General features: G+C 57.1%; 93 protein-coding genes, 1 tRNA gene and 3 pseudogenes (1 of these 97 running past the window's edge). 60 read left to right on the plus strand and 37 right to left on the minus strand.

Annotated elements, in window-relative coordinates; genetic code table 11:
* Both QK300_RS07015 and QK300_RS07020 read right to left on the minus strand, forming a co-directional pair.
* Window positions 1-445, minus strand: the 5' portion of a protein-coding gene (locus QK300_RS07015; RefSeq protein WP_281302280.1) for a TonB-dependent receptor. Its footprint begins 1,346 nt before the window's first position; 445 of the gene's 1,791 nt are visible here — the first part of the coding sequence; its start codon is at window positions 443-445; the stop codon falls past the left edge of the window.
* A gap of 233 nt (window positions 446-678) precedes the next feature.
* Entirely contained in the window at window positions 679-1,047 is a 369-nt protein-coding gene (locus QK300_RS07020; protein WP_281300993.1) for a hypothetical protein, read from the minus strand.
* Window positions 1,048-1,668: 621 nt separating this feature from the next.
* Here QK300_RS07020 and QK300_RS07025 point away from each other — a divergent pair.
* The 4 genes from QK300_RS07025 to QK300_RS07040 all read left to right on the plus strand — a co-directional run bounded on the left by QK300_RS07025 (window position 1,669) and on the right by QK300_RS07040 (window position 5,762).
* Window positions 1,669-2,298 carry a hypothetical protein gene (locus QK300_RS07025; protein WP_281300994.1) on the plus strand — a complete coding sequence of 210 codons (630 nt, stop codon included), beginning with the start codon at window positions 1,669-1,671 and terminating at the stop codon, window positions 2,296-2,298.
* A gap of 288 nt (window positions 2,299-2,586) precedes the next feature.
* On the plus strand, window positions 2,587-3,417 hold the full coding sequence (locus QK300_RS07030; RefSeq protein WP_281300995.1) for an undecaprenyl-diphosphate phosphatase: 831 nt from the start codon (window positions 2,587-2,589) through the stop codon (window positions 3,415-3,417).
* Between the two features lie 99 nt (window positions 3,418-3,516).
* Window positions 3,517-4,929 carry an MmgE/PrpD family protein gene (locus tag QK300_RS07035; RefSeq protein ID WP_281300996.1) on the plus strand — a complete coding sequence of 471 codons (1,413 nt, stop codon included), beginning with the start codon at window positions 3,517-3,519 and terminating at the stop codon, window positions 4,927-4,929.
* Window positions 4,929-5,762 (plus strand): nucleotidyltransferase family protein, encoded by an 834-nt coding sequence (locus QK300_RS07040; RefSeq protein WP_281300997.1) that lies wholly within the window; start codon window positions 4,929-4,931, stop codon window positions 5,760-5,762. Before QK300_RS07035 ends, QK300_RS07040 begins: the two co-directional genes overlap by 1 nt.
* Before the next feature lie 9 nt (window positions 5,763-5,771).
* Here the strand turns inward: QK300_RS07040 and QK300_RS07045 are convergent, their stop codons facing one another.
* Window positions 5,772-7,364, minus strand: coding sequence for a methyl-accepting chemotaxis protein (locus QK300_RS07045; protein ID WP_281300998.1), 1,593 nt, complete (start codon window positions 7,362-7,364; stop codon window positions 5,772-5,774).
* Window positions 7,354-7,827 (minus strand): hypothetical protein, encoded by a 474-nt coding sequence (locus tag QK300_RS07050; protein WP_281300999.1) that lies wholly within the window; start codon window positions 7,825-7,827, stop codon window positions 7,354-7,356. Before QK300_RS07050 ends, QK300_RS07045 begins: the two co-directional genes overlap by 11 nt.
* 413 nt (window positions 7,828-8,240) lie before the next feature.
* On the opposite strand from QK300_RS07050, the gene QK300_RS07055 reads away from it, so the two are divergent.
* Both QK300_RS07055 and QK300_RS07060 read left to right on the plus strand, forming a co-directional pair.
* Complete coding sequence (locus QK300_RS07055) at window positions 8,241-8,522, plus strand: TMEM165/GDT1 family protein (RefSeq protein ID WP_281301000.1); 282 nt, start codon at window positions 8,241-8,243, stop codon at window positions 8,520-8,522.
* Window positions 8,523-8,801: 279 nt separating this feature from the next.
* The gene (locus QK300_RS07060) at window positions 8,802-10,271 is read left to right on the plus strand and encodes a porin (protein WP_281301001.1); all 1,470 of its coding nucleotides are present in this window, start codon (window positions 8,802-8,804) and stop codon (window positions 10,269-10,271) included.
* A gap of 7 nt (window positions 10,272-10,278) precedes the next feature.
* Here QK300_RS07060 and QK300_RS07065 read toward each other — a convergent pair whose 3' ends face one another.
* From QK300_RS07065 to QK300_RS07075, 3 genes are all read right to left on the minus strand, one after another.
* Window positions 10,279-13,281, minus strand: coding sequence for a hypothetical protein (locus tag QK300_RS07065; protein ID WP_281301002.1), 3,003 nt, complete (start codon window positions 13,279-13,281; stop codon window positions 10,279-10,281).
* Window positions 13,282-13,329: 48 nt separating this feature from the next.
* Window positions 13,330-14,121: a hypothetical protein gene (locus tag QK300_RS07070; RefSeq protein WP_281301003.1), complete on the minus strand. Its 792-nt coding sequence runs from the start codon at window positions 14,119-14,121 to the stop codon at window positions 13,330-13,332.
* Between the two features lie 138 nt (window positions 14,122-14,259).
* On the minus strand, window positions 14,260-14,763 hold the full coding sequence (locus QK300_RS07075) for a DUF4402 domain-containing protein (protein ID WP_281301004.1): 504 nt from the start codon (window positions 14,761-14,763) through the stop codon (window positions 14,260-14,262).
* Between the two features lie 742 nt (window positions 14,764-15,505).
* Between QK300_RS07075 and QK300_RS07080 the strand changes: the two genes are divergently transcribed.
* The 18 genes from QK300_RS07080 (at window position 15,506) to QK300_RS07165 (ending at window position 35,360) form a co-directional block, all read left to right on the plus strand.
* Window positions 15,506-16,408, plus strand: a complete 903-nt coding sequence (locus QK300_RS07080) for an urease accessory protein UreD (RefSeq protein ID WP_281301005.1) — start codon at window positions 15,506-15,508, stop codon at window positions 16,406-16,408.
* Between the two features lie 29 nt (window positions 16,409-16,437).
* Window positions 16,438-16,740 carry an urease subunit gamma gene (locus QK300_RS07085; protein ID WP_281301006.1) on the plus strand — a complete coding sequence of 101 codons (303 nt, stop codon included), beginning with the start codon at window positions 16,438-16,440 and terminating at the stop codon, window positions 16,738-16,740.
* 56 nt (window positions 16,741-16,796) lie between these two features.
* Window positions 16,797-17,003 (plus strand): hypothetical protein, encoded by a 207-nt coding sequence (locus QK300_RS07090; protein ID WP_281301007.1) that lies wholly within the window; start codon window positions 16,797-16,799, stop codon window positions 17,001-17,003.
* Window positions 17,000-17,305: an urease subunit beta gene (locus QK300_RS07095; protein ID WP_281301008.1), complete on the plus strand. Its 306-nt coding sequence runs from the start codon at window positions 17,000-17,002 to the stop codon at window positions 17,303-17,305. Before QK300_RS07090 ends, QK300_RS07095 begins: the two co-directional genes overlap by 4 nt.
* Window positions 17,305-19,014, plus strand: coding sequence for an urease subunit alpha (ureC, locus tag QK300_RS07100; protein WP_281301009.1), 1,710 nt, complete (start codon window positions 17,305-17,307; stop codon window positions 19,012-19,014). The genes QK300_RS07095 and ureC overlap by 1 nt, the downstream gene beginning before the upstream one ends.
* Window positions 19,015-19,023: 9 nt before the next feature.
* Window positions 19,024-19,590, plus strand: coding sequence for an urease accessory protein UreE (locus QK300_RS07105; protein WP_281301010.1), 567 nt, complete (start codon window positions 19,024-19,026; stop codon window positions 19,588-19,590).
* A complete protein-coding gene (locus QK300_RS07110; protein WP_281301011.1) occupies window positions 19,532-20,302 on the plus strand; it encodes an urease accessory protein UreF in 771 nt (256 codons plus the stop codon). The genes QK300_RS07105 and QK300_RS07110 overlap by 59 nt, the downstream gene beginning before the upstream one ends.
* Window positions 20,299-20,925, plus strand: a complete 627-nt coding sequence (gene ureG / locus QK300_RS07115; protein WP_281301012.1) for an urease accessory protein UreG — start codon at window positions 20,299-20,301, stop codon at window positions 20,923-20,925. The genes QK300_RS07110 and ureG overlap by 4 nt, the downstream gene beginning before the upstream one ends.
* Window positions 20,926-20,955: 30 nt before the next feature.
* Window positions 20,956-22,242 carry a Coenzyme F420 hydrogenase/dehydrogenase, beta subunit C-terminal domain gene (locus QK300_RS07120; RefSeq protein ID WP_281301013.1) on the plus strand — a complete coding sequence of 429 codons (1,287 nt, stop codon included), beginning with the start codon at window positions 20,956-20,958 and terminating at the stop codon, window positions 22,240-22,242.
* An 88-nt stretch (window positions 22,243-22,330) separates the two neighbouring features.
* Window positions 22,331-23,392, plus strand: a complete 1,062-nt coding sequence (locus QK300_RS07125; RefSeq protein ID WP_281301014.1) for an oxidoreductase — start codon at window positions 22,331-22,333, stop codon at window positions 23,390-23,392.
* 103 nt (window positions 23,393-23,495) lie between these two features.
* On the plus strand, window positions 23,496-24,092 hold the full coding sequence (locus tag QK300_RS07130; RefSeq protein ID WP_281301015.1) for an RNA polymerase sigma factor: 597 nt from the start codon (window positions 23,496-23,498) through the stop codon (window positions 24,090-24,092).
* A gap of 51 nt (window positions 24,093-24,143) precedes the next feature.
* Window positions 24,144-25,181: a FecR domain-containing protein gene (locus QK300_RS07135; RefSeq protein ID WP_281301016.1), complete on the plus strand. Its 1,038-nt coding sequence runs from the start codon at window positions 24,144-24,146 to the stop codon at window positions 25,179-25,181.
* A gap of 180 nt (window positions 25,182-25,361) precedes the next feature.
* Window positions 25,362-28,577, plus strand: a complete 3,216-nt coding sequence (locus QK300_RS07140) for a TonB-dependent receptor (protein WP_281301017.1) — start codon at window positions 25,362-25,364, stop codon at window positions 28,575-28,577.
* Between the two features lie 154 nt (window positions 28,578-28,731).
* A complete protein-coding gene (locus QK300_RS07145; protein ID WP_281301018.1) occupies window positions 28,732-30,288 on the plus strand; it encodes a tryptophan halogenase family protein in 1,557 nt (518 codons plus the stop codon).
* 28 nt (window positions 30,289-30,316) lie between these two features.
* Window positions 30,317-31,093, plus strand: coding sequence for a SapC family protein (locus QK300_RS07150; protein WP_281301019.1), 777 nt, complete (start codon window positions 30,317-30,319; stop codon window positions 31,091-31,093).
* Window positions 31,094-31,107: 14 nt separating this feature from the next.
* A complete protein-coding gene (locus QK300_RS07155) occupies window positions 31,108-31,830 on the plus strand; it encodes a DUF6445 family protein (RefSeq protein WP_281301020.1) in 723 nt (240 codons plus the stop codon).
* A gap of 61 nt (window positions 31,831-31,891) precedes the next feature.
* The gene (locus QK300_RS07160) at window positions 31,892-33,451 is read left to right on the plus strand and encodes a sodium/sugar symporter (protein ID WP_281301021.1); all 1,560 of its coding nucleotides are present in this window, start codon (window positions 31,892-31,894) and stop codon (window positions 33,449-33,451) included.
* Between the two features lie 148 nt (window positions 33,452-33,599).
* Entirely contained in the window at window positions 33,600-35,360 is a 1,761-nt protein-coding gene (locus tag QK300_RS07165; RefSeq protein ID WP_281320829.1) for a thiamine pyrophosphate-requiring protein, read from the plus strand.
* Here QK300_RS07165 and QK300_RS07170 read toward each other — a convergent pair.
* Window positions 35,334-36,971, minus strand: coding sequence for an AMP-binding protein (locus QK300_RS07170; RefSeq protein WP_281301023.1), 1,638 nt, complete (start codon window positions 36,969-36,971; stop codon window positions 35,334-35,336). The genes QK300_RS07165 and QK300_RS07170 overlap by 27 nt on opposite strands.
* Before the next feature lie 166 nt (window positions 36,972-37,137).
* On the opposite strand from QK300_RS07170, the gene QK300_RS07175 reads away from it, so the two are divergent.
* Window positions 37,138-37,593, plus strand: coding sequence for a MarR family transcriptional regulator (locus QK300_RS07175; protein ID WP_281301024.1), 456 nt, complete (start codon window positions 37,138-37,140; stop codon window positions 37,591-37,593).
* Window positions 37,594-37,620: 27 nt separating this feature from the next.
* Here the strand turns inward: QK300_RS07175 and QK300_RS07180 are convergent, their stop codons facing one another.
* On the minus strand, window positions 37,621-38,823 hold the full coding sequence (locus QK300_RS07180; RefSeq protein WP_281301025.1) for an OsmC family protein: 1,203 nt from the start codon (window positions 38,821-38,823) through the stop codon (window positions 37,621-37,623).
* Window positions 38,824-39,198: 375 nt separating this feature from the next.
* Here QK300_RS07180 and QK300_RS07185 point away from each other — a divergent pair, with 375 nt between their 5' ends.
* From QK300_RS07185 to maiA, 8 genes are read left to right on the plus strand one after another with little or no spacing between them, the layout of a single operon-like run.
* Entirely contained in the window at window positions 39,199-40,266 is a 1,068-nt protein-coding gene (locus QK300_RS07185; RefSeq protein WP_281301026.1) for a 2Fe-2S iron-sulfur cluster-binding protein, read from the plus strand.
* Window positions 40,266-41,234 carry an SDR family oxidoreductase gene (locus QK300_RS07190; RefSeq protein WP_281301027.1) on the plus strand — a complete coding sequence of 323 codons (969 nt, stop codon included), beginning with the start codon at window positions 40,266-40,268 and terminating at the stop codon, window positions 41,232-41,234. Before QK300_RS07185 ends, QK300_RS07190 begins: the two co-directional genes overlap by 1 nt.
* 4 nt (window positions 41,235-41,238) lie before the next feature.
* Window positions 41,239-41,952 carry a Phenylacetic acid catabolic protein gene (locus QK300_RS07195; protein WP_281301028.1) on the plus strand — a complete coding sequence of 238 codons (714 nt, stop codon included), beginning with the start codon at window positions 41,239-41,241 and terminating at the stop codon, window positions 41,950-41,952.
* Between the two features lie 36 nt (window positions 41,953-41,988).
* Window positions 41,989-43,053 (plus strand): gentisate 1,2-dioxygenase, encoded by a 1,065-nt coding sequence (gene gtdA, locus QK300_RS07200; protein ID WP_281301029.1) that lies wholly within the window; start codon window positions 41,989-41,991, stop codon window positions 43,051-43,053.
* Window positions 43,050-43,625, plus strand: a complete 576-nt coding sequence (locus QK300_RS07205; RefSeq protein ID WP_281301030.1) for a hypothetical protein — start codon at window positions 43,050-43,052, stop codon at window positions 43,623-43,625. Before gtdA ends, QK300_RS07205 begins: the two co-directional genes overlap by 4 nt.
* Before the next feature lie 21 nt (window positions 43,626-43,646).
* Window positions 43,647-44,333, plus strand: a complete 687-nt coding sequence (locus QK300_RS07210) for a fumarylacetoacetate hydrolase family protein (protein WP_281301031.1) — start codon at window positions 43,647-43,649, stop codon at window positions 44,331-44,333.
* A gap of 10 nt (window positions 44,334-44,343) precedes the next feature.
* Entirely contained in the window at window positions 44,344-45,744 is a 1,401-nt protein-coding gene (locus QK300_RS07215) for a CoA-binding protein (protein WP_281301032.1), read from the plus strand.
* Between the two features lie 18 nt (window positions 45,745-45,762).
* The gene (gene maiA / locus QK300_RS07220; protein ID WP_281301033.1) at window positions 45,763-46,401 is read left to right on the plus strand and encodes a maleylacetoacetate isomerase; all 639 of its coding nucleotides are present in this window, start codon (window positions 45,763-45,765) and stop codon (window positions 46,399-46,401) included.
* On the opposite strand, the gene QK300_RS07225 is transcribed toward maiA, so the two are convergent.
* Window positions 46,402-46,980 (minus strand): MarR family winged helix-turn-helix transcriptional regulator, encoded by a 579-nt coding sequence (locus QK300_RS07225; protein WP_281320830.1) that lies wholly within the window; start codon window positions 46,978-46,980, stop codon window positions 46,402-46,404.
* 342 nt (window positions 46,981-47,322) lie between these two features.
* Here QK300_RS07225 and QK300_RS07230 point away from each other — a divergent pair, with 342 nt between their 5' ends.
* From QK300_RS07230 to QK300_RS07265, 8 genes are all read left to right on the plus strand, one after another.
* A complete protein-coding gene (locus QK300_RS07230; protein WP_281301035.1) occupies window positions 47,323-50,274 on the plus strand; it encodes a TonB-dependent receptor in 2,952 nt (983 codons plus the stop codon).
* Between the two features lie 46 nt (window positions 50,275-50,320).
* Window positions 50,321-51,547 carry a DUF3179 domain-containing (seleno)protein gene (locus tag QK300_RS07235; protein ID WP_281301036.1) on the plus strand — a complete coding sequence of 409 codons (1,227 nt, stop codon included), beginning with the start codon at window positions 50,321-50,323 and terminating at the stop codon, window positions 51,545-51,547.
* A 142-nt stretch (window positions 51,548-51,689) separates the two neighbouring features.
* Complete coding sequence (gene dctP, locus QK300_RS07240; protein WP_281301037.1) at window positions 51,690-52,715, plus strand: TRAP transporter substrate-binding protein DctP; 1,026 nt, start codon at window positions 51,690-51,692, stop codon at window positions 52,713-52,715.
* The gene (locus QK300_RS07245) at window positions 52,712-53,236 is read left to right on the plus strand and encodes a TRAP transporter small permease subunit (protein WP_281301038.1); all 525 of its coding nucleotides are present in this window, start codon (window positions 52,712-52,714) and stop codon (window positions 53,234-53,236) included. Before dctP ends, QK300_RS07245 begins: the two co-directional genes overlap by 4 nt.
* Entirely contained in the window at window positions 53,233-54,540 is a 1,308-nt protein-coding gene (locus QK300_RS07250; RefSeq protein ID WP_281301039.1) for a TRAP transporter large permease, read from the plus strand. The genes QK300_RS07245 and QK300_RS07250 overlap by 4 nt, the downstream gene beginning before the upstream one ends.
* Before the next feature lie 27 nt (window positions 54,541-54,567).
* Complete coding sequence (locus QK300_RS07255; RefSeq protein WP_348651847.1) at window positions 54,568-56,022, plus strand: 2-hydroxymuconic semialdehyde dehydrogenase; 1,455 nt, start codon at window positions 54,568-54,570, stop codon at window positions 56,020-56,022.
* Between the two features lie 266 nt (window positions 56,023-56,288).
* A complete protein-coding gene (locus tag QK300_RS07260) occupies window positions 56,289-57,368 on the plus strand; it encodes an NAD(P)-dependent alcohol dehydrogenase (RefSeq protein WP_281301041.1) in 1,080 nt (359 codons plus the stop codon).
* A gap of 125 nt (window positions 57,369-57,493) precedes the next feature.
* Window positions 57,494-58,012: a hypothetical protein gene (locus tag QK300_RS07265; protein ID WP_281301042.1), complete on the plus strand. Its 519-nt coding sequence runs from the start codon at window positions 57,494-57,496 to the stop codon at window positions 58,010-58,012.
* 46 nt (window positions 58,013-58,058) lie between these two features.
* On the opposite strand, the gene QK300_RS07270 is transcribed toward QK300_RS07265, so the two are convergent.
* From QK300_RS07270 to QK300_RS13605, 5 genes are all read right to left on the minus strand, one after another.
* Window positions 58,059-58,277 carry a DUF3012 domain-containing protein gene (locus tag QK300_RS07270; RefSeq protein ID WP_281301043.1) on the minus strand — a complete coding sequence of 73 codons (219 nt, stop codon included), beginning with the start codon at window positions 58,275-58,277 and terminating at the stop codon, window positions 58,059-58,061.
* 67 nt (window positions 58,278-58,344) lie between these two features.
* Window positions 58,345-58,767 carry a tellurite resistance TerB family protein gene (locus QK300_RS07275; RefSeq protein WP_281301044.1) on the minus strand — a complete coding sequence of 141 codons (423 nt, stop codon included), beginning with the start codon at window positions 58,765-58,767 and terminating at the stop codon, window positions 58,345-58,347.
* Window positions 58,768-58,916: 149 nt separating this feature from the next.
* Window positions 58,917-61,760: an ATP-dependent DNA helicase gene (locus QK300_RS07280; protein WP_281301045.1), complete on the minus strand. Its 2,844-nt coding sequence runs from the start codon at window positions 61,758-61,760 to the stop codon at window positions 58,917-58,919.
* Between the two features lie 80 nt (window positions 61,761-61,840).
* Window positions 61,841-62,320, minus strand: coding sequence for a bacterioferritin (gene bfr / locus QK300_RS07285; protein ID WP_281301046.1), 480 nt, complete (start codon window positions 62,318-62,320; stop codon window positions 61,841-61,843).
* Between the two features lie 177 nt (window positions 62,321-62,497).
* Window positions 62,498-62,746, minus strand: coding sequence for a (2Fe-2S)-binding protein (locus QK300_RS13605; RefSeq protein ID WP_150007230.1), 249 nt, complete (start codon window positions 62,744-62,746; stop codon window positions 62,498-62,500).
* Window positions 62,747-62,932: 186 nt separating this feature from the next.
* Here QK300_RS13605 and QK300_RS07295 point away from each other — a divergent pair, with 186 nt between their 5' ends.
* Entirely contained in the window at window positions 62,933-63,091 is a 159-nt protein-coding gene (locus QK300_RS07295) for a YqaE/Pmp3 family membrane protein (RefSeq protein ID WP_042087143.1), read from the plus strand.
* Between the two features lie 31 nt (window positions 63,092-63,122).
* Here QK300_RS07295 and QK300_RS07300 read toward each other — a convergent pair whose 3' ends face one another.
* From QK300_RS07300 to QK300_RS07330, 7 genes are all read right to left on the minus strand, one after another.
* Window positions 63,123-64,145 carry an aspartate-semialdehyde dehydrogenase gene (locus tag QK300_RS07300; RefSeq protein WP_281301048.1) on the minus strand — a complete coding sequence of 341 codons (1,023 nt, stop codon included), beginning with the start codon at window positions 64,143-64,145 and terminating at the stop codon, window positions 63,123-63,125.
* A gap of 222 nt (window positions 64,146-64,367) precedes the next feature.
* A complete protein-coding gene (gene rplS / locus QK300_RS07305; protein WP_042087138.1) occupies window positions 64,368-64,796 on the minus strand; it encodes a 50S ribosomal protein L19 in 429 nt (142 codons plus the stop codon).
* Window positions 64,797-64,809: 13 nt separating this feature from the next.
* The gene (trmD, locus tag QK300_RS07310; RefSeq protein ID WP_042087186.1) at window positions 64,810-65,517 is read right to left on the minus strand and encodes a tRNA (guanosine(37)-N1)-methyltransferase TrmD; all 708 of its coding nucleotides are present in this window, start codon (window positions 65,515-65,517) and stop codon (window positions 64,810-64,812) included.
* Between the two features lie 10 nt (window positions 65,518-65,527).
* Window positions 65,528-66,169 (minus strand): PRC-barrel domain-containing protein, encoded by a 642-nt coding sequence (locus QK300_RS07315; protein WP_281301050.1) that lies wholly within the window; start codon window positions 66,167-66,169, stop codon window positions 65,528-65,530.
* 23 nt (window positions 66,170-66,192) lie between these two features.
* Window positions 66,193-66,600, minus strand: coding sequence for a 30S ribosomal protein S16 (rpsP, locus tag QK300_RS07320; protein WP_281301051.1), 408 nt, complete (start codon window positions 66,598-66,600; stop codon window positions 66,193-66,195).
* 27 nt (window positions 66,601-66,627) lie between these two features.
* Window positions 66,628-68,127 carry a signal recognition particle protein gene (ffh, locus tag QK300_RS07325; RefSeq protein ID WP_281301052.1) on the minus strand — a complete coding sequence of 500 codons (1,500 nt, stop codon included), beginning with the start codon at window positions 68,125-68,127 and terminating at the stop codon, window positions 66,628-66,630.
* A gap of 241 nt (window positions 68,128-68,368) precedes the next feature.
* A complete protein-coding gene (locus tag QK300_RS07330) occupies window positions 68,369-69,172 on the minus strand; it encodes a thioesterase family protein (RefSeq protein WP_281301053.1) in 804 nt (267 codons plus the stop codon).
* A 178-nt stretch (window positions 69,173-69,350) separates the two neighbouring features.
* On the opposite strand from QK300_RS07330, the gene QK300_RS07335 reads away from it, so the two are divergent.
* The 11 genes from QK300_RS07335 to lpdA all read left to right on the plus strand — a co-directional run bounded on the left by QK300_RS07335 (window position 69,351) and on the right by lpdA (window position 85,062).
* Window positions 69,351-70,838 (plus strand): DASS family sodium-coupled anion symporter, encoded by a 1,488-nt coding sequence (locus QK300_RS07335; RefSeq protein WP_281301054.1) that lies wholly within the window; start codon window positions 69,351-69,353, stop codon window positions 70,836-70,838.
* 87 nt (window positions 70,839-70,925) lie between these two features.
* Window positions 70,926-71,786, plus strand: coding sequence for a diaminopimelate epimerase (dapF, locus tag QK300_RS07340; protein ID WP_281301055.1), 861 nt, complete (start codon window positions 70,926-70,928; stop codon window positions 71,784-71,786).
* Window positions 71,779-73,095 (plus strand): tRNA (N(6)-L-threonylcarbamoyladenosine(37)-C(2))-methylthiotransferase MtaB, encoded by a 1,317-nt coding sequence (mtaB, locus tag QK300_RS07345; protein WP_281301056.1) that lies wholly within the window; start codon window positions 71,779-71,781, stop codon window positions 73,093-73,095. Before dapF ends, mtaB begins: the two co-directional genes overlap by 8 nt.
* Window positions 73,092-74,066: a signal recognition particle-docking protein FtsY gene (gene ftsY, locus QK300_RS07350; RefSeq protein WP_281301057.1), complete on the plus strand. Its 975-nt coding sequence runs from the start codon at window positions 73,092-73,094 to the stop codon at window positions 74,064-74,066. Before mtaB ends, ftsY begins: the two co-directional genes overlap by 4 nt.
* Entirely contained in the window at window positions 74,063-75,280 is a 1,218-nt protein-coding gene (gene zapE / locus QK300_RS07355; RefSeq protein ID WP_281301058.1) for a cell division protein ZapE, read from the plus strand. Before ftsY ends, zapE begins: the two co-directional genes overlap by 4 nt.
* A 617-nt stretch (window positions 75,281-75,897) precedes the next feature.
* Window positions 75,898-76,863, plus strand: a complete 966-nt coding sequence (mdh, locus tag QK300_RS07360; protein WP_281301059.1) for a malate dehydrogenase — start codon at window positions 75,898-75,900, stop codon at window positions 76,861-76,863.
* 45 nt (window positions 76,864-76,908) lie between these two features.
* Window positions 76,909-78,078 (plus strand): ADP-forming succinate--CoA ligase subunit beta, encoded by a 1,170-nt coding sequence (gene sucC / locus QK300_RS07365; protein ID WP_281301060.1) that lies wholly within the window; start codon window positions 76,909-76,911, stop codon window positions 78,076-78,078.
* 5 nt (window positions 78,079-78,083) lie between these two features.
* Window positions 78,084-78,959: a succinate--CoA ligase subunit alpha gene (sucD, locus tag QK300_RS07370; RefSeq protein WP_042087115.1), complete on the plus strand. Its 876-nt coding sequence runs from the start codon at window positions 78,084-78,086 to the stop codon at window positions 78,957-78,959.
* Window positions 78,960-78,983: 24 nt separating this feature from the next.
* Entirely contained in the window at window positions 78,984-81,893 is a 2,910-nt protein-coding gene (locus QK300_RS07375; RefSeq protein ID WP_281301061.1) for a 2-oxoglutarate dehydrogenase E1 component, read from the plus strand.
* 73 nt (window positions 81,894-81,966) lie between these two features.
* Window positions 81,967-83,607, plus strand: coding sequence for a 2-oxoglutarate dehydrogenase complex dihydrolipoyllysine-residue succinyltransferase (gene odhB / locus QK300_RS07380; protein WP_281301062.1), 1,641 nt, complete (start codon window positions 81,967-81,969; stop codon window positions 83,605-83,607).
* A 45-nt stretch (window positions 83,608-83,652) separates the two neighbouring features.
* Window positions 83,653-85,062, plus strand: coding sequence for a dihydrolipoyl dehydrogenase (gene lpdA / locus QK300_RS07385; protein ID WP_281301063.1), 1,410 nt, complete (start codon window positions 83,653-83,655; stop codon window positions 85,060-85,062).
* Here lpdA and QK300_RS07390 read toward each other — a convergent pair whose 3' ends face one another.
* Window positions 85,063-86,595 carry a HAMP domain-containing sensor histidine kinase gene (locus tag QK300_RS07390; RefSeq protein ID WP_281301064.1) on the minus strand — a complete coding sequence of 511 codons (1,533 nt, stop codon included), beginning with the start codon at window positions 86,593-86,595 and terminating at the stop codon, window positions 85,063-85,065.
* Between the two features lie 161 nt (window positions 86,596-86,756).
* On the opposite strand from QK300_RS07390, the gene QK300_RS07395 reads away from it, so the two are divergent.
* The 3 genes from QK300_RS07395 to QK300_RS07405 all read left to right on the plus strand — a co-directional run bounded on the left by QK300_RS07395 (window position 86,757) and on the right by QK300_RS07405 (window position 89,316).
* Window positions 86,757-87,512 carry a sulfite exporter TauE/SafE family protein gene (locus QK300_RS07395; RefSeq protein ID WP_281320831.1) on the plus strand — a complete coding sequence of 252 codons (756 nt, stop codon included), beginning with the start codon at window positions 86,757-86,759 and terminating at the stop codon, window positions 87,510-87,512.
* 92 nt (window positions 87,513-87,604) lie between these two features.
* Entirely contained in the window at window positions 87,605-88,525 is a 921-nt protein-coding gene (locus QK300_RS07400) for a sulfite exporter TauE/SafE family protein (protein WP_281301066.1), read from the plus strand.
* Window positions 88,522-89,316, plus strand: coding sequence for a TIGR02186 family protein (locus QK300_RS07405; RefSeq protein ID WP_281301067.1), 795 nt, complete (start codon window positions 88,522-88,524; stop codon window positions 89,314-89,316). Before QK300_RS07400 ends, QK300_RS07405 begins: the two co-directional genes overlap by 4 nt.
* A 45-nt stretch (window positions 89,317-89,361) precedes the next feature.
* Here QK300_RS07405 and QK300_RS07410 read toward each other — a convergent pair whose 3' ends face one another.
* The 8 genes from QK300_RS07410 to QK300_RS07445 form a co-directional block, all read right to left on the minus strand.
* A complete protein-coding gene (locus QK300_RS07410; RefSeq protein WP_281301068.1) occupies window positions 89,362-90,039 on the minus strand; it encodes a hypothetical protein in 678 nt (225 codons plus the stop codon).
* A gap of 101 nt (window positions 90,040-90,140) precedes the next feature.
* Window positions 90,141-90,407: a sulfurtransferase TusA family protein gene (locus QK300_RS07415; protein ID WP_281301069.1), complete on the minus strand. Its 267-nt coding sequence runs from the start codon at window positions 90,405-90,407 to the stop codon at window positions 90,141-90,143.
* A 186-nt stretch (window positions 90,408-90,593) separates the two neighbouring features.
* The gene (locus QK300_RS07420; protein WP_281301070.1) at window positions 90,594-91,925 is read right to left on the minus strand and encodes a folylpolyglutamate synthase/dihydrofolate synthase family protein; all 1,332 of its coding nucleotides are present in this window, start codon (window positions 91,923-91,925) and stop codon (window positions 90,594-90,596) included.
* A 33-nt stretch (window positions 91,926-91,958) separates the two neighbouring features.
* A complete protein-coding gene (gene accD, locus QK300_RS07425) occupies window positions 91,959-92,837 on the minus strand; it encodes an acetyl-CoA carboxylase, carboxyltransferase subunit beta (protein ID WP_348651848.1) in 879 nt (292 codons plus the stop codon).
* Between the two features lie 41 nt (window positions 92,838-92,878).
* Window positions 92,879-93,727: a tryptophan synthase subunit alpha gene (gene trpA, locus QK300_RS07430; protein WP_281301072.1), complete on the minus strand. Its 849-nt coding sequence runs from the start codon at window positions 93,725-93,727 to the stop codon at window positions 92,879-92,881.
* Entirely contained in the window at window positions 93,724-94,950 is a 1,227-nt protein-coding gene (gene trpB / locus QK300_RS07435) for a tryptophan synthase subunit beta (protein WP_281301073.1), read from the minus strand. The genes trpA and trpB overlap by 4 nt, the downstream gene beginning before the upstream one ends.
* Window positions 94,947-95,621 carry a phosphoribosylanthranilate isomerase gene (locus QK300_RS07440; RefSeq protein WP_281301074.1) on the minus strand — a complete coding sequence of 225 codons (675 nt, stop codon included), beginning with the start codon at window positions 95,619-95,621 and terminating at the stop codon, window positions 94,947-94,949. The genes trpB and QK300_RS07440 overlap by 4 nt, the downstream gene beginning before the upstream one ends.
* A 72-nt stretch (window positions 95,622-95,693) precedes the next feature.
* Window positions 95,694-96,758: a hypothetical protein gene (locus QK300_RS07445; protein WP_281320832.1), complete on the minus strand. Its 1,065-nt coding sequence runs from the start codon at window positions 96,756-96,758 to the stop codon at window positions 95,694-95,696.
* A 26-nt stretch (window positions 96,759-96,784) separates the two neighbouring features.
* On the opposite strand from QK300_RS07445, the gene QK300_RS07450 reads away from it, so the two are divergent.
* Window positions 96,785-97,726, plus strand: coding sequence for an SDR family oxidoreductase (locus QK300_RS07450; RefSeq protein WP_281301076.1), 942 nt, complete (start codon window positions 96,785-96,787; stop codon window positions 97,724-97,726).
* Here the strand turns inward: QK300_RS07450 and QK300_RS07455 are convergent.
* Together QK300_RS07455 and QK300_RS07460 are read right to left on the minus strand one after the other, a co-directional pair.
* A complete protein-coding gene (locus QK300_RS07455) occupies window positions 97,672-98,586 on the minus strand; it encodes a D-amino-acid transaminase (RefSeq protein ID WP_281301077.1) in 915 nt (304 codons plus the stop codon). The genes QK300_RS07450 and QK300_RS07455 overlap by 55 nt on opposite strands.
* Window positions 98,587-98,676: 90 nt before the next feature.
* Window positions 98,677-99,018, minus strand: coding sequence for a PilZ domain-containing protein (locus QK300_RS07460; RefSeq protein ID WP_042087085.1), 342 nt, complete (start codon window positions 99,016-99,018; stop codon window positions 98,677-98,679).
* A 99-nt stretch (window positions 99,019-99,117) separates the two neighbouring features.
* Here QK300_RS07460 and QK300_RS07465 point away from each other — a divergent pair, with 99 nt between their 5' ends.
* On the plus strand, window positions 99,118-100,587 hold the full coding sequence (locus QK300_RS07465; RefSeq protein ID WP_348651849.1) for a sigma-54 dependent transcriptional regulator: 1,470 nt from the start codon (window positions 99,118-99,120) through the stop codon (window positions 100,585-100,587).
* Window positions 100,588-100,597: 10 nt separating this feature from the next.
* Here QK300_RS07465 and QK300_RS07470 read toward each other — a convergent pair whose 3' ends face one another.
* Window positions 100,598-100,738, minus strand: a complete 141-nt coding sequence (locus QK300_RS07470) for a hypothetical protein (protein ID WP_281301079.1) — start codon at window positions 100,736-100,738, stop codon at window positions 100,598-100,600.
* A 157-nt stretch (window positions 100,739-100,895) separates the two neighbouring features.
* Here QK300_RS07470 and QK300_RS07475 point away from each other — a divergent pair.
* Window positions 100,896-100,970 (plus strand) — tRNA-Thr (locus QK300_RS07475).
* Between the two features lie 145 nt (window positions 100,971-101,115).
* On the opposite strand, the gene QK300_RS07480 is transcribed toward QK300_RS07475, so the two are convergent.
* Entirely contained in the window at window positions 101,116-101,724 is a 609-nt protein-coding gene (locus tag QK300_RS07480; protein ID WP_281301080.1) for a BRCT domain-containing protein, read from the minus strand.
* 151 nt (window positions 101,725-101,875) lie between these two features.
* Between QK300_RS07480 and QK300_RS07485 the strand changes: the two are divergent.
* A pseudogene (locus QK300_RS07485) lies at window positions 101,876-102,097 on the plus strand (transposase); the annotation flags it as partial.
* Between the two features lie 3 nt (window positions 102,098-102,100).
* Here the strand turns inward: QK300_RS07485 and QK300_RS07490 are convergent.
* Together QK300_RS07490 and QK300_RS07495 are read right to left on the minus strand one after the other, a co-directional pair.
* Window positions 102,101-102,361, minus strand: a pseudogene (locus QK300_RS07490) (transposase); the annotation flags it as partial.
* 76 nt (window positions 102,362-102,437) lie between these two features.
* A pseudogene (locus QK300_RS07495) lies at window positions 102,438-103,550 on the minus strand (C-terminal helicase domain-containing protein); the annotation flags it as partial.
* Between the last annotated feature and the right edge of the window lie 77 nt (window positions 103,551-103,627).

Raw genomic sequence — 103,627 nt, forward strand, 5'->3', positions numbered from 1 at the left:
ATGCGGAAACCGAGGTCAGCGTCCCCGAACCGGTATCCCATTCGACCTTGATCGAAGCCCCGCCCAGATTCTGGTTGGCTTGCAGGTCGCTGTCGACATCGGTGATGCGATCGAAGGGATTAAGCGTTGGCGGGGTGTAGCCGAGATCTTCAATGATATTGAAAAACTGCCGATTTTCCGAACGCAGCGTGGGCGCGACGCCGGCAATCACCTGGGTGCAGCATTCGAGCCGCTGACGGTTATAATCGCCGCTCAGGGTCAGCTTGATCTCTTCATTCAAAAGCCACAGAAGCTGGCCGCGGAAGGCGATATTATTCTGATCGTTGACATCGACATTGGTTGTTACATTGCGAACCGTGCCTTCACGCTGGGTGGTGGTGAAGGAGAATCGCCCAGCGACCCTATCGTCGATCAGCGGCCCTGAGAGTGAAGCCTTGGCCTGCACGAAGCCGAAGCGGCCAAGGGTCAGTTCCCCGCGGCCCTCGGGTTCGAAGCTCGGGGCCCGGGTGCGCAGATTGATGGCCCCGGCGGTGGTGTTTTTTCCATAGAGCGTGCCCTGCGGACCGCGTACGATTTCCAGAGATTCAAGATCGATGAAATCGAAGGCAGCAGAAGCCGGACGGGCATAGAAAACATCATCGATATAAAGGCCAACACCAGATTCAATGCCATCATTGGTCAGCCCGAAGGGGCCCCGATCCCCCGAATATTGAGGGCTGAATTGCGTGGGTTTGATGAGAAAAATTGCAATGTGGGCTGCAATTCGGTCAAGCGGGCAACATTCCACGTGCCGGTTTTATCAATGAATTCTCCGGAAAAAACGGTGATCGGGATTGGCACCGTCTGCACATTTTCATCCCGACGACGCGCTCCGGTGACGACGATCTCTTCGACACGGTTACGTTCGGCGTTTTGTTGAAGATCGGTGGTTTCAAGACCTGCGGATTCAGTCTGTGCGAATGACGGGGCTGCAAGCACAAAAGCCAAGGGCGCAAGGCCAGACAGCAGATGTTTGCGCAATCGCGCAGAGCTATGGATATGGGGCATGTGACCTCCTTTATATTTTATATTCTATAGAACTAATCGAGATTTAACGAGCATACACTCCAGAAGGGGGATCATCTGGGGTTCAGCCGTAAACTTATATTAGTCTACAGAGTTGATAGAGTTAATCCAATAAAAAAATCTGTTGGCATGCGTGAGAAAATTTATCGCAATAAGACCGATGATGCTCATCCGCTGATGGCGACAGCCGACCAGCCTTGGCTATCGCCAGCCCTTGCGGGCGAGGCGGCCAATGCCGCGATCAGGCTTAAGATAAAAATGCGTGCGCAAAACTGTGCTCTGCCCATGAATGACCACCTAACGGATATTAGAGGAAGTTCGTGCCGCCCTTGGAAGGCAATGGGGCCAGTTTTTGCGGATCAGACTGAGATTGTAAAGAGATCGGGGGCAAAAAGGGGATGCTTGCCCTGAGGCTGCATTTGCGTAACTATAAATACGTGCATATGTCTAATATTTTCTCTAATATCGAGAAAAAAGAGAGGGATTCCAAGATCGATGGCCTTCCTTCCTGAAAGAAAGATGGCATCAAGAATTGATCTGCCAAACGTGATGCTTGTGCAAAATATTGAAGATCTATGATCAAATAAGAAAGGATTAAATAAGATGTATTATGGAAAATGTCGCTATAGACCAAATTTACGTTGTAATGATAGTAAAGATGTTGTTTTGGCAATGGATGTGCATTTGCAGGGCATATTGCATCATCAGGATAATAAGGCGAATTTTTTAATCGCTGTCAATTTGGCCATACTGGGAGGAATTGCGGCCGGACTGTTAAATACAGAAGCACGACATTTTTTGAAATATTCTGATTTGATGTGCGGTGTATTCATGACCGCCGCGGCGTCCGCTCTATCGTTGGGTACACTTTTATTTTTGCTTTTTCCTCATGATCCTAGCGATGCTATGTCTAAGAAGTTGAGAAGAAACAGCCATTTCAAGAGGATATATGATTTTGCAAGCAATAAAAGAGTTGGAGGTTTAAATTATGAAAAAATATTAAAGAGTGGTTCAGTCATAGCACAAAGAAAAGAACGTTGTCTTTGTTTGGATTCGACTTTATTATTTTTAGCATATTCTATATTACTAATTTCTATATTGTGCCATATTTTTGATATTGATAATTATATAAAACAAAACACAGAAATAAAAAAAATTACGGAAGTAACAGAAATTATTGAAATTTATCAAAATTCAGCACCAATCGAGATTAAAGTCACCAACATACGCTGACAGAGTATCCAAGCAATGGCTGGGCGGGAGAAAAAACGGGGCAGTCATGGCCGCCTTGAGCATCGCTAGCCATGCCCCTCATATATGCAATGTGAGGTCATTTTCTTCGGTAGCTATGCGGTGCATTAAACCTATGGCCAAGCATGATTGACGAGAGACTGGACACAAGGATGATCGCGGCTTAATCTGCGGGCCTTGCTGGCCAAAAAGCTTCCGCACAATCTTCCATTAAGCCTTCCGCCAAACCGTGCCGTATTTGAGGGAAATCCTGATAGCTATGGTCTATTCATGCCGGGACTGATCACAGATATACCCTTATTATACCTGATTTTTCTGGCGATCATTCAGGGGATCACCGAGTTTTTACCGATCAGTTCATCGGCGCATCTGATTCTGGCCCCGGTTTTAACCGGCCAGAGCGATCAGGGGCAGGCCATCGATGTGGCCATGCATTTCGGCACGCTTTTAGCTGTGATGCTCTATTTTCGCGCCGATGTGGCCCGGCTTTTTCGCGGATTGTTCGATAGCCTGCGTGGGTCGAAAACCCCTGATGCCCGCCTCACCCAACAAATCATCGCGGCCACGGTGCCGGTGGTGATCGCGGGTTTTTTGCTGAAGGATAGTATCGCCGGTGATTGGCGCAGCCCCGTGCTGATCATGGTGACAACGGCGCTTTTTGGGGTTGTTTTAGGCTTGGCGGATCGCCGCGCCGATCAGGCGAAAGGCGAGATGGCGGATTTACGCTGGCGCCATGTGCTGATCATCGGGCTGGCGCAGGCTTTGGCGCTGGTGCCCGGGGTCAGCCGATCCGGCATTACCATGACAGCGGCCCTGTTTTTGGGGCAGAAACGCCCGGATGCGGCGCGGTTTTCCCTGCTTTTATCGATCCCCACCATCGCTGCGGCGGGCCTTTTGGCAGGCTATGATCTGGTGCAATCGGGCAATGCCGCCCTGCAATCCGATGCTTTGATCGCGGGGGTTCTGGCCTTTTTCAGTGCCCTTTTGGCGATTGCCGGCCTGATGGCCTGGCTGCGGCGGGCGAGCTTTATGCCGTTCGTTCTTTATCGCCTGTTTCTGGCGGGGGTGCTGGCTGTTTTATTGCTCATCGGGGTGATCTAGACATTTTCAGGCGACCTTCTGACGTGCCGACGAAAAGGTTTTACAGGGCCGGTCAGGCGTCATAAAAAGCAGCCAGAAAAATTGAGGGAAGCTGCAATCGTGTCTCATAATCCTTTGGAAGCCTTTGGCGCATGGGTGGCGACCACATCTGATGCGTGGCCCGCCGAAGCCCGGGCATCGGCGCATCGCGAATTGATCGATATCGTGGCCGTGATGATCCCCGGCGCGGTCGAGCCTGCCACGCAAATCGCCCTGAAAACCATGGCCCGCTGGGGGCTGGGGGATTGCGCCATTGTCGGCTCTGAGCATAGGCTGTCGGCCCCTTTTGCGGCCCTTGTCAATGGCACGGCGGGCCATGCCCTTGATCTGGATGATAATTTCGACCCCCCCAAAGCCCACGCCACCACCGTTCTCGCCCCCGCCCTTTTTGCTTTGGGCGAAGAGATCGATGCCAGCGGCGCGGCCATCATCGATGCCTATATCGTGGGTTTGCAGATCATGGGCCGGGTAGGCCAGGGGGTGAACCCCACCCATCGCAATCGCGGCTGGCACGCCACCGCCACCGTTGGTGCTTTGGGGGCGGCAGCGGCCTGCGCCCGGCTTTTAAAGCTTGATCAGCCCAAAGCGACGGCGGCGATTTCCATCGCCACATCCATGGCGGCGGGGTTCATGTCGCAATTTGGCACCATGACCAAGCCGCTCCATGCGGGCCTTGCCGCCAAGGCCGGGGTGATGGCCGCCAGTCTTGCCCGCGATGGCCTGACCGCCGGGATGGAGACCCTTGATGGCCGCACCGGGATGAACCGGCTGATGGTTGGCCCCGATTATGAAAGCCTGCGCGATGCCATCCAAAATCCCGAACATGGGCAGGTGCTGCGCTTTGAAACCGAGGCGGTGGGCGAGCCTTTATTGATCACCCATCATGGCTTTCGGGTGAAACGCTTTGCCAATTGCGGGGCATCGCACCGGGCGATGGATGCCATTCTGGATCTGAAGGCCGCCCATGGCTTTGGGCCGGATGATGTGGCGCGGGTGGATGTGCATCTGCCCCGGGTGCATGTGAATAATCTGATGTATGATGATCCGCAAAATGGCCTGCAAAGCAAATTTTCCTTCCCCCATTGCTTGTCCTTGTGTTTGATGCAGGATCGGATCGGCCTTGAAGATTTCACCGATCAGGCGGCCCGGCGCCCCGATTTGCGGGCGCTTTATCCGCGCCTTCATCTTCATCCCATAGATAAGCTGGAAGGCGAATGCCCCACCCGGGTCGAGATCACCTTGCACGATGGCCGCCATTTATCGGAAACCCGGCCATGGCCCAAAGGCAGTCTCGCCTTGCCCTTCAGCATGGACGATTATTGGGAGAAATATGAAAGCTGTGTTGCCGGATATCTGCCTGCCGATGACGCATCGGCCCTGCGCCGGGCTTTGCGCGATTTGCCTCAGCTTTCATCCATTGCCGAAATGACACGCCACTTTGCCCGCCCCTTTGGCGTAAAAGGATCACTGTGATGAACACGCAGATCGATCTCACCCCCCTTGCCACGCCGTTCACTGCGCTGGTGCTGGCTGCCGGACGCCGAGGCGCCGAAGATAGTGTGGCAAGGCTTCAGAATATCTCGCATAAATGTTTTGTGACCATCGATGGCGAGGTGATGCTGGAACGGGTGATTGCCGCCCTTTTCGAGAGCGGCGCCATCGATCGGGTGCTGGTTTCCATCGAGGATGCGGCCTGGCTCACCTCATCGCCCCGCCTCATGGCATGGTTTGAAGAGGGCAGGGTGCTTCACGCCATGAGCCAGCCCACTTTGGCCGACAGTATTTTTGCTGCGGTGGAAGCTGTGCCCGATTGCCTGCCTCTGGTGATCACCACCGGCGACAATGCCCTGCACACCCCCGAACTGGTCCGCGATTTTTGCGATCAGTTTCTGGCCGGTGATCAGGATGTGGCGATTGCCTTCACCGATCAGGACACCGTTGACCGGGCGATCCCCGGCTCCGGTCTCAATTATCATCAGTTAAAGGATGGGGGCTGGTCGGCCTGCAATCTTTATGGTTTGCGAAACAAAAAAGCTCTGGCTTCGGTGGAAACCTTTCGCGGCGGTGGCCAATTTGGCAAAAAGCACTGGCGCATCCTGAAGGCTTTCGGGCTCACCACCTTCTTTTTATACAAGCTGAAGGCGGTGACATTGGCGAATCTGGCCGCGCGCATCGCCCGTGGTTTTGGCCTGAGCGCCAAAGCCGTGGTCCTGCCCTATGCTTATGGCCCCATCGATGTGGATAATCCCGCCAGCTTTCATCTCTCGGAACGCCTGTTGCAAGAGCGCCGCCAAAACAAGGGCTGAGTTCAGCCTTTATGCCGCCTTTTGGCTTGGACCATCTTCCTTATTTGCCTGCACCGCCAATTCGCTCAGGAAATGGTCTACCTGTTGGTTCAATTGCCGGGCGAGTTCCGATAGGGTGCCTGCGGCCTGCGAGGTTTGATCGGCCTCTTTTCCTACCTGTCCGATCATATCGTTCACGCCGGTCACGGCTTCGGTGGCATCCGATGTTTCGGCAAGGGCGGTTTGGGCGGATCGGGCGATTTCGCGGGTGGCGGCGTCTTGTTCCTCAACGGCGGCGGCAATGGCGGTGGTGCTTTCATGAATACCGCGCACCACTTCGGATATGGTTTCGATGGAGCCCACCGTGCCATCGGTCATTTTCTGAATTTCATGAATGCGGCGGCTGATTTCTTCGGTGGCTTTTGCCGATTGATTGGCCAGCGCCTTCACTTCGCTGGCAACCACGGCAAAGCCCTTGCCCGCATCGCCCGCGCGCGCCGCTTCAATGGTGGCATTCAGCGCCAAAAGATTGGTTTGCTCGGCAATATCGGAAATCAGGGTCACCACATTGCCGATGCCCGAGGCCTGTTGAGCCAATTGCCGGATATTCTCCATCCCGCTTTGGGATTCATCGGCGGCTTTTTGGGCCACCTTGCGCGATCCTTCCACCTGCTGGGAAATTTCCGATATGGAAGCGGTTAATTCTTCGGCGCTCGATGCCACGGCGGCCATATAGTCATGAACGCTTTTGGTGGCCCGATCCATTTTCGCGCAGCGTTCATTGCCAAGTCCGGCCAGCTTGGCCAGGGCATCGGCATTGCCGGCAAAGCTGTTTGAAGCCCCGCTCACATCCGCAACGATGGTGCCCACCGTTTGTTTAAAGGTGGCGGCCAGCGCCTGCATTTGCTGTTTTTGGTCTTTGGTATGACGGGCGCGCTCTTCGGCGCGTTCGGCGCGCAGTTTTTCCCCTTCGATGCGGGCTTGTTCCGCCCGTGCCAAAGCCTGCCGGGCATCCTGATTGGCTTCTTCTTCGCGGCGGGCATTTTGTTCGGCGATTTGCGCCGAATGCTGGGCGGTCCCCAGCGCGTCTGCCACTTCAGCATGCAAAGCAAGACTTTTGCCGGTGAACCAATAAAGCACGCCGGTTTCCACGATCACGATCACAGCATGCAATACCACGCGCCAGAAACTGCCGCCATCGGGGAAAACCCAGGCCGGGACCGCGAAATTCAAAAGCAGATGATGCCCTGCGGTGACTGCTGCCGCCACAATCAGTGTTTTCGGGCAATTGAAGGCCGAAACAATGGCCAGCACGGCAAAGAAATACATATGCATATCAATTTGCCATGGATGCCCCTTCAGCGCAAAAACCAGCAAAGCCGCCTGGCTGACGGCGGCCACCGCAATCATGGTGCGATGAATGAGCCCGCCAGCCCCCGTGGTGACGCTGAGGCTGGCACATAAGCACAAAAGGGCCGAAGCGATCGCCGCTGCCCAAGCCAGCCCGCTTCCGGCCATATAGCCCGCCAGCAAAATGATCGGGGGATGTGCCCATAAATAAGCGATGAGGGTTTTGCCAGCCTGCGCGCGCAGACCATCAAGGCTTTGCATATCAGAGGACATGAGAGGGCTCCATTATATAAAGAACCGCAGATTGATCAGGGACTATCAATTCATTGCGGGAAAAGGCTTCAACATTGCGGGCCAAGGGCGCTTTGGGCTTGCCCGCACAGCCGGTGGCGCCAGCGGGATCGATCACGATCATTGCACCAGCAGCCCATAATCGACCAGGCAGGCCGGGGGCATCGGGATGTTTGCCGATCACCAGCAGCAAAGGCCCGGGCTGCCCCAGCACAAGGGCTTCGGCTTTTTCCACTGCCTGTAAGCGCTGCGCCAGGCTCCAATGAGGGGGAAAGCCCGCAGCAACGGCCCCGCTTTGCGGCGGCCACAGGCTGATGATCCCGATCAGCAGAAGCGAAAAGAGCGCAAAGCCCAGCGCGGGCCAGATCGATTGTCGGGGCAATCGGATTCGAGCCTGAACCGGATCAGACGCTTTGGTTGAGATGGCCAAGCGGGCAGGGGTCATGCGTTTGAGGCTTTATGACAGGTTATTTTTCAGTCTTTCATTGTTATATTAAAAAGTAAATTTTTCGTGAGTAATGACAAAGAAAATATGGAATAGCCCTGCCTTGCGAGTTTCGGGCGTTTTGGGCCATTCAGCGGCCGAGCGCCTTTGAAAAGGCGCTTGCGCTTCGGGATGATTATGCTAGCTTGCCATCCATTGTAGGGGAGTAACTGTTTCTTCCGGCAGGCTAAAAATCTGCAAGAAGAAAGAATGTATCAACATAATTGCCCGGCATGGGTGTGGTGCATTCGGCTTGATCGACCGCGAGCGGCGATCATTGGCTTGGTGAGACTTGCGATATCTTCAGCCGCCCCATGGCCGGGCCGGTTGTTTGATGTCGTTTTTTTCATCAATGCCCGGCCCGGAGACTTCAGATGCCTTTATCCTCCTTATTAGCGATTTTCATCACGGTTTTTCTGGCTGAATTGGGTGATAAAACCCAACTTGCCACGGTTTTATTTGCCTCGGAAGACGGGCGCAATCCGTGGCTGGTTTTTGGGGCGGCGTCTTTAGCCCTTGTGGCCTCAACGGCGATGGCGGTTTTGCTTGGCACCTATGCATCGCGCACGCTGGTGGATATTCCCCTGAAGCTGATTGCCGGGATTGGCTTTATCGCTATCGGGGGCTATAGCATTTTTGAACATTTCAAAGGCTGAAGGCGCGCGCAGGTGGGTTGCTCAGGGCCGCCTTTGGCATGAAGCTGACTGGCTGGTTTGCCATCAAAGCATATTTGACTTATTGGTCAGCTTATATGTCGCCACCATCTTCCTCGGGCAATCTTAATTGTTTGTTTGTTGCATGATCGGCTGAGAAAGTGGGTCGGCAAGAGGGGGCAGATGTCATGAAAATGTCATATATCTGTCATCGCAAGATCATGGCGATCTTGTGAAAGCTGATGAATCTGAGGGCGAAAAAGCAGGGAGTGGGCGATGATCATGGGCCGAAGACTAAAAAACATTCTGGGGGCGAGCGTGCTGGTTTTGTTATCGAACCAGGCCAATGCCCAGACCGTTGAGGAGCTTCAGGCCCAGATCAATGAACTGAAGGCGGCGATCAAGGCCCTGCAGGCAGCGCAATCGGCAGACCCGACCCCAAGCGCCCAGCCCCGGAATTTGGAGCAGGCGGAAAGGGCCGCCCAGCCCGCTATCGCGCCGCTTTCGCCTGCCGAACGTAGCCAGCCAACCCAATTGGCGGCTGAAGACTCTGATGGCATCGATGATCCCACTGCGATGGCCGATGGATCGCAGGCGACAAAGCCATGGTATGATCGAATCAAAATTCGCGGCTATACCCAATTGCGTCATAATGAAATTGTGTCGGGTGATGAAAAGGCCGAGCCCGGGCAATCACGCTTGCGATCCGTGCATGATCGTTCGATTGGTGATGGGGAAAATTTCTTTCTGCGGCGGGCCCGGATGGTTTTACAGGGCGATCTCAGCGATTATATCTCCTTTTATTTCCAGTCGGATTTCGCGTCCGGCATCAATAATCAATCGAATGGGGAACGGCGGGAGAATTTCGTACAGCTTCGCGATGCCTATGTGGATGTGCATCTGGATAAAAGCCACCGCTTCAAGCTGCGCTTGGGGCAATCGAAAGTGCCTTTTGGCTGGGAAAATCTGCAATCCTCTTCCAATCGCCTGACCCTCGATCGCAGCGATGCTATCAATAGCGCGGTGCCCAGCGAGCGCGAAGTGGGGGCGATCGCCTATTATACGCCGGTGCATGTGCAGCGCATCTGGGATCGGCTGGATGCCGATGGCCAAAAGCTGTTTGGTAATTATGGGGCTGTGGGGATTGGCGTGTTCAATGGGCAGGGGGTGAACCGCTCTGAACAGAATGACAAGACCATGCAGGTGGCCATGGCGACCTATCCCTTTGAACTGGATGGCGTGGCTGATTTTCTGGAAGGCCAGGTTTTGGAAATGGGGGTGTCCCTGTTGCGTAATCGGGTGCAGCCGGAAATCCGCACCGGTGGCGTGAGCGAGGAGATTTTCAAGGATTCCCGCGCTGGTTTCCATGTCATTCTCTATCCGCAGCCTTTTGGTTTCCAAGCGGAATGGAATTGGGGGCGCGGCCCGGAATTTGATGTTGCCACAGGCGGGATCGTCGAGAAAAACAATAATGGCGGCTATATCCAGACCATGTACCGGGTTGACGATTTCCCCATGGGTGAATTGATGCCCTATGGCCGCTGGCAGCGCTATCGCGGGGGATGGCGGGCGGCCACCAATGCCCCCCGGCTTGAAACCGATGAACTGGAATTGGGCGTGGAATGGCAGGCGGTGGATGCTTTGGAATTGACCCTTGCCTATGCCCATATGAAAAGACGGGAAGCTGATGAGCGACGTTTGGGCCGCGCCGAAGGGGATGTGATCCGCACCCAGATTCAATGGAATTATTAAACCGCATCTAGATAATGGTTGGCGCGGGGGGGATGATCATCCGCAAGACGGGGATCGATGGCACCACCGCAGGTGGGGGGCTTTTCAAGCGGATTTTCAGCCGGGGAATGAACAGCCGATCCGGGGCGAGCGCCGGGGCGCGAATGCCCAAAGATAAGCGCAGATGGGGTGGTTCGCCGCGCCCGAAGATGGCGGGGGCCGGCCGCAAATCATCCAGCAAAATAAACGGGATGGGGAATTCAAACTGAAAATCAAGACCGAAAAGGGCTTCTGTGTCTTCATTCAGTTCCACCGCCCGGCTTTGGGGATCGAGGCCGGGCACATTGGCCACCAGTTCATAGCGGCCATAGGGCACCTGACCAAAATAATAATAGCCGTCAAAGCCTGAAATCTGCTCGATCTTCTCGCGCGATGCGATGCGGCTTGCATCGGCAGGGATCAGAAAAAGGCGGGCCCCGCGACCGGGATCGGTGCGATTGAAGCGCGTAAAGCGGATGGTGCCATCGATTTCCCCCGTGGGCACGATGGGAAAATCGATGAAGGTGGTTTGGCCGGGGCGCGCCATCACCTGCACATCACCGCGCACATCGGCCAGAAACGGATCGCGCAGGGAAATTTTTTCAATCACCATGCGCCGAGGCATATAGGGTGAAACCCCTTGGATGAAGGTCATCCCGGTGGCATCGGTGGCATCCGACATCACCTGCCCTTCAAGGCGGAATTTCACATCCGGCAGGCCGATTTCACCGGGATCATGGATGCCATTGGCATTGCGATCCACAAAAACAAAGGCTGCCAGCGCCCCCCCGGTGCCATTGGGGTAAGAGCTGAAATGCAGGCGATCATCGCGGGGATTATAGCCGCTGGACACCCGCAAAGACAGCCCCGCGCCGATGGCGCCATCGGTATCGAGGCTGCCATTCAAAGCCAGTGAGAATTGCTTGAAATCATAAAAGGAACCAGCGGAAAAACTGGTGAGATCGCTATCCAGATTGCGGCGCACGGTGCCTTGCACCCCAAAGCGATTGGCCAAACGATAATCGATGCCGAAATTGGCTTCGGTCAATCGGCTATCGGGGAAAAGCTCGGTGCGCAATTCGCCGCGCAGATTGGTCCGCCCCAAAAGGGTCCCCACACGAAAAAACAAAGTGCCCTGATCGGAACCAAGGGTTCGCAGGCGATTGACCTGCTCCAATGTGGCGCTGAACCGTCCAATGCGTCGGGTGAGGCGACCGCCAATCTGCCAATCGCGATCATCGGCGGTGGTTTCCCGCCGGCTTGCGGAAAAGGTCAGGGGGAAATGGCCCAGAAAGCCCAGATCAAGGCTGCTGGCCAGATCAATCTCGGTGATCCGCCGCAGGGAATCGCGAAATTCGGAAATATTGCTAAGGGCGCTTTCCAGCCCGCGAAATTCCTGATGCGAAAGGCTGATGCTGTTTCGTCCCAAAAGGGTTTGCAGATCGCCGCGCAGGCCCACCCCGCCGTTTTCATCGGTCACCGCATTCAATTCGATCAATAAAGGCCCAAGGCCGGCCAGCAGGCTGGTGCCGATGAAGGTCGTATCCTTGGTTTCGCTTAGGAAAGAGATCTGCCCCGGCTCGGCAACACTGGCGCGGGTGATTTGCAGCCCCAGCGAAAGGCGTTCGCTGATCCCATGCTCGAGCTGGAAAACACCCCGCAGATCGCCCCGGTCGGGATTGATCGATGCGTCGCGCCGGGTGCCGATCAGATTCCGGTCGATCTGATTGATCGCCAGTTCCATCTCGGTCTCCCCAGCCCCGACAAAGGCGGCGCTTGATAGAAATCGTTCCGTATGTTCCCGGCGCTGGCCTTGGGGCCCGAACAAAACGATGCGAAACACATTCATGCCGCTCACGATGGGCACATCGGTAAATTCATAGCGCCCGCTGCCGGTTTCACCGGTTTGAAAGGCGATCAGGGTGTTATTGCGATAGAGTTCGGCCTCCCAGCCCTGGGGCAGATCACCGCGCAGGGTGATGCGATTGCCCCGGCTGCGGCGATCACTGCCATAGGTGGATAAACGTAGGCCCCGGCCAATGGTCGATCCCCCCACAAGCGGGGCGATGGGGGTGGTGATATCGCCCGCCTGCCAGGCCCGCAGGCCCAGGGGCGCAGCCCCATCTTCAACGAATTCCCGGCCCAAAGTGAGCCTTAATGAGGGGGTTTCCGCCCCCCCATCCGACGACAGCGCGCCATTGATGAACAGGGATAAATCCTGTTGGGCAAGGCTGCCTGTGGCCTGGATGGAATAATTGCCGCGCAGATTGGATTGCGATTGGCTGTCCTGGGCGCTCAGCGCCAGATTGCTGTCGATGAAGGGAACGGTGATGGTTTGGGGTTTCGCATAAAAGCGCGGGAGGCTGCCCATCTCCCGGCGCTGGAGAAGCGTGCGGCGGCGATCTTCAGCGGCCAGCCGCATTTCCAAAGGCAAAGGCGTTTGGGATGAAAGTTCGATGCTCAGGCGGCGGATATTGAAAAAGAAATGAATGCCCAGCCAGCGTTCGATCAAAAGATGGGGCACATAAAGATCATCAAAATGGCGTTCGGCATCGCCGGGCTTCAGGCGGCTTTCCCGGCCATCAAACCGGATGATCCCGGCATTAAGATCAAGCAGAAAGGCCCGCTTTTCTTCAAAAGCCCAGCCTTCGGCCCGGCCTTCAGCGGGCTTCACCTCAATCGCCAATTCCACATTTTGAAAAAAGGCCGAGAGGGGAATCCAATAAAGATCGGGATCATCTTGATCTTGAAAAACAAAAAACCCCGGTGCCAGCAGAAAATCTTCAAGACGCAGATCGAAAATCAGCCCTTCTTCATCGGGCCGTTCAACCAGATCCATCAAATCCGGGCTGTTTCCTTCAGCCGTTCCCGTTTCAGCGGGAGCATTTTGGGCCGCCGCTTCGATGGGTTTGAGGGTAAGATCAAGGAAGAACAGCAAACAACACAGAAAACCGGCATAAGCAAAAGCTTTTATCTGCGCTTTATTTGCCACCGCCTTGCTTGACCTTGTTTTGGGTGGACCGCGTTCGCATGATCGCGCTTATGGCACGCTGATCTGGGTTTGCGATAAAACCGGCCCATCATCCAGCATCCGCAGTTCTAGTGTTAAAGGCGTGTTTTTGAGTTCCGGGGCCAAGGATGACAGATCAATGGGAAAATCGAGATAGCCCGTGCTGAGATAAACCGCCAGACCATTGATCCGGGTGACTTCGCTTGTTCTTGATAAAACAACCAGATCGGCGCGCAAATGGCGGCTGCCTTCATTATATATACGAATGATCGGCTGTCCTTGGGCATCAAAACCGGCAGGCTCGATCCGCCCGGCGATGGAAAGCTCGCCAACCTGCACGAAAATCGGAATGGAAAAGCCATAAACGATATTGAGCGACACACTGAGTTCTTCAGGATCGGGATCAGGGTCGATGGGCTCGCTTGGGGGGATGCTTTGCAGCATCAAATGGCTGCGATATTCGCCCTCCGCTAAATCCGGTGGTGTGCGCAGCATCAGCCGCACGGTTTGTGGCTCACCGGGTGGCAAAATCACCTGCCGGGGTGAAAAGCGGATCATGCCATCGGCAAAGCCTTCGCCCTCGGGCGGGGTGTCGATGGCTTCCATCTTGCCATCATGGCCTTGGCGATAATTGATGAAGCTGATGCGATAGGTGGATCGCTCGGTTCCGCGATTGAACAGGGTCACCGTGGCGATGCGGTTTTCCGGGCTGAGCTCGACCCTTTGGGGAAAGGCCGATACCCCCTGCGCATGGCCCGGGGTGGCGAGCAGCAGGAAGGAGAAAAAACCAAGGAATGTGAGACAGTTGAGAAAAAATTTCATAAGCATGTTTCACATATTATTTCAGGCTGCGTCAATATCTTACATAGTATCTGGCGCATCATCTGGCGCATCAATAAAAAATGGGTGCATCGGGAACTGATCCTGAGTGCACCCATTTTTATTTAAAGCAAAGTCTGATCAGGGAATATCGACCTGAACGGCATAGGTACCAGTATAGGCGCCGAGCGCTTGTGATGCGCCGATATTAAGGGTGCCGCCAACCGTGAAGGTGCCGGTGCCGCCCGTGAGGGTGACGGTGGGCGCACTGCTCGTGAAGGTATCAAGGACCATGGTATTGGCGCCTGATGTCAGGTTCACGCCGGTGGCAGGCAGGGTGATGGTGGCAACGGCAGCGGCGGGGCCATCAATGGTGAAGGCACCGGCTACGGGCGTGCCCGTGGGGGTGAATGTGCCGCTGGTGGTGCCATCGGTGGCCAGAACGACCGTACCGGCGGTATTGCCTACCGGGAGGGCGATGGTCGAGAAATCCAAAGCCACATCCTGGGTCACGCTCAGGGCGCGGACGATTTCGGCATTGGCATCGCCCGTGGTGTTGGCGACCTGCTGGGCAGAGGCGCAGGAAATGCCCAAAGCAAAGGCAAAAGCAGCGGCAGAGAGTTTGGTCAGAAATTTGATGGTCATGTTCGCTCAATCCTTGAAAATGAATACGGATCGCCTGTGGGGTTGAAAGGGAAAAAGTATTTCGGTCGATCAGCAATCCGTTCGCCCCCCGAGCGTTAGGGAGAGTCCGGTATCCGGGCAAATGGTATTTTTTCTAAAAATTTTCCGTTTTTTAACAATGCGTTAATTAACGTTAAAAGCTTGGTTTTTATTAAGAAAATTCATCAAAAAACATTAACCATCTGTGATTATTTCAAAAGAGTGCGGCTCAATGAGAAATGATATGAAACTCTAGTGCTTTTGCCTCTGCGATGCATCATTTGAATGATTACAATCTGCATGATCTATTAAGAAGTCAAAGCGGCTTTTGTCATGCTCTGGTAATATTTCGACATATATCACAATGACGTGTTATTTAACATACATTCTATGTTATTGATTAAAAAGCCGATATTCGCGATTAATCCGGCCCTGCCTCTCGCCAAAAGCGCGAATCGTTCAGGGGAGTCGGCAGGAAGGCACAGACGGATTCGCAAACAGATCCCAAGACTCAACACCTTATCGCACTGGTTTTAGACCGCATTCTTTTTTCTCTCCGCGAAGCCGGTCCTTACCATAGCGTGCAGTGCCGGGCGCTGATGCTTCGTCACTCTTGGGCTTGCATCCGCCCCTTGTGCGCTGCACAATGAACCTTTGATGCTGGTGAACGCGGGCCGCTTAACTCAAGGAGGGTTCCATCACTGCTTTTGATCCGCTGGCCCTGATGGGTCCGTCCGCCCTGACAGTCTCAGGCTCTGGCCAGCCGGAGCTTTCTGCGGCCCAATCTGCCAAGCCCGTTCGCCTGCCGGTGCCTTTGCAGCGCGCCCGGGGGGCATTGCGCATCAGCACCAAAAGGCGCGGGGATCAAAGCGTTCTGGCCGATCTTTATCAAGGCGGCTCGTTGAAATGCCTGCTCCCCCGCAGCCACGATGGCATGCCGCAGGCGGTGATCATCAATATCGCGGGGGGCATCACCGGCGGTGATCGCCTGCGCACGGAATGCATCGCACAGGATGGGGCCGATCTGCTGGTCACCACGCAGGCCGCAGAACGGATTTACCGATCTTTGGGCGACGATGCCATCGTGGACAACCGCCTTGTGTTGGAGGAAAGTGCCCGCCTGCACTGGCTGCCGCAGGAAACCATTTTGTTTGAAGGGGCGCGTTTGGCGCGCCGGTTGGAGATCGAGATGGCCGAGGACGCCACCCTCATCGCCATCGAGCCGTTGATTCTGGGGCGGAAAGCGATGGGCGAACGGCTGGAGAACGGGTTTTTTTCCGATATCTGGCGGGTGCATCGCGGCGGGCGGTTGATCCATGCCGATGCTCTGCGCCTTGTCGCGCCCTTTGGGCCGATTTTGGAGAGTGCCGCGGGCTGGGGCGGCCTGATTGCGCAGGCAACGATTTTATATGTCGCCCCGGATGCCGAAGCAGCCTTGCCAAAAATGCGGGCGTTGGTGGACGAGTTGACCGCGACAAAGGCGGGCGCAGAGGCAGGCGTTTCGGCCTGGAACGGGCTTTTGACGATACGCTGTCTGGCATGTGATGGTGCGGCCTTGCGCGCTTTGATGATCCCGGTGCTTGAATGCTTGCGTGGGGTGCCCATGCCCCCGGTCTGGAGATTGTGATTTGGCGATTGTAATTTGGAGATGATGACATGCATCTGACACCACGGGAAAAAGATAAACTATTGCTGGCCATGGCGGCAGAGGTGGCGCGAAAGCGGCTGGCCCGGGGGCTTTTGCTCAATCATCCCGAAGCCATCGCCCTGATATCGGATTTTGTTGTGGAAGGCGCGCGCGATGGCCGCACGGTGGCCGATCTGATGCAGGCGGGCGCGCAGATTTTAAACCGCGATCAGGTGATGGAGGGGATCGCCGAGATGATCCCCGATCTTCAGGTGGAAGCAACCTTTCCCGATGGGGTGAAGCTGGTCACGGTGCATCAGCCCATTCGCTGAAAGCCGGATCGCATATCTGCTTCAACCCCTTGGATTGGCACTGAAAGGAGAAAGACATGCAGCGTTTATTATATAGCCTGATCTTTGGTTTGATGGCGTTTTTGGGGGCGATCCCCGCATTGGCGCATGAGGTGCCCGCATCCCATCACCATGTAGAAACCGCCTTCGGCTCGGTGGTGATGTTTCTGGCACCGTTTTTTATTGCCCTGCTGATCCTTGGGATCGGCTTTTTGCTTTATCTCCGTCTGAAGGCCAGATCATGATCCCCGGTGAAATTCTGCCCGCGGCGGGTGAGATCATCCTCAATGCCGGGGCGAAGGCCATCAGCCTTGAGGTGGCCAATGAAGGGGATCGCCCCATTCAGATCGGCAGCCATTATCATTTTTTCGAGGCCAATCAGGCGCTGATCTTTGATCGGGCGGCGGCGCGGGGGATGCGGCTTGATATTCCGGCGGGATCGGCGGTGCGGTTCGAGCCGGGGCAAAGCCGGGTGGTGCAGTTGGTTCCCTATGGCGGGGCACGGCGGGTTTTTGGTTTTCAGCAGGCGATCATGGGAGATTTGTGATGCCGGTCTCATTGTCGCGGACGGCTTATGCCGACATCTATGGCCCCACCACCGGGGATAGGGTTCGGCTGGCGGATACCGATCTGATCATCGAGGTTGAGCATGATGCCACCCTTTATGGCGAGGAGGTGAAATTTGGCGGCGGCAAGGTGATCCGCGATGGCATGGGCCAATCGCAGGCAAGCCGGGCCGAAGGGGCGATGGATACGGTGATCACCAATGCCCTGATTGTGGATGCGGGCGGGATTTACAAGGCCGATGTGGGGCTGCGATCAGGCCGTATTCATGCTATCGGAAAGGCTGGGAATCCCGATATCCAATCCGGCGTGGATGTGCTGATCGGGCCGGGAACCGAAATCATCGCGGGTGAGGGGAAAATCCTCACCGCCGGGGGAATGGATGCCCATATCCATTTCATCTGCCCGCAGCAGATCGAAGAAGCGCTGATGTCGGGCATCACCACCATGCTTGGCGGCGGCACGGGGCCTGCCACCGGCACCAATGCCACCACCTGCACCCCGGGGGCTTTTCATATCGGCCGCATGTTGCAGGCCGCCGATGGCTTTCCGATGAATTTGGGCTTTGCCGCCAAGGGCAATGCCGCAACGCCCGCAGCCCTGATCGAGCAGGTTCGCGCTGGCGCTGCGGCCTTAAAGCTGCATGAAGATTGGGGCACCACGCCTGCGGCCATCGATTGCTGCCTGGGCGTGGCCGAAGATTATGATCTGCAGGTGATGATCCACACCGATACCTTGAATGAAAGCGGCTTTGTGGAAAATACCGCCGCCGCCTTCAAGGGGCGCACCATTCACACCTATCATACCGAAGGCGCAGGCGGCGGCCATGCCCCCGATATCATCAAATTATGTGGCGAGGCGAATGTCATCCCTTCCTCCACCAATCCCACGCGGCCTTTCACGATCAATACCTTGGAAGAACATCTCGATATGCTGATGGTGTGCCATCATCTGGATAAATCCATCCCCGAAGATGTGGCCTTTGCCGAAAGCCGCATCCGCCGCGAGACTATTGCCGCCGAAGATATTCTGCATGATCTGGGGGCTTTTTCGATCATCGCCAGCGATAGTCAGGCCATGGGGCGGGTGGGCGAAGTGCTGATCCGCACCTGGCAAACCGCCGATAAGATGAAGCGGCAAAGGGGGCGCTTGGCGGAAGAACGCGGGGATAATGATAATCTGCGGGTGCGCCGCTATATCGCGAAATATACCATCAACCCCGCCATTGCGCAGGGGATCGCCCATGAAATCGGCTCGATTGCGGTGGGTAAACGCGCCGATCTGGTTTTATGGTCGCCCGCCTTTTTCGGGGTGAAGCCCGATCTGGTGCTTTTGGGGGGCACCATCGTGGCCGCTGCCATGGGGGATCCCAATGGCTCGATCCCCACACCGCAGCCGGTGCATTTTCGGCCGATGTTTGGGGCTTATGGGCGGGCGATGGAGGCGTCATCGGTCACCTTCGTTTCGCAATTGGCTTTGTCGAACGATATCGGCGCGGAGCTGGGCCTGCGCAAACCGCTGGTGGCGGTGCAAAATACCCGATCCATCGGCAAGGCGGATATGGTGCTCAATGATCTGGCACCGCAGATGGAGGTGGACCCCGAAACCTATGAAGTGCGTGCCAATGGCGAGCTTTTAAGCTGTGAGCCCGCCACTGTGCTGCCGATGGCCCAACGTTATTTCCTGTTTTAGGGGGACGCTATGAGCGAAGCTGACGAAATCCTGCGGGCCCGGCGGCGGCTGGATGCAGGCACATGGCCTGATCAGGGCGATCATGATCGGGTGGCGCTTTTCTATGATGATCGCTGGCGGCGCCGGATCATGCTGGAAACCCAAGGGGGCCGATCCTTTCTGCTCGATCTGGCCGAGGCCGAAGCCCTGCGCGAAGGCGATGGGCTGGAATTGGAAAGCGGGGAAATCATCAAGGTGCTGGCCGCCCCCGAGCCAGTGGCCGATATCCATTGCGATGATAGCCGCCATCTGGGGCGCATTGCGTGGCATCTGGGCAATCGTCATCTGCCAACTCAAATCCTTACAGAAAATAATCAATCGGTTTTGCGTATCCGCCATGATCATGTGATCGAAGCCATGGTCGAGGGGCTGGGGGCGCGGGTTGATCTGCGGGATGCGCCTTTCGATCCCGAAGGCGGGGCCTATGGCAAGGGCCGCACCCATGGTCATGAAGATTTGGGTCATGAAGATTTGGGTCATGAACATTCGGATCATGCGCATCCGGGCCATGCGGCTCACGGTCATGCCCATGGATGATGCCGCGCTTTTAAGGCTATCCACATGGCTGTCTCCCGGTTTTCCGGTGGGGGCTTTCAGCTATTCCCATGGCCTTGAATGGGCGGTGGAGGTGGGCGATATCACGGATGCCGAAAGCCTTTATGCATGGCTTTGGCCCTGCATCATGGCGGGGGGCGGTCGGTCGGATGCGATCCTGCTGGCGGCGGCCTATCATGCCCTTCGCCCCGATGATAACAAGGCTTGGCGCCCGGATCGGGTGGCTTTTGAGGCGATTGCCGATCTGGCTTTGGCTCTGTGTCCGTCAAAGGAACGCCGCCTTGAAACCGAGGCTCAGGGCACCGCCTTTCGCCGGATTGCCGCCGATCTGTGGCCCATCGATTTCGATCTGCCGCCAAAAATCGCCTATCCGGTGGCGGTGGGCGCTTGGGCTGCGGCCACATCCTGTCCCTTGCCGCAAACGCTGGTGCTTTATCTCCATGCCTTTGCCGCCAATCTGGTGTCGGCAGCGGTGCGGCTGGTGCCTTTGGGGCAAACCGAAGGACAGCGGGTTCTGGCCCGGTTGTTTAACAGCATCAGCGCGGTGGCGGATGAGGCCCTGAGCATCGATCCCGCCGCTCTTCCCGGTGCCCATCTCAATGCCCATCTCAATGCTTTGGGCGGGGCGGTGATGCGGGCCGATCTCGCATCCCTTCATCATGAAACACAATATACAAGGCTATTCAGATCATGAGCACAAACACATCCCATGGCCCCTTGCGGGTTGGAATCGGCGGGCCGGTCGGCTCGGGGAAAACGGCCTTGATGGATGCCCTTTGCAAGCATCTGCGGGATCGCTTTTCGGTGGCTGCCATCACCAATGATATCTACACGCGGGAAGATGCCGATTTTCTCACCCGCTCCGGCGCCTTGCCTGTCGAGCGGATCATGGGGGTGGAAACCGGCGGTTGCCCGCACACCGCCATCCGCGAAGATGCCAGCATCAATCTGGCGGCGGTGGATGATATGGTGACCCGCTTTCCCGATCTCGATCTCATCCTGATTGAATCGGGGGGCGATAATCTGGCCGCCACCTTCAGCCCGGAACTGGCGGATCTCACGATCTATGTGATTGATGTGTCGGCGGGGGATAAAATTCCGCGCAAAGGGGGGCCGGGGGTCACGCGATCCGATCTTCTGGTGATCAACAAGATCGATCTGGCGCCATTGGTGGGGGCCTCCCTTGAGGTGATGGACCGCGACAGCAAAAAGATGCGGGGCACCCGGCCGTTTGTTTTTTGCAATATCCGCGCCGGGAAGGGGGTTGAGACGGTGGCGGATTTCATTGTCTCGAAGGGTGGATTGCTGCCACAATGATGGGATGAGCTATCAGCAGACAGGCAAAAGATGAGCGACAGCGACGATCTAAAGCCATCCATCACCCGCCAATTGGCCCAAAAGGGGCTCATCAGCCCGCCTTTGGAGGGAGCGGCGCGCCCCGGTTTATGCACCGATTGCGGGGTTTCGCGGATGGGCACGGGTCAGGATCGCGGCAAGGCCTGCGGGCGGGCCTGCCAGTTCATCGCCCCGGATTATCCGGCTCTGGAAAAAGCCGTGCATGGCCGGGCTGCCGATCCAGATCTTGGCGATGAGCGGTTTTTCGGGGTGATCCACTCCATGATCCGGGCGCGCCTTGATCCCCCCGCCGAACAAGCCCAATGGACCGGATTGACCACGGCCCTGGCCGCCAGTTTATTGGAACAGGGGCATGTGGATGCGGTGCTGACGATGGCGCCCCATCCCGATGATCGCTGGAAGCCGGTGCCGGTGATGGTCACCGATCCGGCGGCGCTGGCCCATTGCCGGGGGATGCGGATGGGCTATGCGCCTTTGCTATCGCTTCTGGAGCCGGCGCGGGCGATGGGCTATCGGCGCTTGGCGGTGATTGGGATTCCCTGCCAGATCTATGCCTTGCGGGCTTTGGAGCAGACTTTGGGGTTCGAACGCATCCATGTCATTGGCACGCCCTGTTCGGATAATACCACCACCGATGCCTTTCATCATTTTCTGTCCTTGCTCGAACCCGATCCCGATCGCATCAGCTATCTGGAATTTCGCACCGATTACAGGGTGGAATTGCGCTTTGATGATGGCCGCCCGCCGCGCACCATCCCGTTTTTGAACCTGCCCCTGAGCAATCTGCCCGCCGACTTTTTCCCCCTCACCTGCAAATCCTGTGTGGATTATACCAATCGTCTGGCGGATATCACGGTGGGCTATATGGGGGGCGATGGCGATCAATGGGTGATCGCCCGCAATGCCCGCGGGGCGGATCTGCTGGCGCTTTTGGGGGATCGGCTGGTGCGTCGGCCTTTAGCCGATAAAGGACGGCGGAAGGGGGCGGTCACCGGATTTCTGCACAATACCGAACGTGCGGCAGGTGGTTTGCCCTTGCGCCGGATGCCCGGCTGGTTGCGCCCGATTGTTGCGTTCCTGCAGCCGCGTTTGGGGCCAAAGGGGCTGGAATTTGCCCGCGCCCGCCTTGAGATGAAAGCCATCGAAACCGTGCTGCATCTGCGCCGGGCGCATCCGGCCCGGCTGAAAAACATGGTGCCCGCCCATGTTTGGGATCTGGTGGCGGCTTATGGCCTTCGCCCCCGCTCGACCGAGAAAAAATCCATCAAATCCTCTTGAGAATGAAAAGCAAATATATCTCGCTTCATGATTGTGGGGCACAGTACGTGCGCCTTGTCATGAAAACTGAACAATAAGGACGATCGCCATGGACCGGATCAAAGTGGGGCTATTGGGCTATGGCCTTGCGGGATCGGTTTTTCATGCCCCGCTGATCGGGCTGGAGCCCCGGATGCATCTGGCCGCCATTCACAGCAGCCGGGTGGAGCAGATCGCCCATGATTGCCCGGGGGCAGCGGTGATAGGATCGGCGGATGATCTGATCGGCCGTGATGATCTGGATCTGATCGTGGTGGCCACCCCCAATGACAGCCATTTCACTTATGCTCAAAAGGCGCTCGAAGCGGGAAAGCATGTGGTGGTGGATAAACCGCTGGCGCTGGATGCCGGGCAGGCCGATGCGCTGATTGCCCTGGCGCAAAAGGAAAAGCGGCATCTTTCGGTATTTCAGAACAGGCGCTGGGACAGCGGTTTTTTAAGCCTGCAATCCGCGATGGCCCAAGGCCGATTGGGGGCTGTGTCATTTGTTGAGCTGCATTTTGATCGTTTTCGCCCACAGATCAAACAAGGCTGGCGCGAAGTGCCTGCGCCGGGGGCGGGGGTGCTTTATGATCTGGGGGCGCATCTCATCGATCAGGCGCTGTTCCTTTTCGGTAAGCCGGATGCGATCACCGCCGATTGCCAGCAGCAAAGGGCGGGGGCGCGGGTTTGTGATTATTTTCATCTGGTCTTGTTTTACGGCACCTGCCGGGTGGTTTTGCATGTCACCACCCTTGCCCCCAAACCCGGCCCCACCATCATGGCCCATGGGGATGGGGGCAGTTTTTTTGCCTATGGGCTCGATCCTCAGGAAGCCTGGCTGAAGGCGGGCCGGCGGCCTGATGATCATCAGGCGGGGGCTTTATGGGGGGGTGATCTGCCGCTGGTGGATGTGGCGCTTTTTAATGCCGAGGGGGGTGCCATCGGGCTATTGCCGGGGGATCAGCGGGCGGTGCCGGGGCATTATGGTGCTTTTTATGGCGGCATGGCCAAAGCGATCCTTGATGGGGCGGATGTGCCGGTCGATCCTTTGAATGCCCGCCAAGGCCTATCAATATTGGCGGCGGCAGAGGAAAGCAGCAAAACAGGCTGCCGCATGGCTTGTGATTGATGATGGGTTCTGGCTTTAAAGCACAGGCGCCCACCAATTATAATCTTCCATTATTTTTACGTGATATGACATAATCTGAGTCGGGTTCATTTGGGGAGCATTTGTGGACGATCATTCCGGCCATGGCAACAAAGGCGCTGTTGCCCCGACAGAGGACGTCAATCGACCCGCCGATCCGGCGGGGGATGCCGGGCGTGATATTCACAGCACCTATCTCGAATCCGCGCCGATCCTGCAGCATTATGTCAGGCAATTGATGCCAAAGGGCACCGATAAAAGCGAGGTGGATGACATCATGCAGGATGTTTATCTGCGGGCTTTTGCGGCCCGGAAATCGGAAAAGCTGGAGAATGCCAAAGCCTATCTGTTTCGCATTGCGCGCAATCTTTCTTTCAAGGCGCGGGCGGGGCAGAAAAAAAATGTGATCAGCCTTCTGGAGGATTTGGCATCCCAGGGGATTATAGATGATGTGGTGGCGATTGATGAGCAGCTCCATCAAAAAAAACGCCTGATGATGTTTGCCCAAGCGGTTGAAACCCTGCCACCCCAGTGTCGGCAGGTTTTTGTTTTGCGGCAGATGAAGGGCCTTTCGCACAAGGAGATCGCCAAAACACTGGGGATTTCTGTGAGTACGGTGGAAAAGCACATTGCCAAAGCCCTGCAGCTTTGCGCAAAATACATGAATGAATGCGGTTATTGAGTCCATCCCCGGCTTTGGCCGCTTTTTTCGACTTTGAAAGACAATCAAGGCATGTCGGATACGCCATCAACTGAAATCGATCTCATCGAAAGCGAGGCCTGTGCCTGGCTGGCGCAGATTGATGGCGGGCCGATGTCGGATGGGGATCGCAGGGCTTTGCAGGAATGGATCGGCCGCAGCCCCGCCCACAAGCAGACATTTGAACAGATGGCCCGGCGCTTTTTGCAGCTTTCTGTGGCTTTTGATGAAGATGCGGATCAATCGGCATCGCAATCGAGCGTGTCGCGGGTGGGGGCGGCTTTTTTGGGCGGATGGGGGATGCGATCATGGCGTCATCTGGCTATGCCGGCCTTTGCCATTTTGTGTCTTTTGGCGGTGGCGCGCTTATATCTGCCCGTAAGCCCTGCGCCCATCAGTCAAAGCTATTATTCTGATATCGGCCAGCAGCGGGTGATCGATCTGGCCGATGGTTCGGTGATCACCCTCAATACCAGAACACGGATCGATGTGGTCTATTCGGATCAGGCGCGCATCATCCAATTGATCTATGGCGAAGCGCTTTTCGATGTTGCTAAAGACCCTGATCGGCCCTTTCGGGTTTTGACCCAGATGGGCGGGGTGAAGGCTGTGGGAACGGTTTTCTCGGTGCGGGTGCGCGAAGGGGATATCGAGGTGCTGGTGGAAGAAGGCACCGTGGAGCTGACCGCCCATGATATTGAAAAACCATCTGCTGCCATTGCCGATGCGCAGCCCCGGCCCGGCATTATCCTGTCATCGGGGCGGCGGGCGGCCTTTAATAAAAGCGAGCAGGTGATCAGCGTTGTTGATCCACAGCAGTTGCAACAGCGCCTGTTGTGGCGTCAGGGGCAATTGGTGTTTGATGCCGATCCGCTGGCCCGGGTGATTGATGAAATCAGCCGCTATACGCCGATCAAGATCGTGATTTCTGATCCCCAATTGCTGGATATGCCGATCAGCGGCCATTTCAAGGCGGGCGAGGTGGAAGCGCTTTTGGATGCTTTGGAGCAGGGCTTTGGCCTGCGCATCGAAAAATATGGCCAGCGTTTGGTTTATGTCTCCCAAGCCTGAGTATCCTGGGCCTGAATATCCTGAGCCTGACTATCCTGGGCCTGATCGTGGCTGTTTATAGATCTTGATTTCATATCTCAAAAAATTTCGAGTTAGACTAGAGGATCATCGCCGCTAGCGGATTATAGCTATCGGCGTTCGAATTTTAAAAAAACGAGCGCGACTGATATGGGATACCAAATGGGGAGGCAGTTGGTTCTGGTCGGGCTCGGCGGTGCGATGCTGTGCGCGGGGGGCAATGTGCTGATGGCACGTTCTTCTCTGGCGCAGATTGCACAGGAAAAAGAAAGCGCGGATCGGCCATCCGGCCTTGTCTTCGCCTTTGATATTCCTGCCATGTCTTTGGCAGATGCCTTGCGCAGATTCTCGACCATCACCAACAGGTCTCTTCTTTTTTCCCAGGATGTAATCGGGGACGTTCGCACGAACGGACTCATTGGGGAGTTTTCGGTTGAAACCGGGCTCGACCGGCTGTTGTCCGGCACGGGCCTCAGCGCTCAGGTCACATCATATGATGTCATCCTTGTGACTGGCGGGCGACAACCGATAGAAAAAAAGGAAGATCAGGTGAGGCACCAAAACAGAGCGAAGCTATTGGGCAGTGTTGCCACGCTTTCGGCATTATTTTCATCATCGGTGGCCGAAGCGCAGGATGTTTCAACCGCAAATGACGGGCTTGTTCTTGAAGAAATCGTCGTCAGCGGTATTCGCGGCAGCCTGCGCAGCGCCCGCGATACCAAACGCAATGCATCGGGCGTGGTCGATTCCATCGCCGCCGAAGATTTCGGCAAATTTCCCGATGCCAATCTGGCGGAATCCTTGCAGCGCATCACCGGTGTTTCCATTGATCGCTCGGGCGGTGAAGGGCAGTTCATTACCGTCCGTGGCTTTGGCCCTGAATTCAATACGGTTCTGGTGAATGGCCGTCAGATTGCATCTGAAGATCTGTCGCGCGCCTTTTCCTTCGATACCATCGCTGCCGAATTGGTGAATGGCATCACCGTGCATAAATCCTCCACTGCAACCCTGCAATCGGGTGGGATCGGCTCCACGGTCAATATCAAAACAGCGCGGCCCTTTGATGTGAACGGCTTCAAATTCGTTGGCAATGTGAAGGCGAATTACGAAGAAAACAGCGAAGAAGCCTCGCCGCAGGCATCGGGCCTGATCAGCAATACCTTTGCCGATGGTAAGCTGGGGATCTTGCTGGCGGCTTCCTATCAAAAGCGTGAAACAAGGCTCGATGCCCTCGCATCCGATGGCTGGCTTGAAAATGTCGGCATCCCGCAGGCCGAGATCAATGGCGGGGCCGGTTTTGATGGCAATATCTTTTCGCCGCGCAATCTGGATACCCGCGTTACCTTCGAGGATCGCGAACGTATCGGCGGCAGCCTCGTCTTGCAATATGCCCCCACCGAAAATCTGCAATTCACCGTCGATGGCCTTTATTCATCCTTTGATGTGAAATCGGATTCCAATTCTTTGGGGCATTGGTTCACCGCCCCCAATGCTGAAAATGTCCAGCTCGATGCCAATGGAACGGTCATCGATCTGTTCCAGGAAGTGGGCCTTTCCACCGATTTCAATGCCAAAACCTTTGATCGTCTCACCGATACCTATCTGATCGGTGTGGAAGCGGATTGGCAGGTTTCGGATTCGATCCGCGTCAAGGTCGATGGCAATTTCTCGAAAGCCGAACGGGCTGCGAATAATGGCGGGGCCGAGCTCAATTCGATCATCGGTTTTGCCAATCGCGTGCGCTTTCAATCCGATGATAAACGCCTGCCTTTCCTGAGCGAATTTGATACCGCCAATCCCAATATCTTCAGCGGTCAGCAGGAATTGGATGGCGTCGCCAATCTGCCCGGGGTCACCCCTGATGGCGTTTCCAATTTCCTTGATCCGGCCAATGGCGATCCGCATGTGCAGATCCGGGGCGGCTGGGAAGTGGATGATAAAGTCCGGCAGTTGAAATCCGATTTTGAATGGGATGAAGGGGCAAGTCAGGGTCTCACCAAATTGCGCGCGGGGCTTTATTATTCCAAACAAACCAAAAAGCTTACCCGCTGGGATAATACCTTCGGGCCTCATTGCACCTTCTGCGGCTTCCCTGATGATCCTGAAATCCCGGCTGGATCGCAAACCGTTTTTGATCTGGGGGATGGCTTCCTTGGCGGTATCAAAGGCAGCGAGCGTTTGTTCACACAAATTCTGGTCCATGATCCCGAAGCCCTGATCGCTTTTCTGGAAAATGAAAGCGGCGTGAGCTTTGATGCCGTGCGCCGGGGCAATTCCTTTGCCGTGGCTGAAGAAACCTTTTCCGGTTATCTGGAAATGGAATTTGCCGGCGAATTCATGGGTCGTCCGATCGATGTGGTGGCCGGGGTGCGGGCCGAAGCCACCGATGTGGGGGTGAGCGGCACCGATGAGCCGATCACCCGGCTGAGCATTCTGGATCGCACGGAATTATTGGCGGAACGGGCGGCGGTGATCCCAATCCAGGAAAGCTCGTCATATGATGCGCTGCTGCCCAATCTGGCCGTGCGCTATGAAGTGAGGGATAACCTGATCACCCGCTTTGCGGCATCGCAAACCCTCACCCGGCCAACCCTGGAAGCCATGTCGCCGGTGTTTAACGTGACCACCACCCGGCAGGGCGGCGATTTCACCGCCACCAGCGGTAATCCCAATCTGCTGCCCTTTAAATCGGATAATCTCGATCTTTCGGTGGAATATTATTTCGGACAATCGAACTATATTTCCTTCGGTCTGTTCCGCAAGGATGTGAGCAATTTCATCGTCAATGCCCAGATGGATGAAACGGTTGAAACCGCGTCGGGCGCTCTGCTCACCGATCCCTCTACGGGGGCGGATGTTTTTGCTCCCGATCCGGAAGATGGCCTTGCGGTGTTCCGGGTCACCCGTCCGATCAATGGTGAAAATGCGGTGATCAGGGGGCTTGAAGCCGCCATCCAATATTCCTTTGGCGAAAGCGGTTTCGGGGTGCTGCTCAATGGCACCATCGTCACCGGTTCGGTGGATTTTGATCCCAGCGATGTCAGCCAGATCTTTGCTCTCACCGGCCTGAGCGATTCCGCCAATGTGGTGGGCTTTTATGATAAGGGCCCATTTGAATTCCGCATTGCCTATAATTGGCGCGACAGCTTCTTGCAGTCGCTCACCCAAACCAATGGCGATGGGGTGACTTTTGTGCGCTCTTTTGCGCAGGTCGATATCAGCGGTGGCGTGCAGGTAACCGATTATCTGCGGGTGTTTTTTGAAGGCACCAATATCACCAATGAAAAGCTGTTCAAGCATGGGCGTTTCGATAATCAGTTCCTGCTGGCAGAAGAAAGCGGTCCGCGCTATGCCTTGGGCGTGCGGATGAATTTCTGATCGCTTTGATCATCAGGCGGCCATGATGCCGCCCAAACACAGGCATCGGCCATCAGGGCGGGTGCCTGTGTCGGCCATAGAAGCGTTGGATAAGGGGGAAAACCCGCCAGAGCTTTATGACCGTTAAAGCCTTTTTTGGGGAGATATAACGCCGATGAGCAAGGCAATCAGATCCATTGTGATCGTGGGGGGTGGCTCGGCGGGCTGGCTGACCGCTGGTCTCATTGCCGCCGAACATCGCGCCTATGAAAAAGATGGCTTGTCGGTGACTTTGGTGGAATCCCCCACCGTGCCCACCATCGGGGTGGGTGAAGGCACCTGGCCCACCATGCGTTCGACCCTGATCAAATTGGGCATTTCCGAAACCGATTTTTTCCGTGCCTGCGATGCATCCTTCAAACAGGGCGCAAAATTCCAACGCTGGGTAACCGGGCGCGATGATGATTTTTATTATCATCCCCTGATGCTGCCCCAAAGCTTTCAATCTTTTGATCTGGCCCCTTATTGGAAAAAGATCGTTACGAATACGAAACAGAAAATATCCTTTTCCGATGCGGTGTGTTTCCAGGAAGCGATGTGCGAGCGCAATCTGGCACCCAAGCTGATCACCACCCCGGAATATGAATCCGTTGCCAATTATGCCTATCATCTGGATGCGGGGAAATTCGGCTCTTTCCTGCAAAGCCATTGCACCCAAAAGCTGGGCGTGCGCCATATTCTGGATGATGTGAAAGGCGTGGTGGCGGCGGATAATGGCGATATTGCGGGGCTGGAAACCGCGGCATCGGGGCGGATCGATGGAGATCTGTTCATTGATTGCACCGGCTTTTCATCGCTTTTGCTGGGTCGGCATTATGATGTGCCCTTCAAACCCTGTGATGATGTTTTGCTCATCGATCGGGCTTTGGCGGTGCAGGTTCCCTATGCCCATGATGATGATCCCATCGTGCCGCATACCCTTTCCACGGCGCAATCGGCGGGCTGGGTGTGGGATATCGGCCTGCCCAGCCGACGGGGTGTGGGCTATGTCTATTCCAGCCGTTATCAAAGCGAAGAGGCCGCCTCTGAAACCTTGCGCGCTTATGTGGGCCCGGCTTTTGATCGGCTTTCGGTGCGCCAGATTCCCATCCGTTCGGGCCATCGCCAGACCTTCTGGAGCCATAATTGTGTGGCGGTCGGCCTATCGGCGGGCTTTCTGGAGCCTTTGGAAGCCTCGGCGCTGGTTTTGATCGAATTGTCGGCGGATATGATCGCCAAAAACATGCCCGCCTGCCGTGATGTGATGGATCTGGCAGCCAGACGCTTCAACGAAACAACAGCCTATCGCTGGGATCGGATCATCGATTTCCTGAAACTGCATTATATGCTGAGCCAGCGCACCGACAGTGCTTTTTGGATCGATAATCGCGATCCGGCCACCATCCCCGAAAGCCTGCGCCAGCAATTGGAGATCTGGCGCTATCAAGCGCCCGGCAATGCCGATTTCACAAGCAATAATGAAGTTTTCCCGGCGGCCAGCTATCAATATGTTCTGTATGGGATGGGATTTGAAACAGATTTCAGCTATCAGGCCCATCGCTTGCACAGGGAAAAAGATGCCATGGCCCTTTTTGGAAAAAATGCCAAACAAAAAGATCAGGTTTTGCGTGCCTTGCCCAAAAATCGCGAGTTGATCGAAAAGATCAATCGCATTGGCATGCAGACGATTTGAAGGCGATCACAAGGGGGGATGATCGATCATGACAGCACTCACCGCGCTCCATCCCGGGCATCATCGCAGCCTGCGGGTCGATCCCGATCAGGTGGAAGCCCATAGCGCCAATGTGCGGATGATACCGGTGGTGATCCAGGAATTTCTGAAGGCGGCAACGCAATTTCCCCTGCTTTTCACTAAAAATGCCGAAACCGGGCAGTTTACCGCCATCGCCCTGTGTGGGTTCGATGAGGGGGAAAATCTGTTTTGGCGGCAGGGGGAATGGGATGCGCTTTATGTGCCTTTGAATGTGCAGCGCCAGCCTTTTTTTGCCGGTCGCCCGCAAAATATTGCCGAGGATCGATCCGATGCAGGCCATGATTTCGTTTTGTGCATCGATCCCAAAAGCCCCAGCCTTGGCACCGAAAAAGGGGAAGCCCTGTTTGATGCGGCGGGCGCCCCCACGCCTTATCTGCAATCGATGCAGGATATTCTGGCCCAGCTTGTCGCCGGTGAGGCGGCCACCCGGGCCTTCATCGAAAAGCTGGTGCACCATAAGCTGCTCACCCGTCTGGCCCTTGAAATCACTTTGGATGACGGCGAGCAGATGAAGGTGCAGGGGGTTTATACCATTGATGAGGATGCGCTGGAGGCGGCCCCGATTGCGGTGATCGATGAACTGCGCCAGCAGGGCCATTTGCCTGCCCTTTATGCGATGATCATTTCGCTGGGGCATATTTTTGCTTTGGTGCAGCGGAAAAACAAGATGATGGCGCAGGCTGGCCAATGGTTTCAGCCCGATCCCGCCCAAAGCGCTTCCTGATGGCGGCGATGGCCATGCCTTCATCTTCAGGCCTGCAGCGGGGGGCGGCGATCAGCGGGATCATCGCCCATGAAAGCCTTGATGGCTATCGGGTTCTGGTGATTGATGATCTGCTCGATGATCCCGATCTTATGCGGACCGAGGCGACCACGGCCGGGCCTTATGATCGCGAGCCGGGCAATTATTATCCCGGTTTGCGTGCCCCGGCCCCCGCTGCTTATGGCGATTTTCTGGCGGGGTTCATCAGCCATCATCTGGCCGCACCCTTGGGCCTTCCGCTCGATACACCCCCCTTGGCGGTGCAATGCCTTTTTTCTTTGGTGACTCAGGCGCCGGAAAGTCTGCTGCCCATTCAATCGATCCCGCATTTCGATAGCAGCGATCCCGGCCATATCGCGGTGGTGCATTATCTGTTCAAACAGGATTTTGGTGGCACCTCTTTTTATCGCCATAAAGGCACCGGCCATGATGCCATCACCACCCACCGCGCCCGCGCCTATCAAAAGGCACTGGCCGCCGATGCCAGCCGGATCGGCCTGCCAAAGCCGGGCTATATGGGGTCTGATAGCGCCCTTTTCGCGCGCACGGCACAGATTGCACCGCGCTATAATCGGGCGGTGGTTTATCCCGGCTGCCTTTTGCATGCGGGCGATATCGGTGGGGCCTTTGGCTTCTCATCCGATCCCCTGGAAGGACGGCTTACGATCACATCCTTTCTGAGGTTTCCATCATCATGAACGATTGTTATACACAGCGTTTAAAAATCATATTTATGCAGCCATATAAAGGATATCATGGATGCTGAGCTCATTGGATTATGGTGTTCTGGCGGTTTATGCGATCGCTATTTTTTCTCTGGCGCAATATGTTTCGCGCGAAAAAGCGGGCCATCAAAAAGATAGCGGCGATTATTTTCTGGCCGGAAAAAGCCTGCCATGGTGGGCCATCGGGGCATCTTTGATTGCCGCCAATATCTCGGCGGAACAGATCATCGGCATGTCGGGCTCGGGCTATGTTCTGGGGCTGGCCATTGCCTCTTATGAATGGATGGCGGCGATCACCCTGATCATCGTGGGCAAATATTTTCTGCCGATTTTTCTGCGCAATAATATCTCGACCATGCCGCAATTTCTGGAAAAGCGCTTTGATCACCGGGTGCGGGTGGTGCTGGCGGTGTTCTGGCTTGGGGTTTATGTGTTTGTCAATCTCACGGCCGTGATCTGGCTGGGCGGTTTGGCAATCCACACGGTGACCGGGGCCGATCCGGTGCTAAGCCTTGTGGGTTTGGGGATTTTTGCCGGGGCCTATTCCCTTTATGGCGGGCTGAAAGCGGTGGCGCTGACCGATATTTTCCAGGTGGTTCTGCTGGTGTTCGGCGGCCTTTTGATCGCCTATATCGCCCTTGATACCATCGCCGATGGCCGGGGCGTTCTGGCCGGTTTTGGCCTGCTGCTCGAACGCTTCCCCGAAAAATTCGATATGATCCTCTCGCCCGACAATCCCAATTACAAAGACCTTCCGGGCATTTCGGTGCTGATCGGCGGCATGTGGATCATGAATTTGTCTTATTGGGGCTTTAATCAATATGTCATCCAAAGGGCCCTGGCCGCCAAAAGCCTGAGCGAAGCGCAAAAAGGCATTGCCTTTGCCGCCTATCTCAAGCTGTTGATGCCGGTGATCGTGGTGCTGCCGGGCATGGCGGCGCTGATTTTGGCCCCCGATCTCAAAACCCCCGATCAGGCCTATCCGGCGGTGATGAGCCTGCTGCCCGCCGGGATCATGGGATTGGTTTTTGCAGCCCTTGTGGCGGCGATCATTTCCTCTTTGGGATCGATGACCAATTCCATCGCCACCATTTTCACCCTTGATATCTATGCCCCGATGCACAAGGCGGCGAGCCAGAAAAAACTGGTGATGATCGGTCGGATCGTCTCAGTTGCGGCGCTTGTGACAGCGATGATTACCGCCCGTCCTTTGCTGGGGCAGTTCGATCAGGCTTTCCAGTATATTCAAGAATTTACCGGCTTTTTCACACCCGGTATTGTGGTGATCTTCTTGCTGGGGATGTTCTGGCCCAGGGCCAATGCCGCAGGCGCGCTTAGCGGGGCCATCGGTTCGGCGGTTTTATCGCTGGGGCTGAAGCTGTTCTGGCCCGCTTTGCCCTTCATCGATCGGGTGGGGCTGGTGTTTTTGCTGTGCCTTGGGATCGCTGCCGTTGTTTCGCTGGCTTTCCCCGATAAAACCCCGGCATCCCAGATCGAATTGGGCGATGTGGATTATAAAACCAGCGGCAGCTTCAATGTGGCAACCATTGGGGTGCTGCTGATCCTGACCGCGCTCTATGCGGTCTGGTGGTAATTTTTGGGGCGAAGCCAGAGTCCTGACACCGGGATTTCACAGATCGATCAATAAAATCCTTGCTGTCCTAAATATGTTAGGTCACCATACAGTCTGTTGTTAATGGAATGTGCTTCTTTATGGGCATGGCCGATGGCAGGGGCTGATGATGCGTGATCAAAATCATGATAATTCGGGCATTCAGGATAAGCTGGATTTGCCGGTCGAAACCACGGCGGAAGCCCTGCTGGCGGTGATGAAGGCGCGGGGGATCGATTATCTTTTCGCCAATCCCGGCACCGATTTCCCGGCGATCATCGAAGCCTATGCCCGGGCACCGCAATCGGGGCTTTCCTTGCCCCAGCCCATTTTGGTGCCCCATGAAAATGCTGCGGTCTCGATGGCCCATGGCTATTATCTGGGCAGCGGGCGGATGCAGGCGGCGATGGTTCATGTCAGCGTGGGGTTGGCCAATAGCCTGTGTGCCCTGCTCAATGCCGCGCGGGAAAATGTGCCGATCTTTTTTGGCGCTGGCCGCACCCCGATCACCGAAAGCGGTTCGGCATCAAGCCGCGATGTGTCGATCCATTGGGGTCAGGAAATGTATGATCAGGCCGGGATGCTGCGCGAAGCGGTGGTTTGGGATTATGAATTGCGCCCCGGCACGGCGATGGAGACGATGGTGGATCGGGCCATGGCGCTGGCCACAAGCGATCCCGGCGGGCCGATTTATTTAGGGATGCCGCGCGAAACATTGGCGGAACCCGCAGCGACGCTGAAGATTTCACCCCACAGCCGGATCAGCCCGGCACGGGCCACGGGCATTGATCACAGCCAGATCGAGCAGGCGGCGCAGATACTGGCGGCCGCCAAAAATCCGCTGATCATCACCAGCCGGTCGGGTCGCGATCCCGATGCCGTGGCGGCTTTGGCGGATTTTGCCAGCATCGCCGCTTGCCCGGTGATTGAATATCGCGCCAATTATCTCAATCTGCCCTCTGATCATCCCATGCAGGCGGGCTTTGATTTCACCGCCGATTTTGCCGATCATGATGTTATTCTGGTGCTCGATACCCCGGCCCCATGGCTGCCCGCCCGCCATGATTGGCCGCACAAGGCGCTGGTCATTCAGATGGGCAGCGATCCTTTGGCGCAGGATATTCCGATCCGGGGCTTTTCGGCCGATCTGTGCCTTTTATGCCGCCCCGCTTTTGGCCTGCCCGCCCTTTCCCAAGCCTTTGCAAAGGCAGCCCAAGGCCAGCAAAAGGCCATCGATGCCCGCCGCGAAAAACGAAGCCTTGCCCATGAAAAGGCCCGCCATGAATTGAAGGCCCGGCTTTTGGGCAGCGATCCGCAAAAGCCCGAAATTCCCGCCCGGATGACGCCCGCATGGGTCAGCCATTGCCTTGATCGGCTAAAGCCCGAAGATGCGATCATCGTCAATGAAATCGGCTGTATCCGCCCGGTGATGCGCTTTACCCGCCCCGGCAGCTTTTATGGCCCCAGCAATGCGGGCGGTTTGGGCTGGGGATTGCCTGCATCTTTGGGGCTGAAACTGGCCCAGCCTGATCGCATGGTGATCTGCACCCTGGGCGATGGCAGCCATATGTTTGCCAATCCTGTGGCCTGCCATCAGGTCGCCGCCGCCCATAAGATTGCCACCCTCACCATTGTGTTCAATAATCGCCGCTGGAATGCGGTGAAAACGGCGACGGCCTCGGTCTATCCCGATGGCCATGCCATGCGCGCCAATCTGATGCCGATGACAGCGCTGGACCCATCCCCGGCGTTTCACGAGATTGCCAAAGCCTGTGGCGGCTATGGCGAGGAGGTGAGCGATCCCGCCGCGATGATGGGGGCGCTATCCCGGGCTATGGAAAAAGTGGCGGCGGGCGTGCCTGCTTTATTGAATGTCATCACCGAACATTGAGCCAAGGGCCGTGCGCCGGATCTTCCCCGATGGGGTGCGCGGCAGGCTTTCAACAAAAGCGATCCGGCGCGGGGCCTTATAGGGCGCGATGGATGCTTTTACATGATCGATCAGGGCGCGGGCATCTACCGCGCCCTGCTGATCGCTATCATCAGGCCGCAGCACCACCAAAGCCGCCACCAACTGCCCCCGGTCGGCATCGGGCAGGCCGGTGACAGCGCATATGTCCACCGCCGGATGGCTCATGAGCGCCTTTTCCACCTCGATGGCGGCGATGCTATGGCCTGATGACAAGATCATGTCATCGGCCCGGCCCTTGAACCAGATGCGCCCATCACGATCAAGGCGGCACAGATCGCCGGTCAGGGTCCAGCCATCCTTGATCACCCCCGCCTGATCGCGGGGATCAAGAAACTGCGCGCCTGTGGGCCCGCGCACCGCAAGGCGACCGGTGCTGCCGGGCCGAAGCGCGGCGCCTTCCTTGTCAAGAATTTTAAGTTCATAGCCCGGCACCGCCCGCCCGGCACAGCCCGGAATGCGGCTTTTTTCCTCGGATGCAATATAGGGCCCCAGCATTTCGGTAGACCCCAAAAGATCGAGAACAGGCACCCCGGTGCGGGCTTCCCAGCTTTCGGCAAGGGTCTGGCTCAGGGGTTCGCCCGCGGAAAAACAGCGCCGCAAGCTGGCCGTGGGTAAATTTGTTTTTGAGGCGAGCAGCCGAAAATAAACCGTGGGCACAGTGACCAGCATCGTCGGGCGATGGCGCACCAGATCATCGAGAAGGGCATCAGGCCTGCCATCGGGCGATAACAGGCAACAGGCCCCCGCCGCCAGCGGGCAGACAAATAAAAGCCCAAAACCATAAGCAAAACCAAGGGATGGGCTGCCAAAAACCAGATCCCCCGGCCCGGCCGCGAAAAGATGATCGCCAAAGCCCCGGGCGAGGGCGGCAATGGCCTTATGGCTGTGCACGGCGCCTTTGGGCCGGCCGCTGGTGCCGCTGGTGAATAAAATAAGGGCGGGATCATCGCCCATGCTGTTGATGGCCGTGAAATCTTGGCGAAAGGCGGCCGCTTCTATCAGCAGATCCGCATCAAGGATCAGCTTCAGGGGCGGCGTGGCGCTGTTCGCCATCGCTTTTTGCAGGGCCATATCAAGATTGGGATCCTGATCCGATCCGCATAAAACAAGGGCGGGCCGGGTACTGCTGAGCACATGATGCAATTCTGAAGGGCCGAGCAAAGGCGATCCCGGCACGGCAATCCCCCCGGCCAGAAAAATGCCTAAAAGGGCGGCCATCAAAAACGGGCTATTGGGGCTGCGCAGCACCACCCGCTGGCCCGGCAAAAGGCCGTATTTTTTTTGCAGCAGGGCAGCGAGGCTACAGGCCTTTTCATTCAGTTCATCGGCGCTCCAGCACAGATCATCGCTGCGGCACAAAGGCTCGCCCTTGGCTTTTTGAAAAGCCGCATCCAGTAAAAAGCGCCCCGCATTCAATCTTTGGGGAAAGTGCAGATGCGGCAGATCATAGATCAGATCGGGGGCCAAAGGGGGGCGCGGCAAGCGATCGAGCACAAAAGGATCAACCAAAGCTGTGGGGCGGGCGTGCATCGGGAAAATTGTCTCCTGCCCTTACAAATAAAAGCGGTGGGGATACGATATGGGGATAAAATCATTTGGGCAAGATGCGCATCAGATCAGTGCACGGCCTGCTTGCGCCTTTTGGGCATTTGCCTATGATGGTTGTTGAGATGATCATGGCGTGGAAGGATCGGGAATGCCGCCGAAACAGGCGCGGAAAAAAGCGCAGACACTTGATTTTTCAAGTCTTGACGATTTGTTCGGTTTTCGCCTGCGCTTGGCACAGGTCAAATTATTTCAACATTTCCGCGAATCTTTAGCCCCCCTGCAGATCACCCCGGGGCAGGCCGGGCTGTTGATTTTGATTCGCGATAATCCGGGTATTTCCCAATCCGATCTGGCCCGCGCCATGCAGGTTGAGCGGGCGACTTTAGGGCAAACCATCGAAGGGCTGGTGCGCCGCGATTTCATTGTGCGCAATCCGCGCCCGGGGGATCGCCGGGCTTATTCCTTGAGCCTGTCGGCGGCGGGGGATGCCTTCGTTGATCGGCTGATCCCCGCCATCCGTGCCCATGAAGCCGATGTGTCCCAAAAGCTGACTGCCATTGAATTTGATCGCCTGCGCAGCCTGCTGCAAAAATTCAATGGGTAGTCAACTGGGGGGGGAGCCTTAAAGACCCTATCCGGCCAGTGGTTGGACCCGGATTTTCAGTTTCAGGGCGGTGCGGCAGGCGGCGTGCAAAAAGCAGGTTTGCTCGGCCATGATCATCAGATGGGCAATCTCCGCATCGGGGGCATCGGATCGGATATGAACATGGCTTTGCACGGCTTTAGCGCTCGCCACTTCCATTGTGCCCGATGAAGCGCCGGGCAGGCTGAAGCGGGTATCCTGATGCAGGCTATAATGGCTGAGCGGCAGTTTCTTGATATGGGCAAAACGCCCGATCTGGGTGAGATAACAAAAAGCCAGACCCGCCGATAAATAGGCGAGCCCCGATGGCGCCCGACCGGTGCCGCCAAATTGCGGGGCGCTATCCCCCAAAAAGCGGAAAACGCTGCCGATGGGTTTATAAAGCTGCACCTTGTTTTCCAGCAGGCCATCGGACCGGCGATGGATCAGCCCGCGAATATGCAATTGGCGACTCTGATCCGCCTGAAGGCTGGTGCCCGCCCCGCCCTCAACGCCGAAAACAGCTTCCGTCTGGCTGAGCTTGGTGACGATATCATCGCGGACATCGGCGCAATCATCGGCTTTGATGCTGTCGAGGATGGCTTGGGGATTGGGCAGGCACGCGCCCGCAATGCGGTTTAAATCCTGAACCTCCAGCGCCTGATCATTGTGGTCGCAGAGAAATTCGCTGGCCAAAGCCGCGCGCAGCAGCGCATTGGCGGGGGCGGCCGAAACCGCATCGGCCACAAGCTGCATCAAAGCGGGACGATCCAGATCGGTTTTGGCGTTGATCACCAGAACCGGCGGCAGGGCGCTGCCGGTCATGGTGCCTTTAAGGGCTGAACCCTCCATGCCGTAAAAGCTATCAAGGCAAAGCTCCAGATCATCGAGCCGCACCCCGCGGGCATGGGCAAGGGTTTCGATTTCGCAAAAGAGGGAAAATCCCAGGCCGCTGTTGAAATAGGCCAAAGGAAAAGGGGCGAGATCGGTGCCATTGAGATAGGGGCCCTCATCACAGGCAAAATTCCAGATGCGCTGGCTGGCCGCATCCACCACCAGCGCCTGTTTTTGCATCCCTTCCATCGCCCCGGCCACGGTATGAAGATGAAGGGCGCTGGCCGATGATGATCCGCTCATCCATGGATCCAGCCCATCCACCGGCAGTGCCACGGGGCAGGCAAGGGGCATGTTCATCGTTTGGATGGATTTCAAAGCGGTTGCTCCTTTTGGTGGTCAGGCTTTCATGGGCTTTGGTTGATCGCTTCGGCAGATCATTATTTGTCATTATACCTTACAATATAATCTTGCCAAGCGCCTTGCGGCAGGGGTGCGGATTTCTTTTCGATCTTCGGTTCAACATTTTGTGATAACGCGCCATCATGCGCCGGACAAATCATGTGTAACTTTTTATATATACACATGATTTGTCAGAAACCTGAGAAAGTCATGTGAAATTATATTGTTTGTAACCCATACAATTGCTTGACAGGGCTGTCATCCCCTGACACCGTTGCATCTGCAATTCGGGAGCGAAAGGTCTTAAGAAGCTATCCGGTTGCGCGGATCATCCGAAAGGTTGTGTGCCACATGAATTTCACTGTTTCGATCAAGGACCGGGATGAACCGATCTCTGTTGAGATGGGGCGCACGATATTGGATGCCGCCATGCTGGCCGGGGGGCCGTTTCCCTATAGCTGTCGCTCGGGCAATTGCGGCACCTGCAAATGCCGGTTGCTTTCGGGTGAGGTGGAAATGTCGCCTTTTTCGGAATTTGCTTTGAGCGCAGATGAAGAAAAGCGCGGCTTCATTCTGGCCTGCCGGGCTGTGCCCTGGAGCGATTGTGAAATCGAACTGGCCGATGAAGATGACCAGATGGTGCATCCCATGCGCGATATGGCGTGCGTGGTGAAGGCCATCACCCCCCTCACCCATGATATCATAGGCTTGCGCCTTTCCATCCTTTCGGGCGGGCCCTTTACCTTTACGCCGGGGCAATTTGCCGATGTTGCCTTGCCCGATCAGCCAGCCCGAAGCTGGTCGATGGCCAGCCAGCCCGATGATGATTTCCTTGAATTTTATGTGCGGATTTTGCCCGATGGCCGGGCCAGCCGCTATCTGGCCGATCATCTGCAGCCGGGGGATCAGGTGCGGGTGAAGGGGCCATCAGGCACCGCGGCCCTGCGCGAGGAACGCCGTGGCCCTATCCTGGCGATTGCGGGGGGTTCGGGGCTTTCGCCGATCAAATCGATTATCGATAGGGCCGCAAAACTGGGCTGGGCCGAACCGGTGCATTTCTATTTTGGCGTCCGCGATGAACGCGATCTTTATCTTGTCGATCATTTTGAAGGTTTATGCGCGGCCCATCCCCATTTCCATTTCACCCCGGTTTTATCGGCCCCTTGTGATGCCGTGCTGAAGGCGGCGCAGCGGCGCTTTGGCCTTGTTACCGATATCGTGAAAGAAGACCTGCCGCATCTATCGCCCAGCGGCACATTGGAGGGGTTCACCGCCTATCTGGCCGGGCCGCCGCCGATGGTGGAAGCGGCGGAGCGGCTGTTGCCCGATCTGGGGATCGCCCCCAATGCCATCCATGCCGATGCTTTTTATTCCGAAGCCGATCTCAAAAAGGCTGATCTTGAAAAGGAGACGATCTGATGACCGATGATCTGCAATCGGATGGCCTTTTGGCCGGGCGTGTGGCGATCATCACCGGGGCCGGGCGGGGCATTGGCTATGCGGTGGCCGAACGCTTTGCGGCCTTGGGCGCGTCTCTTGTGCTGGTGGATGATGGCTCCGGCATTGATGGCCGCGATCCTGAAAAGGGCCTGATTGAACAGCAGCGCGAAGCCCTGATTGCCAAAGGGGCCGATGGCGCGCGGCTGGCGGCTTTGGAGATTGATATCGCTAGCCCCGAAGCTGCGGCCCGCGCGGTGGATCTGGCCATCACGCAATTTGGCGCTTTGGATATTGTGGTGAATAATGCCGCGATTTTGCGCGATGCGATGATTTTCAAGGGCGATCCGGCGGATTTTGATCGCGTGCTCGAGGTTAATCTGTCGGCGGCCTATTATCTGGCCCATGCCGCAACCCCCAAAATGCGCGAACAGGCGAAAGCCGGACGCCCGGGCGGCCGGCTGATCAATATGGTTTCATCCGCGGCATTTTACGGCAATTTCGGCGTTTCGGCCTATGCCAGCGCCAAGGCGGGATTGCTGGGATTGACCCGGGTCATGGCGCTGGAGCTTGAACGCGCGGGGATCACGGCGAATGCCATCATGCCTTTTGCTGCCACCCGGGTCACCGAAAGCCTGCCGCCGGTGACCGAACTTTTAAAGGAATACCGCGCCCGGGCCCTGCAGCTTCCCGCGCAGCCGGTGGCGGTGGCCTGTGCCTGGCTCGCCTCTGATCTGGGGGCCGGTATCAGTGGCCAATTGATCGGGGTGCGGGGCGGCGATGTGTTTTTGATGAGCCAGCCGCGTCCCATCGCCCATGCCATTGCCCGGGATCAGCCATGGGACGAGCAGGGCCTGGCATCGGCTGCGGCCACGAATTTTTCCGCGCATTATTTTGCCATTCAATCCGATCTCGATGCCTTTAACACCGACCCCATCATTCAAGGATAGGACCATGAGCACTCCCGATGTCGCTGCTGTGAAAACGATCGAAGATTTCGCCGATCAGCCCGAAGAATATAAAGACGCCATCAAAAAGCTGGTGCGCAGCCATGCCATCAATGAACTTTATGGCGCGCAGGTTTTTGATGAACCGGCCATTGCCCTTGCCCCCACGCCCTATGCCAAATGGCTGACCTGTCGGGTGGCCATGGAAGAATATGGCCATCATGTGCGGTTCAAGGAACTGGGCCAGAAGCTGGGCATGTCGGAAGCCGAACTGATGCCCGGTGGTGATAAAAAGCCCCTGTCGATTTTTGAATATCCCCTGAAAAACTGGGCGGAATTCTGCGTCATCAAGCTTTTGGCCGATCTGGCGGAAATTTTGCAGGTGGAAGATCTGTTGCATTGCACCTTCCATCCTTTGCGCAATCTGGCCCGGGCCACCATGCCGGAAGAAAAATTTCATGCCGATTTCGGGAAGGAATTTACCAGCGAAATGATCCGCACGCCCGAGGGTAAGGCCGCCATTCAGCAGGCGATCAATGATTATTTCCCTGTTTTGCCGGGCTTTTTTGGGCGGGATAACTCTAAAAACAACGAGATTTTCCGCAAATGGGGCATCAAATTACGCAAGAATGAAGATATGCGGGCAGATTATCTCAATCGGGCGCAGGCGCTGGTTGATGAATTGGGGCTGGAATTGCCCGACGTCTCACAAGCAGCCTGATTTGGCGTCAATCGGCGTGATGAAAGGGATCGTGCCATGAACGGCTCAGCGCATAAAAATGATCTGGCCGCCGCCCGCGAAGATTTCTATGGGCGGCTGAAGGGGCGCAATATTTCTGCCCTGTGGACGGTTCTGCACGATCTTGTCACCCCCCAGCCAAGGCCGGACATGGCGGCGGCCCATTGGGCTTATGCCGATGTGCGGCGCTATCTGATGGAAGCGGGGGACCTGATCACCGCCAAAGAGGCCGAGCGCCGGGCCCTGATCCTTGAAAATCCGGCTTGGCCCGGGGAATCGCGGATCACCCCCACCCTTTATGCCGCCATTCAGCTTGTATTGCCCGGTGATGTGGCCCCGGCCCATCGCCATAGCCAGTCGGCTTTGCGCTTCGTTCTGGAGGGCAGCGGCGCTTTTACCAGTGTGAATGGCGAGCGCACGCACATGCAGCGTGGCGATTTTGTGATCACGCCAAGCTGGACATGGCATGATCATGGCAATGAAACCGATCAGCCGATGATCTGGCTCGATGGTCTCGATATCCCGCTGGTTTATTTCATGAACGCAAGCTTTGCCGAGCAGGGCAGCGATGATCGTCAGACTTTGACAAAGCCTGAAAACGATGCCCCGGCGCGCTTTGGCAGCGGGCTTTTGCCGGTGGATTATGAGGCGGCGGCTTATTCGACTTCGCCGGTGTTCAATTATCCCTATGCCCGCAGCCGGGCGGTTCTGGAAAAACTGCGTGCCGCCGGTGTTGTCGATCCCTGCCATGGGATCAAGCAGAAATATGTGCATCCGGGCACCGGCGATTTTGCCATGCCGACCATCGCCACCTTTTTGCAGCTTTTGCCGCGCGGATTTTCCAGCAAGCCCTATCGCAGCACCGATAGTGCGGTTTTTGTGTGCGTTGAAGGGCGCGGCCACAGCCTGATCGGCGATCAGCGCTTTGATTGGGGGCCGAATGACCTGTTTGTGGTGCCCACTTGGGTGTCTGTGACCCATCATGCCGATGAGGACAGCGTGCTGTTCAGCTATTCTGATCGCGGGGTGCAGCAAAAGCTGGGCCTGTGGCGGGAAGAGCGCATAAGCGAGGCGCATCCATGAACGCTTTGGCCGCAGAGAAGGGGCACGCAATCGTGCGGGGGCTGATCAGCGATATGGAGGCGGCTTCGTGGTTTGCCGCTGTGGGGGAGCCCCCCACAAAGGGCGAGACGACAACGGCGCTGGCCTATTTGAAGGGCTTGGGCTTTTCGGATTGCGCGCTCTTTTGGATTGCCGATTGGGCGGAGGCCCGGGCGGCGGCAGAGCGCAGCGATTGGTCGCAAAGATGGTGGCAGCGCGAACAGACGGTTCAGTCTGAACTTTATGCGGCAGCCATGAACCATCTGGGGGACGCCCGGCTGCTGCCTTTATTGACCGAAATCACCGATAGCGCCACCCGGCTTTTGCACGGCCCGGCGGCGGTGGCGGCGGCGCGATCCGGCCATGCCGATGCCGGGATCATCCGGGCGGCGGCGGGATCGGCGGCGCAAAGCTGTTATCAGATGGCCTTATATGCCTTGGCGCCTCATGCTAAACAGGATGGGCAGGATCATCCCTTCGTGAGTAAATTCAGATTGTTCGAGGCGGGGCGTTGGCCGCTGACCATTGCCGCAAACACATTCCACATTTTTTAAGACAGAGACGGAAGGGACTTCATGACCTATGTTTTCACACCACCCGCCATTCCCAGTGTTGAAGTGTCCGGCACGCTGGAGCGCTTTCCCGTGCATCGGATTTATTGCGTAGGGCGCAATTATGCCGCCCATGCCCGCGAGATGGGCAAAGACCCCGAGCGCGATCCGCCGTTCTTTTTCTCAAAGCCCAATGATACCATCGTGCCGAATGGCGCTTCGGTGGCTTATCCGCCGGAAACATCCAATCTCCATCATGAGATTGAACTGGTGGTGGCGATTGGCAAGGGGGGCCAGAATATCCCCCGCGAAAAAGCGCATGAGCATATCTTTGGCTATGCCGTGGGTAATGACCTCACCCGTCGTGATCTGCAGCTTGAAGCCCGCGATAAAGGCAGGCCCTGGGATACCGGCAAAGGCTTTGATCAATCCGCGCCGATCACCGCCATTCGCCGGGCCAGCGATATCGGCCATCCCGAAAAAGGCCGGATCTGGATTTCCGTGAATGATCAGATCAAGCAGGATGGCGATCTTTCGGAATTGATCTGGTCGGTGACGGAAATCGTCTCGATCCTCTCTGGCCTGTTCAAATTGCAGCCCGGCGATCTCATCTTCACCGGCACCCCCGCAGGGGTTGGCCCGGTGGAGCGCGGCGATGTGATGACCGGCGGTGTTGAGGGTGTGGGCGAGCTTTCGACCCGCATTCTTTGAGGGGGCACGCATGAGCACAGCACAAGCCGGGCGCGATTTATCGGCTTTTTTCGCGCCGCGTTCGGTTGCCGTCGTGGGGGCAAGCGCACGCCCCACAAGCTCGGGCGGGGCGATCCTCCATATGATGGAGGAGGCGGGCTTTGCCGGTGCGCTTTATCCCATCAATCCCAAGGGGGGTGAGATGTTCGGGCGGCAGGCTCTGCCCGATCTGCGGGCGCTGCCCAGGCCTGTGGATCTGGTGGTGATCGCCATTCGCCCGGATTTCATTTTGGATGCCGTGGCCGAAGCCGCCGATACCGGGCATAAGGCCATCCTGATCCTGCCCGGCGGCTTTGCCGAAGCCGGTGCTGAAGGGGCCGAAAGACAGGCCGCCCTTGATGCTTTGGCCGAAAAGCACGATCTGATTATCGCCGGGCCCAATTGCGGCGGGATCATCAGTCTGGGCGATCAAACCCGGCTGGCCGCCACCTTTTTTCGCGATCTGCCCCCCGGTGGGCCGATTGCCTTCATTTCCCAATCCGGGGCGCTGGCCGAAGAGATGATCGCCCATGCGGTGGCCTGTCGGGTTCCCATGGGGCGCGTGGTATCCGTGGGTAATTCCATGCATCTGGGGGTGGAAGATCATCTGCGCCATCTGGGGGATGATCCCGAAACCGGGGCGATCCTGCTGTATCTTGAATCCGCGCGCGATATGGCCTCCTTGGCGGCCACGGCGCGGAGCGTTTCGCGCGAAAAGCCGATTGTCGCCCTTATCCCCGGTCGCACCCAAAAGGGGCTGGATGCCGCCAAGGCCCATACCGGGGCCAGCGCATCATCTGATGCCGCCATCGATGCCTTGTGCCGGGATGCGGGGATCGTGCGGGTGAAATCCCTGCGCGATCTGCAATTGGCGGCTCGGGGCTTGGGCTTTTTCCCCAAAGGCTTTGGCAAGCGGGCGCTGATCTTATCAAATTCCGGCGGGCCGGGGGTGCTGACCACCGATGAAGCCACCCTTTCGGGGCTTGATCTCGTGGATCTGCCCGCCCCCATGGCGGCGGCCTTGAAAGAAGCCCTGCCCAAAGAAGCATCGGTGCGCAATCCCCTTGATCTGCTGGCCGATGCCCGCGAAGATCGCTTTGGTGAAACGCTGGCCATCGCCATGGCGCACGGAGCGGCTTTCGATGTCATTTTGATGATCCATGTGGTGCCCTTCATGGTGGATGCCGATCCGGTGATTGCCCGCCTCGCTAAAGATGCTGCAGCCTGCGATCTGCCCCTGATGCACAGCATGATGGGCACATTGGAACAGCGCGATCGCTGGTTTGCCAGCATGGAACAGGCGGGTGTGCCGATGTTTTCCAATAGCGAGGATATGGCCCGCACGGCGGGGATTTTGGCCCAATGCCATGATGTACGAGAGAAGCAGGCTTAGTTGAAAGGATCGACCTCGATGAAATTATCCACCTATTTCCGCAGCTCCGCTTCTTATCGGGTGCGCATCGCTTTGGGCCTTAAAGGGCTTTCATGGGAGCCGGATTATGTGAATCTGCCCAAAGGCGAGCAGCGCGGCGCGGATTATCTGGGGATCAATCCCCAGGGATTGCTGCCGGCTCTCACCACCGATGAGGGCGGGGTGCTGACACAATCTTTGGCGATCATCGAATATCTTGAGGAAACGCACCCAACCCCCGCCTTGCTGCCATCCTCTGCCCTTGCTCGGGCAAAAGTGCGGGCGATGGCGCAGTTGATTGCTTGTGATGTGCATCCTTTGAACAATCTGCGGGTTTTGAAATATCTCAAAAATCCGCTGGGCCATGATCAGGCGACAGTGGATGACTGGTATCGCCATTGGGTGGTTGAAGGGCTTCAGGCCCTTGAAACCATGGTGAAGGCCCATAGCGATGGTAAGCATTGTTTCGGGGGCGAACCGGGTTTGGCGGATATCTGTCTGGTGCCGCAGATGTGGAATGCCCGGCGCTTTGCTGCCAATCTGGAAAGCTGCCCCACGCTTTTGGCCATCGATGCGCATCTGCAAAAACTGCCCGCTTTTGCCGCCGCCGCTCCCGAAGGCCAACCGGATGCTTTTTGATCAGTCGTCCGTCTCGCGATTATCCAATGCTTCTTCCTGATTGAGCCATTCAAGCTGGCCGCGCAGTTTTTCAAGGATGACCCGCAGGCTTTCGCGCTCTTTTTCCGACAAGGCGGATTCAACAATCCGCTTGCGCATGATCGAAACCGGGGCCACCCGATCATGCAGATCAACGCCTTTTTCGGTGAGATAAATAAGCTGCCGCCGGGCATCCGTGGGATGCGCGCAGCGGCCCACCATGCCATTGCGCTCTAATTGCTTGATGGCCCGGCTGACGGTTGCCTTGTCAAAGGCGGCGCGGCCCACAAGATCGGATGCGCTCGATGGCCCATAATGGCCCAGAATGGCAATCACCCGCCATTCCCTGATCCCCAGATCAAAGCGCGATAAAAACAATCGGCTGACCCCTAATGAGAGCAAGGCCGAGACATGCACAAGCTGATAGGGCATGTGATCGGGCAGATTGGTTTTTTCCGACACTTGGGGAAAGCCATCTTTCCGGGGCACCGGATGCGCGGCTTTGGCCGGCTTTTGTGCCGGGCTGTCTTCAGGGGTGGGCGGGTGTTTTTTATTGTTCATCATCTAAACCGGATTGAAGGTGCAAAGCTCTGGACCAGAGAAGGGCCAAGGGCTGCTTTATCCAAAATATCATGTTCAATTTAATGATTGGTGCGTTTCAGATGCAACAGTTTATCTGAAAAATTTTCTGCGACAGATGATAAACCTATGATTTTTCACAGCCAGTATAAAAAATATTGTTTATTTACAGATGATTAAAATTTTTTATGGATAAGAGCACATAATCAACAATGGACAATTGACAATTCTGACGTAGGGTTTATCGTTGAATGTGCAACTATCAATGTGGCTTCCCACTCTCATAATAAAAAACAGAGGGGCGGCGATCAGGGGAGGAATGAGATGAAGCGGCACCCAACAACGGCATGGTTGTTCATGGCGGCAGCACCGGCGGCTTTAGCCGTGGGTTTGATGGCTCCCACCGAACAGGCCTATGCCCAATCCCAATCAGCAGCACAAGCGCCCGCAACGAGCACGGATGATCAGGCCATCCAGCTTGAGGAAATCATGGTCACCGGCTCGTTCATCCGCCGGGAAGGCTATAATAATCCCTCACCGCTGGAAGTGATCGATCGGTCGAATATGGGGGCGCAGGGGGCCACCAATATCACCGATATCGTGAAGAATGTGGCGGTGAATACCGGCTCGGAATTCAATTTCGACCGCACCAATCAGAATTTCACCTTCGGCACGGCGCAGTTCAATCTGCGCGGCCTTGGTCTTGGTTCTACTCTTACTCTGATCAATGGACGGCGCATCACCCGGTCGGCGGCGGTGGCCAATGATGGCTCGCAATTTGTCGATGTGAATTCCCTGCCGATGAATATGATCGAGCGCATGGAAATTCTGAAGGATGGCGCATCGGCCCTTTATGGTACCGATGCCGTGGCCGGGGTGGTGAATATCATCACCCGCAGCAATTTTGAAGGCTTCGAACTGGAAGGCCGCTATCAAACCACCACCGAAAACAGCCAGGAAGATGTCAATTTCAATGCCGCCTTTGGGGCGGGCAATGATCGCAGCCATGTCGCGGCCTTTTTCACTTATTTCGATCGCACGGATCTGCGCGGCATTGATCGCAGTTTCTTCCCCAATCGCCTGTCGCCTGAAACCGATACCGGCCAGGGGATGCCCGGCACCTTTTTCCCGGCGATCCCCGATGGCAATGGCGGCTTTATCGAGGCCCCCGGCGCCCCCGGTCAGCCTGCGGGATCGCTGGTGGTGCCACCGCCCTCGCGGCAAACCGGCACCGGCCCCGTGCCTGATCCGCGCTGCCTTGATCAAACCGGGCTGCCCGATGCTTCGGGCCTGAAGATCATCGGCCCCGGGGCAGAGACCCGCGCGGGCATTGGCGATGGCGCGAATATTGGTGTTCTGGGCCCGGATGTGCGGGGCTTTTGCGCCTTTAATTTTGCCGAAAATTTCTCCATCGTTCCCGATGAGCGGCGTGTTTTGTTTTTCACTGAAGCGCGGCACAAGCTGAATGACAGGCTGGAGCTTTTTGCTGAATTCAATTATGCTGATAATCGCTCCACGGTGGATGCCTCGCCGTCTTTGCCCAATCAGTTTCAGGCTATTTTGGTGCCTGCCAATAATCCGTTTATCCCCACGGTTGAGGAATTGGGGGGCATCAATCCGGTGTTCCATAATCCCGATGGCAGCCCGCGTGCGGTTTTTGCCCAGTTTCGGGTGAAAAACCTGATCGATGGCTCGGGCCAGATGCAGGTGGATTCCGAAACATGGCGGGCGATGGCCGGGCTGCGTTTCGATCTGAGCGATAAATGGTTTGGCGAAGTGCATTATCAGCGGAGCGAGAATGAAGTCAGCTTCACCGATAATGCCGCGACCGTCTTCAGCCTGACCGAAGATGCCCTGGCCGGTACCCTGCGCGGCTTTGAAGGGCAGTTTCTCAATCCTTTTGCCAGCGAAATCTTTGATCGGCCAACCAATCAGGCTTTGGAAGATGCGGTGATGCGCACCTCCGAACGCTTTACCAAAGCCGAGCAGACCACGGTCGAGGGCTTTGTTTCAGGCACCATCGAAAGCCTGCAATTGCCGGGCGGTTCGGTAGGTGTGGCCTTTGGCGGCAGCTATCGCAAGAACACCTTTTTGCTCGATAATGATGGTCTGCTGGAAATCGGCGACAGTTTTTTCCAGCCGCCTTCGCCTGATGGGGCAGGGGATATTGATGTTTATGGCTTTTTTGGCGAAATTTCCCTGCCGGTCACATCGCGGATCGAGCTTTCGGCGGCGGTGCGCTACGAAGATTATGGCGGCTCCATCGGCGATACCATCGATCCCAAGATCTCGGCCCGCTGGCAGGCCACCGATTGGGCCGCGCTGCGCGCTTCTTTCGGCACCTCTTTTCGGGCTCCCAATGTATCGCAAACCGCTATTTTCGAGGTGGGCACCCAAAGGCTGAATGATCCCTTCCTGCCCGGTCCCGGCGGCCTGAGCTGTGATGCCAATGGCGATGGGGCCATCAATGTGGCGGGGGGCGAAAGCCGCCCGATCAACACCGCTTTTGGCAAGATTGGCAATCCCGATCTTACGCCCGAGGAATCGACCAATTTCAATATTGGTTTTGTGATCGAGCCGCCGCGCACCAATCTGCGCATTTCGGTGGATTATTGGAATTATGATATCGATGATGTGATCCTGCTCGAGGATAATCAGGCGATTGCCTTCAATGATTGTCTTGATGATGGCATCCCCAATGATCCGCGCATCACCAGAACCGCCAGCGGCACGATCGTCGATGTTTCGCGGGCCTTTTTCAATGGCGCGTCTTTGGAAACCGACGGGGTGGATCTCAATGTCAGCTATGACATGTCACTGGGCCGTTATGGCGATCTTAATGCCTCGGCAGTGGTAAGCTGGATCAATAGTTTCGATATTGATCTGGGGGCTTTTGGCACGGGCGAGGTGATCGATGGCGTTGGTTCGCGCAATCGCACCAATCCGTTCCGCTCGGTCCCGGAATGGCGGGCGAATTTCCCGGTCAACTGGTTTTACAAGAACCATAATCTGAATGTCACGGCGCGGGTCGTTGATGGCGTGTTTGATGATCAGTCTTTGGTGCAGGTGGATGCGGAAACCACTTTTGATGTGCAATATCAATATCGCCTCGATGGGCTTTTGAGTGCGGAAGATGCCATCACCTTCACCGTGGGTGCGGTGAATGTTTTTGATAATAAAGTACCGGTGATCCCGGGGGAAACCTTCCGCTTTGATTCAAAGCTTCATGATCCCAGACAGCGCATGATTTATGTGCGCCTGAAATTTGAAGGCTGACCCGTTACATCTTTGATCGGCATTATAAAAAAAACGAGGACACATCATGACAATGGCTGATGGGCTGGCCATATTGGCAGTTATCTTATGCGCGGCGGCGGTTTTGCCGGGAACATTGGGCATTTTGATGCTCACCAACAAGATCGCCGTTTCGGAATCCGGGGCGCGTTATATCTATGGCAAATCCTTCTGGGTGCTTTTGCTATCGGCAGCGCTTTTGCTTTATGCACTTTTTGTGGCTTTGGATGGCGGTGCTGTATCGCCCATCCTCATCGGGGCGGCCGTGGTTTATGCGGGCATTTTAGTGTTTGGCTTTTTCATGCACACCAAGCTGATGTTCCGGCCTATCCGCAAACCCACATTCATTTCGGTGGATGAGGCTTTAAAGCGTTTCGGCCCCAATGAAGAAGTGGTGGGGGTGATCGATGAGGGGGGCAAGCCCTGGGGCTTTATTGCCCGATTGGCGCGGCGGCCTCATATCGTTTATCAGCCCGAAGGGGATCATCCCTTCATCATGACCCATTGCATTCTGGCCCATAGCTCGATGTCTTATGCGATGGCGGATCGCTTTCGGCAGCCCGATATCACCATCACCGCCGCTTTGGCGAATAATATGGTGTTCTATGATAAATCAAACCAGTGTTCGGTGATCCAGATCCAGAATGGCTCGCTCAATGGCAGCCTGCCGCTCAAAACCATCACCACGCAGGCCATGAGCCTCAAAGCCTGGAAAGATCGCTATCCCGATAGCCCGATCTGGATGCGGCCGATTGCCTGGCGCGATATTTTTTATCTGAAGCTTTTGGCCCGCGCCGATGTGATCGATCCGAAAAGCCCGGTGATGGTCTATCCCCTGCAGCATGACAAAGATGAGCGCCTGCCCCTTAAAGCCATGGTTTTGGGGGTGGAAGCCGGGGGCGTGAGCAAAAGCTATCCCCTTGATCTGTGCAAAAGCGAAAAGCTGATCGAAGATCGCTTGGGCGATGTCTCCTTGCTCGTGGTGTCAGATGATCGCGGTGATTTCACGCAAGTTTTTGATCGCGATGTGGATGGCCGGGTGCTCTCGTTTAAGCTTGCCCCCAATGATCAGATGACCGATGCCGAGACCGGCAGCCTTTGGGCTTTGCATGGGGTTTGTTTGTCTGGTGAATTAAGTGGGAAAGCCTTGACCCCCATTCCCCATTACAACAAGATTTTCTGGTATGTCTGGTCTGATTTCCATCCGGGCACGGCGATTTATGATGCACCTGATCGCACACAGGGTGCGGCTTGATGGGCTCTGCTTGATGGGTTTGGGTTTCATGATCTGTGTTTGATGGATTTGGGGGCATGAGATGGGCTTTTTAAAAGGCGTCCTCATCTGTCTTGCCCTTTTTGGGGTTGGGGCCATCCTTGTGATGAGCCCCCGCCTCTTCATGTCGCCTCCTGTTGTGGCGGCCGCTCTTCTCGATGATCGTGGGGCCGAAGATCAGCCGTCAAAAGCCGCGCCCACAATTTTGCGGCTGGGAATTTTCGTGCCGGATCGGGTGGTGCATGTGCGCCATGCGATGGTGCCATGGCTGATGCGGGTGAATGAAAAAATCGGGCCCATGGGTTACGAGATCCAGCTTTTTTCAGGCGGGGCGCTGGGCCATGATGGCGAGATGCAATTGCGCCTGCTGATGGCCGGGGTCACTGATATCACCTGGTTTCCCTTTGGTTATGTGGCGGGGCGCTTTCCTGAGATATCGCTTTTGGAAATTCCCCTTTTATCCGATGATCCCATGGCCCTCACCCGGGCCTTCTGGCGGCTTCATGAAGGCGGCTTCTTTCCCGGACTTCATGATGTAACGGTTTTGGGGCTTTCGGTTTCGCCTGCCAATTATCTTCATATGGCGGATGATTTCGATGGTCTGAGCGGCTTGAGCAATCGCAAGATCCGGGTGGCCAATGCGGCGCAGGCCCGCATCGTTGAAGCCATGGGGGCGACGGCAGTGGGCGGCATCACCGCCACACAGGTGGCGGAAAGCCTGAGCCGGAAGATGATCGATGGCGTTTTATTTTCCTGGCACGGCACCAAAGCCACCGGGATCGAACTGACCACCCGCAGCCACATGACCCAGGCATTGGGCTTTACCCCATCGGCGGTGGTGATGAACAAAAGCCGGTTTCGCGAGCTGCCGCCAAAGGTGAAAGAGGCGATCCTCTCGGAAAGCGGCGAGGCTTTTTCTCTGGCGCTGACCGCTTCGATGATGGCGGAAGCCGATAAAGCCATCGCCCGGGTGAAAGAAAGCCCCGATCATCAATTTTACCGCCCAACCCCATCGGAAAGTGCGCATCTGATGGCGGCCTTTGCGGCCATGGCAGAACAATGGCAGGGCACGGATCAGGATCGCCGCGATCTGCTGCGCGCCTTAAGCCGCATTCTTGATGAAATCGCCGCTGAAAAGGCCCCTTTATGAGGCTGGATCGGGTGCAGGGCTGGACTGAAAAGGCTGCAAAGGCGGCACAGATGAGTGCTGATGGTTTGGCCATCATCGGGCTGGTTCTTTTGCTGGTGCAGGGTTTTGCGATCACTGCCGATGCTTTGTCGCGCTGGCTTTTGCGTGCCCCCATTCATGGCCTTGAAGATCTGAATGGCCTGTTGATCGCTGTGACTCTCACCTGTTTCATGCCTTTGCTGATGGCCCGCCGGGGGAATATCACCATCCGCCTTTTGGGCCAAAGCCTTAGCCCCACTTTTGCCTTATGGCTCGATGCTTTTGGCCAGATCATGCTGACCGGCTTTGTTTTCGTGGTTACATGGCATTATGGGCTTTATGCCCTTGATCTGGGGGTGCAATACAGCCCCATTGTGGAAATCCCCCGTCAGCCTTCGGCCTTTATGGCCACCGGCCTTTTGGGCATCACCCTGATCGTGCAGATTATCAGTTGTCTCGCCAGCATCGGGCAGGCGATCCACCCCGAAAAGGCGCAGCCATGACCCCCTTGTTGATTGCCCTGTTCGGGGTGATTTTGCTGTTCGTGCTGATCGCCCTTCATGTGCCCATCGGTCCGGCCATGGGGATTGCCGGGGTGGCGGGTTTTGCGCTTTTGGCGGGGATTGATCCGGCTTTGGCCATTCCCGGTATCGAGGCCGTCAGCGCCTTCAAAAGTCTTGATCTGGCGATCATTCCGCTTTTTTTGTTGATGGGCAGTTTGGCGGCCATCTCCGGGCTTTCGGCGGATTTATATAATCTGGTCAATGCTTTTATCGGCCATAAAAAGGGTGGCTTTGCGGTGGCCACCATTGGCGGCTGCGGGGCTTTTGGTGCGGTGTGCGGATCATCCATCGCCACGGTAGCCACCATGACCCGGGTGGCCCTGCCACAAATGCTGGCGCATGGCTATCGCCCGGCTTTTGCGGCGGGATCCATTGCTGCCGGGGGCACTTTGGGGATCATCATTCCACCCTCCCTGATCATTGTGATTTATGCGGTTTTATCGGAACAATTCGTGCTGGCGATGTTTGCGGCGGCTGTTGTGCCCGGTATTTTGGCGGTCTTGTTTCAGTTGATCGCCATCGGGGTTTATGCCCGCCTTTATCCTGATCAGGTGCCCGCACAGGCGCGTAGTTCATGGGGCGAACGCTGGGCAGCGGTGAAGCAGGCGCGGGCGGTGATCCTGCTGGGGCTTTTGGTAACGGTGGGCATTTATGGCGGCATCGTCACCGTGACCGAAGCGGCGGCTTTGGGGGCAGTTTCGGCCTTTATCCTCAGTCTTGTGCGGGGCAGCCTTGATCGGGCGGTGATCGTGCAGGTGGCACGGGAAACCGCGATCAATTCCGGCATGATCTATCTGGTGATCATCGGCGCTTTTTCCTTCAGCTATTTTCTGGCGCTTTCGGGCCTGCCGGAAATCGTGGTGCAGTGGATCGGCGGGCTGGATGTGGCCCCGATCCTGATCATTTTAGCGCTGTATCTGATGTATATCGCTTTGGGCGCGGTCTTTGAATCGGTGGCGGCGATGGTGGTGACCTTGCCCTTCGTTTTGCCGGTGATCGATCTTTTGGGCTATGATCCGATCTGGTGGGGGGTGATGCTGGTGATGGTCTCGGGCCTTGGCATGATCACCCCGCCCATCGGGATGAATATCTTCGTTTTGCACGGGATGGCGCCCAATCTGCCCATCCCACTGATTTTCCGGGGCGTTGTCCCCTTTCTGATCGCCGATCTGGCGCGCATCCTTTTGCTCACCTTCCTGCCGTTTCTGGTGACATGGCTGCCAAGGCAGATGGGCCTGATGTGATTTTTGAGGAGATATCCGATGAGCGATCTGCGCAGGATTTTGAATTTTATCGATGGCGATTATCGCGATAGCGCCCGCCATTTCGATGATATCAACCCCGCCACCGGGGAAAAGGTGGCGATCGTCAGCGAAGCCGGTGAAGGCGATGTTGCCGATGCCGTGGCCGCAGCGCGGGCCGCCATGAACGGGCCCTGGGGCGATAGTACGGTTGAAGACAGGGCCTCCCTTTTGCATAAGGTCGCAGATGGGATCATCGCCCGGCTCGATGATTTCGTGGCCGCCGAAATGGCCGATACCGGCAAGCCCCTGATGTCCGCGAAAATGGGGGAAATCCCCCGCGCTGCCGAACAATTCCGAACCTTTGCCGAAGTGGGGCGGATGACCCCTTTGGAAAGCTTTGAAACCCGCCTCCCCGATGGCGGGCGGGCGATGAATGTGGCCGAGCGCACCCCGAAAGGGGTGGTGGCGGCGATTTGTCCGTGGAATTTGCCCTTCATCCTGATGACCTGGAAAGTCGCCCCGGCGCTGATCTGTGGCAATGCGGTGGTGGTGAAGCCCTCGGAAGAAACGCCTGCCACCGCTGCCCTTTTGGGTGAGGTGATGAAGGCGGCAGGCATCCCCAAAGGGGTTTATAATGTGGTGCATGGCTTTGGGCCTGGATCGGCGGGGGCCTTTCTCACCGCCCATCCCGATGTGGATGCCATCACCTTCACCGGCGAAACCCGCACCGGCGAAGCGATCATGAAAGCCGCCGCTATGGGCATCCGTGATATTTCCCTTGAATTGGGGGGTAAAAATGCCGGGATATTGTTTGCCGATTGCGATTTTGAAGCCGCCATCCGCACTGAAGCCATGGCCGCCTTTTTCAATTGTGGACAGATTTGTCTGGGCAATGAACGGCTTTATGTGGAGCGGGCGATTTATGATCGCACCGTGGAGGCGATGACCAAAGCCGCCAAAAGCTTCATCCCGGGTGATCCCATGGATAAAGCCACCCGCTTGGGGCCCTTGAGCAGCCATGGCCATCGCGACAAGGTGCTGGGCTATTTCAAGGCAGCGCGCGATGCCGGGGCCGAGGTCCATGCCGGCGGGGTGATCCCGGATATGCCCGCGCCCTTTATTGGGGGGGCATGGGTGGAACCCACGGTCTGGACCGGGCTTTCACAGAAAAGCGTGCCGGTGCAGGAAGAAGTCTTCGGCCCGGTCACTCATATCATGCCTTTTGATGATGCGGATGAAGCCATCGCCCTCGCCAATGATAGTCCCTATGGCCTTGCGGGCACGATCTGGACAAAGGACATGGGCCGTGCCCATCATGTGGCGTCCAAACGCCGGGTGGGGGCCTTATGGGTGAATAGCTGGATGATCCGCGATCTGCGCACGCCTTTTGGGGGGATGAAAGCCTCGGGCATCGGGCGTGAGGGGGGCGCCGCTTCGCTTCATTTCTATTCGGAAATCCGCAATGTCTGCACGCGCTTATGAAGCGTTTAGGGGCCTGATCTTTAATCCTCACCTCGCATACCTCAATCGTCACCCCGGGCGGAGACCCGGGGTCCACTCTTTGCCACCCTCAGCCCTTCACGAGATGGAGTCCGGGACAGGCAAGCCCGGAATGAAGAAAAGAATCCAGAATGACGACAGGCGGGATCATTCATCGCGGATTTGATCTCGGTCAAGGCATGAGAGCACATTTTACGAGAGTATAGCGTGATGATGCCTTGATAGGACCGATGATGAAAGGACGCACCATGACCGCCAAAATGAGAGCCGCCATTTTCGTCGAACCCGGACGGATTGTGCTCGATGAAAAGCCGATCCCCGAAATTGGCCCCCTTGATGCCCTGATCCGGATCACCACCACCACCATTTGCGGCACGGATATTCATATCATGAAGGGGGAATATCCCGTGGAACCGGGGCTCACCATCGGCCATGAGCCGGTGGGGGTGATCGAAAAGCTGGGATCGATGGTGAAGGGCTATGAAGAAGGCCAAAGGGTGATTGCCGGGGCGATCACGCCATCGGGCCATTCCAATGCCTCGCTTTACGGATTTCATTCCCAATGCGGGGCGGGCACGGCTCATGGCTGGAAAGCGTTGGGCGGCTGGCGGATCGGCAATACGCAGGATGGGGCGCAGGCCGATTATCTGCTGGTGCCTGATGCCATGGCCAATCTTGCCCCCATTCCCGATGGGCTGAGCGATGAACAGGTTTTGATGTGCCCCGATATTCTCTCCACCGGGCTGGCGGGTGCCCAATCGGCGGGGATCGCTATTGGCGATCAGGTGGCCATTTTTGCCCAAGGGCCGATTGGCCTTTGTGCTACCGCAGGGGCGCGGATGATGGGGGCCACCCGGATCATCGCCGTTGAAACCGTGCCCGAACGCATGGCCATGGCCAAACGCATGGGTGCGGATGACGTGATTGATTTTAACCGCGAAGATCCGGTGGATGCGATCATGGCGCTGACCGGGGGCCGGGGGGTTGATGTGGCGATTGAAGCCTTGGGCCTGCAATCGACTTTTGAAGCGGCTTTGCGGGTTTTGCGGCCGGGGGGTACTTTGTCATCCCTTGGGGTTTATTCGGCGGATCTGAAGCTGCCTTTGGGGCCTTTTCTGGCGGGTTTGGGCGATCACAAGATTATCACCAGCCTGTGCCCGGGGGGCAAGGAACGGATGCGGCGGCTGATGGATGTGGTGGCCATGGGGCGGGTGGATACCGGCGGGCTGGTCACCCATCGCTTTGACCTGGATGAGATCGAGGCGGCCTATGAACTGTTTTCCCAGCAAAAAGATGGTGTTTTAAAGGTGGCGATCACCACCCATTGAGGGGCATGGCGCGGACCTGTTCTGAGGAAACCGGACGGAAATCCGGTTTCTTGGCGCTGGTCAATGTCTGAAAAATCTTGTAAGATAAGGGGCAAGGGTCTTTTATCGATGGGGAGGCATTGGCATTGGCCCGAACGGCCGCGTTTTTTTATTACCCCGCCTATGATCCCATTCCCGATCTGGGGCCCCTCAATCCCTATATCGAGTGGTGGAGCCGGCTTTTGAGCCAAAATTCCCGGCCCACCCGCAAGGATCTGCGTTTCCAGGATCTGGCCGGCTGGCACGCGCGGCTTACTTTATGCCATGTGCTTGAAGATGGCAGCGATATGGTGGCCCATATCGTGGGTGAAGATGTGAAAGCCCTTTTCAAAAGCGTGGTCAATGATCGTCATCTCGATTTCACCAAAGGCACCCGGCTGCGCGATCTGATCGATGTGGACAGCGAAGCCCAAAGACAGCATCTGGCAAAAATCACCCTCATTCCATCGATTGCCATTTCGAAAGGCGAACTGACCTTGGTGAATGACCGCAAGATTGCCATCGCATCCCTTGATTTTCCCCTGATGCCCGCGCCCGATGAAACCCCATATGTGCTGAGCCTTTATGATTTCGAGGCCCCGTTTCTCAGCAGGCGCGGTTTATGAACGGCCCGGATCATAAAAGCCGGGCCGCATCGGGGTTCCCGTTGGGTCAGTTGGTGATATCGTCGATGGTATCATCCACGGCATCCTTGGCCGGTTTCACCACGCATTCTTCGGCATAGATTTTGGCATCTTCGGCAGACCAGTCGGATTTTGCTGTTTCGTTCATTTTCTTGCACCAGGCATCCGTGCCGGGCACGGCATCGCAGCCCGCCAACAGAGCGGCTGATGCCAATAGAATGGCCGTCATCGCGAATTTATGGATCATATCTTTGCCTCCTGTTATCCCACGCCGATGATAAACGCCGGGGATGAGGCGATTGTTCAGAAGAAATTCAGCCCTTGATCTCAAAGCTTTTGCGCCGGGCAGCCACACCCCGCTCGATGGCAGCGGCGGTCAGCCGGTCCACCGCAAAGCGATGCCGGAGCATTTCCAGAAAGCGCAGTTCTTCCTGGCTCAAGGCGCCATCGGCAGCGGCAATTTCACAGCCAAGGGCATAGATCAGATCGCTGTGGCTGGCCGGAATGGCTTCGGCGATCAAGCCGAGAACGGCATCGAGCCCTTCATCATCATCAAGGATTTCAGCACAGCTTTTGGCATCATCCACCAGGCTGTTTTCATCATAGCCATCAAAGGCGGGCAGGGCGCGCACCAGATCCCCGATCCGGCGCAATTCGCTATCGGTCATCTGACGATCAGAGGCCGAGACCAGCACCATGGCATAGACGAGGGCAGTTTGCGGGCTGATGGTGGACATGAAGTTTCCTTTTGATATGAAGAAGAGCAAGCAAGGATCAGGGGCATGGACGTGAATAAAGGGGTTCGTAAGGGCAATCGGCGGGCAGCTTAGAAACTGTGGCAGGCCAAGGCAAGAGCCGCTTTTGATGAAAAGGCGGGCGGCGGGTTTTAGGGCACCTGATCGGGCTTTTGCGCGGCGTGGCGCGGGAAGAAATCTGTTGTGATCCGAATGGCTTCGGCCAGCCCCACGCGCGCGACCTCAAGCCCCGGGGGAAAGGCGGTGAGCAGGCGGCTCGGGGTTTGGGCATCGAGCAGGATGAACAGCCCGCGATCATCGGCGCGCCGTACCAGCCGGCCAAAAGCCTGAGACAGCTTCAGCCGGGTGAGCATATCATCATAAAGACTGCCGCCAAAAGCCGCCCGCCGGGCTTTATGCAGGCGGGTGGGGCGCGGCCAGGGCACCCGATCAAACACAATCAGCCGCAGGGCATGGCCGGGCACATCCACCCCATCGCGCACGGCATCGGTGCCCAAAAGGCAGGCATCTTCCTCGGCCCGAAACAGATCGACCAAAGTGCCGGTATCCATGGGATCGATATGCTGGGCATAAAGCGGCAGGCCATGGGATTCGAGCACTGGATGAATGCGATCATGAACGGCGCGCAGCCTTGCAATGGCGGTGAACAGGCCCAGCGCCCCGCCCTGGGCGGCCAAAAACAGGGCGCGATAGGCAGTGGCCAGATGCCCCGGATCGCCTTTTTGCAGATCATTGACGATCAAAACCCGTGTCTGTTTTTGATAATCAAAGGGCGATGCAGTGGAAAAGCGCCGGGCCGGCAAAACCAGATGCGATGCCCCCACCCGCATTTCCGCCCGCTGCCAATCCCCGTCCTCGGCGGCGGTTTGCTGATCGCGCAGGGTGGCCGAGGTGATCAAAACCCCATGGGCCGGTTCCAGAACCGTTTTGGCAAAGGGTTTGGAGGGATCGAGCCAATGGCGATAAAGCCCCACATCGCGTTCATGGCCATCCGAACGATCCAGCGCCAGCCAATCGACAAAAGCCGGATCGGCGGGTTTTTGCAGATCAAGCAGCATCTGCGCCCAGGCCGCCAGCTTTTCCGCCCGCAAGCTGATCGAGCGGGCCGAGGCATCGAGCCGTCCGCGGCTGGCGCTATCAAGGCTCGCCGCCTGTTCATCCAGCAGGGCCAAAAGCCGGGCGGCCAGTGCTTTCATCGGCTGCATCAGGGCATCAAGGGCGCGGGCCAGCAGATTGCCAGCGGCCAGCAATTCGGCGGGGCTGTCTTCGGTGCCGCATTCAAGCCCATGGGGGCCATGGCGATCATGGCTGCGGCGCAGAATCTGGGCTCGCAGATGCATCAGAAACTGTTCATAAGGGCCGCGCGGGGCGGCACCTGATAGCCTTTGTAGCCAACCCGGGCCGGGCAGGGCGCGCGCCGCCTCAATAATCGCATCCAGATGATTGCGGGCCATCTGATCATCGCCGATCAGATCTTCGATGCGCGTGATCAGGCCTCGCGCCCGGCCTTTATGGGCGGTTTCCCGGCCGCGCAGCCAGCGCCGCAGATCAGCCCCTTCGGCCCCTGAAAGATGCGCACAAAAGGCATTGTCGGCGGCATCAAACACATGATGGCCTTCATCGAAAACAAGGCGGCGCGGCAGATCGGGATCGCCATCCCGGGCGGCGGCCTGGGTCATCACCAGAGCATGATTGGCAATGACCAGATCGGCCCGGCGGGATTTTCGCACCGCCCGTTCAATGAAGCAGCGGCGATAATGGCTGCAGGCGGAATAAAGGCATTCGCCCCGATGATCGGTGAGCGCGCTGAGCCGGGCCTGACCGAAATGCCCACCAAGCCAACTGGGAAAATCGCCGCCGATCATATCGCCATCGCGGCTATAGGCCAGCCAGCGCAGCACCAGCCCCATCAAAACCGAATCCCGCGCGGTGGCCGCCCCTGAAAAGGAAATGCGGGCGGCATCCTCGATATTCAAAAGGCAGGCATAATTCTCGCGGCCCTTGCGAATCACCGTGCGGCTGTTGCGTTCCTTGGGATCGGGATAAAGGCGGCTTAATTCCTGATCGATCTGGCGTTGCAGCGCCTTGGTATAGGTCGAAATCCATACCGGCCCGGCATTTTTTTGCGCCCACAGGCTGGCCGGGGCAATATAGCCCAGGGTTTTGCCGGTGCCGGTGCCCGCTTCCGCCAGGGTCATGTTCGGGGCATTCTCTGCCTCGGGGGGATGAAAGGCATGGCTGATGGCCCGGCTATAGGCCACCTGCTGGGGCCGTGGCTCTGATCCCGTGCCCAGATTATGCTGGATGATACGGGCCAGTTGCTGTTCGGCTTCATCGGCGCTCACCGCATGATCGGCAGGGGCCGGCGGCGGTGGCCCATCCGTCCATTCCGCCAGATTTTGCCAAACCGCCACGCCTGTTTGGCCCCCAGCATTCGCGGCTTTATTGCGGCTTAAAGCCCCTAAAATCATCGGCCCCCATGGCCATCCGGCGCGGGCTAAGGTGAGGGCGATGGCGCCTACGCTTTTATTCCAGCGATAGGTATCGGCCCCCAGATCGGCCATCAGGCGCTGGGCAATGGGGGCGATCAGGGCGATCTGCTGTCCCAACGGCCCGCCATCCGGGGCGGCGATCCGATGATCATTGTGCGGCAAAGACAGGCTTTGGGCCAGCCCGGATAAAGTGGGCAGGGTAAAGCGCGCGGGCCGGACAAAGGCAAAAAGCTCAAGCAGATCATAGGCCTGAAGATCAGCCCGGGGGGGCATCTGGCGCAGCCGTAAACGCCGGGCGATCAGGGGCAGATTGCATAAAAGATGCGGGCTTTCCACTAGGGCGCGGCCCGCGTCTTCAAAGCTCAGGCTTTGCAGCCCCCCTTTGCCATCGGACCGTAAGGCCATACGGCTTCCCACCACCATGGCGGGAAGGCCGGGGAGGATCACATCAGGCGAAGGAAAGCTGGCGACATCATCATGCATGGCGGCACTCTAACCGACCACGCGCATCATGAACATATGAAGAACGAAGGCAGCTTGATTTTTTTGGGCCTACAGCTCGATCAGCCGTCGTGATCGCCCATCTGGCTTTGCAGATAATTGGGCAGGCCCGTATCCTCGATCAATTGAAGCTGGGTTTCCAGCCAATCGATATGCTCTTCTTCAGACGTGAGGATTTCGCGCAAAAGCTGGCGCGAAGCATAATCCTCGACCTTTTCACAATGGCCGATGGCGGCTTTCAGGTCTTTATGGCCATCCATTTCCAGATCCAGATCGCCCTGCAGGATTTCCGGCACATTTTCGCCGATGCGCAAGCGATTGAGCTGCTGCAGATTGGGCAGGCCTTCAAGAAACAGGATGCGCTCGATCAGGCGATCGGCGTGTTTCATCTCATCGATGGATTCGTGATATTCATAATCGCCCAGCTTATGCAGGCCGCGATCTTTCAAAATCCGGGAATGCAGGAAATACTGATTGATCGCCGTGAGTTCATTTTTCAGAATGACATTGAGATGCTCAATGACCTTTTTATCGCCCTTCATCTCGGCTCTCCTGCTCATAATATCTTCGCGATATAATCGTGCTGTGGCCCGCCCCATCTGTTGAACAGGGGCGAGGTGACCATGGATGCACTGTGCACCAAAAGCCCGGGGTATTTCAAGTTTTCTATTGAAAATCAGCTACTTGCGAATGATATTAAGAGCCAGCATCAGCTATCTTCAAAGGCTGACGGGGGCGCCATGGCCAAAGCCCATGGCCGCTTCCACGCAATCCTCTGCTTTGTCTCTGATTTTGGCGGCATAATCATCTTGCTTGATGATCGTTTTAGCGTGCGTAAGGCACATGCCGCATTGCGGCTTGCAGCCCATTTTTTTGTAAAGGGCACCCACCGATCGCCGCTCCCCGGTTTCACGGGCAGCCGCCAGCACGCGCTTTTCAGTCAGACCATTGCAAATGCAAACATACATCAATCGCACCTCATGAACGCCCTCATGTTTATGCGATTGCGAATGATTGTCAAGATTAAAAAAGATGGCTTGTAAAAAAATGAAAAAACCAAATATCTTTGGGGGTTAATCCTCGCCATTGGCGCGGGGGTGGTCGGTCAGAAATTTATCTGATGACAAACGATCAGATCAGGAGCAAGGCCCATCATGGATATCGTCCGGCTGATCTTCGCGATTCTCTTGCCCCCCGTGGGGGTGTTTTTGCAAGTGGGGCTGGGGATGCATTTCTGGCTGAATATCATCCTCACTCTGTTTGGCTATATCCCCGGGATCATTCATGCGGTGTGGATCATCGCCCGTCGTTGATGATCCGCACCTCATGATGTTTTTAGCCTGATCAGGCGTCTTTTTTCAGATGCCGGGCGATCAGGCTTTCGGCGATCTGAACGGCATTGAGCGCCGCCCCCTTGCGCAGATTATCCGAGACAACCCAAAGGCTGAGGCCGTGCTTTACCGTAGGATCGCGGCGAATCCGGGAAATGAAGGTGGCAAAATCACCGGCGCATTCCACCGGGGTGATATAGCCGCCATCTTCGCGCTTATCGATGACCAGACAACCCGGCGCTTCGCGCAGGATTTTCCGCGCCGTGCCGGGGGTGATGTCGTTTTCAAATTCCACGAAAACGGCTTCGGAATGGCCGATGAAAACCGGCACCCGCACGCAGGTGGCGATCAGCGCGATGGCGGGATCGAGAATTTTTTGCGTCTCCACCGTCATTTTCCACTCTTCTTTCGTGGAGCCGTCATCCAGAAAGCGATCGATATGGGGGATCACATTGAAAGCGATCTGCTTGGTGAATTTAACCGGTTCGATGGGATCATTGACGAAAATGGCCCGGGTCTGGCTGAATAATTCGTCTGATGCTTCATTCCCCGCCCCTGAAACCGATTGATAGGTGGACACCACCACCCGCTTGATTTTGGCGGCATCATGCAAAGGCTTCAAAGCCACCACAAGCTGGGCGGTGGAGCAATTGGGATTGGCGATGATGTTCTTTTTCCTATAGCCAGCCAGGGCATCGGCATTCACTTCCGGCACGATCAGCGGCACATCCGGATCCATCCTGAAATGCGAGCTGTTATCGATCACCACGGCCCCGGCGGCGGCGGCTTTCGGGGCATATTCCGCAGCCACGTCGCCGCTGGCGGCAAAGAGCGCAATATCGATGCCGGTGAAATCGAACGTATCGAGCGCCTTCACCTTCAGTTTTCGATCCCCATACATGACATCCTGGCCTAAGGATTTGCGTGATGCCAAAGGGACGATTTCTGAGGCGGGAAAATCCCGCTCTGCCAGAATATTCAGCATTTCCTGGCCCACAAGGCCGGTGGCGCCAATAACGGCAAGGCGATAGCTCATCGCGCTTTGCTCCTGTTGTGAAATTTTCGCTCTAAAAAGCACCGCAAAAAAGATGGATGCGGCGCTCCTATCCCATGATCTTGAAAGATTCGCAAGCCTTGCGGTGCACAATGCGCATGCGGGTTTTCTTCAGAAGGGCGCGCTCAATGACTGCGCCAAATGAAAAAGGGCGGCGCACCGAATGCACCGCCCGCATTTCAACCCGCCACAAGGGCCGCTGGATCATTCTGCCTGCGTTGGTGCATCGCTGGCAGCCGCAGCCGCTTTCGCTTTGCCCTTGGGTTTATGGCGCCAATCCTTGCGTTCGGCGATCCGGGCGGATTTACCGGTCCGGCCACGCAGATAATAAAGCTTGGCGCGACGCACACGGCCACGACGCAGCAATGTGATCGAATCCAGAATCGGGGAATAAAGCGGGAAAATCCGCTCAACCCCTTCACCGAAGGAAATCTTGCGCAGGGTGAAAGAGGCATTGATGCCCCCGCCATTGCGCGCAATGCACAGACCTTCAAAGGGCTGCAGGCGTTCGCGTTCGCCTTCGACCACCTTCACCATCACTTTGATGGTGTCGCCAGCCTGGAAATCGGGAATGGTTTTGCCGGCTGTCAGCTTTTCGATTTCAGCCAGTTCAAGTTTCTCGATGACGTTCATTCTACATGACCTTTCATGTTTTATGACGTCGCTCATAGGTCGACCAGAGATCCGGCCGACATAAGCGGGTCACGTCTTCCGCTTTTTTAAGTCGCCATTCGGCAATCTTCCCGTGATGCCCGGAATTGAGCACCGCCGGTATCTCGTGCCCCTCCCATATCTGGGGACGGGTATAGTGCGGGTACTCTAAAAGTCCCCGCTCGAAACTTTCATCTTCAGCGCTTTGGTGCTTGCCCATCACGCCCGGCAACAACCTGACCACCGCATCCAGCATGGCGATGGCCGCTGGTTCTCCCCCTGAAAGGATAAAGTCGCCAAGGCTGATTTCCGTCAGCTTTCGTTGATCGATCACCCGCTGGTCAACCCCTTCGAATCGGCCGCACAGCATGGTTATGCCACCGCATCCCGCCCATTCCCGCGCCATGGCCTGATCAAAAGGCCGACCGCGCGGGCTGAGAAAGACCAATGGCCAATCCGGTTCCGCATGCAAACGCGCCGCATCGATGGCAGCCCCCAGAATATCGGGCCGAAGCACCATTCCAGGACCACCGCCCGCGGGCGTATCGTCTACAGAGCGGTGTTTATCACTCGCAAAATCGCGAATGTCCAGTGTTTCTATCGCCCAAAGCCCATCGTCCAATGCTTTTCCGGCCAAACTGTGCCCCAAAGGCCCGGGAAACATTTGCGGATACAGCGTCAGAATTTGCGCGACCCAACTCATCGGCCCCAACTCATCTATCAGTTTCCGGGCCATGATCGCTTTGCAAAGCCAGCCATGCCGCCAGATCAAGCACGAGATAGCCCGCTTTTAGGGCAACCTCCGGCACGAACTGGCGATCAAAGGGGATCAAAATGGATTTTCCAAGCCCCGGTGCGGCTTCGTGTAAGCTGATATCCAGAAGATCGCCGCCACCAAAATCATGCACTGCCCGCACCATCCCCAGATCACGGCCATCCGGCGCTTGCGCCTTCAGCCCGATCAGATCAACCAGAAAATAGCTGTCATCCGATTCGCTATCACTCGATTCTCTGGTATCGGCTGGGGAGTCGGGTGCATCGGCATTGGGGCCTTTTGCATCCGCTGCGGCATCTAAAAGCGCCCGATCAATATAAAGCCGGGTACCCGATAAAGCCTGAGCCGCATCGCGATCATGAATGCCCGTGATCGCGGCCGTCCATCCCCCTTTCACCGGAGACAGCAGGCGCAATTCGATCTGGCGATTGCTGTCACCCAAATAAAGGGGGCCATAGCGCGTGATCGCCGCCGGATCATCGGTGAAGGCTTTCAGCCGCACCGCACCGCGCACGCCATGCGCGCCCGCAAGGGCGGCAAGGCAGATACGCTGTGATGGGGGATGATCCGGGGTCGCCATGCGCCATCGCCTTTTCTCAAGCCTCAGGCTTCAGCCGTATCGGCAGCGCCGTCTTCGGCGGGAGCGGCAGCCGCGGCAGCAGCAGCGGCTTCTGCGGCGCGTTTGTTGCGTTCTTCAACCCGCTCCACCGCTTTCTTGCCCGGTGCGCCTTTTTTCAGGTTCTTGCGATCACCCTTCTTCTCGGTGATGCCCGCCTGTTCCAGAAAACGGCTCACACGATCGGTCGGCTTCGCGCCTTCGCCGATCCAATGCTTGATGCGTTCTTCAAGTAAGATGATGCGGTTGTTATCGTCTTTGGGCAGCAGGGGATTGTAGGTGCCCACCTTTTCGATGAAGCGGCCATCGCGGGGGCTGCGGCTATCGGCAATCACGATACGGTAATAGGGGCGTTTTTTGGCGCCGCTGCGGGCAAGACGAATAGCAAGTGACATAAGATCAGTCCTTTCTTGAGATGGTAATCATTTTTTCTTGTTCAAAAGGGCCGCAAGCTCGGGCGGCAATCCGCCGCTCTTGCCACCCGACAGGGCATCGGAAAATCCGGGCGGAAGACCTTGGGCGCCACCGCCCATGCCGCTCATACCCCCCATGGCGTTCCCCATTCCGGGGAGCGATGGCAGGCCGCCCTTTTTTCCCATTTTCGACATTTTTTTCATCATGCCAGACATCTGCTGATGCATTTTCAGCAGCTTGTTGACATCCTGAACGCTCACGCCGGCACCGGCGGCGATCCGCCGTTTGCGCGAGGCATTGAGCACCCGCGCATCGCGGCGTTCTTTTGGGGTCATGGCGCAGATGATGGCTTCCTGCCGACCCAGAACCTTGTCATCCAGCTTGGGGGCGCCTTTGGTCAATTTGCCCATGCCTGGCAGCATCGACATCAAACCCTTCATGCCGCCCATTTTTTTCATCTGGCGTAATTGGCTGCGCAGATCATCCAGATCGAACTGGCCCTTGCGCATTTTGGCGGCCATGCGTTCGGCATCATCGGCTTCGATGGTTTCTGCCGCCCGCTCCACCAAAGAGACCACATCGCCCATGCCCAGAATCCGGCCGGCAATGCGGGAGGGGTGAAAGGCTTCAAGAGCATCGGGCTTTTCGCCGGTGCCGATCAGGCGGATCGGCTTGCCGGTGATCGCCCGCATCGACAGCGCCGCCCCGCCGCGCCCATCGCCATCCATGCGCGACAGCACAACGCCGGTGATCCCCAGCCGCTCATCAAAGGATCGGGCCACCGAGACCGCATCCTGACCGGTGAGGGCATCGGCGACCAGCAGGGTTTCCACCGGCTTCACCTGATCGCGCACGGCGATCACCTCGCGCATGAGATCATCATCCACATGCATCCGCCCGGCGGTATCGAGCATCACCACGTCAAAGCCCTGAAGGCGCGCCGCTTCCATCGCACGGCGGGCGATATCAACAGCCATCTGGCCTTCGATCACCGGCAGGGTTTTGATCCCGATCTGCTCGCCCAGCACCCGCAATTGTTCCTGTGCTGCCGGACGACGGGTATCGAGAGACGCCATCAGGACGCGCTTATGATCTTTTTCGCTCAGCCTTTTGGCGATTTTGGCGGTGCTCGTGGTTTTCCCCGAGCCTTGCAGCCCCACCATCAGAACCGGCACCGGCGGCACGCCCAAAAGCGGCAGGGTCTGGCCGCCAAAGCCGCCGGGGCTATCGGCTTCATCCTCGCCACCGCCGAGCATGGCGATCAATTCATCATGAACGATCTTGATGACCTGCTGGCCCGGCGTAACCGATTTCAGAATGGCGTGGCCGATGGATTTTTCGCTGACCTTAGCAATGAAATCCTTGACCACCGGCAAGGCGACATCGGCTTCCAAAAGCGCCACGCGCACTTCGCGCATCGCCGCCGAGACATCTGCCTCCGACAGGGCGCCGCGTTTTTTGAGCTTGTCAAAAACGCCGGACAGGCGATCGCTTAAAGACTCAAACATCGTGCCACATATCCATCCTGCATCCCGCCAGATGTATCCACAAAAGGAGACAGCACCAGTGGGCGAATCCTCGCTGACTGGTGGAGACCCCGGATAAACCATCCAAAGGGCCCAGCGTTTAAGCCGGGTTTTAAAGCTGTGTGTTCGCCGCCGCCACCATGAAGCACAGTGAAAAAAGAGCCGAACAGGGCGTTTGTTAGTCCCTTTCACCTGCAAAGTCAATGCGCCAATGGGGCGGGCTTCAGCCGAAAATGGCAATGCTTTGTTGGGCTGAAAGCACGGCCCGGCCATCGCGTGCCCAGGTTGTCATCGCTTGGCTGGAATAGCCATCGGCGGCATTTTCAGCCCTTGAGCGCATCAAGAACCAGCCATCGCGGGTTATGGGCGCGGGCGTCAACGGGTTGATCTGCCATGTCATGGAGCTGACCGGGATCATCGGCCCCTTGCCCATGATGATCGCGGGGGGCAGGGCATCGGCCAAAGCCAGCAGGGAAAAGATCGGGTCCACCCCACCGTCATCGCTCCACAGGCTTTCATCCTTGTGGCGCAGCCAGATCAGCATATCGGCCTGATTGTCAAAGGATCCCTTGGCCATGCGCAGATCGAAATGCCGGATGAAGGCGGGGGCCCCCTCGATCAGCGGCACGGCGGCGAGGCTTTCGGGGGCAGGCACATCGGGCATCGGCGGCAGGGCCACCGCTTTGGCCGATGGGCGGGCGGCCCCAAAGCAAAAGGCGGTGCGGGTGGCCAATCCCTGATCCCCCACAAGATCGACGGATAAAAAGCTCACCGAACGCCCCCGCCGCAGGATTTGCGGGCGGAGGCTGAGAGCCCCCTGCGCCGGGCCGATAAACGCCACCTGCGCCGAACGCAAAGGAAGATCATCCCCCAGCTTGTGCCGCGCGGTGACATAGCTCAGCGCCGCGGAAAGCCCGCCATAAAGGGTGCGGCCCTGTAGCCAATCATCCGGGGCATCCAGATGCATCACCCCATCCGGGCAGATCGCCCCCGTGGCTGTGGCGAGAAGGGCGGATAATGCGATCATAAGATGAAGCCTTTTGCTTTTTCAGGGTGGCTCATTATGGAGCGTTCTCTGGATGCATCAATCCTCAGCATCTGGCGGGTTTTTGCAAAGCGCCCTCATGAATGCCCGATGAGAGAGGCTTGCACCTTTGGCCCGGTCTGTTAGGTTTTTGAAACATCTATACATCTTTGGGGGTGTCGTGAGCGAAAATCCACAGGCGGACGAGGCGAAAAACCCGGAAAACAGCGGCGGCCGGCACCTTTATCAAAGCATCGGCCTTGTTTTGGGGCCGCTCTTGGCGCTTTTGCTTTGGCTGCTGCCCGCGCCCGCTGGCCTTTCGGCCGATGGCTGGGTGGTGGTGGCTTTGCTTGTTTGGATGGCTTCATGGTGGGCGACCGAAGCCATCCCCGTGCCCGCCACATCGCTTTTGCCGCTGGTCGTTCTGCCGCTGTTCGGGGTTACCACGCTGGCCGAAGCCTCGCGCCCTTTTTCCGAGCCGGTGATTTATCTGCTTTTAGGCGGCTTCATCATGGCCATGGCGATGCAGCGCTGGGGGCTGCATCAACGCATCGCTTTGAGCATCGTGGCGCAATCGGGTTCGCATCCGGCCTCCCTCATTTTTGGCTTCATGCTGGCGGCGGCGGTGTTATCGATGTGGGTATCCAATACCGCCACGACCCTGATGATGCTGCCCATCGGGCTGATGGTGGCCAGCACTGTTCTGGGGCCGCGCGCGGGCTCCCATCCTTTTGCGATTGCGCTGGTGCTTGGCATTGCCTGGGGGGCAACCATCGGCGGTTTGGGCACGATCATCGGCACCCCGGGCAATGCTTTCGTGGTGGGTTTCGTGCGCGAGGCACAGGGGCTTGAGATTTCCTTCATCGCTTGGATGGCCTTTGGGCTGCCGGTGGTGGCCCTGATGCTGCCTTGTGCATGGTTCGTTTTGACCCGGCTGTGCTTTCGCTTTGATGCCAAAGATGTGCGGGGCGGACGGGCGGTGGTCGAAAACCAATTGGCTGCCCTGGGGGCGATGACCAAAGCGGAAAAGCGCACAGCGGCGGTTTTCCTGCTGGTGGGCCTGGCCTGGGCCCTGCGGTTGTTGCTCAATGAACTGCCGGGGTTTCATTATCTATCGGATATGGGGATTGCCATCATCGGGGCTTTGGCGATGTTTCTCGTCCCCGCCGGGGGCAAGACGGCGCGGGGCACCGCCCTGCTGGATTGGCCCAGCGCCAGCCGCCTGCCCTGGGGGGTGATCCTGCTCTTTGGCGGAGGCTTGAGCCTTGCCGCGGCCATCCGCTCTACGGGGCTGGCGGAATATCTGGGGAGCCAGCTTTCGGTTCTGGCGTCTTATCCGGTGCTGTTTTTGATCCTCGCGGTGGTGTTGCTGATCATTTTCCTCACCGAACTCACCAGTAATACGGCGGTGGTGGCGGCTTTGGTGCCGGTTTTGGCCTCCATCGCCGAAATCAGCGGGCTTGCCCCCATCCTGCTTGCCGCGCCCGCAGCGCTCGCCGGGTCCAGCGCTTTCATGCTGCCGGTGGCCACCGCCCCCAATGCCATTGTTTATGCCAGCGGCCAGATCAAAATCCCGGATATGGTGCGGGCCGGATTTCGGCTCAATCTTCTGGGTGCACTGATCATCACGGGGGTTTGCTGGCTGATCGTGCCGCGTCTCTTTGGCTGAGTGGCTTTATGATCATTTATGATCGGGGGGGCCATGGCCTTTTGGGTGCTGGACTCATGCCCCATCGCAGCCATATAAGGCGGCATGATGAGCCAGCAAAAGCCCGATGATCGCCCTTTCCTGAAAATGCACGGATTGGGCAATGATTTTATTCTGTTCGATGCCCGGCACAGCCCGCTGGTCCTCGATCCCGCCACCGTGCGCGCTTTATCGGATCGCCATCAGGGCATTGGCTGCGATCAACTGATCATATTAAGGCCATCGGATAAGGCCGATCTGTTGATGGAAATCCGCAATGCCGATGGCTCGGATGTGGCCGCCTGCGGCAATGCCACCCGCTGTGTGGGGCAGATTTTGATGGATGAACTGGGGCGGGATGAGGCGATGATCGAAACCCGTGCCGGCATTTTGCTGGCCCGCCGGGCGGGGGATGCGGTCACCGTTGATATGGGGCGGCCCGGTCTTTCATGGCGCGCTGTTCCCCTGGCCCGCGATCTTGATCTTAATGCTTTGCCGATCATTGAAGGCGATCTGTTGCCGCCTTCGGCCCTTTCCATGGGCAATCCGCATCTTCTGTTTTTCAATCCGGCTCCTGAAAAATGGGATGAAAACACCCCGGATGTGGCGGAGATCGGCGCCCGGCTTGAACATCACCCCGATTTTCCCGAAGGCACCAATGTGTCTTTCGTCACCATCATCGCGCCTGATCATCTAAAGGTCAGAACATGGGAACGCGGCGCGGGCCTTACCCGGGCCTGTGGCACGGCGGCCTGCGCCAGCCTTGTGGGGGCGCATCGCCGGGGCTTTGCGGCCCGGGCAGCCCGGGTAGAGATGCCCGGCGGGCCTTTGCAGATCCTTTGGGCCGATGATGATCATGTGCTGATGACCGGGGCGGTGCGCACGGCCTTTCGGGGTACTGTCGATCTAAGGTGTTTGGCTCATGACTGATCATTCCGGACCCGAAATCATCACCTTTGGCTGTCGGCTCAATGCCTATGAATCCGAAGTTATGCGCGAGAATGCCATCGCCGCCGGGCTCGAGGATGTGGTGATTATCAATAGCTGCGCTGTGACCGCCGAGGCGATGCGGCAGGCGCGGCAGGCGATCCGCCGGGCCAAAAGGGCGCGGCCCGATGCCCGCCTGATCGTCACCGGCTGCGGGGCGCAGATCGATCCAAAAATGTTTCTCGATATGCCCGATGTGGATCATGTGCTGGGCAATGCCGAAAAAATGCGGCCTAGAAGCTTTGTCGATCTGGCGAAGGGCACGGCGGAACGGCTTCTGGTCAATGATATTTTCTCGGTCGAGGAAACGGCGGGGCATCTGATTGATGGCTTCCGTGAAAAAGCGCGGGCGTTCGTGCAGATCCAGAATGGCTGCAATCATCGCTGCACCTTTTGCATCATCCCCTATGGCCGGGGCAATTCCCGCTCGGTTCCCGCCGGTGAGGTGGTTGAACAGATCAAGCGGCTGGTGGATCATGGCTATGGCGAAGTGGTTTTATCGGGTGTGGATATCACAAGCTGGGGCGGCGATCTGCCCGGCACGCCCCCCTTGGGGCGGCTGGTACAGCAGATTTTAAAGCATGTGCCCGATCTGCCGCGCTTGCGCATTTCGTCCATCGATTCCATCGAGGTGGATGCCCCTTTGTTCGAGGCGCTGATCTCGGAACCCCGCTTGATGCCGCATCTGCATCTCAGCCTGCAGGCGGGCGATAATATGATCTTAAAGCGGATGAAGCGCCGCCACAGCCGGGAAGATGCCATCGCCTTTTGCCAATCGGTGCGCGCCCATCGGCCCGAGATTGTTTTCGGGGCCGATATCATCACCGGCTTTCCTACCGAAAGCGAAGCGATGTTCCAAAATAGCCTGAAACTGGTGGAAGCGTGCGATCTCACATGGCTGCATGTGTTTCCCTATTCCGAACGGGTTGGCACCCCGGCGGCGCGGATGCCGCAGGTGGATGTGCCGGTGCGCAAGGAACGGGCGGCCCGCCTGCGGGCGCTGGGGGAATCGCAGGTTGATCGCTATTATGCGGATTGCGTGGGAAAAACCCTCATGGTGCTGGTGGAAAAAACCGGGTCCGGCCCGAATGGGCCATGGGCCATGGGCCATTCCGAAGGCTTTGCCCCGGTGCGGATGCAGGGGGATCATGCGGCGGGCACGATCATCGCCGTGGTGATCGACAGACGCGAGGATGGCGTGCTCCATGGCGTGCTTCGGGGCCGCGTTCAACAGATGATGGGGGTGAAATGACCGAGGCCAAGACATCCTGGCTCAAAAGGCTGACCGCAGGCTTGAAGCGCTCTACGGGGGCGATTTCCAGCGGTATCGGGGATATTTTCACCAAAAGGCGGCTGGATGATGCCGCGCTTGAGGAACTGGAAGATCTGCTGATCACCGCCGATCTGGGGGTTTCCGTGGCCGCGAAAGTGGCGGATGATCTGCGCCGCGATCGGTTTGGCAAGGATATCTCCGCCGCCGAGGTGCGCGCAGCGCTGGCCGCGCGGATCAGGCAGATTTTGCAGCCTGTGGCCAGGCCCTTGTCGCTTGAAGGCGGGCACAAGCCCCATGTGATTTTAATGGTGGGGGTGAATGGCGCGGGGAAAACCACCACCATCGGCAAGCTGGCCCGGCAATTTCGCGACAATGGCCAATCGGTGATGCTGGCGGCGGGCGATACCTTTCGCGCGGCGGCGATCGAACAATTACAGATCTGGGGGGCGCGCACCGGCTGCCCGGTGGTGACCACGAAACTGGGGGGCGATCCTGCGGGCCTTGCTTTTGAAGCGATGAGCCGGGCCGAAGCCGAAGGTGCGGATATTTTGCTCATCGATACCGCAGGGCGGCTGCAAAATCGCACGGAACTGATGGATGAACTGGCTAAAATCGTGAGGGTGATCCGAAAAAAAGATGCCAGCGCGCCCCATGATACGCTGATCGTGCTTGATGCCAGCACCGGGCAGAATGCCCTCAATCAGGTGCAGGTTTTCAGCGAAGTCGCCGATATCAGCGGCATGATCATGACCAAGCTCGATGGCTCGGCCAAGGGCGGGGTTCTGGTGGCTGTGGCCGAACGCTTTGGCCTGCCCATTCATGCTGTGGGCGTGGGTGAAGCGGTTGATGATCTGCGCCCCTTCGATGCCGATAGCTTTGCCCGCGCGCTGGTGGGCTTATCGGATGAAAGCGATCAGGCCGATCAAATGATCCCGGTGGCCAAGCCGTGAACGATCTGGCTTGGGTTGAAGGCTTGGGCGAAGGCCCCCAGGATGTGTATGACACTTTGCGCGCCCGCAATGAGGTGCGCCCCGATCCCGGCCAGGCCGAGGTGGTGGCGCATCTCGATGCTTTGCACAAGATGCTGATCGGTTTTGATTGCGCCATTCCCGACCGGGGATTCTTGAGCAGGCTGTTTGGCCGCAGGCGAAAGGCCCCCCCGCGCGGGCTTTATCTGTGGGGTGGTGTGGGGCGCGGCAAATCCATGCTGATGGATCTGTTTTTTGCCACCGCGCCGGTCAGGCAAAAGCGCCGGGTGCATTTTCATGAGTTCATGCAGGATGTGCACCGGCGTCTTGATGACTGGCGCAAGATGACCCCTGAGGCGCGCAAGGCCCAGGGCTATGACAAAGGCACAGATGGTCAATCCGACGATCCCATCCCGCCCGTTGCCAAAGCTCTGGCGTGCGAGGCTTGCGTTTTGTGTTTTGATGAATTTCATGTCACCGATGTGGCGGATGCGATGATTTTGGGGCGATTGTTCAAGGCCCTGCTCGATGAAGGCACGGTGATCGTTGCCACATCGAACCGCCCCCCTGATGATCTCTATAAGGATGGGCTCAATCGTCAGCTTTTTCTGCCGGTGATCGCCATGCTCAAGGAACGTTTCGATGTCTTGGGGTTGAATGGCCCCACCGATTATCGGCTGGAACGGATGCGCGGCCTTGATACCTGGCTCAGCCCGGTGAATGAAGCGAGCACCATGGCTTTGCGGCGCGTATTTTTTCGCTTGACTGATCGCGATGTCGATAATCCTCAGGATGTGCCCACCGGCACGGTCGAGGTGATGGGGCGCGAGATTTTCGTGCCCAAAGCCTGCAAGGGCGTGGCGGTTTTTTCCTTCAAACGCCTGTGTGAAAAGCCTTTGGGGGCGGCGGATTATCTGGCGATTGCCCGCAGTTTTCACACCCTCATCATCGTGGCCATTCCGATCATGGGGGCGTCAAAGCGCAATGAAGCCAAGCGGTTCAATACCCTGATCGATGTTTTATATGAGCAGAATGTGAAGCTATTGGCCTCGGCCGAGGCCCCACCCGAAAAGCTTTATGTGGCTGGCGATGGCGCCTTTGAATTTGAACGCACGGTCTCGCGCCTTCTGGAAATGCAATCTGAAGATTATCTGAAACGTGGGCATGGATCGCTTCAGGCAAGCCGAGCATATTGAAAATCGGGGCATCAGATGTTAAGCTTATGGACAAAAGATGGCTCTGGATGCCCGCGCCTATCGTCACCCTGGGCCTTTTTTTTCGTCATCCCGGGCGCAGACCCTCACAATCGTCATTCTGTGCTTGACCCGGAATCCATCTTTGGCGTGCCCAGCCCTTCACGAGATGGACCCCGGCTCGGGGGCCGGGGTGACGCGGGGTGGGGGTGACGTTCCAAAACTTGTCATCCCGGGCCACGAATATCGTCATCCCGGGCGCAGACCCGGGATCCACTCTTTCCCACGCTTCGGCCCTTCACGAGATGGACCCCTGTGTGTTGGGGCTGTGATATGATGGGCTTTTGGCGTGCGTTTTTTTCATATTTTCAATCCTCAAGATCATAGATCCGTCGCGCCCGGCTTGAAAGCGCTATGTGGCAAAAGCGGCTACACGGTCCGCTCGCGGAAATGCGACTGACAAACATGCCACATCCTCTTGTGTATGGGGCGAAATCGCGCTAGGAACCCGGCTTGAAAACGCAGTTCAGCGCATGAGGGTGCCCGGGGTTCGGTGATTGCCCTCTCTCACTCTTGGCGATCCTATTCAAGGATTGCATGACCGAAGGAGCAGGCATCCTATGGCAAAGTCCAAAATCGCACTTATCGGCGGTGGCAATATCGGCGGCACGCTGGCCCATCTCGCCGCTTTGAAAGAATTTGGCGATGTCGTCATTTTCGATATCGTTGAAGGTCTGCCGCAAGGAAAGGCGCTGGATCTGGCGCAATCCGGCCCGATCGAGGGCTTTGATGGTGTGTTCAAGGGCACGCAGGATTATAAGGATATCGCAGGCGCCGATGTGGTGATCGTCACCGCCGGTGTGGCTCGCAAGCCGGGCATGAGCCGCGATGATCTTCTGGAAATCAATATCAAGGTGATGAAGGCGGTGGGTGAAGGGATCAAGGCCCATGCCCCCGATGCCTTTGTGATCTGCATCACCAATCCGCTGGATGTGATGGTTTGGGCCCTGCGCGAAATTACCGGCCTGCCGCATCACAAGGTGGTGGGCATGGCGGGCGTTCTTGATAGCGCGCGTTTCCGCCTGTTTCTGGCACAGGAATTTGATGTTTCGGTTGAGGATGTGACCGCCTTCGTGCTGGGCGGGCATGGCGATACCATGGCCCCCCTGATCCGCTATTCGACGGTGGCGGGCATCCCGGTTCCCGATCTGATCAAAATGGGCTGGTCGAGCCAGGAAAAGATCGATGCCATCGTTCAGCGCACCCGCGATGGCGGGGCGGAAATCGTCAAGCTTTTGAAAAACGGTTCGGCATTCTATGCTCCGGCTTCGGCGGCCATCGAAATGGCCGATAGCTATCTGAAGGATAAAAAGCGCGTGCTGCCCGCAGCGGCGCATCTCACCGGCCAATATGGGGTGAATGACCTTTATGTGGGTGTGCCGGTGGTGATTGGCGCAGGCGGGGTCGAGCGCGTGGTTGAAGTGCAATTGGCTGATGATGAAAAGGCCATGTTCGATAAATCCGTTGATGCCGTACGCGGCCTTGTTGATGCCGTAAAATCCATCGATCCGGACATCGGCGCCTGATTGGCTTTGGTGCCCGATCCATGCTCCTGACAGGGAAATGACTGCATGAATATTCATGAATATCAGGCGAAAAGCCTTTTAAAAACATATGGCGCGCCTGTTCTGGGCGGCGGCATTGCCTATACGGCGGCGGAAGCCGTTGAAGCGGCCAAGGCTCTGGGCGGCCCGGTGTGGGTTGTGAAGGCCCAGATCCATGCCGGTGGCCGTGGCAAGGGTGGCGGTGTGAAGGTTGTGAAATCCATCGATGAGGTGGAAGACGCCGCCCGCAAGATGCTGGGGATGCAGCTCATCACCCATCAGACCGGGCCGGACGGCAAGGAAGTGCGCCGGGTTTATATCGAAGATGGCTGCGCTATCGCCAAAGAACTCTATCTCTCGATTCTGGTGGACCGGGCGAGCGGTCGTCCGGCGATCATCGCCTCTACCGAAGGCGGTATGGATATCGAGGAGGTGGCGGCCAATACGCCGGAAAAAATCCTCACCCTCACCATCGATCCGGCCACGGGCCTGATGCCTTTTCATCAGCGCCGCATCGGTTTCAGCCTTGGGCTGGAAGGCGATGTTCTTAAAAAGGCGATGAAGGTTGTGAAATCCCTTTATCAGGCCTTCATCGATCTGGATGCCAGCCTTTTGGAAGTGAACCCGCTCGTTGTCACCAAAGACAATGATGTGGTGGTGCTGGATGCCAAAATGTCATTTGATGGCAATTCATTGTTTCGTCATGCCGATGTGCGCGAATTGCGCGATGAATCGGAAGAAGACGAAATGGAATTGCGTGCCGCCAAGCATGAGCTGAACTATATTCGCCTTGATGGCAGCATTGGCTGCATGGTGAATGGCGCCGGCCTTGCCATGGCCACCATGGATATCATCAAGCTCAGCGGTGGTTCGCCGGCCAATTTCCTTGATGTGGGCGGTGGTGCAACGAAGGAGCGGGTGACCGAAGCCTTCAAGATCATTTTGTCCGATGAAAATGTCGAGGCCATTCTGGTCAATATTTTCGGGGGCATCATGCGCTGCGATATCATCGCGGAAGGCATTATCACCGCTGCGCGCGAAGTGAACCTTACCGTGCCTTTGGTGGTGCGTCTTGCCGGGACCAATGTGGAACTGGGCAAACAGATGCTGAATGAATCCGGTTTGGCGATTACCGCCGCCGATGATCTTAATGATGCCGCCGTGAAAGCGGTCGCCGCTGCAAAAGGGGAGGCATAAGTCCAATGGCTATCCTCGTTGACAAGAATACCAAGGTTATCTGCCAGGGCTTCACCGGAAGCCAGGGGACCTTTCATTCCGAACAGGCGATTGCCTATGGCACCCATATGGTGGGCGGTGTTACCCCGGGCAAAGGCGGCAGCAAGCATCTGGATCTGCCGGTTTTCGATACGGTACATGATGCCCGGGCCAAAACCGGGGCCAATGCCAGCGCCATTTATGTGCCGCCGCCCTTTGCTGCGGATGCCATTTTAGAAGCCATCGATGCCGGGATAGAATTGATCGTGACCATCACCGAAGGCATTCCGGTGCTGGATATGGTGCGGGTGAAGCGGGCTTTGGCCCATTCCGGCTCGCGCCTTGTGGGCCCCAATTGCCCCGGTGTGATCACCCCCGATGCCTGCAAGATCGGCATCATGCCCGGCCATATCCATCGCCGGGGTTCGGTGGGCATCGTCTCGCGTTCGGGCACCCTCACCTATGAAGCGGTGGCGCAAACCACAGCCGCTGGTTTGGGGCAATCCACCTGTGTGGGGATTGGCGGCGATCCGGTGAATGGCACTAATTTCATCGATGTGCTGGATATGTTTTTGGCCGATGATGAAACGCAATCGATCATCATGATCGGCGAAATTGGTGGCTCTGCCGAAGAAGAAGCGGCAGACTTCCTTGCGCGGGCGAAAATCAGGAAGCCGATCGTTGGTTTCGTGGCGGGCAGAACCGCACCGAAGGGCCGCACCATGGGCCATGCCGGGGCGATTGTTTCGGGTGGCAAGGGCGGTGCTGAAGATAAGATCGAGGCGATGAAGGCAGCCGGGATCGTGGTTGCCGATAGCCCGGCTTCGCTGGGAACGACTTTGGTGGATGTTTTGAAGGGCTAAGCACAGCCTTAAGGAGGCTCATTGATGGGTCGGGATCACGAACTGCCGGATCTGTTTTCCGGTGCCAGCTCTGCTTTTATCGAATCACTTTATGATCGCTATGCGGCGGACCCGCAATCGGTTGATGAAAGCTGGCGTGCGTATTTCGACAAGCTGGAAAAAGGGGCGGCCAGCGCCCATCAGCAACCATCCTGGGCGCGGTCTGATTGGCCGCTTCGGGGGCCGGTCGATGATCTGACATCGGCCCTTGATCCCGGCTCGGTCGTTGCCGAAAAACCGGCGGCGACCAAAGCCGCCAAGGTCGAGCCTGAAAATGTGCGGGCGGCCACCCTTGATTCCATCCGCGCCCTGATGATGATCCGCGCCTATCGGGTGCGCGGCCATCTTTTGGCAAAGCTTGATCCCTTAGGCCTGGAAGATCGCCCTCGCCATGCCGAATTGATGCCGGAAACCTATGGCTTTGGTGAGGATGATCTGGATCGTCCGATCTATATCGGCCATGTATTGGGTCTTGAAACGGCAACCGTGCGCGAGATCATCACGATTGTTGAGCGCACCTATTGCCAGCATGTTGGTGTGGAATTCATGCACATCAACGAGCCGGAAGAAAAAGCCTGGATTCAAAATCGCATCGAAGGCCGGGACAAGGAAATTCAGTTCAGCCGCCGGGGCAAGCTGGCGATCCTGCGCAAGTTGATCGAGGCTGAACATTATGAAAAATTCCTTGGCAAGAAATATACCGGAACCAAGCGTTTCGGGCTTGATGGTGCCGAAGCCATGGTGCCTGCCCTTGAGGGGGTGATCAAAACCGGTGGCCAGAATGGGGTGAAGGAAATCATTCTGGGGATGCCCCATCGCGGGCGTTTGAATGTTCTCGCCAATGTGATGCAAAAGCCCTATCGCCAGATTTTTCATGAATTTCGCGGCGGTGCGGTGAACCCCGAAGAGGTGGAAGGCTCGGGCGATGTGAAATATCATCTGGGCACATCATCGGATCGTGCCTTTGATGGCAATAATGTTCATCTGTCTTTATCGCCCAACCCATCCCATCTTGAAGCCGTGGATCCGGTGGTGCTGGGCAAGGCCCGGGCCAAGCAAACCCAGCGCAATGATAAAGAGCGGGGCGAGGTTTTATCGCTGCTTTTGCATGGCGATGCGGCATTTGCCGGCCAGGGTTTGGTGGCGGAATGTTTGATGCTTTCGGGCTTGCGGGGCTACCGCACCGGCGGCACCGTGCATTTCATCGTCAATAATCAGATCGGCTTTACCACATCCCCGTCTTATTCGCGCTCATCGCCCTATCCATCCGATGTTGCGAAAATGGTGCAATCGCCAATTTTTCATGTGAATGGCGATGATCCTGAAGCGGTGGTGTTCGCTGCCAAGGTGGCCACCGAATTCCGGCAGGAATTCAAGAAAGACGTGGTGGTGGATATGTTCTGCTATCGGCGTTTTGGCCATAATGAAGCCGATGAGCCCGCCTTTACCCAGCCTTTGATGTATGCGGCGATCAAGAAGCATGTCTCGGTTACCCAGATTTATGCGGATCGGTTGAAGGCGGAAGGCATCCTCAGCGATGAGGAATTCAACGGCTGGGTCGATGAATATCATGCCATGCTCGAAGATGAGTTTGAGGCCGGAAAATCCCATAAGCCCAATAAAGCCGATTGGCTGGAAGGCCGCTGGACCGGATTTGCCCAACCCGAAGCCGCCAATTTGGCCCGTCGTGCCGATACCGGCGTGGATGAAGGTACCCTCCACGCGGTTGGGAAGGTTTTGACCGAAGTGCCGGATGGATTTCACATCCATCGCACTTTGCGCCGGATTCTGGATGCAAAAGATCAGATGCTGGAAACCGGCGAAGGCATCGATTGGGCGACGGCGGAAGCGCTGGCCTTTGGCACCTTGCTGTCTGAAGGCTATCATGTGCGCCTGTCGGGCCAGGATTCGGGCCGGGGCACCTTTTCCCAGCGCCATTCGGTATGGGTCGATCAGCGCTCTGAAACCCGCTATATTCCCCTTGATCAGGTGAAAAAGGGCGCCCATTTCGAGGTGCTCGACAGCCCGCTTTCCGAAGCCGGGGTGTTGGGCTTTGAATATGGCTATACGCTGGCCGAGCCGATGGCGCTGGTTTTATGGGAAGCGCAATTTGGCGATTTTGCCAATGGTGCGCAGGTGATCATCGATCAGTTCATCGCTTCGGGCGAAGCCAAATGGCTGCGCATGTCGGGATTGGTGATGCTGCTGCCCCATGGCTATGAGGGCCAGGGGCCCGAGCATAGCTCGGCGCGGCTTGAGCGGTATCTGCAATTATGCGCCGAAGATAATATGCAGGTGGCCAATTGCACCACACCGGCCAATTATTTTCATATCCTGCGCCGCCAGATGCATCGCAAATTCCGCAAGCCTTTGATTATCATGACGCCGAAATCCTTGCTGCGGCACAAGCGCGCCACATCCAAATTGGCGGATATGGGGCCCACCACGCAATTCCACCGGATTTTGCGCGATGATGCCGAAATGATCCCCGGCTCGACCCTGAAACTGAAAAAGGCTGACCAGATCAAGCGCGTGATCCTGTGTTCGGGAAAGGTTTATTTCGATCTGCTTGAAGCGCGTGAATCCCGCAATCAGGATGATAGCGTGATCTTGCGGATCGAGCAGCTTTATCCCTTCCCTCATGAAACATTGGTGGATGAATTGAAGCGCTATAAAAATGCCGAGCGGGTGATCTGGTGTCAGGAAGAGCCAAAGAATATGGGGGCCTGGTCCTATATCGAACCGCATATCGAACAGGCGATGAAAGAGGCCGGCAGCGCCCGGGATCGGCCGCTTTATGCCGGTCGTCATGCCACCGCATCAACGGCGACGGGGCTGGCCTCACGTCATGTCTCGCAGCAGGAAAAATTGCTTGATGAGGCCTTGAGCCTTTAACAGCGCATACAGATTATCGCATCAAACGCCGCCCCAAAAAGGCGATCAGGAACAGAACAAGGAGCACGAACAGATGGCCGAGGACATTCGCATTCCAAGCCTTGGTGAATCCGTCACCGAAGCCACCATCGCCAAGTGGCTGAAGGCAGAGGGCGAAGCGGTCGAAGCCGATGAGCCGGTGGTCGAGTTGGAAACCGACAAGGTGTCGATGGAGGTCAATGCACCCGTGGCGGGGGTCTTGACTGAACAGCTTGTGAAAGAAGGCGAGAGCGTTGAGGTGGGGGCCTTGATCGGCAAGATCGACCCGGACGCCAAGGCCGAAAAATCCGCCGCAAAAAAAGAAACGTCCAGCAAGGCATCGTCCAGCAAAGCCGCGCCATCCCGGTCATCTGATGCCGATGACGCGGATGATGATGACGCCGATGAAGCCAGCGGCGAACTGGTGGATATCATCGTGCCGGAAGCAGGCGAATCGGTGACCGAAGCCGGTTTGGGCGGCTGGTTGAAGGCAAAGGGCGATGCGGTGAAAGCCGATGAGCCGATTGCCGAGCTTGAAACCGATAAAGCGGCGATGGAGGTGAATGCCCCGGTCTCTGGCGTTTTGGTAGAGCTTTTGGTTGAAGAAGGGGCAACGGTGCATCCCGGCGATGTGATCGGGCGCATCGAAAAGGGGGCCAGTGCTTCCAAATCGGCCGCCAAGGCGGGCTCGAAACAGGATAGCAAAGCGGCCTCAGAATCCGATGCTGAAAAGAGCGAAAAAGCCTCGGCGGCTTCATCCAAGACATCGGATGCGAAACCCGATGCCAACCAGCCCATGGCCCCGGCGGTGCGGCGCTTGCTGGCGGATTATCATCTCGATCCGGCGTCTATCACGGGTTCGGGCAAGGATGATCGGCTGACCAAGGCCGATGTTTTGAAAGCCATTGAAAATGGCTCGGCCCGCACCTTGGGCAGCCAATCGGCCTCAGGCGGCCAGGCTTCTTCGGGAAAGGCCTCCGAGACGGCGCCGGAAGCCCCGCGCGAAGAACGGGTGCCGATGACCCGGATGCGCAAGCGGATTGCCGAGCGTTTGAAGGATGCCCAGAATACGGCGGCGATGCTCACCACATTCAATGATGTGGATATGTCGGCGGTGATGGCGTCGCGCAATCAATATAAGGATCTGTTTGAAAAGAAGCATGGCATCAAGCTGGGCTTCATGTCGTTTTTCGTTCACGCGGCGGTTCTGGCTTTGCGCGAAGTGCCGGGGGTCAATGCCCGCATCGATGGCGACGAGATCGTTTATCAGAATTTCTACAATATCGGCGTTGCCGTATCGGCCCCCACCGGGCTTGTGGTTCCGGTGGTGCGCAATGCGGATCAATTGTCTTTTGCCGATACCGAAAAAGCGATTGTGGAGTATGGCCGCAAGGCCCGCGATGGCAAGCTGGCGGTGAATGATCTGACGGGCGGCACCTTTACCATCTCGAATGGCGGGATTTTTGGTTCGCTTTTATCCACGCCCATCCTCAATGCCCCGCAATCGGCAATTTTGGGGATGCATCGGATCGAAGAACGCCCGGTGGCGATCAAGGGTCAGGTGGTGATCCGTCCGATGATGTATCTGGCCTTGTCTTATGATCATCGCCTGATTGATGGACGCGAAGCCGTGACCTTCCTTGTGCGGATGAAAGATGCCATCGAGGATCCAAGCCGTCTTTTGCTTGATCTTTAATCGGGCTTCCCAAAGCCTGCGACCCCCTTCAAACGGAGAGACTTTATGGCAGATGAATTTGATCTTATCGTGATTGGTGCAGGCCCGGGTGGCTATGTTGCGGCCATCCGCGCAGCCCAATTGGGGCTGAAAACCGCTTGTGTGGAAAAGCGCGGCACCTTGGGCGGCACCTGCCTTAATGTTGGCTGTATTCCCTCCAAAGCCCTGCTTCATGCGTCAGAGCTTTATGAAGAAACCGCAGGCGGCCACCTTAAAAAATGGGGGATCGGCCTTGGCAAGGTCAGCCTTGATCTTGATGCGATGCTGAAAGCCAAGGATGAATCCGTGGCTGGCCTCACCAAGGGCGTTGAAGGCCTGTTCAAGAAGAACAAGGTTGAATGGGTGAAGGGCAGCGCTCAATTCAAGGACAAGCAAACGATTGCGGTGTCGCTGACCGAGGGTGGCAAGCGCGAGTTGAAGGCGAAGAACATCATCATCGCCACGGGTTCGGATATTGCCAGCCTGCCCAATATCACTTTGGATGGGGAGCGCATCGTTGGCTCGACCGAAGCGCTGTCTTTGCCATCGGTTCCCAAACATCTGCTGGTGATTGGCGGCGGCTATATCGGGCTTGAGCTTGGCTCGGTCTGGCGGCGTTTGGGGTCTGAAGTGACGGTGATCGAATATATGGATCGGATTTTGCCGGGCATGGATCAGGAACTGGCAAAGGCTTTCGAGCGCATCATCAAAAAGCAGGGCGTGACCATTCGCACCGGAATGAAGGTGACAGGCGTTGAAGCCCTGAAAACCAAGGCCAAAGTAACGGTGGAGCCAGCCAAGGGCGGGGAGAGCGAACAGATCGATGCCGATGTGGTTCTGGTTTCGGTGGGCAGGAAACCGCACACGGATAGCCTTGATCTTGAAAAAGCCGGGCTGGAAACCGATGAACGCGGGCGGATCGATATCAATGATGATTTCTCAACCCATGTGCCCGGCATCTGGGCGATTGGCGATGTGGTGAAAGGCCCGATGCTGGCCCATAAGGCCGAGGATGAAGGCCTTGCCTGCGCCGAAAATATCGCCGGGCTGACCGGGATCGTCAATCATGATGTGATCCCCAGCGTGATGTACACCATGCCGGAAGTGGCCAGTGTGGGGAAAACCGAGGAAGAGCTGAAGGCGGCGGACATCGCCTATAGCGTTGGAAAATTTCCCTTCATGGCCAATTCGCGCGCCAAAACCAATGGTGATACCGAAGGTTTCGTGAAAATATTGGCGGATAAGGAAACCGATCGCGTGCTGGGCGTGCATATCATCGGCAGCATGGCCGGAACCCTGATCGCCGAAGCCGCTTTAGCGATGGAATTTGGAGCCAGTTCGGAAGATATTGCCCTTACCTGCCATGCCCATCCCACCCATTCCGAAGCGGTGAAAGAAGCGGCTTTGGCCGTGCATCAGCGGGCCATTCATATGTGATCAGGACGACATCACCGTTGACGGTGGCGTTTTCTTAAGATCGAATTCAAGGCGCTGAGGGGGGAAGAGCACAGTGGCGATGGTGCCCCCCCTCTGGTTGAGTCCGGGGCCGGTTTCAGAACCGGTTTCAGAACTGAGCCAGGCCTCGCCATCGTGCAAATGCATCAAGCGGCGCACCAGCGGCAGGCCGGTGCCGGTGCCTGCCGCCTTACGCGCCAGATCATCATCCAGTTGTTTGAAGGGCTCGAACACCAGATCCTGGGCCTGTTGGGGAATGCCTTCCCCCTGATCGCGGATATCGATGCGATAGCCCGCCTTGTCAAATTGGGCGCTGATGGTGATCGAGCCCTTTTCCGGCGAGAATTTGATGGCATTATCCAAAAGATTGGACAAAATCACCCGCAAAGCCCGGCGTTCGGCACATAAAAAAACAGGCTCAAGGGGTAATTTCAGAATGATCGCCAAGGATTTGGCATCTGCCTTCATTTGATGAAGGGAGATGACGTCGCGGATCACGTCGCCGGGATAGAGCCGTTCTTCGCGCAGATGATAGCGCCCGGCCTCGATTTTTGAAATATCAAGCAGATTATCGATGAGTTCCTGCAGGTTCAGCCCGCTTTCATGGATAAAGCCGGCATAGCTGCGCAGGGTTTCGATGTCGGTGTTATTCTTGGCCACGCGGATCAGATCGGCAAAGCCGATGATCGCGTTCAGGGGGGTGCGCAATTCATGGCTCATCATCGCCAGAAATTGTGATTTCGAACGGCTGGCCGATAAGGCTTCCATCTCGGCGGCTTTAAGCTGCTGGGCCGATTGGCGGAAACGATCCAGCGTACGGGCAAAATCGCCAAATTCATCGGATCGATCAAGGCTGGAAATTCTGGTATCGATCTCGCCCCGGGCCAGTTCCTGCACGCTGGCATGAAGCCGCCCCACACGATTGGCGATAAAAAGCGCGGTCCAGGCTGAATAAAGCGTGGTCACAAGGCCGGTCATCCACAAAAGGCTGGTGAGGGCAATCACCAAACGGCTGTTGAGGATATTCACACTGCTGTCGATCTGGTTGATCTGGCGGTTGAAATCGGTGATCAGGGGGGCGAGGCGATCGGCATCGCTATAGGATTTGCCAGCATCTGAAGGAAGCCCTGTCGCCCCATCAGGCTCCTGATGATCGAGGATCTGCAATATCGCCTCAGCGGTTTGCACGCTTTGCTGGCAAGCCTGAACAAGATCATCCGGCGCCAATAAACGCAAGGGCAACCCCACCGGGCGGGTCATGGTCAGGGTACAAGACGCCCCCCATGCCCGAATATTTTGCGCCAGATCCTTTGCTTTGTCATGGAAGATGGCGTTTTCAGGTCTGGTCTCGACCAGATGATCCAATTGTTTGATATCACGAATCTGCTGAAAACTTAATCGATGCAGGATACCGCCATCTTTTTGCAGATGGGTGGCGGTCATGGCCAGCAAAGTAAAGACGATGATCGCCAATCCCACCGAAAGCAATCGTGCCCGCACCGATAACATCATCATGGACCACACTTATACATTGAAGAACTTTCGGTAGCCTACATACCATGAGATGATAAAAAGGCGTGCGTCATATTCCATCACATTTGCGTCAAATTGTTTCATTTTGTAAAGAACCTAAAATTGTCTATGCATGTTAAATCCCTCAATTGACTGGATGAATGATGGATCTTTGGCTCCTTCCCTTTCTGAGCCTGGCCGGAATTGCCGCAGGGTGGCTGAATGTGATGGCCGGCGGCGGCTCGATGATCAGCGTTTTGACGATGGTGTTTTTGGGCATTCCCGGGCCATTGGCCAATGGCACCTTTCGCGTGGCCATCGTGGTTCAGAATATCACCGCAGTCACCAGCTTCCGGCGGCGGGGCTTTTCTGATTTCCGCTTGTCGTTCAGCCTGGCCATGGCGGCGTCGGTGGGGGCGATTGGCGGGGCGATGATCGGGGTTAATCTTAGCGGCCCGTGGTTCAATCGCGTTCTGGGGGCAGTCATGATCCTGGTGCTGATCCTGATGGCCACCGGCGGCAATGGCCAGACATCCGTGCAGGATGATCAGCCATCACCGGCGCGCAATCTGCTGGCGGGCCATCTTTTGATGATTTTGGCGGGCATCTGGGGGGGCTTCATCCAGATTGGTGTGGGCTTTTTGCTGATGCCGATTTTATCGCGGGTGATGGGAATCGATCTTGTGCGGGTCAATATGCACAAAGTGTTTATCGTTTTGGTTTATACCTGTTCTGCACTGGCGGTTTTTGCCAGCCAATCTCAGGTTTTGTGGAGCGCCGGGCTGGCTTTGGCTTTGGGTCATGCTGTGGGGGCCTGGCTTGGGGTGCGCTCTTCGGTTCTGGTTGGCGATGTGTTGATCAAGCGGGTGTTCATGCTGGCGATCATTGCTTTGGTTATTAAACTGATCTTTTTTTCCTGATGCGCGGCCAGCCCTTTGTTGCACTGCCGCAGCTAAGGGAGTACTGAATTAAAGTGGTTTCATCCCATATTTTTTGAGGTTTAAAAGGCACCATGCCCCTCTATCTGCCAATCGCAGAGATGTCGCTCAATATCTTTTTGGTGATTGGCCTTGGTGCGGCTGTTGGATTTTTATCCGGCATGTTTGGCGTGGGCGGCGGTTTTTTGATGACCCCCCTGCTGATTTTTTCCGGTGTACCGCCAGCGGTTTCGGTGGCGACCGGGGCCAATCTCATCACCGCTTCATCGGTGACCGGGGCCATCACCCATTGGCGGCGCGGCGGTGTGGATTTAAAGCTCGGCAGCGTTCTGATTGCGGGCGGCGCCGTGGGTTCGGTGCTGGGCACCTGGCTTTTTGCCTATCTCAGTCGCATTGGGCAGGTGGAATTGATGATCTCGCTCAGCTATGTGCTGTTTTTGGGATCGATCGGCGGGCTGATGCTGCGGGAAAGCGTGGCGGCCCTTTTGCGCAGCCGCAAAGGTATGGCGCGCCGCCCCGCCAAGCGTGGGGGGCGGGCATGGCATCATCGCCTGCCTTTCAAGATGCGCTTTCGCAAATCGCGGCTGTATATTTCGGTGCTGTTGCCTTTGGTGATTGGCGCTTTGGTGGGGCTGCTGGCGGCCATTTTAGGGGTTGGCGGCGGGTTCATCATGGTGCCCGCAATGATCTATATTTTGGGCATGCCCACCAATGTGGTGGTCGGCACATCGCTCTATCAGATCATTTTCGTGACCGCGATCATCACCTTTCTCCATGCCGTACAAACCCAGACGGTGGATGTGATTTTGAGCCTGCTGCTTCTGGTGGGGGCGGTTTTCGGGGCGCAATGGGGCGCCCGCATCGGCATGAAGCTGAAGGGCGAGCAATTGCGGGCCTTGCTGGCCTTGATCGTTCTGGGGGTTGGGGTGCGCATGGGTTGGGGATTGGTTGTGCCCCCCGATGATCTCTATTCGATTATGGCGGTGATGCCATGATGGCCCGAACCCTAAAGCAGGGCTTTGGGCGGCGATCCTTGGCCAGCCTGCTTCTGGTGGTGGCGTCATGGTTATCGATTTCCTGTGTGCCCTCGGCCAGCGGGCAGGGGCTGGTGACCGATATCAGCAAGGATATCGTTGATCTGCGCTATGATTTTGCGGGGGCGGATCTGCTGTTGTTTGGTGCCTTGTCGGATATGGGGGGGCTATCGGATCAGATCGATATCGTGGTCAGCATCACCGGCCCCACCGAAGATATGCGGGTGCGGAAAAAAGAAAGGGTTGGCGGGCTGTGGATTAATCATAGCGCGGCGATCATTCGCGCCGCCCCGGGCTATTATGCCCTGAGCAGCACAAGGCCGCTCGAAGAGATCAGTGCGCAAGAGGCTTTATCCCGGCTGGCTTTGGGGGCGGATCATCTGCCCCTTGATATCGATCTGGCACCATCGGCGGAGCGCATGGCTTTCCGCGAAGGCTTCATTCGCAATATGGTCAGAGCCGGGCTTTATCGGCTGGATGAAGATCGGGTGAGCCTGATCGGCCAGACGCTTTTTCGCACGGCGGTGCGCCTGCCCTCCAATGTGCCCGAAGGGCTTTTCGATGCGCGGGTGGTGGTGTTTGCCGATGGGGTGGTGATTGCCGAAGATGTGATTGATATTGCGGTGGGCAAAACCGGCTTTGAACGCGCGGTCTATCAGGTCGCACGCAATGATCCGGCGATCTATGGCCTTTCGGCGGTGCTGATTGCTTTATTGGCGGGCTGGGCGGCGGGATTTTTATCGCGCCGTTGATTGTTGCACAGTTGATTGCTGCGCCCTTGAAAAGGGTTCATGCCTTTATTGCGGCTGTAGCATATCGATCCCGCCTTCGGATCGCGGGGCTTCGGGGGCAAGCCTGCCCGCGCTGGGCGGCTGCCAGATTGTGCTTTGCCATTGATTGGCAAGGGCATCCCCTTTGGCAAGGGTCTCGGCATCCAAAGCTTTTAGGATCGCGGCTTGTTGCGCAGGGGTGAGCGCATAGGAAAAACCCGGCTTTTTGCGGGCGGGGTTTTTTTCATAAAGGCTGAACCACATCGCCGCTTCGGTTTTATTGGCGATATCGCCGGGGCCGGTGGCATAAAGATGGGCCAAAAGGCCCTGGGCCTCGGGGGCACCGGCTTCCGCCGAACGGCGCAGCCAGATCAGCCCTTCAAGCCAATCGGTATTGGTGATGCTGGGCGTGGCTATGCGCAACAGACAATCGGCCAGATGATATTGTGCCAGTTCAAAGCCACCACCGCGATTGGCCAGCCGATAAAATAAGGGCATGGCCCCATTGCAATTGCCATTGCGCTTCATCTCGATAGCCTGGCTATAAAGGCGCGAGGAAATATCCACAGTGGGGATCTGCGATAGCCTTTCGGTCATATTATCGCGGGCGCGGCGCTGATCAGCGGGGCTGTTCGAAGCGCAGGCGGATAGCGTGATGGCCGCGAGCAGGGGCAGAAAAATGCTCCGAAAAAGCCCTGTCGTCATGATATGAATATCCCCATCCTTATGAAAGGCAGAAAACCTGACACTCGCTATCGGGTCCGCCTGATGTTCAGATTTTCATCTATCATGAAGAGAAGGGAAAGTCAGCTTGCATGCTGCAAAAAGGCGTGGGTGGTGTTTTTTGGGGAGGCATCGCCCCGGGCCAGCTCGAAATAAAAGCACGGGCCTTTTTGCCGGGCCATGATCAGCCGGTGCCCGGCCTGTTCGCAAAAAGCGGGAAGGACCATCACCAGATCGGGATCATCAGCCACCACCATCAGCACATCATCATGCGCCATGGCGGATAAAGCCCGGCGAATTTTCAAAATGGGGAGGGGTGCTTTCAGGCCGGTTACATCGATCTGCTGCATTGGTTATACATCCAATTGTCGTTTCAGGGTCTGGCAGTGGAAAAGGCCGCGCCTGAAGCCTTTATCCGGGGTTTTGCCTGATCTGTTTTTTCTTCTGCTCCCATCATAAACGGCAAATCTCAACGTCGTCTTAATGGCACCGGGATGCGATCAAAAAGCCGGACTAAAAAGGGTCATGAAAAGCGTTCAATCCGGGATCTGGCCGTTTTCCGCCAGAACTTCGCCTGCCAGATAAAGCGATCCGGTGATCAGCACCAAAGGGGGCTCGGCGGATGCTTCATGGGCAATGGCATCAAGGGCACCGGCCACACCAGAAGCGACCAGCCCGCGCAGGCCGCATTGGCTGGCGGCGGTGGCGATCTTAGAGGGTGCACAGGGATGCTCGGCAGATGGGATGGGCACCCCGTAAACCGTTTGCACCAAACCCTGTAAAGGCTTGATGAAGCTCGATGGATCGCGATTGCCCATCATCCCGATGATGGCGATGATCGGCCGGGTTTCGGGGGCCATCTGCAAAAGGGCGGCCCGCAGGATGCGCGCGGCGGCGGGATTATGCCCCCCATCCAGCCACAGATCGGCCCCGGGGGGCAGGCGATCCACCAAAGGCCCGGCTTCCAGCTTTTGCAGCCGCCCCGGCCAGCGCACCCAGCCCAAACCCGCGCGCAGGGCGGCCAGGGGTATATCCACCGCCTGCTGTGCGCGCAAAAGGGCGATGGCGATCCCGGCATTGGCCGCCTGATGCGGGCCGTGTAAAATGGGCGCGGGCAATTCCAGCCGATCTTTTTGATCCTGATAAAGCAGCTTCATCACCCCGGCTTTATCTTTATGCAGGGCTGCGCGCCAATCGCGCCCATAAATCTGATAAGGGGCCGACAGGCTTTGGGCCGTTTGTTGCAAAACAGCCGCCGCCTGCGCGGTTTGCGGGCCAAAGATCGCGGGCACATGGGGCTTGATGATCCCCGCCTTTTCCGTCGCGATCTGATCCAGACGATTGCCCAGAAAAGACTGGTGATCAAGGGATATGGGGGTGATGGCAATGGCGGCGGGGCGATCGATCACATTGGTGGCATCCAGACGCCCGCCTAAGCCCACTTCCAAAAGGCACAGATCGGCGGGCACCCGCGCAAAAGCCAGAAAAGCCGCCGCCGTGGTGATTTCAAAAAAGGTAATGGGGGCGCCCGCATTGGCCTGTTCCACCTCATCGAGCAAAGCCACCAAAGTCTCATCATCAATGAGGCGGCCCTGAATGCGGATGCGTTCGTTAAAGCGCACCAGATGCGGCGAAATATAGCTATGAACGCGCAAGCCCGCGGCTTCGGCCATGGCCCGGCAGGTGGCCACCACCGATCCCTTGCCATTGGTGCCCGCCACATGCAAAACCGGCGGCAGGCTGAGATGGGGATTGCCCAGCTTTCCCAACAGATCGATGATCCGCCCCAAAGACAGATCAATGACCTTGGGATGCAGGGCACCAAGGCGCCCCAGCGCCTGTTCCACCGATTGTCGTGATGGGCTCACCCCGTTTTCCCCTTGCTGTTATGGAACAGGGGATTATTGCACGGCATCATTGAGAACGGGGCGGTGCTTTTCCATCAGCAAAGAAACCAGCCTGCGCAAAGTGGCGCGCATTTCGTGGCGATGAACCACCATATCCACCATGCCATGATCCAGCAGATATTCCGCCCGCTGAAAGCCTTCGGGCAATTTTTCGCGGATGGTTTGCTCGATCACCCTTTGCCCGGCAAAACCGATCAGCGCCCCCGGCTCGGCAATATGCACATCCCCAAGCATGGCATAGGATGCCGTCACCCCGCCGGTGGTGGGATCGGTAAGAACGACGATATAAGGCAGGCCCGCTTCTTTGACCATATCCACCGCCACGGTGGTGCGCGGCATCTGCATCAGGGATAAAATCCCTTCCTGCATCCGGGCGCCGCCCGCTGCCGAAAACAAAATGAGCGGGGCTTTGCTGGCAATGGCTTCTTCGGCAGCGCGGACGATGGCTTCGCCCACGGCCATCCCCATGGAGCCACCCATGAAGAAGAAATTCTGCACCAAAATCACCGAGGTCACGCCGCCCAATGACCCCTTGGCAAGCTGCACGGCATCCTGATCGCCCGAGGCATTGCGGGCTTCCTTCAAGCGATCCGTATAGCGCCTTGTATCGCGGAATTTCAGGGGATCGTCTTTCACCGCAGGCAGCTTCAAAAGTTCGTAACGGCTTTCATCAAACAGGGCATCAAAGCGATCCTTGGGGCCGATGCGATCATGGAAATCACAATTCGAGCAAACCTTCAGCGCCGCCACATAATCGCGATGAAAGATCATCTGACCGCAGGATTTGCATTTATGCCACAGATTATCGGGTGATTCTCTTTTTCTGATCACCTTCGACAAGCGCGGTTTCACATAATCGGTCAACCAGTTCATCATTCAGCTCCCGGCCCAAAAGATCGGCATCGCATCAGTATTCAGGATCGGTCATCGGCTTGGGGGCGCGTCCCCATGGCCAGACTGTGCACAAAATCGGTCACGGCGTCCAGCAATGTGGCTTTGGCCCGGCCTTCATCATCAAGATGCGCCTTGATTTCCTGCACGATGGCCGAACCCACCACGGCGGCATCGGCGCTTTGGGTGAAGCGGCGCACATCATCGGCGGTTTTGATGCCAAAGCCCACCGCCAACGGCAGATTGCCCGTTTTATGCATGGCGGCGCGAATGGCGGCAAGCGCCTCATCGATCATTTCGGGTTTTGCCTGCGCGGTGCCGGTTACCCCGGCAATCGAGACATAATAAATGAACCCCGCCGCATTTTCCAAAACCCGGGGCAAGCGCCCGGCATCGGTGGTGGGGGTGGCAAGGCGGATCAGCGCCATGCCCACCGCTGCCGCCGGTTCCCGCACTTCGCGATCTTCTTCGGGGGGCAGATCCACAAGGATCAGGCCATCCACACCCACCCGGGCGGCTTCCTCGATAAAGGCATCCACCCCAAAAGCCATGATCGGGTTGAAATATCCCATCAAAATGATCGGGGTATCCTGATCGCTGCCTCGGAAATCCTCAACCATTTTAAGGGTTTTACGCAGGGTCATCCCGGCTTCCAGGGCGCGCAGGCTTGACTCCTGAATGGCCGGGCCATCGGCCATGGGATCGCTGAACGGCATCCCCAATTCAATGATATCGGCCCCGGCGGCGGGCAGCCGCGCCAAAAGCCGGGCGCTGGTGTCCGGATCGGGATCGCCAGCGGTGATGAAGGTGATCAGACCCCCGCGCTTTTGCTCTTTCAGGGATTGGAAACGTTGATCAAGGCGGCTCTTCACAGCTCCACTCCCAAAGCATCGGCGATGGTGAAAATATCCTTATCGCCCCGGCCGCACATATTCATGATGATCAGATGATCTTTCGGCAGATCCGGGGCCATGCGGATCACATGGGCCAAAGCATGGCTGGGCTCCAAAGCCGGCAAAATGCCTTCGAGCCGGGCGCAAAGCTGAAAGGCATCAAGGGCTTCGCGATCGGTGGCCGAAACATAGCTCACCCGGCCGCTTTCTGAAAGCCAGGCATGTTCGGGGCCGATGCCGGGATAATCGAGACCGGCGGAAATCGAATGGGCTTCGGTGATCTGGCCATCGTCATCCTGCAAAAGATAGGTGCGATTGCCATGCAAAACCCCGGGCTTGCCCCCGGCGATGGCGGCGGCATGTTCGCCGGTTTCAAGGCCCTTGCCCGCCGCTTCCACAGCATAGGCGGCCACATCGGGATCATCGAGAAAAGCATGAAACAGGCCGATGGCATTGGAGCCGCCGCCGATGCAGGCCACAAGGCTATCGGGCAGGCGGCCTTCGCGATCAAGGATCTGCTCGCGGGCTTCATGGCCCATCACCGATTGAAAGGTGCGGACCATTTCAGGATAAGGATGCGGCCCGGCTACGGTGCCGATCACATAAAAAGTATCCTCCACATGCGCTACCCAGTCGCGCAGGGCTTCGTTCATCGCATCTTTTAATGTGGCAGAGCCGGAATGGCAGGGGCGCACCTCGGCCCCCAAAAGCCGCATGCGAAACACATTGGGCTTTTGCCGTTCGATATCCTTTGCCCCCATGAACACCGTGCAGGGCAGCCCAAAGCGGGCGGCCACGGTGGCGGTGGCCACCCCATGCTGCCCGGCCCCGGTTTCTGCGATGATGCGGGTTTTCCCCATGCGCCGGGCCAGCAAAATCTGGCCGATGGCATGATTGATCTTGTGCGCGCCGGTATGATTGAGCTCATCGCGCTTCATATAAATTTTGGCGCCGCCTAAATGCTCGGTCAGCCGCTCGGCATAATAAAGCGGGCTGGGGCGGCCCACATAATGGCGCAGCAGATCATCCATCTCTTCGAGAAAACTGGGATCGATGCGCGCCGCCGCCCAGGCTTTTTCAACATCCAAAATCAAAGGCATCAGTGTTTCGGCAACATAACGGCCGCCAAAACGCCCGAAATGGCCATCATCATCTGGCCCGGTGCGAAAGCTGTTGGGCCGATTGGCCCTGTCCTGGGTCACGCGGAATGCTCCTTTGAACTGTGTTCGGGCCTGTTTAATTGGCGGGCTAGCCTTAAAAAGTCAGTGATTTTCTCAACGCTTTTGACCCCCGGCGCGGTTTCAATGCCAGAGGATACATCGGCGATCAAAGCCCCGCTGGCGGCCACCGCCGCTTCCAGATTATCGCGATCAAGGCCGCCTGAAAGCATCCAGGGCAAGGATGATCGATAATCGCGCAAAAGGCTCCATTCAAAAGAATGGCCATTGCCACCGGGTAATTTATGGCCCCGGGGGGGCTTTGCATCAAACAGGATCATCTGGGCGGCCTGTTCATAGGCATCGGCCAAGCGGATATCGTTTGCCGCACTGATGGGGATTGCTTTGATAATTTTTCTGGCGAAAATGCGGCGGATGGCCATTGCCCGTTCGGGGCTTTCGGTGCCATGCAATTGCACCCAATCAACGGCGACAGCGGTTTCTTTCAGCAGATGATCATCGGGATCAACATAAACGCCGACGGTTTCCAGCCCCTTGCCCCGGGCATAATCGGCCAGATCCCGGGCCAGCCGGGCATCCACATAGCGTGGCGAGGGGGGGAAAAACACAAAACCAACCCAAGCCGCCCCGCCTTCAGCGGCAGCATCAAGGGCGGCAATGGATGATACGCCACAAATTTTGACCAAGACTGACATAGATGAGCGGTTTAACCTGCTCTGCGCCTTGCTGCAAGCCGCAGATTTTCAAAGCATGATCCACAATCTGTTTCAGTTATTTGGGGGGGCACCCACCACCTCATCAACTGCCGGATCATAAGGTGACAGGGCTTCCGGTTCGCCCAAAGCCGCAAGATTGGCCCGGGCGGCCGCTGCTGCCGGGCTGGATGGCCAGCGTTCGATGATGGCGTTCCAATCGCTGCGGGCAAGGCTTTCTTTGCCCATCAGCATCTGGATATTGCCGCGTTCCAGCCGGGCGGTGGGGTTTTCGGGGTCCATTTCCACAGCCTGTAGGGCGGCATCCAGCGCGGGTTCAAGCTCGCCCAAAGCGCGATGGGCACTGGCCAGATAAAGGGCGATATCGGCCTGCCAGCCTGCGATGTCTTGCGCTTTTTCCAGATCGGTGATGGCTGCTTCATAATCCTCGAGCAAACCTAAAGATCGGGCGCGATCCAGCAAAAGCAGATAAATAAGCCGCGTGCTTTGCTCCGGGGCTTCGGCAAGCGCTTGAGAAAAGGCGGTATAGGCCCGGGCGGGATGATCGCCCAATAACAGCGCATTGCCCAATTGGCCATAAATCCCGGCCAAAAGGCTATAGGGATCATCCGCCGCCATGATATTATAGGTCACCCCGCGCCCGGTGCGCATCTGATCGGCCAATGATGTGAAATTTTGCGCCGCCGCATCATAATCCCCCAGATTGACCAAAGCACTGGCAAGACAATGGAGCGCCGGGATGCTCGCCCCATCCGATAGCCACGCCATCGCTTCGATCCGCGCCTGATCGGGGGCTTTCAGGGCCTGGCGCATACAATCATGATAGCGTTTGGCCTGGGCTCTGGTCTCGGCATCGGTCACGCTTTGATAATCCGGCATCAAAAGCGGCTCCAGGGGATCATCCATCATGGGATCATTGGAAAGGGCGCGGGGGCCACGGGGCACGGATTTGCCGGGGCGCTGATCAAGGGGCATTTCATCGATCCTGCCATCCTGCTGGGCTTGTGCAGGCTTGACCATCAGGCCGCCTGCCAGCAGGGCCAGCAAAATCAATGTGAAAATCAGCGGCACAAGGATGCAAAAGCGCCAGTTCTGTGCCAAAAAAGGGGTGTGGTTCATCATGATCAATAAAATGGCAGGTCGATATGGCGGATGAAAGGCTTTTTTGCTTCGGGCTTGGCTATAGCGCCCGGGCGCTGGCGGCGCGGCTAAAGAGGCAGGGCTGGACGATTGCCGGCACGGCCCGCACGATTGAGGGCTGCGCTGAACTTATCGCCATGGGCTATGAGGCGCATTTGTTTGATGGCACAAAGCCGATGGACGATCGGGGCCTGGCCGCCCTTCTGGCTGCCGGTTTCGTGTTGTCATCGGTGCCGCCCTTCAATGATGATCTCGATGATGGGCTGGAAGCCGGGGGAAACGATCCTGTTTTGCGCCATCATGGCGCGCATTTGGCCGATGTCGGCTCCCGCCCGTCAGGGGTTGTGCGCTGGCTGGGCTATTTATCCACCACCGGGGTTTATGGCGATCATCAGGGCGGCTGGGTGGATGAAACAACAGCCCCCACCCCCGCCACGGATCGGGGGGGCCGCCGGGTTCTGGCGGAACAGGCCTGGTTTGGGCTTAGGGGCGCGGATGGCCAAGGCTTGCCCGTTCATGTGTTTCGACTGGCCGGGATCTATGGCCCCGGGCGCAGCCCTTTTGATGCTTTGCGGGCGGGCCGGGCCCAAAGAATCGCAAAGCCGGGGCAGGTGTTTTCCCGTATTCATGTGGAGGATATCGCGCAGGTTCTGATGGCCTCCATGGCCCGGCCACGGGCGGGGGCGGTGTATAATGTGTGTGATGATCTGCCCGCAGCCTCCAGCGATGTAACGGCTTTTGCCGCTGATCTTCTGGGGCTGGGCCCGATCCCGGAAATTCCTTTTGAACAGGCGCAGCTTTCGCCCATGGCACGCAGTTTTTACGCTGATAACAAGCGGGTGGCCAATCGGCTGATCCATGATGAATTGGGGGTCGATCTCGCCTATCCTGATTATCGGGCCGGGCTTTGTGCCATTCTGGACGCCGAAGGCGCCCGCGCAGGCTGATCGAAAAACGCCTGCATATGATCCCAATGGCGGCTGATGATGGCTTGGGTGATCGGCCCCGGTTGGCCATGGCCGATCATCTGATCATCCAGCGAAATCACCGGGGTCACCCCGGCGGTGGTTGAAGCGATAAAGGCTTCTTTGGCGGATTTCGCCTCATCGAGGCTGAAGGCGCGGTGATCGATGGTGATCTTTTGCTGTGCTGCAATATCAAGCACCGCTTGCCGGGTGATGCTGGGCAGAATATCGGCGGCCAGCTCACGGATGCGCAGGCAGCCCGCCTGATCGATGATGAAGGCGCTCGATGATGCGCCTTCGGTGATCAGGCCATCGGCATCCACCATCCAGCCTTCGCCCGCGCCTTTTTGTCGGGCCGCCTGCTTTGCCAGCACATTGCCCAGCAGGGAAACGGATTTGATATCGCAGCGTTTCCAGCGCAGATCGGGGGTGCTGATCACCGCAATGCCTTTGGCCTGCTGGCGTTTCAGGGCAGCGCAATCAAAGCGCTTGGCGGTCATGATCAGGGATGGCGCAGGGGCGGGTTTGGGAAAAGCATGATCGCGCGGCGCCACGCCCCGGCTGATTTGCAGATAAAGGCTGGCGGTGCGCAGGCGATTGCGGATCAGCAGGCGATCCATCACCAAAGCCATGGCCCGGCGCCCCATGGGGGCGGGGATGGATAAAGCGGCAAGGGATCGATCCAGCCTGTCCATATGGGCGGTGAAATCCACCCCATGGCCATTGAGATAAAGGCAAACCTCATAAACCCCATCGGAAAACTGGGTGGCCCGATCCTCGATCGAAAGGCTGGCCATTTGATGCGGGGCATAGTGGCCATTAACATAAGCAAGATGCGGCAAGAACAGGCTCTTTCATAGACCGCCCCCGGCCAATCTGATGTGTCTCAGGCTGGGATGAAGGCCGGGATGAGGGGAGGACACAGCGGATTTTCAGTTTTGCTCATTGTGTTGGGAGACGTCAAGCCCCAGACTGCTCACCGCCGATGGCCCCAAAAGCCTGCGGACCTCGGCCGCCGGGATGGTGAAATTAAGGCCCAGCCTGTCATCCTTGTGCCAACTGATTTCGGCAGGCAGATCGCCGCAGCGGGTGATGGATAATGTGACCGCCGCATTGCGTTTGAGGGGCAAGGCCAGCTTGATGCGGGCACCGGCCAAAGACAGATCGAGAACCCGGCAGGAGAAGCTGAAATCTCCGACTTTGAGGGTTCCCATCCAGATGACAGAGCGGCGGGGATGGGTGCGCCGGTCCTTGGTCGTGATCTCCTCAGCCATGGCACTGAGGCCCCTTGATTGTGACTATGATGAATGATGGTGAGACAAACAGGTTTGCGATCGGTTAATAGAAAGAATTGTAATGAATTCGTGATGGCCATGATCGAAACAGAAGCGCTTGATATTCTGATCGTTGAAGATAGCCCGAGCCTGGCGCAAACCTATGCGGCTTATCTTGGCCGCCTTGATGCGCGCACGGTGATCGCCGGATCTTTGGCCGAAGCCAAAGCGGCGCTGGGGCGCGCCATGCCTGATCTTATTCTGCTCGATCTCAATTTACCCGATGGCGATGGCCTGTCTCTTTTAGCCGAATTGCCTGAACGTGCGCCGCGACCGCCGGTGGTGGTGATCACCGCCCATGGCTCGGTTTCGGTGGCGGTGCAGGCGATGCGTGCCGGGGCGACTGATTTTCTGGTCAAGCCCTTTGATGCCGAACGCCTTGTTATCACCATGCGCAATGCCCTTGAAAACTGGCGTTTGGCTAATCTGGTCAAGCGCTATGAAGAAAGCTTTCAAGATCGGGGCTTTGGTGATTTTGTGGGCAAAAGCCTGCCGATGCAGGCGGTTTATCGGATGATCAAAAGCGCCGCGCCATCCCGGGCCAGTGTGTTTATCTCCGGCGAATCGGGAACCGGCAAAGAGCTGTGCGCCATGGCGCTCCATCGCCATTCGCCGAGGCGTCATGCTCCCTATATCGTTCTCAATATGGCGGCCCTGCCCAGCGATTTGATTGAAAGCGAGATTTTCGGCCATAAAAAGGGGGCTTTTACCGGGGCCACCGCCGACCGGGAAGGGGCCGCCGTCAAAGCCCATGGGGGCACGCTGTTTCTCGATGAAATCTGCGAAATGGATCTGGCTTTGCAGGCCAAGCTCCTGCGCTTTTTGCAAACCGGAGTGGTGCAGCCTTTGGGCTCGGATGAAACCCGCAAGGTGGATGTGCGGATCATCTGCGCCACCAATCGCGATCCCATGCGCGAAGTGGCCGCAGGCCGGATGCGGGAGGATTTATTCTATCGCCTGCATGTGATCCCCATTGATCTGCCGCCCTTGCGCGAGCGTGGCACCGATATCATCGGCCTCGCCCGCAGCTTTCTGCACGAACTGTCGCGGGAAGAAGGTAAATCCTTCGAGCGCTTCACCGAAGAAGCCGAAACCTGCATGTTGGGCTATGATTGGCCGGGCAATGTACGGGAATTGCGCAATGTGATCCATACCGCCGTGGTGCTTTATGATGGGGTGGTGCTGGAACAGCCGATGTTGTCGCGCTCCTTGCAGGAATCCCTGCAAAAGGCTCAGGCTTTAAAAGAACAGACATTAAAGAATGAAAATGCCGGCCGATTGGATGACATGGCCCCGATGATCGCCATGGATCAGCCATCAAGCCCGCAAAGCGGCGCAGGCAAGGCCGAGGGCGCGGTGGAGATCGAGCCCTTGGCGATGACGGAAGAGCGGGCGATTCGCCGGGCGATTGCCCTGTGCGATGGCAATATCACCCGGGCGGCGGGCAGGCTCGAAGTATCGCCCTCAACCCTTTATCGCAAGCTGCAAAGCTGGGACAACAAAGCTTAATGGGCTGCCCCTAACCCCCGATCTGATCATCGTGGCCGGGGCTTTCCCCATCTCGGGCGCGGGCCTGTTGCTTACGCCGGGCCAAATTGGCCTTCAGCGCCTGTGCCAAACGCTGTTGCTTTTCTGTCGCTCTTTTTTGCGCGGCAGCCATGGCCTCGGGCCCATAGGGCTGTTGGCGATTTTTTTGAGGGTTTTTTGGTGTTTTGATCATGGGGGCAGAATAAGCGCAGAAAGAAATCACCGCAAGTGCAGCGATAGGGTTGCGCCGGGGCGCAGGCTGTGGCAAAAGCCCGCTGACGAAATCAGATGCCCACATGGCTCAGGGGTAGAGCACTCCCTTGGTAAGGGAGAGGTCGCGAGTTCGAATCTCGCTGTGGGCACCATTTTCCCCTTGAAAATAAACACTTTTCGGGCAAGGCTGCAAAAGCCTTGGACCTTATCTGTGGGGTTTTAGGGCAAATCTCGGACATTTAGTCCCGCGGGGGGACAAATTCGGGCCGCCACGCAAGAGAGTGCGTCCGGCGACGGTTACAAATTTGCCACCCAGTGTTCCTCGCTCAGAATCGAGATCGGTGCGCCTTTGGTCCTCCAGCCAACAGCTTTCTCGATCTTCCGGCCGAAGGAGGAATTCGCCCAGGCATCGGTTGCATAAACGCCGATGACGAGATAGTGGGTTGACCGCACGAGCGAGCCCGCTTCCCCGCCGCGTTCCAGAACCGCCGCCTCGCAGTCGCGTCGGCTGCCGAAGGCGAAGGTGCCAGTGAAACAGAATCGACTGCCTTCGAATGCAATTTCGGGCTGGGGCGTGTCAATCGGCAGGCGCGTCGCCTTTAGCACTTCGCCGAGTTCGAAATCGCCGGCCGAAAACCGTCGCAATGTCTCAAGAAGGTCTTGTGATTCCTCGGGGTCGAGATCGCCGTCGATCAGCATCTCATTGACGCGGGAGAAAAGGGTGGCGACGACTGGATTGTCCGATACGGCGGTATTTGCAGCAAGCCATTTGCGGAGAAATTCGGCCTCTGCCTGATTGACGGTGCCATCGGCGGTGATGCCGTGCGCGAGGCCGATCAGTTCGTTGATCTGTCGATCATCGATGCGCGCACGATTGAAAAGGCGGTGCAACCTAGGATCGGACATGAGATGTTCCGCCCCCCCTCAGGACAATATTCCTTTAGTATAGAGCAACCAAAAGATATTGAGAAGGCGCGAGTTGGCTATTATGCGCGGAGGAGATGCGCGATGAATCAACGGGTCGGCTTAGACACCGGTCTCTTTCAGTTTTTGCTGTTTGATCGCGGTCGTGGACGGGCTGAAGGGCTTTCCTGACGCCATCACCGCCGCCTTCCCGGAGGCCACGGTTCAGACTTGTGTTCGCCATTGTCTCTCGAACCAATGGCGTTCCAATGGCTCACTGCATCTGGTGCGCCATTCTCTGAACGTCTGCGCCTGGAAGGACCGCAAATTCGTGGCCGCCGATCTGCGCCTGATTTACAGCGCTCCAACGGCCGATCTACTTTTTTCCAAGGGCCTCCTTGATCAGATCGTTCTGCATGCTCAGGTCCGCATACATCCGTTTCAGACGCCGGTTCTCGTCCTCCAGCGCCTTCATCCGGCTGATCATGGACGCATCCATGCCCCCATATTTCGCTCGCCATTTGTAAAAAGAGGCATCGCTCATGCCATGCTCGCGGCACAACTGCGCCACCGGCGCGCCGCCTTCCGCCTGACGCAAAATCGAAAGAATCTGCGCTTCACTGTATCGGCTGGTCTTCATTCAAAATCTCCTCATGCATAGTGCCGAGAAAATTCTATTTTTAAACCCCCTTAATCACAGGGGGGATTACCAGATATTATACAAGTCGGGAAACGCCTGTTTTCTGCAAACGATGTCCCCGCAATCCGATGCTAGCCGAGCTCTTGTCGTGAAAGGCATTGACGACACATGACCATTTGGAGCTCATAACTCCGTCGATTCCCCGTCCTAAATCCCATATGACGGCGTCGCCATTGTCTAGTTGCGCTCTTACAAAGCGGTCATGCAAATCGCCTCTCGAGCGGCGGGAACACTGGGCCAGATGCAGAGGAATCGATCCGATCCTGTTTTTCCAGCGGTTTTCAAGATCGGAACGCTGATCGCCATTGGTTTCCGCCATTCGTTTATCGACCGAGTCCGCATCGAAGGTCACTATCCGGACTTCATCAAGCTTCGCAGCGAGTTCAGAGAACCGACTGACGAAATTTAGCAGGCGTCCCCGAGCCTGCTCGTCCGCACAGCAGTAGGGATCCTGGATTTCGAGGCGCTCGATTCTGGCTTCGCGGACGAATTGCTCAAAGATCGTCCAGTCACGCGGCCCATATTGTTCGTAAACCACACGCTGAACACTGGGTGTGCGAGCTTCGGCGGCCTCGACTGGTGTTCGGACCGATAAGACGGGTCTCCGGGAAGCGGGTACTGTTGCTTCGGGAGCGGGTTCTGCAGCGACAGGAACTTCAGGCGCAACGTCTGCTGTATCCTCTTGGCTGACCTGTGACTCTGCCTCAGACTTATCGGGTACTGCATATGTGACATCAATCGCCTGGCCGTCCGAGGAAGAAGGAGTTGAAGAAAGTGCAAATTCGGCGCCTTCATCGCTGCCGGTTTTTCTTCCATCGAGAACATCCGAAAGCAGGTCATCAGCGTCACGATCACTCTCGGGTGGCATAAGCAGCCCCCTGCTCATGGAGCGTTTACGCTCCATGAGGGCATCGAGCCGTTGGTCGAAGCTTGAAGGTCCAATCGCTTCATCAGGATGGACAGCCATTGGGATATGGATTGTTACCGGCTTTGTCTGACCGATCCGGTAGGCCCGATCCGTTGCCTGATCTTCGACAGCTGGGTTCCACCAGCGGGATAGATGGATCACGTTGTTGGCGGCGGTGATCGTAAGTCCTACACCGCCGGCCTTGGGTGAAAGTATGAGAACTGAGATGCCCCACGTTTTCTAGACACCTGCCTCTTTCAGTTTCTGCTGTCTGGCTTCGAAGTCAACGGGCGACAACA

Source organism: Iodidimonas sp. MBR-22, from assembly GCF_029946565.1.
Lineage (GTDB): Bacteria > Pseudomonadota > Alphaproteobacteria > Sphingomonadales > Rhodothalassiaceae > Iodidimonas > Iodidimonas nitroreducens.

Bases quoted from the DNA above. Each gene is read 5' to 3' on its own strand.
- QK300_RS07020 (WP_281300993.1), bottom strand. From the start codon at position 1,047: ATGCCCCATATCCATAGCTCTGCGCGATTGCGCAAACATCTGCTGTCT.
- QK300_RS07025 (WP_281300994.1), top strand. From the start codon at position 1,669: ATGTATTATGGAAAATGTCGCTATAGACCAAATTTACGTTGTAATGAT.
- QK300_RS07030 (WP_281300995.1), top strand. From the start codon at position 2,587: ATGCCGGGACTGATCACAGATATACCCTTATTATACCTGATTTTTCTG.
- QK300_RS07040 (WP_281300997.1), top strand. From the start codon at position 4,929: ATGAACACGCAGATCGATCTCACCCCCCTTGCCACGCCGTTCACTGCG.
- QK300_RS07045 (WP_281300998.1), bottom strand. From the start codon at position 7,364: ATGTCCTCTGATATGCAAAGCCTTGATGGTCTGCGCGCGCAGGCTGGC.
- QK300_RS07050 (WP_281300999.1), bottom strand. From the start codon at position 7,827: ATGACCCCTGCCCGCTTGGCCATCTCAACCAAAGCGTCTGATCCGGTT.
- QK300_RS07055 (WP_281301000.1), top strand. From the start codon at position 8,241: ATGCCTTTATCCTCCTTATTAGCGATTTTCATCACGGTTTTTCTGGCT.
- QK300_RS07060 (WP_281301001.1), top strand. From the start codon at position 8,802: ATGGGCCGAAGACTAAAAAACATTCTGGGGGCGAGCGTGCTGGTTTTG.
- QK300_RS07070 (WP_281301003.1), bottom strand. From the start codon at position 14,121: ATGAAATTTTTTCTCAACTGTCTCACATTCCTTGGTTTTTTCTCCTTC.
- QK300_RS07075 (WP_281301004.1), bottom strand. From the start codon at position 14,763: ATGACCATCAAATTTCTGACCAAACTCTCTGCCGCTGCTTTTGCCTTT.
- QK300_RS07080 (WP_281301005.1), top strand. From the start codon at position 15,506: ATGGGTCCGTCCGCCCTGACAGTCTCAGGCTCTGGCCAGCCGGAGCTT.
- QK300_RS07085 (WP_281301006.1), top strand. From the start codon at position 16,438: ATGCATCTGACACCACGGGAAAAAGATAAACTATTGCTGGCCATGGCG.
- QK300_RS07090 (WP_281301007.1), top strand. From the start codon at position 16,797: ATGCAGCGTTTATTATATAGCCTGATCTTTGGTTTGATGGCGTTTTTG.
- QK300_RS07095 (WP_281301008.1), top strand. From the start codon at position 17,000: ATGATCCCCGGTGAAATTCTGCCCGCGGCGGGTGAGATCATCCTCAAT.
- ureC (WP_281301009.1), top strand. From the start codon at position 17,305: ATGCCGGTCTCATTGTCGCGGACGGCTTATGCCGACATCTATGGCCCC.
- QK300_RS07105 (WP_281301010.1), top strand. From the start codon at position 19,024: ATGAGCGAAGCTGACGAAATCCTGCGGGCCCGGCGGCGGCTGGATGCA.
- QK300_RS07110 (WP_281301011.1), top strand. From the start codon at position 19,532: ATGAACATTCGGATCATGCGCATCCGGGCCATGCGGCTCACGGTCATG.
- ureG (WP_281301012.1), top strand. From the start codon at position 20,299: ATGAGCACAAACACATCCCATGGCCCCTTGCGGGTTGGAATCGGCGGG.
- QK300_RS07120 (WP_281301013.1), top strand. From the start codon at position 20,956: ATGAGCGACAGCGACGATCTAAAGCCATCCATCACCCGCCAATTGGCC.
- QK300_RS07125 (WP_281301014.1), top strand. From the start codon at position 22,331: ATGGACCGGATCAAAGTGGGGCTATTGGGCTATGGCCTTGCGGGATCG.
- QK300_RS07135 (WP_281301016.1), top strand. From the start codon at position 24,144: ATGTCGGATACGCCATCAACTGAAATCGATCTCATCGAAAGCGAGGCC.
- QK300_RS07140 (WP_281301017.1), top strand. From the start codon at position 25,362: ATGGGGAGGCAGTTGGTTCTGGTCGGGCTCGGCGGTGCGATGCTGTGC.
- QK300_RS07145 (WP_281301018.1), top strand. From the start codon at position 28,732: ATGAGCAAGGCAATCAGATCCATTGTGATCGTGGGGGGTGGCTCGGCG.
- QK300_RS07150 (WP_281301019.1), top strand. From the start codon at position 30,317: ATGACAGCACTCACCGCGCTCCATCCCGGGCATCATCGCAGCCTGCGG.
- QK300_RS07155 (WP_281301020.1), top strand. From the start codon at position 31,108: ATGCCTTCATCTTCAGGCCTGCAGCGGGGGGCGGCGATCAGCGGGATC.
- QK300_RS07160 (WP_281301021.1), top strand. From the start codon at position 31,892: ATGCTGAGCTCATTGGATTATGGTGTTCTGGCGGTTTATGCGATCGCT.
- QK300_RS07165 (WP_281320829.1), top strand. From the start codon at position 33,600: ATGCGTGATCAAAATCATGATAATTCGGGCATTCAGGATAAGCTGGAT.
- QK300_RS07170 (WP_281301023.1), bottom strand. From the start codon at position 36,971: ATGCACGCCCGCCCCACAGCTTTGGTTGATCCTTTTGTGCTCGATCGC.
- QK300_RS07175 (WP_281301024.1), top strand. From the start codon at position 37,138: ATGCCGCCGAAACAGGCGCGGAAAAAAGCGCAGACACTTGATTTTTCA.
- QK300_RS07185 (WP_281301026.1), top strand. From the start codon at position 39,199: ATGAATTTCACTGTTTCGATCAAGGACCGGGATGAACCGATCTCTGTT.
- QK300_RS07190 (WP_281301027.1), top strand. From the start codon at position 40,266: ATGACCGATGATCTGCAATCGGATGGCCTTTTGGCCGGGCGTGTGGCG.
- QK300_RS07195 (WP_281301028.1), top strand. From the start codon at position 41,239: ATGAGCACTCCCGATGTCGCTGCTGTGAAAACGATCGAAGATTTCGCC.
- gtdA (WP_281301029.1), top strand. From the start codon at position 41,989: ATGAACGGCTCAGCGCATAAAAATGATCTGGCCGCCGCCCGCGAAGAT.
- QK300_RS07205 (WP_281301030.1), top strand. From the start codon at position 43,050: ATGAACGCTTTGGCCGCAGAGAAGGGGCACGCAATCGTGCGGGGGCTG.
- QK300_RS07210 (WP_281301031.1), top strand. From the start codon at position 43,647: ATGACCTATGTTTTCACACCACCCGCCATTCCCAGTGTTGAAGTGTCC.
- QK300_RS07215 (WP_281301032.1), top strand. From the start codon at position 44,344: ATGAGCACAGCACAAGCCGGGCGCGATTTATCGGCTTTTTTCGCGCCG.
- maiA (WP_281301033.1), top strand. From the start codon at position 45,763: ATGAAATTATCCACCTATTTCCGCAGCTCCGCTTCTTATCGGGTGCGC.
- QK300_RS07225 (WP_281320830.1), bottom strand. From the start codon at position 46,980: ATGAACAATAAAAAACACCCGCCCACCCCTGAAGACAGCCCGGCACAA.
- QK300_RS07230 (WP_281301035.1), top strand. From the start codon at position 47,323: ATGAAGCGGCACCCAACAACGGCATGGTTGTTCATGGCGGCAGCACCG.
- QK300_RS07235 (WP_281301036.1), top strand. From the start codon at position 50,321: ATGACAATGGCTGATGGGCTGGCCATATTGGCAGTTATCTTATGCGCG.
- dctP (WP_281301037.1), top strand. From the start codon at position 51,690: ATGTCGCCTCCTGTTGTGGCGGCCGCTCTTCTCGATGATCGTGGGGCC.
- QK300_RS07245 (WP_281301038.1), top strand. From the start codon at position 52,712: ATGAGGCTGGATCGGGTGCAGGGCTGGACTGAAAAGGCTGCAAAGGCG.
- QK300_RS07250 (WP_281301039.1), top strand. From the start codon at position 53,233: ATGACCCCCTTGTTGATTGCCCTGTTCGGGGTGATTTTGCTGTTCGTG.
- QK300_RS07260 (WP_281301041.1), top strand. From the start codon at position 56,289: ATGACCGCCAAAATGAGAGCCGCCATTTTCGTCGAACCCGGACGGATT.
- QK300_RS07270 (WP_281301043.1), bottom strand. From the start codon at position 58,277: ATGATCCATAAATTCGCGATGACGGCCATTCTATTGGCATCAGCCGCT.
- QK300_RS07275 (WP_281301044.1), bottom strand. From the start codon at position 58,767: ATGTCCACCATCAGCCCGCAAACTGCCCTCGTCTATGCCATGGTGCTG.
- QK300_RS07280 (WP_281301045.1), bottom strand. From the start codon at position 61,760: ATGCATGATGATGTCGCCAGCTTTCCTTCGCCTGATGTGATCCTCCCC.
- bfr (WP_281301046.1), bottom strand. From the start codon at position 62,320: ATGAAGGGCGATAAAAAGGTCATTGAGCATCTCAATGTCATTCTGAAA.
- QK300_RS13605 (WP_150007230.1), bottom strand. From the start codon at position 62,746: ATGTATGTTTGCATTTGCAATGGTCTGACTGAAAAGCGCGTGCTGGCG.
- QK300_RS07295 (WP_042087143.1), top strand. From the start codon at position 62,933: ATGGATATCGTCCGGCTGATCTTCGCGATTCTCTTGCCCCCCGTGGGG.
- QK300_RS07300 (WP_281301048.1), bottom strand. From the start codon at position 64,145: ATGAGCTATCGCCTTGCCGTTATTGGCGCCACCGGCCTTGTGGGCCAG.
- rplS (WP_042087138.1), bottom strand. From the start codon at position 64,796: ATGAACGTCATCGAGAAACTTGAACTGGCTGAAATCGAAAAGCTGACA.
- trmD (WP_042087186.1), bottom strand. From the start codon at position 65,517: ATGAGTTGGGTCGCGCAAATTCTGACGCTGTATCCGCAAATGTTTCCC.
- QK300_RS07315 (WP_281301050.1), bottom strand. From the start codon at position 66,169: ATGGCGACCCCGGATCATCCCCCATCACAGCGTATCTGCCTTGCCGCC.
- rpsP (WP_281301051.1), bottom strand. From the start codon at position 66,600: ATGTCACTTGCTATTCGTCTTGCCCGCAGCGGCGCCAAAAAACGCCCC.
- ffh (WP_281301052.1), bottom strand. From the start codon at position 68,127: ATGTTTGAGTCTTTAAGCGATCGCCTGTCCGGCGTTTTTGACAAGCTC.
- QK300_RS07330 (WP_281301053.1), bottom strand. From the start codon at position 69,172: ATGATCGCATTATCCGCCCTTCTCGCCACAGCCACGGGGGCGATCTGC.
- dapF (WP_281301055.1), top strand. From the start codon at position 70,926: ATGAGCCAGCAAAAGCCCGATGATCGCCCTTTCCTGAAAATGCACGGA.
- mtaB (WP_281301056.1), top strand. From the start codon at position 71,779: ATGACTGATCATTCCGGACCCGAAATCATCACCTTTGGCTGTCGGCTC.
- ftsY (WP_281301057.1), top strand. From the start codon at position 73,092: ATGACCGAGGCCAAGACATCCTGGCTCAAAAGGCTGACCGCAGGCTTG.
- mdh (WP_281301059.1), top strand. From the start codon at position 75,898: ATGGCAAAGTCCAAAATCGCACTTATCGGCGGTGGCAATATCGGCGGC.
- sucC (WP_281301060.1), top strand. From the start codon at position 76,909: ATGAATATTCATGAATATCAGGCGAAAAGCCTTTTAAAAACATATGGC.
- sucD (WP_042087115.1), top strand. From the start codon at position 78,084: ATGGCTATCCTCGTTGACAAGAATACCAAGGTTATCTGCCAGGGCTTC.
- QK300_RS07375 (WP_281301061.1), top strand. From the start codon at position 78,984: ATGGGTCGGGATCACGAACTGCCGGATCTGTTTTCCGGTGCCAGCTCT.
- odhB (WP_281301062.1), top strand. From the start codon at position 81,967: ATGGCCGAGGACATTCGCATTCCAAGCCTTGGTGAATCCGTCACCGAA.
- lpdA (WP_281301063.1), top strand. From the start codon at position 83,653: ATGGCAGATGAATTTGATCTTATCGTGATTGGTGCAGGCCCGGGTGGC.
- QK300_RS07390 (WP_281301064.1), bottom strand. From the start codon at position 86,595: ATGATGATGTTATCGGTGCGGGCACGATTGCTTTCGGTGGGATTGGCG.
- QK300_RS07395 (WP_281320831.1), top strand. From the start codon at position 86,757: ATGGATCTTTGGCTCCTTCCCTTTCTGAGCCTGGCCGGAATTGCCGCA.
- QK300_RS07400 (WP_281301066.1), top strand. From the start codon at position 87,605: ATGCCCCTCTATCTGCCAATCGCAGAGATGTCGCTCAATATCTTTTTG.
- QK300_RS07405 (WP_281301067.1), top strand. From the start codon at position 88,522: ATGATGGCCCGAACCCTAAAGCAGGGCTTTGGGCGGCGATCCTTGGCC.
- QK300_RS07410 (WP_281301068.1), bottom strand. From the start codon at position 90,039: ATGACGACAGGGCTTTTTCGGAGCATTTTTCTGCCCCTGCTCGCGGCC.
- QK300_RS07415 (WP_281301069.1), bottom strand. From the start codon at position 90,407: ATGCAGCAGATCGATGTAACCGGCCTGAAAGCACCCCTCCCCATTTTG.
- accD (WP_348651848.1), bottom strand. From the start codon at position 92,837: ATGAACTGGTTGACCGATTATGTGAAACCGCGCTTGTCGAAGGTGATC.
- QK300_RS07440 (WP_281301074.1), bottom strand. From the start codon at position 95,621: ATGTCAGTCTTGGTCAAAATTTGTGGCGTATCATCCATTGCCGCCCTT.
- QK300_RS07445 (WP_281320832.1), bottom strand. From the start codon at position 96,758: ATGAACCACACCCCTTTTTTGGCACAGAACTGGCGCTTTTGCATCCTT.
- QK300_RS07450 (WP_281301076.1), top strand. From the start codon at position 96,785: ATGGCGGATGAAAGGCTTTTTTGCTTCGGGCTTGGCTATAGCGCCCGG.
- QK300_RS07460 (WP_042087085.1), bottom strand. From the start codon at position 99,018: ATGGCTGAGGAGATCACGACCAAGGACCGGCGCACCCATCCCCGCCGC.
- QK300_RS07465 (WP_348651849.1), top strand. From the start codon at position 99,118: ATGATCGAAACAGAAGCGCTTGATATTCTGATCGTTGAAGATAGCCCG.
- QK300_RS07470 (WP_281301079.1), bottom strand. From the start codon at position 100,738: ATGGCTGCCGCGCAAAAAAGAGCGACAGAAAAGCAACAGCGTTTGGCA.
- QK300_RS07480 (WP_281301080.1), bottom strand. From the start codon at position 101,724: ATGTCCGATCCTAGGTTGCACCGCCTTTTCAATCGTGCGCGCATCGAT.